This window comes from Candidatus Blastococcus massiliensis AP3, from assembly GCF_000582785.1.
Lineage (GTDB): Bacteria > Actinomycetota > Actinomycetes > Mycobacteriales > Geodermatophilaceae > Blastococcus > Blastococcus massiliensis.
Map to the genome: position 1 here is coordinate 1070342 of NZ_HG931174.1, position 108663 is coordinate 1179004.

At 74.3% G+C, this 108663-nt stretch carries 108 protein-coding genes, 3 tRNA genes and 2 riboswitches; of the genes, 61 read left to right on the top strand and 50 right to left on the bottom strand.

What is annotated here, in order from left to right; translation table 11 throughout:
• The 4 genes from BN344_RS19130 to BN344_RS13615 all read left to right on the top strand — a co-directional run.
• The coding region (locus tag BN344_RS19130) for a DUF3566 domain-containing protein (protein WP_231486798.1) at nt 1–463 on the top strand (463 nt) is incomplete at its 5' end.
• 197 nt (nt 464–660) lie between these two features.
• Nucleotides 661–734 (top strand) — tRNA-Ile (locus BN344_RS13610).
• A gap of 71 nt (nt 735–805) precedes the next feature.
• On the top strand, nt 806–949 hold the full coding sequence (locus BN344_RS20350) for a DLW-39 family protein (RefSeq protein WP_166518239.1): 144 nt from the start codon (nt 806–808) through the stop codon (nt 947–949).
• 25 nt (nt 950–974) lie between these two features.
• A tRNA-Ala gene (locus BN344_RS13615) sits at nt 975–1047 on the top strand.
• Between the two features lie 33 nt (nt 1048–1080).
• On the opposite strand, the gene BN344_RS13620 is transcribed toward BN344_RS13615, so the two are convergent.
• Entirely contained in the window at nt 1081–1662 is a 582-nt protein-coding gene (locus BN344_RS13620) for a carboxymuconolactone decarboxylase family protein (RefSeq protein ID WP_040338892.1), read from the bottom strand.
• Between the two features lie 170 nt (nt 1663–1832).
• Between BN344_RS13620 and BN344_RS13625 the strand changes: the two genes are divergently transcribed.
• From BN344_RS13625 to BN344_RS13635, 3 genes are all read left to right on the top strand, one after another.
• Nucleotides 1833–2993, top strand: coding sequence for a S49 family peptidase (locus tag BN344_RS13625; protein WP_051515872.1), 1161 nt, complete (start codon nt 1833–1835; stop codon nt 2991–2993).
• A gap of 49 nt (nt 2994–3042) precedes the next feature.
• Nucleotides 3043–3576, top strand: coding sequence for a peptidylprolyl isomerase (locus tag BN344_RS13630; protein ID WP_040338893.1), 534 nt, complete (start codon nt 3043–3045; stop codon nt 3574–3576).
• A gap of 134 nt (nt 3577–3710) precedes the next feature.
• On the top strand, nt 3711–4472 hold the full coding sequence (locus tag BN344_RS13635) for a rhomboid family intramembrane serine protease (RefSeq protein ID WP_040338894.1): 762 nt from the start codon (nt 3711–3713) through the stop codon (nt 4470–4472).
• On the opposite strand, the gene BN344_RS13640 is transcribed toward BN344_RS13635, so the two are convergent.
• Nucleotides 4469–4888: a PH domain-containing protein gene (locus BN344_RS13640; protein WP_040338895.1), complete on the bottom strand. Its 420-nt coding sequence runs from the start codon at nt 4886–4888 to the stop codon at nt 4469–4471. The two genes, BN344_RS13635 and BN344_RS13640, sit on opposite strands and share 4 nt — an antisense overlap.
• 93 nt (nt 4889–4981) lie before the next feature.
• Here BN344_RS13640 and BN344_RS13645 point away from each other — a divergent pair, with 93 nt between their 5' ends.
• Nucleotides 4982–6145 carry a thiolase family protein gene (locus BN344_RS13645; RefSeq protein ID WP_040338896.1) on the top strand — a complete coding sequence of 388 codons (1164 nt, stop codon included), beginning with the start codon at nt 4982–4984 and terminating at the stop codon, nt 6143–6145.
• A gap of 429 nt (nt 6146–6574) precedes the next feature.
• Here the strand turns inward: BN344_RS13645 and crgA are convergent, their stop codons facing one another.
• The gene (crgA, locus tag BN344_RS13650) at nt 6575–6850 is read right to left on the bottom strand and encodes a cell division protein CrgA (protein WP_040338897.1); all 276 of its coding nucleotides are present in this window, start codon (nt 6848–6850) and stop codon (nt 6575–6577) included.
• Between the two features lie 144 nt (nt 6851–6994).
• On the opposite strand from crgA, the gene BN344_RS13655 reads away from it, so the two are divergent.
• Nucleotides 6995–7747: a DUF881 domain-containing protein gene (locus BN344_RS13655; RefSeq protein WP_040338898.1), complete on the top strand. Its 753-nt coding sequence runs from the start codon at nt 6995–6997 to the stop codon at nt 7745–7747.
• 43 nt (nt 7748–7790) lie between these two features.
• Nucleotides 7791–8474 (top strand): aminodeoxychorismate/anthranilate synthase component II, encoded by a 684-nt coding sequence (locus BN344_RS13660; RefSeq protein ID WP_231486800.1) that lies wholly within the window; start codon nt 7791–7793, stop codon nt 8472–8474.
• Nucleotides 8475–8534: 60 nt separating this feature from the next.
• Here BN344_RS13660 and pknB read toward each other — a convergent pair whose 3' ends face one another.
• From pknB to BN344_RS13695, 7 genes are all read right to left on the bottom strand, one after another.
• Complete coding sequence (gene pknB, locus BN344_RS13665) at nt 8535–10445, bottom strand: Stk1 family PASTA domain-containing Ser/Thr kinase (protein ID WP_040338899.1); 1911 nt, start codon at nt 10443–10445, stop codon at nt 8535–8537.
• A gap of 148 nt (nt 10446–10593) precedes the next feature.
• The gene (locus tag BN344_RS13670) at nt 10594–12276 is read right to left on the bottom strand and encodes a serine/threonine-protein kinase (RefSeq protein WP_051515873.1); all 1683 of its coding nucleotides are present in this window, start codon (nt 12274–12276) and stop codon (nt 10594–10596) included.
• Nucleotides 12273–13715: a peptidoglycan D,D-transpeptidase FtsI family protein gene (locus BN344_RS13675; protein WP_040338900.1), complete on the bottom strand. Its 1443-nt coding sequence runs from the start codon at nt 13713–13715 to the stop codon at nt 12273–12275. The genes BN344_RS13670 and BN344_RS13675 overlap by 4 nt, the downstream gene beginning before the upstream one ends.
• The gene (locus BN344_RS13680; protein ID WP_081788599.1) at nt 13712–15109 is read right to left on the bottom strand and encodes an FtsW/RodA/SpoVE family cell cycle protein; all 1398 of its coding nucleotides are present in this window, start codon (nt 15107–15109) and stop codon (nt 13712–13714) included. The genes BN344_RS13675 and BN344_RS13680 overlap by 4 nt, the downstream gene beginning before the upstream one ends.
• The gene (locus BN344_RS13685; RefSeq protein ID WP_040338901.1) at nt 15109–16554 is read right to left on the bottom strand and encodes a PP2C family protein-serine/threonine phosphatase; all 1446 of its coding nucleotides are present in this window, start codon (nt 16552–16554) and stop codon (nt 15109–15111) included. The genes BN344_RS13680 and BN344_RS13685 overlap by 1 nt, the downstream gene beginning before the upstream one ends.
• Entirely contained in the window at nt 16551–17012 is a 462-nt protein-coding gene (locus BN344_RS13690) for an FHA domain-containing protein FhaB/FipA (RefSeq protein ID WP_040338902.1), read from the bottom strand. The genes BN344_RS13685 and BN344_RS13690 overlap by 4 nt, the downstream gene beginning before the upstream one ends.
• Before the next feature lie 76 nt (nt 17013–17088).
• Nucleotides 17089–17889, bottom strand: coding sequence for an FhaA domain-containing protein (locus BN344_RS13695; protein WP_040338903.1), 801 nt, complete (start codon nt 17887–17889; stop codon nt 17089–17091).
• Between the two features lie 172 nt (nt 17890–18061).
• Here BN344_RS13695 and BN344_RS13700 point away from each other — a divergent pair.
• Nucleotides 18062–18144, top strand: a tRNA-Leu gene (locus BN344_RS13700).
• A gap of 52 nt (nt 18145–18196) precedes the next feature.
• Here the strand turns inward: BN344_RS13700 and BN344_RS13705 are convergent.
• Nucleotides 18197–18664 carry a DUF1707 SHOCT-like domain-containing protein gene (locus tag BN344_RS13705; RefSeq protein WP_051515874.1) on the bottom strand — a complete coding sequence of 156 codons (468 nt, stop codon included), beginning with the start codon at nt 18662–18664 and terminating at the stop codon, nt 18197–18199.
• Between the two features lie 91 nt (nt 18665–18755).
• Nucleotides 18756–19919 carry an acyl-CoA dehydrogenase family protein gene (locus BN344_RS13710; RefSeq protein ID WP_040338904.1) on the bottom strand — a complete coding sequence of 388 codons (1164 nt, stop codon included), beginning with the start codon at nt 19917–19919 and terminating at the stop codon, nt 18756–18758.
• A 71-nt stretch (nt 19920–19990) separates the two neighbouring features.
• Between BN344_RS13710 and BN344_RS13715 the strand changes: the two genes are divergently transcribed.
• Nucleotides 19991–20449 (top strand): GNAT family N-acetyltransferase, encoded by a 459-nt coding sequence (locus BN344_RS13715; RefSeq protein ID WP_040338905.1) that lies wholly within the window; start codon nt 19991–19993, stop codon nt 20447–20449.
• Here BN344_RS13715 and BN344_RS13720 read toward each other — a convergent pair.
• Nucleotides 20446–21651, bottom strand: coding sequence for a cytochrome P450 (locus BN344_RS13720; RefSeq protein ID WP_040338906.1), 1206 nt, complete (start codon nt 21649–21651; stop codon nt 20446–20448). The two genes, BN344_RS13715 and BN344_RS13720, sit on opposite strands and share 4 nt — an antisense overlap.
• Nucleotides 21648–23471: a flavin-containing monooxygenase gene (locus BN344_RS13725; protein WP_040339271.1), complete on the bottom strand. Its 1824-nt coding sequence runs from the start codon at nt 23469–23471 to the stop codon at nt 21648–21650. The genes BN344_RS13720 and BN344_RS13725 overlap by 4 nt, the downstream gene beginning before the upstream one ends.
• A 113-nt stretch (nt 23472–23584) precedes the next feature.
• On the opposite strand from BN344_RS13725, the gene BN344_RS13730 reads away from it, so the two are divergent.
• The 7 genes from BN344_RS13730 (at nt 23585) to nhaA (ending at nt 30593) form a co-directional block, all read left to right on the top strand.
• Nucleotides 23585–23818 (top strand): hypothetical protein, encoded by a 234-nt coding sequence (locus BN344_RS13730; protein WP_040338907.1) that lies wholly within the window; start codon nt 23585–23587, stop codon nt 23816–23818.
• 90 nt (nt 23819–23908) lie between these two features.
• Nucleotides 23909–24826, top strand: coding sequence for an aldose epimerase family protein (locus tag BN344_RS13735; protein ID WP_040338908.1), 918 nt, complete (start codon nt 23909–23911; stop codon nt 24824–24826).
• A 1-nt stretch (nt 24827) separates the two neighbouring features.
• Nucleotides 24828–25562: an MOSC domain-containing protein gene (locus BN344_RS13740; RefSeq protein ID WP_040338909.1), complete on the top strand. Its 735-nt coding sequence runs from the start codon at nt 24828–24830 to the stop codon at nt 25560–25562.
• A gap of 5 nt (nt 25563–25567) precedes the next feature.
• On the top strand, nt 25568–25783 hold the full coding sequence (locus BN344_RS13745) for an RNA-binding S4 domain-containing protein (protein WP_040338910.1): 216 nt from the start codon (nt 25568–25570) through the stop codon (nt 25781–25783).
• Between the two features lie 58 nt (nt 25784–25841).
• Nucleotides 25842–27026, top strand: coding sequence for a pyridoxal phosphate-dependent aminotransferase (locus BN344_RS13750; protein WP_231486802.1), 1185 nt, complete (start codon nt 25842–25844; stop codon nt 27024–27026).
• A gap of 56 nt (nt 27027–27082) precedes the next feature.
• Entirely contained in the window at nt 27083–27862 is a 780-nt protein-coding gene (locus BN344_RS13755; RefSeq protein WP_231486803.1) for a nitrilase-related carbon-nitrogen hydrolase, read from the top strand.
• A gap of 109 nt (nt 27863–27971) precedes the next feature.
• Nucleotides 27972–30593, top strand: a complete 2622-nt coding sequence (nhaA, locus tag BN344_RS13760; RefSeq protein ID WP_081788600.1) for a Na+/H+ antiporter NhaA — start codon at nt 27972–27974, stop codon at nt 30591–30593.
• A gap of 3 nt (nt 30594–30596) precedes the next feature.
• Here the strand turns inward: nhaA and BN344_RS13765 are convergent, their stop codons facing one another.
• Complete coding sequence (locus BN344_RS13765; protein WP_051515875.1) at nt 30597–31394, bottom strand: PRC-barrel domain-containing protein; 798 nt, start codon at nt 31392–31394, stop codon at nt 30597–30599.
• A 164-nt stretch (nt 31395–31558) separates the two neighbouring features.
• Between BN344_RS13765 and BN344_RS13770 the strand changes: the two genes are divergently transcribed.
• The 4 genes from BN344_RS13770 (at nt 31559) to BN344_RS13785 (ending at nt 35225) form a co-directional block, all read left to right on the top strand.
• Nucleotides 31559–33106, top strand: coding sequence for a CYTH and CHAD domain-containing protein (locus BN344_RS13770; protein ID WP_040338913.1), 1548 nt, complete (start codon nt 31559–31561; stop codon nt 33104–33106).
• Nucleotides 33103–34365, top strand: a complete 1263-nt coding sequence (locus BN344_RS13775; protein ID WP_231486805.1) for a metallophosphoesterase — start codon at nt 33103–33105, stop codon at nt 34363–34365. The genes BN344_RS13770 and BN344_RS13775 overlap by 4 nt, the downstream gene beginning before the upstream one ends.
• A complete protein-coding gene (locus tag BN344_RS13780) occupies nt 34362–34811 on the top strand; it encodes an SRPBCC family protein (RefSeq protein WP_040338914.1) in 450 nt (149 codons plus the stop codon). The genes BN344_RS13775 and BN344_RS13780 overlap by 4 nt, the downstream gene beginning before the upstream one ends.
• A gap of 141 nt (nt 34812–34952) precedes the next feature.
• Nucleotides 34953–35225, top strand: coding sequence for a hypothetical protein (locus tag BN344_RS13785; RefSeq protein ID WP_040338915.1), 273 nt, complete (start codon nt 34953–34955; stop codon nt 35223–35225).
• 28 nt (nt 35226–35253) lie between these two features.
• Here the strand turns inward: BN344_RS13785 and BN344_RS13790 are convergent, their stop codons facing one another.
• A complete protein-coding gene (locus BN344_RS13790) occupies nt 35254–35892 on the bottom strand; it encodes an MBL fold metallo-hydrolase (protein ID WP_040338916.1) in 639 nt (212 codons plus the stop codon).
• On the opposite strand from BN344_RS13790, the gene BN344_RS13795 reads away from it, so the two are divergent.
• Nucleotides 35891–36226, top strand: coding sequence for a hypothetical protein (locus BN344_RS13795; protein WP_231486807.1), 336 nt, complete (start codon nt 35891–35893; stop codon nt 36224–36226). The two genes, BN344_RS13790 and BN344_RS13795, sit on opposite strands and share 2 nt — an antisense overlap.
• 24 nt (nt 36227–36250) lie before the next feature.
• On the opposite strand, the gene BN344_RS13800 is transcribed toward BN344_RS13795, so the two are convergent.
• Complete coding sequence (locus tag BN344_RS13800) at nt 36251–37042, bottom strand: enoyl-CoA hydratase-related protein (RefSeq protein ID WP_040338918.1); 792 nt, start codon at nt 37040–37042, stop codon at nt 36251–36253.
• Between the two features lie 326 nt (nt 37043–37368).
• On the opposite strand from BN344_RS13800, the gene BN344_RS13805 reads away from it, so the two are divergent.
• A complete protein-coding gene (locus BN344_RS13805; RefSeq protein ID WP_155858874.1) occupies nt 37369–38970 on the top strand; it encodes a protein kinase domain-containing protein in 1602 nt (533 codons plus the stop codon).
• A gap of 18 nt (nt 38971–38988) precedes the next feature.
• Here the strand turns inward: BN344_RS13805 and BN344_RS19950 are convergent, their stop codons facing one another.
• Nucleotides 38989–39648 carry a hypothetical protein gene (locus BN344_RS19950; protein ID WP_040338919.1) on the bottom strand — a complete coding sequence of 220 codons (660 nt, stop codon included), beginning with the start codon at nt 39646–39648 and terminating at the stop codon, nt 38989–38991.
• 116 nt (nt 39649–39764) lie between these two features.
• Between BN344_RS19950 and BN344_RS13815 the strand changes: the two genes are divergently transcribed.
• Nucleotides 39765–41048: a competence/damage-inducible protein A gene (locus tag BN344_RS13815; RefSeq protein ID WP_040338920.1), complete on the top strand. Its 1284-nt coding sequence runs from the start codon at nt 39765–39767 to the stop codon at nt 41046–41048.
• 24 nt (nt 41049–41072) lie between these two features.
• Here BN344_RS13815 and BN344_RS13820 read toward each other — a convergent pair whose 3' ends face one another.
• The 4 genes from BN344_RS13820 to BN344_RS13835 form a co-directional block, all read right to left on the bottom strand.
• Nucleotides 41073–41957, bottom strand: a complete 885-nt coding sequence (locus tag BN344_RS13820) for a class E sortase (RefSeq protein WP_231486809.1) — start codon at nt 41955–41957, stop codon at nt 41073–41075.
• 99 nt (nt 41958–42056) lie between these two features.
• Nucleotides 42057–43043 (bottom strand): hypothetical protein, encoded by a 987-nt coding sequence (locus BN344_RS13825; protein WP_040338921.1) that lies wholly within the window; start codon nt 43041–43043, stop codon nt 42057–42059.
• A 145-nt stretch (nt 43044–43188) separates the two neighbouring features.
• A complete protein-coding gene (locus BN344_RS13830) occupies nt 43189–44283 on the bottom strand; it encodes a hypothetical protein (protein WP_040338922.1) in 1095 nt (364 codons plus the stop codon).
• Between the two features lie 129 nt (nt 44284–44412).
• Nucleotides 44413–45486 (bottom strand): hypothetical protein, encoded by a 1074-nt coding sequence (locus tag BN344_RS13835; protein ID WP_155858875.1) that lies wholly within the window; start codon nt 45484–45486, stop codon nt 44413–44415.
• 769 nt (nt 45487–46255) lie between these two features.
• On the opposite strand from BN344_RS13835, the gene BN344_RS13845 reads away from it, so the two are divergent.
• The 5 genes from BN344_RS13845 to BN344_RS13865 all read left to right on the top strand — a co-directional run bounded on the left by BN344_RS13845 (nt 46256) and on the right by BN344_RS13865 (nt 52290).
• On the top strand, nt 46256–46813 hold the full coding sequence (locus tag BN344_RS13845; RefSeq protein WP_040338925.1) for a hypothetical protein: 558 nt from the start codon (nt 46256–46258) through the stop codon (nt 46811–46813).
• 48 nt (nt 46814–46861) lie between these two features.
• Nucleotides 46862–48487 (top strand): acyl-CoA dehydrogenase family protein, encoded by a 1626-nt coding sequence (locus BN344_RS13850; protein ID WP_040338926.1) that lies wholly within the window; start codon nt 46862–46864, stop codon nt 48485–48487.
• Between the two features lie 124 nt (nt 48488–48611).
• Nucleotides 48612–50711: a putative bifunctional diguanylate cyclase/phosphodiesterase gene (locus BN344_RS13855; protein WP_040338927.1), complete on the top strand. Its 2100-nt coding sequence runs from the start codon at nt 48612–48614 to the stop codon at nt 50709–50711.
• 116 nt (nt 50712–50827) lie between these two features.
• Complete coding sequence (locus BN344_RS13860) at nt 50828–51553, top strand: NYN domain-containing protein (protein WP_231486810.1); 726 nt, start codon at nt 50828–50830, stop codon at nt 51551–51553.
• A 98-nt stretch (nt 51554–51651) separates the two neighbouring features.
• Nucleotides 51652–52290, top strand: a complete 639-nt coding sequence (locus tag BN344_RS13865; RefSeq protein ID WP_040338929.1) for a flagellar brake protein — start codon at nt 51652–51654, stop codon at nt 52288–52290.
• A 2-nt stretch (nt 52291–52292) separates the two neighbouring features.
• Here the strand turns inward: BN344_RS13865 and BN344_RS13870 are convergent, their stop codons facing one another.
• Nucleotides 52293–52808 (bottom strand): ATP-binding protein, encoded by a 516-nt coding sequence (locus BN344_RS13870; protein ID WP_040338930.1) that lies wholly within the window; start codon nt 52806–52808, stop codon nt 52293–52295.
• Between the two features lie 127 nt (nt 52809–52935).
• On the opposite strand from BN344_RS13870, the gene BN344_RS13875 reads away from it, so the two are divergent.
• On the top strand, nt 52936–53622 hold the full coding sequence (locus tag BN344_RS13875; RefSeq protein ID WP_051515952.1) for a GAF and ANTAR domain-containing protein: 687 nt from the start codon (nt 52936–52938) through the stop codon (nt 53620–53622).
• Here the strand turns inward: BN344_RS13875 and BN344_RS13880 are convergent.
• Together BN344_RS13880 and BN344_RS13885 are read right to left on the bottom strand one after the other, a co-directional pair.
• Nucleotides 53619–54578 (bottom strand): nucleoside hydrolase, encoded by a 960-nt coding sequence (locus BN344_RS13880; RefSeq protein WP_051515876.1) that lies wholly within the window; start codon nt 54576–54578, stop codon nt 53619–53621. The genes BN344_RS13875 and BN344_RS13880 overlap by 4 nt on opposite strands.
• A gap of 29 nt (nt 54579–54607) precedes the next feature.
• On the bottom strand, nt 54608–56002 hold the full coding sequence (locus BN344_RS13885) for an APC family permease (protein WP_051515877.1): 1395 nt from the start codon (nt 56000–56002) through the stop codon (nt 54608–54610).
• 327 nt (nt 56003–56329) lie between these two features.
• On the opposite strand from BN344_RS13885, the gene BN344_RS13890 reads away from it, so the two are divergent.
• Both BN344_RS13890 and BN344_RS13895 read left to right on the top strand, forming a co-directional pair.
• Complete coding sequence (locus tag BN344_RS13890; protein WP_040338932.1) at nt 56330–57133, top strand: hypothetical protein; 804 nt, start codon at nt 56330–56332, stop codon at nt 57131–57133.
• A gap of 677 nt (nt 57134–57810) precedes the next feature.
• On the top strand, nt 57811–60369 hold the full coding sequence (locus BN344_RS13895; RefSeq protein ID WP_040338933.1) for a SpoIIE family protein phosphatase: 2559 nt from the start codon (nt 57811–57813) through the stop codon (nt 60367–60369).
• Between the two features lie 4 nt (nt 60370–60373).
• Here BN344_RS13895 and BN344_RS13900 read toward each other — a convergent pair whose 3' ends face one another.
• From BN344_RS13900 to BN344_RS13925, 6 genes are all read right to left on the bottom strand, one after another.
• Nucleotides 60374–60802 carry an ATP-binding protein gene (locus BN344_RS13900; protein ID WP_231486812.1) on the bottom strand — a complete coding sequence of 143 codons (429 nt, stop codon included), beginning with the start codon at nt 60800–60802 and terminating at the stop codon, nt 60374–60376.
• Nucleotides 60803–60899: 97 nt separating this feature from the next.
• Nucleotides 60900–61496 carry a thiamine phosphate synthase gene (locus BN344_RS13905; RefSeq protein WP_231486815.1) on the bottom strand — a complete coding sequence of 199 codons (597 nt, stop codon included), beginning with the start codon at nt 61494–61496 and terminating at the stop codon, nt 60900–60902.
• Between the two features lie 2 nt (nt 61497–61498).
• On the bottom strand, nt 61499–62284 hold the full coding sequence (locus tag BN344_RS13910) for a thiazole synthase (protein WP_040338936.1): 786 nt from the start codon (nt 62282–62284) through the stop codon (nt 61499–61501).
• Nucleotides 62285–62485 (bottom strand): sulfur carrier protein ThiS, encoded by a 201-nt coding sequence (gene thiS, locus BN344_RS13915; protein WP_040338937.1) that lies wholly within the window; start codon nt 62483–62485, stop codon nt 62285–62287.
• A gap of 1 nt (nt 62486) precedes the next feature.
• Nucleotides 62487–63614, bottom strand: a complete 1128-nt coding sequence (gene thiO / locus BN344_RS13920) for a glycine oxidase ThiO (protein WP_040338938.1) — start codon at nt 63612–63614, stop codon at nt 62487–62489.
• Nucleotides 63611–64927, bottom strand: coding sequence for a purine-cytosine permease family protein (locus BN344_RS13925; RefSeq protein ID WP_040338939.1), 1317 nt, complete (start codon nt 64925–64927; stop codon nt 63611–63613). The genes thiO and BN344_RS13925 overlap by 4 nt, the downstream gene beginning before the upstream one ends.
• Nucleotides 64917–65029, bottom strand: a riboswitch (TPP riboswitch). (Overlaps the previous gene by 11 nt.)
• 32 nt (nt 65030–65061) lie before the next feature.
• Here BN344_RS13925 and BN344_RS13930 point away from each other — a divergent pair.
• From BN344_RS13930 to thiD, 5 genes are all read left to right on the top strand, one after another.
• Nucleotides 65062–65652 carry a thiaminase II/PqqC family protein gene (locus tag BN344_RS13930; RefSeq protein ID WP_040338940.1) on the top strand — a complete coding sequence of 197 codons (591 nt, stop codon included), beginning with the start codon at nt 65062–65064 and terminating at the stop codon, nt 65650–65652.
• The gene (locus BN344_RS13935) at nt 65649–66284 is read left to right on the top strand and encodes a TenA family protein (protein ID WP_040338941.1); all 636 of its coding nucleotides are present in this window, start codon (nt 65649–65651) and stop codon (nt 66282–66284) included. The genes BN344_RS13930 and BN344_RS13935 overlap by 4 nt, the downstream gene beginning before the upstream one ends.
• Nucleotides 66277–66373, top strand: a riboswitch (TPP riboswitch). It overlaps the preceding gene by 8 nt.
• Nucleotides 66366–67151, top strand: a complete 786-nt coding sequence (gene thiM / locus BN344_RS13940; RefSeq protein WP_040338942.1) for a hydroxyethylthiazole kinase — start codon at nt 66366–66368, stop codon at nt 67149–67151. (Overlaps the previous riboswitch by 8 nt.)
• Nucleotides 67148–67804 carry a thiamine phosphate synthase gene (gene thiE / locus BN344_RS13945; RefSeq protein ID WP_040338943.1) on the top strand — a complete coding sequence of 219 codons (657 nt, stop codon included), beginning with the start codon at nt 67148–67150 and terminating at the stop codon, nt 67802–67804. The genes thiM and thiE overlap by 4 nt, the downstream gene beginning before the upstream one ends.
• Complete coding sequence (thiD, locus tag BN344_RS13950) at nt 67801–68637, top strand: bifunctional hydroxymethylpyrimidine kinase/phosphomethylpyrimidine kinase (RefSeq protein ID WP_040338944.1); 837 nt, start codon at nt 67801–67803, stop codon at nt 68635–68637. The genes thiE and thiD overlap by 4 nt, the downstream gene beginning before the upstream one ends.
• Nucleotides 68638–68700: 63 nt before the next feature.
• Here thiD and BN344_RS13955 read toward each other — a convergent pair whose 3' ends face one another.
• Nucleotides 68701–69993 carry an Nramp family divalent metal transporter gene (locus tag BN344_RS13955; protein WP_040338945.1) on the bottom strand — a complete coding sequence of 431 codons (1293 nt, stop codon included), beginning with the start codon at nt 69991–69993 and terminating at the stop codon, nt 68701–68703.
• Between the two features lie 198 nt (nt 69994–70191).
• Here BN344_RS13955 and BN344_RS13960 point away from each other — a divergent pair, with 198 nt between their 5' ends.
• On the top strand, nt 70192–70704 hold the full coding sequence (locus BN344_RS13960; RefSeq protein ID WP_040338946.1) for a VOC family protein: 513 nt from the start codon (nt 70192–70194) through the stop codon (nt 70702–70704).
• A gap of 103 nt (nt 70705–70807) precedes the next feature.
• Complete coding sequence (locus tag BN344_RS13965) at nt 70808–71605, top strand: SDR family NAD(P)-dependent oxidoreductase (RefSeq protein ID WP_040338947.1); 798 nt, start codon at nt 70808–70810, stop codon at nt 71603–71605.
• A 520-nt stretch (nt 71606–72125) separates the two neighbouring features.
• Here BN344_RS13965 and BN344_RS13975 read toward each other — a convergent pair.
• The gene (locus tag BN344_RS13975) at nt 72126–73139 is read right to left on the bottom strand and encodes an NADP-dependent oxidoreductase (RefSeq protein ID WP_197022318.1); all 1014 of its coding nucleotides are present in this window, start codon (nt 73137–73139) and stop codon (nt 72126–72128) included.
• A 106-nt stretch (nt 73140–73245) separates the two neighbouring features.
• Here BN344_RS13975 and BN344_RS13980 point away from each other — a divergent pair, with 106 nt between their 5' ends.
• The 4 genes from BN344_RS13980 (at nt 73246) to BN344_RS13995 (ending at nt 77623) form a co-directional block, all read left to right on the top strand.
• Nucleotides 73246–74160 carry a haloalkane dehalogenase gene (locus BN344_RS13980; RefSeq protein WP_040339280.1) on the top strand — a complete coding sequence of 305 codons (915 nt, stop codon included), beginning with the start codon at nt 73246–73248 and terminating at the stop codon, nt 74158–74160.
• Nucleotides 74157–75278 (top strand): class I SAM-dependent methyltransferase, encoded by a 1122-nt coding sequence (locus BN344_RS13985; protein ID WP_040338948.1) that lies wholly within the window; start codon nt 74157–74159, stop codon nt 75276–75278. Before BN344_RS13980 ends, BN344_RS13985 begins: the two co-directional genes overlap by 4 nt.
• Nucleotides 75279–75697: 419 nt before the next feature.
• Nucleotides 75698–76705: a sensor histidine kinase gene (locus BN344_RS13990; RefSeq protein WP_051515879.1), complete on the top strand. Its 1008-nt coding sequence runs from the start codon at nt 75698–75700 to the stop codon at nt 76703–76705.
• Nucleotides 76706–76783: 78 nt separating this feature from the next.
• Nucleotides 76784–77623 carry an SDR family oxidoreductase gene (locus BN344_RS13995; protein WP_040338949.1) on the top strand — a complete coding sequence of 280 codons (840 nt, stop codon included), beginning with the start codon at nt 76784–76786 and terminating at the stop codon, nt 77621–77623.
• Nucleotides 77624–77644: 21 nt separating this feature from the next.
• Here BN344_RS13995 and BN344_RS14000 read toward each other — a convergent pair whose 3' ends face one another.
• The 4 genes from BN344_RS14000 to BN344_RS14015 form a co-directional block, all read right to left on the bottom strand.
• Complete coding sequence (locus BN344_RS14000) at nt 77645–79489, bottom strand: sensor domain-containing diguanylate cyclase (protein WP_040338950.1); 1845 nt, start codon at nt 79487–79489, stop codon at nt 77645–77647.
• An 88-nt stretch (nt 79490–79577) separates the two neighbouring features.
• Nucleotides 79578–80594 (bottom strand): ATP-dependent DNA ligase, encoded by a 1017-nt coding sequence (locus tag BN344_RS14005; RefSeq protein WP_040339282.1) that lies wholly within the window; start codon nt 80592–80594, stop codon nt 79578–79580.
• A gap of 87 nt (nt 80595–80681) precedes the next feature.
• Nucleotides 80682–81062 (bottom strand): MerR family transcriptional regulator, encoded by a 381-nt coding sequence (locus BN344_RS14010; RefSeq protein WP_040338951.1) that lies wholly within the window; start codon nt 81060–81062, stop codon nt 80682–80684.
• Complete coding sequence (locus BN344_RS14015) at nt 81062–82537, bottom strand: SulP family inorganic anion transporter (protein ID WP_040338952.1); 1476 nt, start codon at nt 82535–82537, stop codon at nt 81062–81064. The genes BN344_RS14010 and BN344_RS14015 overlap by 1 nt, the downstream gene beginning before the upstream one ends.
• A 138-nt stretch (nt 82538–82675) precedes the next feature.
• On the opposite strand from BN344_RS14015, the gene BN344_RS14020 reads away from it, so the two are divergent.
• From BN344_RS14020 to BN344_RS14035, 5 genes are all read left to right on the top strand, one after another.
• Nucleotides 82676–83158 (top strand): DnaJ family domain-containing protein, encoded by a 483-nt coding sequence (locus tag BN344_RS14020; protein WP_040339283.1) that lies wholly within the window; start codon nt 82676–82678, stop codon nt 83156–83158.
• Nucleotides 83159–83222: 64 nt separating this feature from the next.
• On the top strand, nt 83223–83399 hold the full coding sequence (locus tag BN344_RS20355) for a hypothetical protein (RefSeq protein WP_166518240.1): 177 nt from the start codon (nt 83223–83225) through the stop codon (nt 83397–83399).
• Between the two features lie 105 nt (nt 83400–83504).
• Nucleotides 83505–84125, top strand: a complete 621-nt coding sequence (locus tag BN344_RS14025; protein WP_040338953.1) for a dihydrofolate reductase family protein — start codon at nt 83505–83507, stop codon at nt 84123–84125.
• 83 nt (nt 84126–84208) lie between these two features.
• Nucleotides 84209–84763 carry a hypothetical protein gene (locus BN344_RS14030; RefSeq protein WP_040338954.1) on the top strand — a complete coding sequence of 185 codons (555 nt, stop codon included), beginning with the start codon at nt 84209–84211 and terminating at the stop codon, nt 84761–84763.
• A 25-nt stretch (nt 84764–84788) separates the two neighbouring features.
• Entirely contained in the window at nt 84789–85712 is a 924-nt protein-coding gene (locus tag BN344_RS14035) for an oxidoreductase (protein WP_040338955.1), read from the top strand.
• A gap of 88 nt (nt 85713–85800) precedes the next feature.
• Here the strand turns inward: BN344_RS14035 and BN344_RS14040 are convergent, their stop codons facing one another.
• Complete coding sequence (locus tag BN344_RS14040) at nt 85801–86256, bottom strand: winged helix-turn-helix transcriptional regulator (protein ID WP_040339284.1); 456 nt, start codon at nt 86254–86256, stop codon at nt 85801–85803.
• A gap of 85 nt (nt 86257–86341) precedes the next feature.
• On the opposite strand from BN344_RS14040, the gene BN344_RS14045 reads away from it, so the two are divergent.
• The 3 genes from BN344_RS14045 (at nt 86342) to BN344_RS14055 (ending at nt 88908) form a co-directional block, all read left to right on the top strand.
• Nucleotides 86342–87811, top strand: coding sequence for a DHA2 family efflux MFS transporter permease subunit (locus BN344_RS14045; protein ID WP_051515881.1), 1470 nt, complete (start codon nt 86342–86344; stop codon nt 87809–87811).
• A gap of 14 nt (nt 87812–87825) precedes the next feature.
• Nucleotides 87826–88581, top strand: a complete 756-nt coding sequence (locus tag BN344_RS14050; protein ID WP_051515882.1) for a thioesterase family protein — start codon at nt 87826–87828, stop codon at nt 88579–88581.
• A 123-nt stretch (nt 88582–88704) separates the two neighbouring features.
• The gene (locus BN344_RS14055; RefSeq protein WP_040338956.1) at nt 88705–88908 is read left to right on the top strand and encodes a hypothetical protein; all 204 of its coding nucleotides are present in this window, start codon (nt 88705–88707) and stop codon (nt 88906–88908) included.
• Between the two features lies 1 nt (nt 88909).
• On the opposite strand, the gene BN344_RS14060 is transcribed toward BN344_RS14055, so the two are convergent.
• Nucleotides 88910–90253, bottom strand: a complete 1344-nt coding sequence (locus tag BN344_RS14060; protein ID WP_040338957.1) for an alpha/beta fold hydrolase — start codon at nt 90251–90253, stop codon at nt 88910–88912.
• A 77-nt stretch (nt 90254–90330) separates the two neighbouring features.
• Here BN344_RS14060 and BN344_RS14065 point away from each other — a divergent pair, with 77 nt between their 5' ends.
• Nucleotides 90331–91410, top strand: coding sequence for an alkene reductase (locus BN344_RS14065; RefSeq protein ID WP_040338958.1), 1080 nt, complete (start codon nt 90331–90333; stop codon nt 91408–91410).
• Between the two features lie 125 nt (nt 91411–91535).
• Here BN344_RS14065 and BN344_RS14070 read toward each other — a convergent pair whose 3' ends face one another.
• From BN344_RS14070 to BN344_RS19135, 3 genes are all read right to left on the bottom strand, one after another.
• Nucleotides 91536–92483 (bottom strand): hypothetical protein, encoded by a 948-nt coding sequence (locus tag BN344_RS14070; RefSeq protein ID WP_155858879.1) that lies wholly within the window; start codon nt 92481–92483, stop codon nt 91536–91538.
• An 80-nt stretch (nt 92484–92563) separates the two neighbouring features.
• On the bottom strand, nt 92564–93202 hold the full coding sequence (locus BN344_RS14075; RefSeq protein ID WP_231486818.1) for a response regulator transcription factor: 639 nt from the start codon (nt 93200–93202) through the stop codon (nt 92564–92566).
• Between the two features lie 92 nt (nt 93203–93294).
• Nucleotides 93295–94428 (bottom strand): sensor histidine kinase, encoded by a 1134-nt coding sequence (locus BN344_RS19135; RefSeq protein ID WP_051515883.1) that lies wholly within the window; start codon nt 94426–94428, stop codon nt 93295–93297.
• Between the two features lie 183 nt (nt 94429–94611).
• On the opposite strand from BN344_RS19135, the gene BN344_RS14085 reads away from it, so the two are divergent.
• Both BN344_RS14085 and BN344_RS14090 read left to right on the top strand, forming a co-directional pair.
• The gene (locus BN344_RS14085; RefSeq protein WP_040338960.1) at nt 94612–95499 is read left to right on the top strand and encodes an ABC transporter ATP-binding protein; all 888 of its coding nucleotides are present in this window, start codon (nt 94612–94614) and stop codon (nt 95497–95499) included.
• A complete protein-coding gene (locus BN344_RS14090; protein ID WP_040338961.1) occupies nt 95496–96254 on the top strand; it encodes a hypothetical protein in 759 nt (252 codons plus the stop codon). The genes BN344_RS14085 and BN344_RS14090 overlap by 4 nt, the downstream gene beginning before the upstream one ends.
• Nucleotides 96255–96343: 89 nt before the next feature.
• Here BN344_RS14090 and BN344_RS14095 read toward each other — a convergent pair whose 3' ends face one another.
• The 6 genes from BN344_RS14095 to BN344_RS14115 form a co-directional block, all read right to left on the bottom strand.
• Nucleotides 96344–97000, bottom strand: coding sequence for a hypothetical protein (locus tag BN344_RS14095; RefSeq protein WP_051515884.1), 657 nt, complete (start codon nt 96998–97000; stop codon nt 96344–96346).
• Entirely contained in the window at nt 96997–97434 is a 438-nt protein-coding gene (locus BN344_RS14100; protein ID WP_040338962.1) for a MarR family winged helix-turn-helix transcriptional regulator, read from the bottom strand. The genes BN344_RS14095 and BN344_RS14100 overlap by 4 nt, the downstream gene beginning before the upstream one ends.
• 49 nt (nt 97435–97483) lie before the next feature.
• On the bottom strand, nt 97484–97648 hold the full coding sequence (locus tag BN344_RS19620) for a hypothetical protein (RefSeq protein ID WP_231486822.1): 165 nt from the start codon (nt 97646–97648) through the stop codon (nt 97484–97486).
• Nucleotides 97649–97719: 71 nt separating this feature from the next.
• The gene (locus BN344_RS14105; protein WP_051515953.1) at nt 97720–99225 is read right to left on the bottom strand and encodes a uracil-xanthine permease family protein; all 1506 of its coding nucleotides are present in this window, start codon (nt 99223–99225) and stop codon (nt 97720–97722) included.
• 85 nt (nt 99226–99310) lie between these two features.
• Nucleotides 99311–99721, bottom strand: a complete 411-nt coding sequence (locus BN344_RS14110; protein ID WP_051515885.1) for a DUF4345 domain-containing protein — start codon at nt 99719–99721, stop codon at nt 99311–99313.
• Nucleotides 99722–99774: 53 nt separating this feature from the next.
• On the bottom strand, nt 99775–100566 hold the full coding sequence (locus BN344_RS14115; protein ID WP_051515886.1) for a hypothetical protein: 792 nt from the start codon (nt 100564–100566) through the stop codon (nt 99775–99777).
• 62 nt (nt 100567–100628) lie between these two features.
• Between BN344_RS14115 and rpsD the strand changes: the two genes are divergently transcribed.
• Entirely contained in the window at nt 100629–101231 is a 603-nt protein-coding gene (gene rpsD, locus BN344_RS14120; protein ID WP_040338963.1) for a 30S ribosomal protein S4, read from the top strand.
• On the opposite strand, the gene BN344_RS14125 is transcribed toward rpsD, so the two are convergent.
• Complete coding sequence (locus BN344_RS14125) at nt 101219–102313, bottom strand: PP2C family protein-serine/threonine phosphatase (RefSeq protein WP_231486824.1); 1095 nt, start codon at nt 102311–102313, stop codon at nt 101219–101221. The genes rpsD and BN344_RS14125 overlap by 13 nt on opposite strands.
• 293 nt (nt 102314–102606) lie before the next feature.
• Between BN344_RS14125 and BN344_RS14130 the strand changes: the two genes are divergently transcribed.
• Both BN344_RS14130 and BN344_RS19140 read left to right on the top strand, forming a co-directional pair.
• Nucleotides 102607–103044 (top strand): hypothetical protein, encoded by a 438-nt coding sequence (locus tag BN344_RS14130; protein WP_040338964.1) that lies wholly within the window; start codon nt 102607–102609, stop codon nt 103042–103044.
• A gap of 62 nt (nt 103045–103106) precedes the next feature.
• The gene (locus BN344_RS19140) at nt 103107–104720 is read left to right on the top strand and encodes a signal peptidase I (protein WP_051515887.1); all 1614 of its coding nucleotides are present in this window, start codon (nt 103107–103109) and stop codon (nt 104718–104720) included.
• 10 nt (nt 104721–104730) lie between these two features.
• Here BN344_RS19140 and BN344_RS14140 read toward each other — a convergent pair whose 3' ends face one another.
• Nucleotides 104731–105621: a PHP domain-containing protein gene (locus tag BN344_RS14140; protein ID WP_231486827.1), complete on the bottom strand. Its 891-nt coding sequence runs from the start codon at nt 105619–105621 to the stop codon at nt 104731–104733.
• A gap of 22 nt (nt 105622–105643) precedes the next feature.
• On the opposite strand from BN344_RS14140, the gene BN344_RS14145 reads away from it, so the two are divergent.
• Both BN344_RS14145 and BN344_RS14150 read left to right on the top strand, forming a co-directional pair.
• Nucleotides 105644–107872, top strand: a complete 2229-nt coding sequence (locus tag BN344_RS14145) for a RecQ family ATP-dependent DNA helicase (protein ID WP_040338966.1) — start codon at nt 105644–105646, stop codon at nt 107870–107872.
• Nucleotides 107873–107929: 57 nt separating this feature from the next.
• Nucleotides 107930–108559 (top strand): alpha-ketoglutarate-dependent dioxygenase AlkB, encoded by a 630-nt coding sequence (locus tag BN344_RS14150; protein WP_040338967.1) that lies wholly within the window; start codon nt 107930–107932, stop codon nt 108557–108559.
• Nucleotides 108560–108663: the final 104 nt, after the last annotated feature.

The following is a 108663-nucleotide window of genomic DNA, read 5'->3' on the forward strand; positions in this document are numbered from 1 at the left end:
GGCCGGTGCCCCCGCAGCCGGTGGCGCCGGAAAGGCTGGTGGCGCCGGTGCCGCGGCCGCCGCGAAGAAGAGCCGGCCGGGGCGCCCCTCCGGTCGCGGGCCGCGGCGCGCGCGCCTGCAGCTGCGGCACATCGACACCTGGTCGGCGCTGAAGATCTCGCTGGTCCTGTCGATCGCGCTGTTCTTCATCTGGATGGTCGCCGTCGGCGTCATCTACGGCGTCCTCAACGCCCTCGGCGTCTTCGACACCCTCAACGAGCTGTTCGGCCAGCTGGGCACCGACGGCGAGACCGAGGGCGGGAGCGAGGTGCTCACGCCAGGCGTCGTCTTCGGAGGCGCGGCGGTCATCGGCGCGATCAACATCGTGCTGCTCACCGCGCTCTGCACCGTGGGCACCTTCATCTACAACATGTGCTCCGACCTCGTCGGCGGCCTCGAGGTCACCCTCTCCGAGCGCGATTGAGCCGTCGGTTCGATCGTGCCGAGTGGGGCCCGGAGGGTCCCGCGCAGGCGCGATGGCCACGCTCGTCGTACCCGGGGGACGGCTCGTGGCCGCGGTGTCGTCCGGAGGACGACCGTGTCACCGGGCCCCACTCGGCGCGATCGGGCCCCCTCGTACGGGTCGGTGATCCGGCCCAGGTAGAGTTGCCACCGGTTCACGGGCCTGTAGCTCAGGCGGTTAGAGCGCATCCCTGATAAGGATGAGGCCGGAGGTTCAAGTCCTCCCAGGCCCACCCGTGTGCCGGAGCCCCGGCGCCGTATCCCGTCCGAGACGGTGCACCGAGCGCCCGAGGAGGTCCCCGGTTTGCTGAAGAAGCTGGCACTGGCGGCGGTGGCGGCCGGGGCGCTCGCGGCGGTCCGCAAGCGCAGCTCCGGCAAGGCCGAGGCGGACCTGTGGCACGAGGCCACCAACGGGCCGCAGGCGGTCAGCACCCCCACCGCACGCTGATCCACCCCGGGGCCCCGGCCCCGTCGGGGACGTAGCTCAATTGGCAGAGCACCGCCTTTGCAAGGCGGGGGTTAGGGGTTCGATTCCCCTCGTCTCCACTCCTACCGCAGCAGCCGGGCCGGTCGGCGTCGTCACGCCGAGTCGGCTCCTCGTCCCCAGCAGACCGCGGCCCGCACCGGACCCGGCGCTCCCGCGACCAGTTCGGGCTCGGGGCGGACGCCGAGCGCGTCGTTGACCGTCGAGAACGCCAGGCGCAGGGCCACGTAGGCGGTGACCGCCAGGATCTGCCCGTCGCTGAAGCCGGCGTCGCGCAGCTCCTGGACGTCGTCGGGCAGAGTGCCGTTGGGGTCGGCCACCACGATCCGGGTCCAGCGGGCCAGCGCCTGCTCCTGCGACGTCAGCCCCCGGTCGGTGCCGTCGAGCACGGCGGCCGCCAGCTCACCGCCCGCCTCGCGGCCGAGCCTGGTGCCCCAGGCGAGCGAGCAGTAGGAGTCACCCAGCGTCGAGGCGCAGGCGGTGACCAGGACGCCGCGCTGCCGCACGCTCAGCCCGGCCGCCTCGGCCGCTCGGTTCAGCAGGGCGAACAGGTCGTCGTGCAGCGCCGGGTGGTGCGCCCACAACCGGGATCCGTTCATGACGAAGCCCATGGCCCGGCGGTCCTCGTCGTAGAGCGCGTCGGCGCCGGAGGAGTCGGGCGGCGGGGTCAGGAACATGCGAGCGGACGCTAGGGACTGGGCCCCGGCGTGGCAATGGCCGTCCGCGCGGCCGGGGGGGCCGTGCGGTGGTTTCACGTGGATCGTCCGCTCCGGCGCGTCGCCGGCCGGCCCGTCGCCGGGATCCGTACCGTCCCCACTCGCTGTCCCCATACTCCGGAGGGCCCGACGTGAGCACCGAGCAGCCGCCACCCCAGGCGCCGCCGCCCGTCTGGCGTCCCGCACCGCCGCTACCCGTGCGCCCGCCCAGTGCCTTCAAGCGCGGCTTCGGTCTCGGTCTGGGTGCGAGCCTCGGCGTCGCGCTGGGGCTGGCCGCACTCGGCGTGGGCATGGTCGTCGTCCTGGTGGTGAGCCTGGTCGCCCTGGTGTCGGGGGGCTCGCAGAGCGGGACGGCGGAGCCGCTGACGGAGACGGTCTGGGGAGATCCGGCCGCCGGGTCGCGGCTGATCGCCGTCCCGGTCACCGGGGTGATCCTGGGCGGGGAGAGCGACGGCGCCACCTTCGGCGGCGCCACCTACGGCTACGAGGTCGCGGACACGATCGACGCCCTCGAGGAGGACGACGCCGACGGACTCATCCTCGAGCTCAACACCCCGGGCGGGACCATCTACGGCTCGCGCGCCATCGCGGACGCCGTCGAGCGCTACCAGGAGCGCACCGGCAACCAGGTGATGGCCCACGTGCAGGGGATGTCGGCGTCCGGCGGCGTGTACGCCATGGCCGGGGCCGACCAGATCGTGGCCGACCACGGCAGCCTCGTGGGCAGCATCGGCGTCATCATGGGGCCGTTCGAGCGCTGGCGGGACGTCACCGGTATCCCGGGCTCCCTGTTCGAGCCGGGCGTGACCACCGAGGGCGGCATCACCGAGGAGTACCTGTCGAGGGGCCGTGGCAAGGACCTCGGCAACCCCTACCGCGACATGACGGACGAGGAGCGGGCGGTGCTGGGCGGCGGCCTGGACCGCGAGTACGCGGAGTTCGTCGCGTGGGTGTCCGAAGCGCGGGGCATCCCCGAGCAGACCATCGTGGACCAGCTGGGCGCCTTCGTCTTCGACGGCGGGACGGCCGTCGACCTGGGCCTCGTGGACCGGGTGCTGGGACGCGAGGAGGCCTACCGGTACGCCGCCGAGATGAACGACGTCGACCCCGAGGACACGCGGGTCGACCGGGTCATCGGGCCCGGCCTGCTCGACTTGCTCCTCTCCGCCCGGGCACCGGGTGGCCGCCCCGGCGCGGCGGCCCCGGAGCCCGGCCGCAGCACGGTGTGCACCGGCGCCCCCCTCGTCCTGGCCCACCACGGGGACCTCGCGGCGGCCTGCTCGGGCGACTGACCACCCCGCCGCCGAGTCGCTGGGCGCGGACCAGTGGGAGAGTGGAGGCGTGACTGAATCGACTCCCGCCCGCCGCGCGGTCCTCCACACCAACCACGGCGACATCACCGTGGACCTGTTCCCCGACCACGCCCCCAAGACGGTCGCGAACTTCGCCGACCTCGCCGAGGGCCGTCGCGAGTGGACGCACCCCGAGACCCGCCAGAAGACGACCGACAAGCTCTACGACGGCACGATCTTCCACCGCATCATCTCCGGCTTCATGATCCAGGGTGGCGACCCGCTCGGTCAGGGCATCGGTGGCCCCGGCTACCAGTTCGGCGACGAGATCCACCCCGAGCTCGCCTTCACCAAGCCCTACCTGCTGGCCATGGCCAACGCCGGCCCCGGCACCAACGGCTCGCAGTTCTTCATCACCGTCGCCGCCACCACGTGGCTGACCGGCAAGCACACGATCTTCGGCGAGGTGGCCGACCAGGCCGGCCGCGACGTCGTCGACAAGATCGCCGCGGTCCCGACCGCCCGCGGCGACAAGCCGCTCGAGGACGTCGTGATCGAGTCCGTCGAGGTGCAGCGCAGCTGACCACCACCCCGGACGACGGGGGCGTCGGCGGGAGCAACCCGCCGGCGCCCCCGCCTGCCACGTGCTACCGGCACCCCGACCGGCCGACGGGCATCTCCTGCATGCGCTGCGGCCGGCCGATCTGTCCCGAGTGCATGATCGAGGCCTCGGTCGGCTTCCAGTGCCCGGAGTGCGTCGCGGCCGGACAGGCCACCGTCCGCACCGCCCGCAGCAGCGGCGGTCTGCGGACCGCGGGGCGTCGGTGGGGCGTCGTCACCCTGGGCCTCATCGCCCTCAACGTGGCGATGTTCCTCGTCACGGCGGTCTCGGCCGCCGTCAGTGGCTTCGCGCCGCTGGACAACTACGACTCCCCCGTGTTCGACCGACTGTCCCAGATGCCACTCCAGGTCATCCTCCTGGACGAGTGGTGGCGGGTGCTCACCGCCGCGTTCCTGCACATCGGCCCGGTGCACCTGGCGATGAACATGCTCGCCCTGCTGCTGTTCGGCTCGGAGCTCGAGCGGCAGCTCGGCCGGGCGCGCTACCTCGCCGTCTACCTCGTCTCGGCACTCGGCGGTGCGGTCGCGATCCAGCTGCTGGGTGACCTGGGGGTGCCGGTCGCCGGTGCCTCGGCCGCGATCTACGGCCTCCTGGGAGCGCTGGGTGTGCTCATGCTGGCCAGCCGGCAGGACGTCCGCGGACTGCTCACCCTGCTGGCGATCAACGTGTTCATCAGCTTCCTGCCCGGCGTCTCGCTGCTCGGTCACCTCGGCGGGCTGGCGGCCGGCGCCCTCGCGGCGGGCATCCTCGTGCTGACCCGGCGCAGCCGCCCCCGGCAGCTCCCCGCGCTGGTCGTGCTGGGCGTCGTCCTGCTCGTGGTGGCGCTGACCCTGCCGACGCCGGCCATGGTGCTCTAGCCGGAGCGCGGATCGAGCCGCTCGAGGTGGGCCGCGACCGCCGCCGGATCGGCGCCGAGGTCGCGGCGGCCCAGGACGACGAGCTCACCCTCGTCGTCGTCGGGCCCGGCGGCCGTGTCGAGCTCGAGGGTGCGCACCCGGAGGCCCAGGCGCCGCGACTCGCGGACGTGCACCTGCAGCCGGGTCCAGGGCAGGTGGACGCCGCCGGTGAGCAGGCGGACGTCGACCCCGCCGGGCCCGGCGGTCAGCCGCGGACGTTGCGCGAGGTCCCGCGCGGCGAGGGCGAGCAGCAGTGCCGCGCCCCCCGCCACCAGGAGGCGGCCGGTCGCCTCGGCGACGAAGAGGGCGCTGCCGGCGAGGACGAGCCCGATGACCGCCGATGCCGCGATCTCCGCCGTCCGGGTGCTCCAGGTCACTCCTGCACCTTGTCAGGAAAACCTGACGTCCTACGATGGCAGTCAGGGTGGACCGTTCGGTCCTCGCCCGAAACGTCGACGAGGAGTAACTCCATGCGGGATGCCGTCATCTGTGCCGCCGTACGCACGCCGGTGGGCAAGCGGGGCGGAGGCCTCTCGGGCGTCCACGCCGTGGACCTCTCCGCCCACGTGCTCGAGTCCCTGGTCGAGCGGGCGGGCATCGACCCGGCCGTCGTCGAGGACGTCATCTGGGGCTGCGTGAGCCAGGTCGGCGAGCAGACCTTCAACATCGCCCGCAGCGCCGCGCTGGCCGCCGGCTGGCCCGAGTCGGTCCCCGGCACCACCGTCGACCGCCAGTGCGGGTCGTCGCAGCAGTCGGTGGCCTTCGCCGCCGCCACCGTCATCAGCGGCCAGGCCGACGTCGTCGTCGCCGGTGGCGTGGAGATGATGAGCCGCGTGCCGATGGGCTCGGCCAGCAACCCGGCCTCCGGCGCCGGCCGACCGATGGGTCCGCGCTTCATGGAGCGCTACAAGGGCGTGCCCATCAACCAGGGCCTGGGCGCGGAGATGATCGCCGAGCGCTGGGGCTTCTCCCGCACCCAGCTCGACGAGTTCTCCCTCGCCTCGCACGAGAAGGCCGCCAAGGCGCAGGCCGACGGCGCCTTCGAGGAGGAGATCGCGCCGTACACGCTCGAGGACGGCACCGTGATCCGCGCCGACGAGGGCATCCGCCCCGGGGGAACGCTGGAGAAGCTCGGTTCGCTCAAGACGCCGTTCAAGGAGGACGGCGTCATCAGCGCGGGCAACGCCAGCCAGATCTCCGACGGCTCCGCGGCCGTGCTGGTCACCACCAGCGAGAAGGCCCGCGAGCTGGGGCTCACCCCGCTGGTCCGCATCCACACCACCGTGATGGCCGGCGACGACCCGGTCATCATGCTCACCGCCCCCATCCCGGCGACGGCGAAGGTGCTGGAGCGCTCCGGCCTGAAGATCGACGACATCGGCGTCTACGAGGTCAACGAAGCCTTCGCGCCCGTCCCCATGGCCTGGGCCGTCGAGTCCGGTGCCGACACCGGCCGGCTGAACCCGCTCGGCGGGGCCATCGCGCTGGGCCACCCGCTGGGTGGCTCCGGTGCCCGCCTCATGACCACGCTCATCCACCGGATGCGCAACACCGGCAGCCGGTACGGCCTGCAGACCATGTGCGAGGGCGGCGGCATGGCCAACGCCACCATCCTGGAGCTGCTGGACGCCTGATCCACCTCCCGACAGCCCCCGACGCCGACGGCGTCGGGGGCTGTCGGCGTTCCCGGGGGCTCGCCGAGCCCGGGAGCTGGGCACCGGAGGTGTCGGTGCAGGTCATCAGGGGTACCCGGAGGGGCAGCCGTCGCCCTCCCGGGACGTACATGTCGACTCGTCCACAGCTGGGTACACAGTTGGGGACAGACTCACACAGGTGTAGTTACGCGCGTGCAGCGCTCGTCACATCCGCACCACTCCGGATGAAACCGCAGGTCAGCACTGTGGGGACCCGGTCCGTCTCTCCACACTCGGTGGACAACCCTGGGGGCGGGGCGTCATGTCGACCTGTGGATCCAGCCGACCGCTGTGCACAGCACCCCCAGGAAAGCGTCGAGGCCCCCGTCCCGGTCGGGACGAGGGCCTCGGCAGCGCGGCAGGGTGCCGTCAGCGCCAGCGCATCGACATGATGAGGCCGGCGACCATCGCGCCGAAGCCGATGGCGAAGTTCCAGGCGTTGAGAGACGCCATGAAGCCGATCTCTTCCCCGGCGACGTAGTAGACGACGATCCACAGCAGGCCGGCCAGCATCAGCCCGATCATGAGGACCACGTACCAGCGCGGGCTGGGCTGCGCGATGCGCGCCGCCTGTGCGGAGCGGGCCTGGAGCACGCTCTCGGGCGGCGTGTAGGCCGACTTCTTGCGGACCTTCGACTTGGGCACGTGCGCTCCCTCCGGGTGGCCGGGTGCGTCATCACCGGCTGCAACTGCACCCAGCCTAGGCTGTGTCCCGAGGATGACGGCGCCGCCACGGTGGCGGGCCGCCACGCTGGTCGTCGTCCGCCGGGATCGGCGCAGGAGGTGCACGTGGCCCGTCCACTCCGCACGCGCCTGCCGCGGCTGTCCGCATGGGGCGCACTCGTACCGGTCGTCGCCCTGGCCGCCGGCCTGCTGTTCGCCACCTCCGGCCGGACGGCGCAGGGCACGGACCTCCGTGCCGGTGAGGTCACCGAGCTGTCCGCGCTGATCCGCGAGCGCGACGGCGCCATCGCCGCGCAGGAGCGACGGCTGGCCGAACTCCAGCGCATCTCGGAGCAACTCACCGAGCAGGCCGCCTCGCGGGACGACGCCGTCGCCGCCGCCCGGCGCGAGGGCGAGCAGGGCGCCGCGGCGGCGGGGCTGTCCACGGTGAGCGGGGCCGGCGTCGTCATCACCCTCGACGACGCGCCTCAGCGCCCCGACGGCAGCCTCCCGGTCTCCGCCCGCCCCGACGACCTGGTCATCCACCAGTCCGACGTCCAGGCGGTCGTGAACGCCATGTGGGCCGCCGGGGCCGAGGGTGTGGCGGTCATGGACCAGCGGCTGATCGCCACCAGCGCCGTCCGCTGCGTGGGCAACACGCTCCTGCTGCAGGGCCGCACCTACTCGCCGCCCTTCGTGGTGACCGCCGTCGTCGACGCCGAGGCGGTCCGGGCCGAGCTCGCCGCCTCCCCCCAGATCGCGGTCTTCCGTCAGGTCGTCGACGCCTACGGACTGACCTACGAGGTCCGCGAGCGACCTCAGGTCGACCTGCCCGCCTACGATGGCCCCCTCGCGCTGCAGTACGCCTCCGTCGGCTGACCTGTCGCGTCGACCGCCGTCCGTCGACCACCCCGGGAGATCCGTGCCCGCCGAGAGCCGCGCCACCGGCACCGCCACCGAGCGGCCGGTGCTCGTCGTCGACAACTTCGACAGCTTCGTCTACAACCTGGTCCAGTACCTCGGACAGCTCGGGGTCCGCTGCATCGTGCGGCGCAACGACGCGGTCACCGTCGACGAGCTGCCCGACCTCGACGTCGCCGGGGTGCTGCTCTCACCCGGCCCGGGGACGCCGTCCGGCGCCGGCGTGACCGTGCCGATGGTCCACGCGGCCGCCGAGCAGGGTGTGCCGGTGCTCGGGGTGTGCCTCGGGCACCAGGCGATCGCCGAGGCCTTCGGCGGCGAGGTGGTCCGCGCGCCGGAACTGCTGCACGGCAAGACCAGCCAGGTCGTCCACGAGGGTGAGGGCGTGCTCGCCGGGCTGCCCTCGCCGTTCACCGCCACCCGCTACCACTCGCTCGCCGTGGACGTGGCGACGGTGCCCGAGGAGCTCGAGGTCACCGGGCACACGCCGTCGGGCATCGTCATGGCGCTGCGGCACCGCGAGCTGCCCATCGAGGGCGTGCAGTTCCACCCCGAGTCGGTGCTCACCGAGGGCGGCCACCGGATGCTGGCCACGTGGCTGACGACGTGCGGGCTGAGCCCCGACCCGGCCGCCCTGGAGGCGGCCACCGCGGCCGCGGAACGGCTCAACGTCGCCACCGCCTGACCCCTTCACGACGAAGGGCTCCTCCCGTCCGGGAGGAGCCCTTCGTCGTTCCAGGAGCGATCAGCCGCCGGTGCCGGACTGATCGGGCCCAGCGATGAGCAGCACGATCGTCTCGTTCGGCGCTGCGGGGGTGCCCGGCTCGGGGTTGGTGTTGAGCACCTGCCCTTCCTCGACGGACCCGTCGTTCTCCGTCGGCTGGCGCGTGAAGCTGGAGAAGCCCTCCCTGCGCAGGATGGCCTCTGCGTCCGCGGGCAGTTGTCCGCGCACGTTGGGGACGCGGATGTCCCCGGGCCCGCCGGAGATCCGGAGGGTGATCCGGGTGTTCGACGACGCCGCGCTGCCCGCTCCGGGGTCGGTGGAGACGACGGTTCCCGGCGGGTTGGGGGAGTCGACCTGCTCGGTGCCGATCTGGGCCTCGCTGAAGCCGGCCGCGGTCAGCACGCCGCGCGCGTCGGCCTCGGTGCGGCCTCTCACGTCCGGCAGGTCCACCGTGCCGGTGGAGATGCCGAGGGTGATCGTGCCGTCCGGAGCGATGGTCTGGCCCTCCTCGGGGCTGACCGAGGCGACCGTGCCCTCTGCCTCGAGCGAGTCCTCCTGGCGCGTGTTGATGGTGCCCTCGAAGCCGGCCTGCTCGAGGGCCGTGCGGGCCCGGTCCTCGCTGAGGCCGACGACGCTGGGCACCAGCAGGGTGTCGGGCTCCACGCCGACGACGAGGTCCACCGCCGTGCCCTCGTCCACCCGCGCGCCGCCGGCCGGGGTGCTCTCGAGCACCGTGCCGACCTGGGTGTCGTCCGTGGTCTCCCGGGGGGTGATGTCGCCGACCTCCAGGCCGACCTCCTCCAGGGCGGTGCGCGCGGCGTCCTCGGTGAGGGTCTGCAGCCGGGGCACCTGCACCTGGGCGACCGCGGTGGCGTCGTCGTCGCCGCCGCGGTTCATCGCCAGCGCGAGGGCGATGGCACCGCCCAGCAGCAGGACGGCGACCGCGGAGACGACGGCGATGATGATCCGGCGCTTGCGGCGCCGGGCCAGCTCGTCCTCGTCGTCCCACTCGTCGTAGCCGTAGCCACCGGGGGTGGCGCCGATGATCGCTGTCTTCTCGGCATCGCCCATGACCGGCGTCGCCTCCACCCGCTGGCCGGCCAGGGCCCGGAGCAGGTCGTTGCGCATGTCGGCGGCCGACTGGTACCGGTTGGCCGGGTTCTTGCTCATCGCCTTGAGCAGGATGGCGTCGAGCTCGGCCGGGATGCCGGGGTCGATCGACGACGGGAGCCGCGGGTCCTCGCGCACGTGCTGGTAGGCGACCGCCACCGGGGAGTCGCCGGTGAACGGCGGCGCGCCGGTGACCAGCTCGTAGAGCAGGCAGCCGAGGGAGTACACGTCGGAGCGGGCGTCGACGCTCTCGCCGCGGGCCTGCTCCGGCGAGAGGTACTGCGCCGTCCCTATGACGGCGGCGGTGGAGGTCATGGTGGCCGCCGAGTCCGACACCGCCCGGGCGATGCCGAAGTCCATCACCTTGACGGTGCCCTGGGGCGTGATCATCACGTTCCCGGGCTTCACGTCACGGTGCACGATGCCGTTGCGGTGGCTGAAGTCCAGGGCGCCGCAGATGTCGGCGGCCAGGCTCATGGCCCGCTCCGGGGGGAGCCGGCCCTCGCTGCGCAGCACGTCGCGCAGGGTCTCGCCCTCGACGTACTCCATGACGATGTAGGGCGTCGCGCCCAGGACGGTGCGGTCCTCGCCGGTGTCGTAGACGGCGACGATCGCGGGGTGGTTCAGGGAGGCGGCGGCCTGCGCCTCGCGGCGGAACCGCACCTGGAAGGAGGGGTCGCGGGCCAGGTCGCTGCGCAGCACCTTGACCGCCACTTCGCGGCCGAGCCGGAGGTCGCGGCCGTGGTGCACCTCGGCCATTCCGCCACGGCCGAGCACCCCGCCGATCTCGTAGCGCTCGCCGAGCACCTGCGGCGTGGTCATCGGAGGTCCTCTCGAACGGTTGCGCGCCTCGTCCGGGGCCGGGCCGTGGTGCGCGGGCAGCGCCGCGGGGGCGCTGCGGGCGGGATGCCGACGGCGAGCCTAGCGGCGGTCCGGCCGGTTTCCTGGGACCTGCGAGGGGTCAGCGGGGTCACTCGGTCCCACCCGGAGCAGCGGCCCCAGGTTGCGGCTCCACCGGCGGAACGGGTGGCTCGGGGTCGGGCGGCGGGTCGGTGTCGCCCGGCTGGCCCGGCTGCGACGTGGTCGTGGTCGGCGCCGACGTCGTCGGGGCGCTCGAGGTGGTGGGCGGCGGGGCCGGCGGCTGCGTGGTCGTCGGGACCGGCGCCGGCGCCTCCTCCGTGGGCTCGGGGGCCCGGGTCTGCGTCGGCTCCGGCTCCTGGACGGTCCACCCGTCCTCGGCCACGGTGAGGACGACCTCCGAATCGGGCTCCACGGTCCTGCCCGACGGCACGATCGCGGCGACGGCGTTCGCGTCGAGGTCCATGCCGAGCTCGGCGAGCAGCGCGTCGCCGGCCGTTTCCCGCACGACGGTGAGGCCGAGATCCTCCAACTCCGTGGCGACCTCGTCGGCGTCGCGCCCCACGTAGGCGCTGGCGGGCCGCAGGGGGATGCCGCTGGCCGGCGCGCTGGAACTGGTCGAGGTCCCCGTGGCCTCGGCGCCGGACCCGCCACCACCCCCGGACGTCAGCAGGATCGCGGTCCCGCCGCCCAGGAGCAGGAGCACCAGCAGCGCCACTGCCGGCCACAGCCAGCGGCGACGGCCGTTCGCCGGCGGCTGGTCGTCCTCGGCGAGCCAGTCGTCGTCGTCCGGGTGCGCGTGCAGCGGCGGCATGGGCGCCCCGGAACCCGTCGTGGGGCCCAGGGCGCGGGTGCCGGTCTGCGCGGCCAGGACCGTGGTCCGGCCGTCGGCGAGCCCGGGATCGGAGACCACCTGCGTCGGGGTGGTCGCCGGGCCCACCGGGAGGGGAACCGGCGTGCCCCCGGCCGCCACGCGTCGGATGGCATCGGCGAAGGCGCCGCCGTCGGGGAACCGGTCGGCGGGGTCCTTGGCCAGGGCCCGCTCGATGAGCAGCCGGACCTGTGCCGGGACCTCGGCGGGCAGTGGCGGAGGTGGGCGGTTGATGTGCGCGAGCGCGATCGCGACCTGGGAGGCGCCGTCGAAGGGCCGGGCGCCGGTGAGGCACTCGTAGCCGACGACGCCGAGGGAGTAGACGTCCGACGCCGCGTTGACCTCCATCCCCTGCGCCTGCTCGGGGGAGAGGTACTGCGCGGTGCCCACCACCATGCCGGTGCGGGTCAGCGGTGTGGCGTCGCGCGCCTGGGCGATGCCGAAGTCGGTCAGCTTCACCACGCCGTCGGGACGCACCATGAGGTTGCCCGGCTTGATGTCCCGGTGGACGACGCCTGCCCGGTGCGCGGCGGAGAGGCCGTCCGCCGACTGCTCCAGCACGTGCAGCGTCCAGTCGACCGGCAGGCGGCCCTCGTCGTGGAGGATCGTCACCAGCGGCTGGCCCTCGACGAACTCCATGACGAGGAACGCCAGCTTCTGGGTCCCGGCGTCGTCCACGGTCTCGCCGTAGTCGTAGACCGAGGCGATGTTCGGGTGCGACAGCGCCGCGGTGTGCCGGGCCTCGTTGCGGAAGCGGGCGAGGAAGCTCGGGTCGTCCGTGTACTCGCTCTTGAGCACCTTGGCCGCGACGATGCGGTCCAGCACCTGGTCGCGGGCCTTCCAGACCTCCCCCATCCCCCCCACGGCGATGGGGGAGGTGATCTCGTAACGGCCGGCGAGCAGGTTGCCGGTGGCCAGGGTCATCCCTCGCCCTGCCCGTCGAGGTAGGCCTGGATGACCTGGCGCGCGATCGGTGCGGACACGTCCCCACCCGTTCCCCCGCCGTTCCGGACGAACACAGCGACGGCGATCTGCGACTCGCCCGCCGGTGCGAACCCGATGAACCAGTTGTGGTCGGGGCCCTCGTTCTCGGCGGTGCCCGTCTTGCCCGCCACCTGCACGCCGTTGATCCGCGCCGCGCGGCCCGAGCCGTTGGCCACGACGCTGGTCATCATCTCGGTGAGCTGGTCGGCCGTGTTCTCCGAGATCGGCTCCGCGAACTCCTCGGGATCGGTCTCGTCGATGACCGTGAGGTCCGGTGCGAGGAGCTGGTCGACCAGGTAGGGCTTCATCAGCGTGCCGCCGTTGGCGATGGCGGCGGCGACCATCGCGGCCTGCATCGGCGTCATCTGCACGTCCTGCTGGCCGATGGAGCTGATCCCCAGTTGCGCATCGTTCTCGATGCCTCCGACGGTGCTCCTCTCGACCCTCAACGGCATCTCGAAGCGGTCGCCGTCCATCCCGAACGCCTCGGCCATGCCGCGGACCTCGTCCTCGCCGAGGTCGATGCCCAGCTGCGCGAAGGCGGTGTTGCAGGAGATCGTGAGGGCGTCGATGAGCCGCTGCTCGCCGGAGGCGCTGCAGGCGGAGTCGCCGAAGTTGCGCAGCGTGGTGCTCGTCCCGGGCAGGGTGAGCGTCTGGGGAGCAGGGACGACGGACTCGGGGGTGTAGCCGTTCTCCAGCGCCGCCGCCGACACGATCACCTTGAACACCGAGCCCGGCGAGTAGCGCTCGCTGATCGCCTGGTTGGTGCGGGGGTCCGGCCGGGCCATGCCGAGCAGCTCCGCGGTCTCCCGGACCGCCACCTGGTCGTGGCTGGCCATGCTGTTCGGGTCGTACGTCGGCGTGCTCGCCAGGCCCAGGATCGCGCCGGTCGAGGGGTCGAGGGCGACGACGGCGCCCACCTGGCCCTGGAGCCCCTCCATCGCGGCCTGCTGCACGGCCGGGTCCAGCGTGAGGACGACGTCGCCGCCGGAGGGGTCGCGGCCGGTGAACAGGTCGGAGATGCGGCGCACGATCAGCCGGTCGTCGGTCCCGGCGAGCAGCGAGTTCTCGGCCTGCTCGATGCCGGTCGCGCCGTAGACCACCGAGTAGTAGCCGGTGACCGGGGCGTACAGCGGGCCCTGGGGGTAGACGCGCTGGTACTGCAGCCGGCCGTCCGTGGGCTCCGACAGCGCGATCGGATCCCCGGCCACGATGATCGAGCCGCGCTCCCGCGAGTACTCCTCGGCGAGGACCCGCTTGTTCCGGGAGTCGTCGCGCAGCGCGTCCGACCGCACCACCTGGATGTAGTTGATGTTGACGATCAGCAGCGTGAAGAGCACCAGCACGCTGATCGCGACGCGACGCAACGGGGCGTTCACGGCCGCACCACCTCGGTGGGTGCGTCGGTCAGGCGCTGCGGAGTCACCTGGGGCGCGGCCGGCCGGCGCGCGGCGTCGCTGATCCGGACCAGCAGCGCCACCAGCCCGAAGTTGGCCACCAGCGACGAACCGCCGTAGGCCAGGAACGGCGTGGTGAGGCCGGTGAGCGGCAGCAGGCCCGTGACGCCGCCGAGGACGACGAACAGCTGCCAGGCGACGGCGAAGGAGAGGCCGGCGGCGAGCAGCTTGCCGAACGGGTCGCGGACGACCAGTGAGGTCCGCAGGCCGCGCTCGACCAGGATCAGGTAGACGAGGATGACCGCGGCCAGGCCGAACAGCCCCAGCTCCTCGCCGATGGCCGAGCCGATGAAGTCGCTCTTGGCGATGGGCACCTCGTCGGGGCGGCCGCCGCCGAGGCCGGCGCCGAACAGCCCGCCGGTGCCGAGCCCGAACAGCGACTGCGCCACCTGGAAGCCCGAGCCGTCGTAGTAGGCGAACGGGTCCAGCCAGGTGTCCACGCGCGCCCGCACGTGGCCGAAGGTCTGGTAGGCGACGGTCGCCCCGCCGGCGAACAGCAGCAGGCCGATGACCAGCCAGCTCGCCCGCTCGGTGGCGATGTAGAGCATCACGACGAAGATGCCGAACAGCAGCAGCGAGCTGCCCAGGTCCCGCTCGAAGACCAGCACGAGGATCGAGACGACCCACACCACGAGGACCGGGCCCAGGTCGCGGCCGCGCGGCAGCTCCAGCCCCATCACCTTGCGGCTGGCCAGGGCCAGCACGTCGCGCTTGTCCACCAGGTAGGCGGCGAAGAAGACGACCAGGCAGATCTTGGCGAACTCACCGGGCTGGATGGAGAAGCCGGCGAGGCGGATCCAGATCTTCGCCCCGTTGACCTCGGAGATCGAGGCCGGCAGGACTGCCGGGAGGGTCAGCAGCACCAGGCCCAGCAGCATGAGGATGTAGGCGTAGCGGGAGAGCAGCCGGTGGTCGCGCACGACCAGGAGCACCGCGATGAACAGCGCGAGCCCGATCGTGGCCCACAGCAGCTGCACGGGGGCGTCGCCGTCGCCGCCGGAGTCGGCGAGGTCCAGCCGGTGGATCATCACCAGGCCCAGCCCGGTGAGGACGGCGACGCACGGCAGCAGCAGGGGGTCGGCGTAGGTCGCGAACTTCCGGACGACGAGGTGCGCGCCGGTCCACAGGGCCGCGAACCAGATGCCGAAGGTGGCCAGCTCGGGGCGCAGCGATCCGGTGGCCGTCAGGTCGACGATGCACTGCGCCGCCAGCGTGATGACGACGGCGAAGCCGAGGAGCCACGCCTCGGTCCCACGGCGGGTGGGCACGGCGGCGCCCGCCACGGAGGCGCGGGGATCGGTCGTCGGGCCGGCCATCACCCCTCCTCCCGGCAGTCCACTCCCGGGCGGGACGACGGCGTCGTCGCGGCGGACTCCTTGGCCGCCTCGTCCGGCGTCGGGTCGTCGGCTCCGGGCACGGCGGGCGCGGGCTCGGGCTCGCCGGGAACGGGTGGCTGGGGCAGCGCGGGGTCCCCGGGTGCCGCGGGGTCACCGGGCGGGGGGACCGGGTCCTCGGCGGACTCCTCGGCCGCCTCGTCCTCGGCGCTGGGGCACGGTGGCAGGCGCTGGTCGCGCAGCGCGGCCACGATGCGGTCGGCGTGGTCGGCGTCGTCGGCGGTGATGCCGCCCTGCACCCGGTTGCGGGCCGCCGGCGTCAGGTCGACGACCGGCAGGTCGGCGTCCCGGTCGACCCGGAACAGGTCGAGGCCGACGAACGAGACGTCCAGCCCGCGGAACACCGCGACCTGCGCCGGCTCCTGCCCGTCGTCGACCCCGACGAACCAGTGCTGCAGCGCCCACACGTAGGTACCGATCGCGCCGGCCACCACGACGGCCAGGACGAGCCCCGCCCCGAGGAGAAGTCGCATCGGGCGGCGGCGGGCGGAGGGGCCACCGCCCGTCACCTGTGTCGGCGGGGGATCGGGTGGTGGCGTCGGGTCGGCCAGTGCCGCGCGGCCGGCTGCCGACGTCCCGTCGACCTGTCGCTGGCCGATGTAGTCACCGGCCGCGCCGTCGACGACGGGCTCCATGGGCACGCCGCGGCCGTCGTCGTCCACGACGTCGGCGACGATCACCGTGATGTTGTCCGGGCCGCCGCTGCGCAGCGCCAGCTCGATCAGCCGGTCGGCGGTGCTCTGCGGATCGGGGTCGGTGAGCGCCTCGGCGAGCGTCTCCTCGCTGACGACGCCGGACAGGCCGTCCGAGCAGAGCAGGTACCGGTCGCCGGCCCGCGCCTCGCGCATCGAGAGGTCCGGCTCGACCTCCTGGCCGTTGAGGGCCCGGAGCAGCAGCGAACGCTGCGGGTGGCTGTTGGCCTCTTCCGCGGTGATCCGGCCGTCGTCGATCAGCGTCTGCACGAAGGTGTCGTCGTGCGTGATCTGGGAGAACTCGCCGTCCCGCAGCAGGTAGGCGCGGGAGTCGCCGACGTGGCACAGCGCCAGCCGGCCGCCGGCGAAGAGGATGGCGGTGAGCGTCGTCCCCATGCCCTCGAGCTGCGGGGAGTCGCGGATGACCTCGCGCAGGTGCTCGCTGCCCTCGAAGACGCCCTGGCGCAGCGCCTGGAGCATGTCGCCGGTCGGGGTGTCGTCGTCGAGGTGCTGCAGGGCGGCGATGACCACCTTGCTGGCGACGTCGCCAGCGGCGTGCCCGCCCATGCCGTCGGCGACGGCGAGCAGCCGCGGACCGGCGTAGACCGAGTCCTGGTTGTTGCCGCGGATGAGCCCGCGGTCGGAGCGCGCCGCGTAGCGCAGGACGAGGCTCATGAGCGCAGCTCCAGTGCCGTCTGTCCGATGCGGATCGGCTGACCGGGGCCGACGAGCAGCGGGCCCTGCACGCGCTGCTGGTCGAGGTAGGTGCCGTTGGTGGAGCCGAGGTCCTCGACGTACCACTGGCCGCCGCGGTTGGTCAGGCGGGCGTGCCGCGAGCTGGCGAAGTCGTCGGTGAGCACGAGGGTCGAGTCGTCGGCGCGGCCGACGAGGATCGGCTGGTCACCCAGGGTGATCTTGGTTCCGCTGAGCGGGCCGGCGGTGACCACCAGCGTGCGTGGGCCCTTGCCGCCGCGCTTCTTCCCGGGGACGGCCGCGCGCGGGGGCACCGACGCCACCCGGCCGACCCGGCCACCGAACAGATCGGCCCGCACGACCCGGAACGCGGCGAAGATGAACAGCCACAGCAGCAGGAGGAACCCGAAGCGGAACGCCTGCAGCACGATCTCCGCCATCAGCCGGTCACCTCGCTCGACATCAGCGACTTCGTGCCCGGTACCGCCCTGCTCATGCGTGACTTCGGTGACGTCGTCACGCGCCGTCCCGCCGGTACACCAGCACCGAATGCCCGATCCTGATGACGTCGCCGTCCGCGAGCGGCTGGCGGCTGATCCGCCGGCCGTTGACCAGCGTGCCGTTGGTGGAGCCGAGGTCCTCGGCGGTGGCGACGTCGCCCTCGAGGACGACGTCGACGTGCTTGCGGCTGACCCCGGTGTCGGGGAGGCGGATGTCGGCCTCGGTGCCCCGGCCGATGACGTTGCGTCCGCGGGACAGCTCGTGCCGGGTGCCCGGCCCGTCGACGACCAGGGCGTGGGTCGCCATGGACCGTGCCCCCGGACGGCCGGGCGCGACCTTGCCGGTGTCGCCCACGTGACCGCGCAGCGGGGGGAGTGGTGGGAGCGGGGGATGGCCGGGCACGGGCGGGGCGGCGGCGAGGTCACCGCGGGCGGCGGGGTGCGACGGGTCGGCGACCTCCGAGGACACCTCGAACACGCCCGTGGGCAGATCGGCGTCGCGCTCGAGGTAGACCCGCACGGCGTCGAAGATCGAGTAGCCCTCGTCGTCGATGTGCTCGGCGACCATGTCGGCCAGCTCGCCGGCGAGCTGGTCGGACCACTGGCCGAGGTGCTCGTAGTCGGTGTCGCCGAGCCGGACCACGTAGACGTTCGGGGCGAGGATGCGGCCCTCGCCCATGACCGAGCGCTGCTCGTCGGCCTCGCGCTGCAGAGCCTTGGCGATCTCGGCCGGGTGCACCTTGCCCTTGAAGAGCCGGGCGAACGCCAGTCCGACCATGCCTTCCAGCCGCCGCTCGAAGCGCTGCAGCACACCCACAGTCGCTCCCTTGCGCTCGGCCGGACGTCCCGCTGTGTTCGCATGATCGTAGCGGGGCCTCGCGCGGCGGACTGCCAAACGCGCGACGCCCCGCACGATTGTGCTGGCCCCCGGGGAACGACCGACCCCTGCCCCGGGTGACGCCCCCCGGCTGCTATCGTCGTCGCTCGCCGGGCAAGTGGCGGAATGGCAGACGCGCACGGTTCAGGTCCGTGTGTCCGAAAGGACGTGGGGGTTCAACTCCCCCCTTGCCCACACGCACCGAAGGGCTCCCCGAGGGGGAGCCCTTCGTCGTTCCAGGACCGGGTCAGCGGCCGGGCAGCGCCTCCGGTCCGGATCCCTCGTCCTCGTCGTCATCGCCGAAGGACTGGATCAGCAGGACGACGCCCCAGGGCCCGATGACCCAGATCGGCCAGAAGTAGAGCAGCTGCCAGCTGGCCAGGGACGTGATCCCCCAGATGGCCAGCACGATGACCGCGGTGCTCGCCCAGGACCGCCAGGCCCAGGCGTCGGCCTCCCCCCAGCCCCCGCCCCAGCGTGCGGGCCGGTCCTCGCGCCGCGCGACCGAGGAGCCGCTCCAGGCGGCGGGCGCGGCACCGCCGGGCAGGTCGGTGGTCAGCTCCGCGAGCTCGCCGTAGGTCTTCGCCGCGTAGGCGCGGGTCAGCCGCTCCTCGTACTCGGCGACGGTGAGCCGGCCCGCGGCCATGTGCTCGCCCAGGACCGAGGCGACGGCGGCACGGTCGGCGTCGGCTGCGCGCAGGTGCGGTTCGGGCATCGAGCACTCCCAGGGGCGGTGGCCTCCAGTATCGGCCCACCGCCGTCCGTCGTCGTCCACCCATCGGTGGGTTCCACGTGGAACCGGGGCGTCAGCCGGCCGGCGGCACGACGGCGTTCGTGAGGTGGCGGCCGATGACCATCCGCTGGATCTGGTTGGTGCCCTCGAAGATCTGCATGACCTTGGCCTCGCGCATGTAGCGCTCGGCCGGGTGGTCGCGGGTGTAGCCCGCGCCCCCCAGCACCTGGACGGCGTCGGTGGTCACCTTCATCGCGGCGTCGGTGGCCACCAGCTTCGCGATGCTCGCCTGCCGGGAGTAGGGCTTGCCCGCGTCCTTGCGCCGGGCGGCGACCAGGTAGGTGGCCCGCGCGGACTCCACGGCGGCGGCCATGTCCGCCAGCAGGAAGGACACGCCCTGGTGCTGGGCGATGGGACGGCCGAACGCCTCGCGCTCCACCGCGTAGCCGACGGCGAGGTCCAGGGCCGACTGAGCGAGCCCGACCGCGACCGCGCTGACGCCCAGGCGCCCGGAGTCCAGCGCGGCGAGGGCGATCCCCATGCCGCGGCCGCGCTCGCCGACGAGCCGGTCGGCCGGGACGGGGACGTCGTCCAGCCGGATCGCGGCGGTCGTCGACCCCGTCAGCCCCATCTTCTGCTCCGGCGGCGCGGCGCCGAAGCCGGCGAGGTCGGGCGTCAGGTGGAAGCAGGAGATGCCCTTCTCGCCGTCGTCCGGGGTGCGCAGGAACGTGGAGTAGAAGTCGGCCTGGCCGCCGTGGGTGACCCACGCCTTCTCGCCGGACGCCGTCCAGCCGTCCCCGTCGGCCCGGGCGCTGGCGCGGAGCGCGGCGGCGTCGGACCCCGCGTGCGCCTCCGACAGGCAGTAGGCGCCGAGCAGGTGCCCGCCGACCATGTCGGGCAGCAGGTCGCGACGCTGCGCGTCGGTGCCGAACCGGTCGATCGGGAAGCAGGAGAGCGTGTGCACGCTGACGCCCAGCGCCACGCTGGCCCACCGCGCCGCGAGCTCCTCGACCACCTGCAGGTAGACCTCGTAGGGCTGGCCCCCGCCGCCGACGTCCTCGCCGAACGGCAGGCCCATCAGCCCGGCTTCGCCCAGCAGGCGGAACACCTCGCGCGGGAACCGCTCCTCGCGCTCGTACGACGCCGCGTTCGGCGCCAGCTCGGCGTCCGCGATCTCGCGGGTGAGGCGCAGCAGGTGCTCGGCCTCGGGGGTGGGCAGTTCGCGGTCGACGGGCACGGTTCTCCATTCTCGGGCTGCTCAGGACGGTACCTGCGGGAGCAGGAAGGCCCGCTGGAGAAGATGGCCGCGTGCGCATCGAGGAGACGACCTGGGACGACCCCGTCGTCCAGCGGCTCACCGACGACCAGCAGGACGAGATCCGCGGCCTCTACGGCGGGGAGACCGAGCCCGGACGTCGGCCGTCGGCGTCCGACATCTCGGTCGTGCTGGTCGCCCTCGACGACGACGGCACGCCGCTGGGCTGCGGCGCGCTGCGCGAACTGGACGACGGCGTGGCCGAGGTGAAGCGGATGTACGTCGTCCCCTCGGCGCGGCGGCGCGGCGTGAGCCGGGCGGTGCTGGCCGGGCTGGAGGCGACGGCGCGGCAGCGCGGCTGGACCGTGCTCCGGCTGGAGACCGGGCCGCTGCAGGTAGCGGCCATCGCGCTGTACACCTCGGTCGGCTACCGCCCGATCCCGGCGTTCGGGAGCTACGCCGGTGATCCTGGTGCGGCGGACTCGCTGTTCCTCGAGCGCGCGCTGCCCTAGTCCGGCAGCAGCACCTCGAGGCGCGCCGGCCCGCGCAGGATGCGGTTGGGCTTGTAGGTCAGCTCGCCCAGCCGGGCGCCCGCCATCCGCTGCGCCAGGGCCTGCAGCGCCACCCGCCCCTCCAGCCGGGCCAGCGGCGCGCCCAGGCAGTAGTGGTGGCCGATGCTGAACGCCAGGTGCGGACTGGTGCGCGTCGGGTCGAGCCGCAGCGGGTCCGGGTGCTGCTGCGGGTCCCGCCCGGCGGCAGCGATCAACAGCACCACCCGCCCGCCGGCGCGGACGCGGCCACCGGGCACCTCCAGGTCCTCCCGAGCGATGCGTCCGGTCATCTGCACCGGTGGGTCGAGTCGGAGCACCTCCTCGACGACGCCGGCGGCGCAGACCGGGTCGGTCGCCACGCGGGCCCGCAGGTCGTCGTCCCGCAGCAGGGCCAGCGTGCCGTTGGCGATCAGGTTCACGGTGGTCTCGTGCCCGGCCACGAGCAGCAGCTGCGCGGTGCTCAGCAGCTCGTCGGTGGAGAGCCGGTCGCCGTCGTGCTCGATCTGCACCAGCGCGCTCAGCAGGTCGTCGCGCGGCTCGGCCCGGCGCTGCGCGCACAGCTCGGTGAAGTAGGCGCGGAACTCGTCCGCGGCGTGCCGCCGAGCACGGGACTCGTCGGACTCGTCGATGGCCGGGCCGTCGTCCAGGCTCTTGGCCAGCACGTCGGACCACTCGGAGAACCGCAGGTGGTCCTCCTCCGGCACGCCCAGCATCCGGCTGATGACGGTGACCGGCAGGGGGTAGGCGAGGTCGCCGACCACCTCGAGCCGCCCGCGCGCGACGGCGGCGTCCAGCAGGTCCTCGGTGAGCTGCTCGGCGAAGGGGGCGAGCTCCGCGACGGTCCGCGGGGTGAACGCCTTGCTGACCAGGCGCCGCAGGCGGGTGTGGTCCGGGGGGTCGAGGAACAGGAAGCTGCGCTGGCGGTCCTGGCGCGCGCGGTCCTCGGGCGACAGCCGGGCGGCGACCTCCTGCCACTGGGTGGAGTTGCTCCGGTCGACACTGACCAGGGGCGAGCGCAGCACGGCGTCGCAGTGGGCGTGCGAAGTCAGCAGGGCGAACGACTCGTCGGGGGCGACGATCGGCCCGCCGTCGAGCAGTTGCTGCCACAGCGGGTACGGGTCGACGACGTCGATGTTCCGGACCAGGTCCTCGAGATCGCTCACCGGAACATCAGTCCTTCGAAGTCGCCGGACGAGCGCCAGCCGTCCAGATAGGTGAAGTAGGCCGCCGCGCCGGCCGGGTAGCCGACGTTCAGCTTCGCCCGGAGGCCCGCGTCGCGACCCTCGTTGTTGTAGTAGCCGGGGGTGCAGTCGGGCGAGCCGATGACCCCTCTGCCGGGGTGGGTGAGCAACAGGTCGACCCACGCCTGCTCGGCCTCGGCGTTGACCTCGACCTCGGCCGCCCCGGTGTCCAGGGCGTGCCGCACGATCGCGGCGATGGTGCGGCCGGACTCGGTGAGGTTGTGCGGGACATTGCTGATCAGATTGGCGCCCTGGGTGGGCTGGACGACGAACAGGTTCGGGAAGCCGTGCACGTGGGTGCCGTGCAGCGTGCGCATCCCGTCGGCCCAGCGCTCGGAGAGCGTCACGCCGTCCCGCCCGGTCACGTCGTAGCCGGCGCGGCGGGTGTACTCGGTGCCGACCTCGAAGCCCGAGGCGTAGATGATGCAGTCGACCTCGTACTCCCGGCCGTTGGCGACGACGCCGGTCCCGGTGATCCGCTCGACGCCCTTGCCGTCGGTGTGGACCAGGTGCGTCCCCGGCCGGTTGTAGGCGTCGAGGTACTCGTCGTGGAAGCAGGGCCGCTTGCACAGCTGCCGGTACCAGGCCTTGAGCCCCTCGGCGGTCGCCCGATCGGCCACGACGGCGTCGACCCGCGCGCGGATCTCCTCCATCTTCTCGACGTCCGCGTCCTCCATCGCCGCCTGCATGCCGGCGAGGGTCTGCTGCTCGGGCGGCAGGGACAGCACGCGCTCGCGCATCCGGCGGGCCAGGTCGGTCCAGCCGTCCATGACCAGGTCCTCGCCGTCGCCGGCGCCGGTCTGGGTGGCGGTGAAGTTCTCCAGCCAGCGCCGCTGCCAGCCCGGGGTGGCGATCGAGGCGAACCACTCGGGGTCCAGCGGGGCGTTGGCGCGGACGTCGACCGAGGACGGCGTGCGCTGGAAGACGTAGAGCTCGGCGCACGCGCCGGCCAGGTGTGGCACCGCCTGCACCGAGGTGGCGCCGGTGCCGATGATCGCGACCCGCTTGTCGGCCAGCCCGTCCAACGGCGCACCCGACGGGTCGCCGCCGGTGTAGGCGTAGTCCCACCGGCTGGTGTGGAAGCTGTGGCCCCGGAACTCGGTGATCCCCGCGATGCCCGGGAGCTTGGGCACGTGCAGCGGGCCGGTGCCCATGGCGAGGAACGTCGCGGTGAACGCGTCCCCGCGGTCGGTGCGCACCAGCCAGCGCGATCCGGCCTCGTCCCAGCTGATATCGCGCACCTCGGTGTGGAACAGCGCGTCGTCGTACAGGCCGTAGTGCTTCCCGATGCGCTGGCAGTGCTCGAGGATCTCCGGCGCGTGCGCGTACTTCTCGGTCGGCATGTGGCCGGTCTCCTCGAGGAGCGGCATGTAGATCAGCGACGCCGTGTCGCACTGGGCGCCGGGGTAGCGGTTCCAGTACCAGGTGCCGCCGAAGTCCCCGCCCTTCTCCACGATCCGCACGTCCTCGACACCGGCCTCCTTCAGGCGGGCGCCCGTGACCAGGCCCGCGAAGCCACCGCCGATGAAGGCGACGGTGACGTGGTCGGTCCTCGGCTCGCGCTCGACCCGGGGGGTGTAGGGGTCGGTGAGGTAGCCGGCCAGCTCGCCGGTCAGGCGCAGGTACTGGTCGTTGCCGTCGGTGCGCAGGCGCTTGTCGCGCTCCTCCAGGTACTTGCGGCGGACGGCGTCCTTGTCGATCGGCGTCCCGTCGCGGCGCACCGGGCCTCGTACCGACGTCATCGACCGCTCCTCACCGCTGTGCTCCACGCCACAGTCGTCCGCCACGTTATCCGAACCAGGTTCTGGTTCGACCGCGTGAACCGGTTCAGGAGTACGACGACTGGCGGGTCGGGATGCTGAGCGAACGTCACTCGATCCAGTTCGAGCGGGTCGGGTCGCCGACGGTCCGCGGACGGCCGGCCGAGCTCGTCAGCTCCCGCGACGACGCGTGGGTCGTCGGACCTCCGCCGTACTGGGCCCTCGCCTGGGATTCGGACGACACGGTGGTCTGCCAGCTCCAGGCGGTGAAGGACTTCGGCCCGGAGGACGTGGTGGCACTCGCGGAAGGCGTCACGTACACGCCCTGACCCGACGAGATCTGCACACTCACCCCCGTCAGCGGTCTGATGAGGGCGAGTGTGCAGATCTCGCGGTCGGGGATGTGGTGAGCTGAGCTCATGCCCGACATCTGGCCGCCGGACGAGCCCCGCGAGGTCGCGCTGACCGCGGGGGACGCCTCCCTCGCGATCGACCTGCGGGGCGGGGCACTGCGCCGGCTGACCGTCGGCGGCTGGGAGGTGCTCGACGGCTATCCCGCCGGCGGCACCCTCCCCGGCCGGCGCGGCGGCGTCCTGCTGCCCTGGCCCAACCGGATCCGCGACGGCCGCTGGACCTGGGAGGGCGAGGAGCTGCAGCTCGAGGTCGCCTCGCCGTCGTCCCCGAACGCCCAGCACGGCCTGGTCACCTGGCAGCCCTGGTCGGTCCTGGCCGCCACCGGGGACACCGCCACGGTGGGGACGACGGTCCTGCCGCGACCGGGCTACCCCTTCCGGCTGGCCGCCGCGATCGACCACGCGCTGACCGCCGACCGGCTCACGGTCACCCTGCGGGTGCGCAACGACGGCGACCGCCGCGCCCCCTTCGGCGCCGGGTTCCACCCGTACTTCGCCGTCGGCGCCACGGAGGACGGCGGCATCGCCGACGCCCAGGTGGAGCTCCCCGGCCGGACCGAGATGCTGATCGACGGTGGGCTGCCGGCCGGCGGTCGGCGTCCGTTCGACGGGGCCGTCGGCCGCATCGGCGACCGCGCGTTCGACACCCCGCTCACCGACCTGGCCCGGGACGCCGACGGCTGGGCCCGCGCGTGGCTGCGTGGAGCGGCCGGTGAACTGGAGCTCGCCGTCGACGAGGCCTGGCCGTGGCTGCTGGTCTACAGCGGCGACACCCTGCCGCCGGGTCAGCGGCGCCGCAGCCTGGCGCTCGAGCCGATGAGCTGCCCGGCCGCCGCGCTCGCCGACGGCGTGGACGTCGTCGTCCTGGAGCCGGGGGAGACGTGGGCCGGCACGTGGACGCTGTCCTGGACCCCGGCCGGCTGAGATGCGGGTCCTGGAGCTGTGGCGCTACCCGGTCAAGTCCTTGCAGGGCGAACGGCTGACCGAGGTCCACGTCGGGCCGCTCGGCATCCCGCGGGACCGCGGGTGGGCGCTGTTCGACCGGGACACCGGGGTGGGGCTGACCGCCCGCCGGGTGCCCGAGCTGCTGTTCGGCTCGGCCCGGGTGACCCCGGACGGCGGGGTGGAGGTCGTGCTGCCCGACGGCACGGTGGCCGAGGGCCCTTCGGAGATCCCGGCCCTCCTCTCGGACTGGCTGGGCCGCCGGGTGGAGCTCCGGGAGGCGACCGGGAACGTCGACCCCCCGACGTACGAGGACCCGGGGGACGAGACCGCGGACGGCCCCACCGAGTGGCAGCAGTGGGAGGGGGCAACCGGGCCGTTCCACGACAGCCCCCGCATCCGGCTCTCGCTGGTGTCCACCGGGACGCTCGGCGACTGGGACCGGCGCAGGTTCCGGGCCAACGTGCTGCTCGACGGCGAGGGCGAGGACCGCCTGGGCGGGCGGGGCGCCGTCCTGGGCGACGCGGAGCTCCGCTTCGGGGCGCCGATCTTCCGCTGCGTCATGACGACCCGGCCCCAGGCAGGCGGGATCGCCCGGGACACCTCCGTGCTCAAGACCATCCACCGCGAGCGGGACGGCCTGCTCGCCGTCCGGGCCGCCGTCCTCCAGCCGGGCACGGTCCGGGTCGGCGACCTCCTGGAGCCGGCGGCAGACTGAGCGGCATGCGCACCGTCGACCTCCGGCCCGGGGAGGACACCATCCGGCTCGGCCAGCTGCTCAAGCTCGTCGACGCCGTGCCGACCGGCGCGCAGGTGAAGGACGTCCTGGCCACCACCGGCATCCGGGTCAACGGGGAGCCCGAGGACCGTCGCGGCCGCCAGCTGCGCTCCGGGGACGTCGTCTCCGTCGACGGCTTCGGGGACGTCCGGATCCGCTGAGCTCGCCCGAGGAGCTCGCGACTCGGCCATGAGGAGAGCCACGTGGAACGCTGACGACGTGACCACGCCGTACCTCGCGAGCCGCCTGCACGGCTTCGGGACGACGGTGTTCGCCGAGATGAGCGCGCTGGCCGTGGCCACCGGCTCGATCAACCTCGGTCAGGGCTTCCCCGACTACCCCGGCCCGCCCGAGGTGCTCGACGTCGCGCGGGCGGCCATCGGCACCGGGGCCGACCAGTACCCGCCCGGCCCCGGCATCCCCGAGCTGCGGGCGGCGGTCGCCGCGCACCAGCGGCGGTTCTCCGGCCTGAGCTACGACCCCGACACCGAGGTGCTGGTCACCGCGGGCGCGACCGAGGCGCTCGCCGCAGCGATGCTCTCCCTGCTCGAGCCGGGCGACGAGGTCGTGCTGTTCGAGCCCATCTACGACAGCTACTCCGCGTCGATCGCGATGGCCGGTGGTGTCGCACGCCCCGTCCCCCTCCACCCTCCGGCGGCCGAGGGCGGGCGGTGGACGTTCGACCCCGCGGACCTGCGGGCGGCGGTCACGCCGCGCACCCGGCTGCTGCTGGTGAACTCGCCGCACAACCCCACCGGCACCGTCCTCAGCGCCGAGGAGCTGGACCTGCTCGCGGAGCTCGCCGGAGCCCACGACCTGCTCGTGCTCACCGACGAGGTGTACGAGCACCTCGTCTTCGACGGTGCCCGGCACGTCTCGCTCGCCACGCTCCCCGGGATGCGCGAGCGCACCGTCGTGGTGAGCAGCGCCGGCAAGACGTTCAACGTGACCGGCTGGAAGGTGGGCTGGATCTGCGGGCCCGCGCCGCTGGTCGCCGCCGTCCGCACGGCCAAGCAGTTCCTCACCTACGTCAACGCGGGACCGTTCCAGCCCGCGGTCGCGGCCGGCCTGCGGCTCCCCGACGAGTACTTCGCGGGCCTGGCGCGGGACCTCCAGTACCGCCGCGACGTGCTGGTCCGGGGACTGCGGGACGCCGGACTGCCGGTCGTCAGCCCGGAGGCCACGTACTTCGCCACCGTCGACGTCCGCGGCGTGCAGCCCGACGGCGACGGCCTGGCGTTCTGCCGGGCGCTCCCCGGGCGGGCCGGCGTCGTCGCGGTCCCGTCGGGGGTCTTCTACGCACCGGAGCACGCGCACCTGGGCCGGCACCTCGTCCGGTTCGCGTTCTGCAAGAGCGACGACGTGCTCGGCGAGGCCGTCGAGCGCCTCCGCCGACTGGCATGACGGGCCGAAATGGCCATTATGGCCCTGGGCGAGGGGGCGGCATGAGGATTGCGGCGGTGCAGCACGACATCGTCTGGGAGGACCGCGAGGCCAACTTCGCGCGGCTGGCACCACAGGTCGCCCGGGCGGCCGGGGCCGGGGCGGAGCTGGTGCTGCTGAGCGAGACGTTCTCCACCGGCTTCTCCATGACGCCGGGCATCGGCGAGCCCGAGGACGGTCCCTCGGCGGACTTCCTGCGGGCCCGCGCCGCCGAGCACGGCATCTGGGTGGCCGGCAGCTGCCCGGAGATCGCCGGGGACTCCGGCGGGGGCGATGCGGAGCTGCCCTACAACTCGTTCGTCCTGGCCGGGCCCGACGGGACGGTGCACCGCTACCGCAAGCTGCACCCGTTCACCCACGGCGGCGAGCACGAGCGCTTCCGGGCCGGTGACGGGCCGGTGACGGTGACCATCGGCGGCCTGCGGATCACCCCGTTCATCTGCTACGACCTGCGCTTCGCCGACGTGTTCTGGCGGTCGGCACCGGAGACCGACGTCTACCTCGTCACCGCGAACTGGCCCGCCGCCCGGCGGCTGCACTGGACGACGCTGCTGCAGGCCCGCGCCATCGAGAACCAGGCCTACGTCGTCGGCTGTAACCGGGTGGGCGTGGCCGGCGACGGCACGGAGTACGCGGGCGACACCCGGATCGTGGGTCCGACGGGGGAGCTGCTGGCCACCGCGGCGGCTGTGGAGACCGTCGTGGTCGCCGACGTCGACGCCGCGGAGGTGGCCGCGACCCGCGACCGGTTCCCCGTCTTCAAGGATCGGCAGAGCATGGGCGACCGTCGGGGCTGACCGGTCGCGGCGGCCCGGACGGGGGCCTCAGCCGCTACCGTGCTCCGCCCATGGAGCGCCGTCGCGGACGCCGGGAACACATCGTCCCGCCCGCAGCGCTGGCGCGGTCGTGAGCAGCAGCGCCGGCCGGTCGCGCACCGTCCATCTCGGCGGCCAGCTGTCCGGTCCGGTGCGACGACTGATCTCCTCGGGCCTGGCCGGCGCCGCGCTGCTGGTCGGCGCCACGGTCCTCGCGCTGGTCTGGGCCAACTCCCCGTGGGGCGACTCCTACGAGCGGCTGTGGCACACCGAGTTCGCCGTCCGTCTCGGGGACCGGGGCATCGCCCAGGACCTGCAGCACTGGGTGAACGACGGCCTCATGGTGTTCTTCTTCTTCCTGATCGGCATGGAGGTGCGCCGGGAGCTGTCGATGGGCGAGCTGGCCCAGCGCAGCCGGCTGACCGTGCCGGCGCTGGCGGCCGTCGGCGGGCTCGCGCTCCCTGCGCTGATCTTCTACGCCTTCACCGCCGGGACCCCGGCCGCGCACGGGTGGGGGATCCCGATCGCCACGGACACGGCGTTCGTCCTGGGAGCGCTGGCGGTCTTCGGCCGGCACTTCCCGATCCAGCTGCGGGTCTTCCTCCTCTCGCTCTCGGTCGTCGACGACATCGGCGCCCTCGCGGTGATCGCGGTCTTCTACACCGACGACCTCGACCTCGGTGCCCTCGGTGTGGCCGGGCTCTGCGTGCTCGTCTTCATCGGGCTGTCGAAGCTGCAGGTCTGGCGAGGCCCGGCCTACTTCGCCGTCGGCGTCGTCATGTGGGTGGCGATGTACGAGTCCGGGGTGCACGCCACCATCGGCGGCGTCGTCCTCGGCCTGCTGGTCAGCGCCTATCCCCCGCGGCGGGACGAGGTCGAGCGGGCCGGTGTGCTCACCCGGGCCTTCCGGCAGTCCCCCGGGCCGGGCCTGGCACGGCAGGCGAAGCTGTCGGTGGAGCGCGCCGTGTCGCCCAACGAGCGCATCGGCGCCGTGCTGGTCCCGTGGAGCACCTACCTCGTCGTGCCGGTGTTCGCGCTGGCCAACGCGGGGGTCGGCATCGACGGCGACCTGCTGGAGCGGGCGGTCGGCTCCGCGGTCACGCTCGGCGTGTTCTTCGGCCTGGTCGTCGGCAAGCTGCTCGGCGTCGGGCTGGCCGCCACGATCGCCGTCACGCTGCGCCTCGGCCCCTTGCCCCCGGGGGTCACGCTGGGTGCGGTCTGGGGTGGCGCCGCGCTCACCGGCCTGGGGTTCACCGTCTCGCTCTTCGTCACGGACCTCGCGTTCGACGACGAGGCGCTGCGCGAGGAGGCGACCATCGGCATCCTCGCGGCCGCGGTGGCCGCCACGCTGCTGGGCGCCCTGGTCCTCCGGCTGGTGGGCCGCGGGTCGTCAGGGGTGCCGCAGCGCCCGGCGCTGCTGGATCCGCCGGTCGATCCCGCCGTGGACCACGTGCGCGGACCGGTCGAGGCACCGCTCACGCTCGTCGAGTACGGCGACGTCGAGTGCCCCTTCTGCGGCCGGGCCACCGGCGTGGTCGGCGAGCTCCGGCAACGCTTCGGCGACGAGCTGCGCTACGTCTTCCGCCACCTCCCGCTCGTCGACGTGCACCCGGCGGCCGAGCTGGCGGCGGAGGCCGTCGAGGCGGCCGGCGCGCAGGGGGCGTTCTGGGCCATGCACGACCGGTTGTTCGCCGCCCAGGACCGGCTGGACGCGGCGGACCTGCTCGAGCACGCCGCCGCGCTGGGCCTGGACCTGGAGCGCTTCGCCCGCGAGCTGGGCGAGGCGACCCACGCCGCCCGGGTGCGCGAGGACGTGGCCAGCGCGGAGGCCAGCGGGGTGCAGGGCACCCCGGCCTTCTTCGTCAACGGCGCCCGGCACGACGGGCCGACGACCACCGACGCGCTGGCCGCCGCCCTGCTGGCGACCGATCCGCGCGGCGTGCCGGCGGAGCGCCGGCCCGCGCCCGCCCGGGAGGACGACGGCCCCTCCTGGGCGCCGCTGTCGCCCCGGGCACGGATGGACGCCGTGGCCGAGCTGGCGGCGCTGGACGGCGCCGCGGAGACGCCGGACGCCGACGGCTCGTCACCGCGGCTGACCGACCGGCAGCTGGCGGTGCTGCGCCGCTACGGCCGCCGCCGGCCGAGCGCGACCGGGGACGTGCTGGTGCAGGGCGGCAGCGCGGAGTGGGACTTCGTCGTCGTGCTGTCCGGGACCGTCGCGGTCGTCGAGGACGACGACGGGGACGACGGGCCCCGGGTGGTCTCCGTGGTGGGTCCGAACCGCTTCCTCGGCGGGCTCAACATGCTCGCCGGGCAGCCCGCCGTCCGCTCCGTCGTGGGGGCGGCGCCCGGCGACGTCCTCACCCTGACCGTGGACCGGCTGCGGGCGGTCATGGCGGACGACCGGGAGCTGGCCCAGCTCATCACCCGCGCCCTGCTGATCCGGCGGGCCATGCTCATCGGCCGGGCCACGGGGTTGCGGGTGCTCGGCGACCGGCGCTGGGCAGCCAGCAGCCGGCTGCGCGACGTCCTGGCCGACCAGGGCATCGGGCACACCTGGCTGGATCCGGCGGAGGATCCGGCCGCCCGGGCGATGCTCGACGAACTGGACCCTCCGGCCGGCGTGCCGGTCGTGCTGGCGCCGGACGGCCGCGTGCTGTTCGACCCGAGCGGGGACGAGCTGGTGCGCCTGGCGGGACGGCCGGCCCGCTGACGCTCAGCGGCCGTCGGGGGACCGGTCGTGGTCGACGGCGACCTGCTCCCGCTGCACCGTCCCCGAGACCGACTCCTGCCCGGTCACGAGCTCCGTGCGCAGCCGGACCCGCTCGACGGGCACCACCTCGACGGTCACCACCGGCCGCTCGGCGTGGAGGACGATCTCGTCGGGGAGCCCGGAGCCGACGGCCGCGGTCCGGGCACCGTCGACGAGCGACTCCCCGTCCACGCCGTCGTCCTCCGGATCGGCGTCCAGGGGCAGCTCCTCGATCCTGATCTCCTCGCGGCGCACCGGCACCGTCACCTGGACCTCCTCGGTGACGACGTACCGGACGACCCGCACCCGGCGCTGCGCCACCGACTCGGTCCGCACCCGCAGCTGCTCCTCGCTCCGGACCATGGCGCCGTCCGCGCCGCCGTCCGCACGGTCGTCCGCCCGGCCGTCCACGTGCCGGTCCTCCGATTCCGCCGGGCCCTCCCCGGCGGAGCGCCGGGCCTGCGCGTAGTGCCGGCGCAGCTCCTCCTCGTCCTCGGGTGCGAGGTGCTCGCCACCCAGCCGCGGGGCGTCGGACACCGCGCCCGCGGGCACCGTCAACTGCAGACGGCCGTCGGCGAACGTCGCGTCGTCGGCCGGGGCGATGGCGCGCCGCGTGCCGAGGAGCCCGCTGGAGACCGACACCCACGTCGGAACTCCGGTGAGGTCGTCGCTGTAGAAGCTGTCGACGGTGCCGACCGACCGGCCGTCGCTGCCGTACACGGTGCTGCCGATCGCCGCCGACACGTCCTGTTCGCTGACCATGGAACCGACCTCCCGGAGCGCGCGGCGTCCGCTGCTGGGCGCCGGCCCCGGAGGCGTGCCCATCCGGCACCGTCCACGAACATGCCCCTGCTCGACGTGGCGGGACGTCCCCTCCGGTCCGGAGGGTCGCCCGCCCCGACGGGACGGCGCCGTACCGTGCCCTGGTGCGGGCCGACCACCTCGAGATCGAGACGAAGTTCGACGTCCCCGCCACCTTCGTCGTCCCCGACCTGACCGTGGTGGACGGCGTGACCTCGGCGGACGCCCCCGTCGAGCACCGGCTCGAGGCGCGCTACTTCGACACCGCGGACCTGCGGCTGGCTCAGGCCCGGATCACCCTGCGGCGGCGCACCGGCGGGACGGACGACGGATGGCACGTCAAGGTGCCGGCAGCGGGGAACGCCCGCCTGGAGCTGCACCGGCCGCTGGGCCGGGCGGCCCGGCGGCCACCGAAGGCCGTGCTCGCCCCGGTCGGCGGCATCCTCCGCGGCGCCGTGCCGGCACCGGTCGCGCACCTGCACACCCGCCGGGTGGTCACGGTCCTCCGGGACGCCGACGGGCGGGCCCTCGCGGAGGTCGCCGACGACACGGTGACCGCCACCAGGCTGAGCGGCCCGGAGGGGACCGCGGAAGTGCGCAGCTGGCGGGAGGTCGAGGTCGAGCTCCTGGACGGACCGCCCGACCTGCTCGCGCCCGTGGGGGAGCGGCTGGTGGCGGCCGGCGCGGAGCGCACCGACCGGGCCTCCAAGCTCACCCGGGCCCTGGGCCTCGGCCCGGCGACGACGAGCGTCGCGCGCGGGGGAGCGAAGAAGGGCACGAAGAAGACGAGACGGGTGGAGGCGGGCGAGGTGGCCCTGTCCGCCCTGCGGGAACGGATCATCGCGCTCGGGCACGCGGACGTGGCCGCGCGCACCGGTCAGGACGACGCGGTGCACCGGATGCGCGTCGCCTGCCGCCACCTGCGCGGGATGCTGGCCTCCTTCGGTCCCGTGCTCGCGCGCGAGGCCACCGATCCGGTGCGGGACGAGCTGGCGTGGCTCGCAGGCCGGCTGTCCGAGCCCCGCGACGAGCAGGTCGCGCTGGCCCACCTGCGTGCCGCCGTGGCGGAGCTGCCGGCAGAGCTCGTGCTCGGCCCCGTCGACGCGCGCCTGCGGACCGCCCAGGTGGGAGCGGCGGAGAGCCGCCGCGCCTCCGCCGGTGCGCTCGTGGCCGAGGAGCGCCATCTCCGCCTGCTCGACGCCCTGCATGCGCTGCTGGCCGATCCGCCGCTGACCGCCACGGCCGGGAAGCCGGCCGGTCCGGTCCTGGAGGCCGTCCTGCACCGGGAGGTGAGGCGGCTGCGGCGCGCCGTGGCGCGGGCCGACGCCCGCTCCGGGCAGGAGCGCACGGAGGCCCTGCACCGGGTCCGCAGGACCGCGCGGCGCGCCCGGTACACCGCGGCGGCGATCGCGCCCGCGCACGGCCGTTCCGCGGAGGTGGTCGCCGCGGCGGCGAAGCGGACCCAGCGGTTGCTGGGAGAGCTCCAGGACCTGGTCGTCGTCGGCGAGTGCTGTCGCCGGCTCGCGGTCGGCGCGCACGCCGCCGGGGAACCGGGGTTCACCTACGGCCTGCTGCTCGGCCGCGCCGAGGCGCGGGCCGCGGAGGCCGAGCGGGCCTTCGCCGAGCGCTGGCCCGGTCTCGCGGAACGCCTGTCGGCTGCGATCCGCCGGTGATCGCCCTGCTGGTCTTCGGCACGGTCATCCTGCTGGTGATGGCGCTGTTGCACGGCTACCTCTGGCTGCGCCTCGTCCGCGACACCACCCGGCCCGGGCGCGCCCGCCGGGGACTGACGCTGCTCACCGCCGCCCTGGCACTGCTCCCGGTGGCGGCGATCCTGCTGCGGCGGTCCCTCCCGCCGGATGCCGCCGCCCCGCTGGACTGGGTGGCCTTCTCCTGGCTGGGCGTCGCCTTCTACGCCTTCCTCGCGCTGCTCGCGCTCGAGCCGGTGCGCCTGATGGCCAGGATCTGGAGAAGGGTCGGCCCGAGTGGGGCCCGCAGGGTCCCGCGCAGGGACGACGGACCCGCTCCGCCCGACCGGAGGACGGCTCCTGGCCGCGGTGCGGTCCGGGAGGACCGCGATGTCAGCTCCACGCGTCGCGTGTTCCTCGCGCGTTCGCTGGCGGTCACGGCGGGTGCCGCGGCGCTCGGCACCGCGGGGACCGGCGCCTACCTCGCCCAGGCCGCGCCGGTGGTCCGGCGCGTGCCGGTGACCCTGCGCGGCCTCGATCCCGCGCTCGAGGGGCTGCGGATCGTCACCTTCTCCGACGCCCACCTCTCCTCCACCTTCCGCGGGCGCCGGTTCGAGCGGGTGGTCGAGACCGTCAACGCCCAGCGGCCCGACGTCGTGGCGATCGTCGGCGACCTGGTCGACGGGGACGTCGACGACCTTCGCGAGGAGGTGGCGCCCCTGGCCGACCTGGTCAGCGAGCACGGCGTCTTCTTCGTCACCGGCAACCACGAGTACTTCGTGGACACCCGTGCCTGGCTGCGGCACCTTCCTTCGCTCGGGGTGCAGGTGCTGCGCAACGAGCGGGTCGCGATCGGCCGGGGCGGCGCCTCGTTCGACCTCGCCGGCATCGACGACCGGATGGCCGCCTCCTCCGGCGTCCCAGGGCACGGCGCCGACCTGGACGCCGCGCTCGACGGACGCGACGACGCCACGCCGGTGGTGCTGCTGGCCCACCAGCCGGTCATGGTCGAGCAGGCGCGGGCGGCGGGCGTGGACCTGCAGCTGTCCGGCCACACCCACGGAGGGCAGCTGTGGCCCTTCGACTACGCCGTCCGGCTGGACCAGCCGGCGGTCCAGGGCTGGTCGCGGCACGGCGACACCCAGCTCTACGTGACGCCGGGGGTGGGACACTGGGGCCCGCCGATGCGCGTCGGCGCCCGACCGGAGGTCACCGTGGTGGAGCTGAGCGGAGGCCCGAGGTGACCAGCTCGACCGGCGCCCGCGAGGTCCCCCGGCCGAGGTCGGAGGTGTGGCGGGCCGTGGCTGTGCTCCGCCCGTACTGCGCCACCTGCGACGTCACCTACGTGGTCTCCGGTTCCGGTCGGGGGGCGACGTTCGTCGCCGTGTCCGGCCGCCTCGACGGTCCACCGCCCGACGGAGCGCCACGCGGCGAGATCGTCGAGTGGGCGCCCGGGCGGGCGGTCACCACCCGGCTGGAGCTCACCCCCGAGACGTGGACCACCCGCGTGGAGCTCGCCGACACCGCCGACGGGGGCACGCGCGTGACCATGACCGTCACCCACGAGCCGCGTGGTGGCGGCCGGCTGGCCCGCCGCGTGCTGAATCGCGCGGCGCGGAGGATGGTGCAGCGCACCGTGGAGTCCGAGCTGGACAAGGTGCCGGCGCACCTGGCGGATCTGCGCAGCTGAACCGCGGGGGGCGCACCCCCGTTCGAGGGAACCGGGCATTCCCACCGGATCGGCTGGGTAGGGCCTCACCCGTGCCTCGGCGGCACGCCCGGCACCGTGCCGGGACCGCGCACGCCGGGCTGGCCATCTGAGGAGTTAGCTATGGAGATCATCGGTCTGCTCGTCGCCGGCCTCATCATCGGGCTGCTGGGCAAGCTGGTCGCCCCTGGCGACAAGGACAACATCCCGATCTGGCTCACCCTGCTCTGCGGCATCGGCGGTGTGCTCATCGGCTACTACGTGAGCGGCGCGCTGGGCGTCGACTCCACCGACGGCATCGACTGGATCCGGTGGATCATCTCCATCGTCCTGGCTGCCGTGCTGGTGATCGCGGCCTCCACGCTCACCGGTCGCAACAACCGCGCCGTCCGCTGATCGCACTCCCCGGGGGACGCGGTCGGGCTCAGAGCTCGACCGCGTCCCCCGGGGCCAGCCGGGCCATCGGCGTCGGGGTCCCCGGACCCCGCTCGCCGAGCAGGCCCGAGACGACGCCGAGGCCGGCGTCGTTGAGCAACCCGTCGTGGATGGCGTAGGCCTGGTCGGCGTCGACGGCGCGCACGTACTCGATCACCTCCGCGGTCCTCGACCACGGGGCGTGCAGCGGGAGCAGCAGGGTCGCGACCGGATGGTCGGGGACGGTGAAGGCGTCCCCCGGGTGGAAGACGATCCCGCCGACCAGGAAGCCGATGTTGGCGATCCGCGGGATCTCGGGATGGATCTCCGCGTGCAGTTCGCCGTGCACCTGCACCTCGAAACCGGCGACCGACACCGCGTCGCCGTGACCGACGACGTGCACCCGCCCGCCCAGGCCGCCGAGCTGGGCGGCCACCGACTTGTTCGTCCAGATCTCCAGCGCCGGATCGGCGTCCAGGGCCGCCTGCAGCCGGTCGGGCGCGAAGTGGTCGGGGTGCTCGTGGGTGACCAGCACCGCCGAGGCGCCCTCGAGCGCGCCCGGATCGGTGAAGGCGCCGGGATCGATCACCAGCCGGCGGTCGCCGTCGCTGAGGGCGACACAGGCGTGGCCATGCTTCGTCAGCTCCATGACGGCATCCTGCACCGGCGGCAGCGGGACCGCGTGGGGGGCCGGCCTCCCCCTTCCGGGGGAGACGACGGCACGGGCACTGCTCCGGCGCGGCCGGGATGCCGACGTCCTCCCCATGATGCTGCAGACCACCGTGCACGTCGCCGCGCTGGGCCGCGCTCAGGGGCGGACCGAGGCGCTCTGGCACGCGGTCGAGCTGCACCGGCCCGTCACCGAGATCGACGGCGCCTGCGAGCTCACGGTCTGCGGGTCGCTGGCCCGCGTGACCCCCGAGGAGTCGTGGCCGCGGACCGGCGGCGACGTGTGCCCGGCCTGCGACGCCCTCACCGCCTGACCCCGTCCGCGCGGGTGCCGCGGATCACCTCCCGGTGAAGACCGGGGGGCGCTTGGCCAGGAAGGCCTCGACGGCCTCGCGGTGATCGGCGGTCCGCCCGGCGGCCCCCTGCAGGCGTGCCTCCAGGTCCAGGGTCTCCTCGAGGGAGTCCGTGGCCGCGGTGGCCAGGACCTTCTTCACCGCCCGGTAGGCGACGGTGGGACCGGCCGCCAGGCGCGCCGCCAGGGCGTGAGCCTCCGCGTGCACCCGCTCCGGGGCGACCACCCGGTGCACGATGCCCCACTGCGCCGCGGTCTCGGCCTGGAACGGCTCGGGGAGCAGCAGCAGCTCGGTGGCCCGTGCCCCGCCGACGCAGTGCACCAGCCGGGAGGCCACCGCAGAGTCGCTGGACAGCGCCACGCCCGTGAAGGCGGTGGTGAACTTCGCGCCCGCCGCGGCCACCCGCAGGTCGCCGGTGAGTGCCACGCCCAGCCCGGCGCCGGCGCACGCGCCGTTGATGCCGACGACGAGCGGCACCGGCAGCCGCGAGAGCGCGAGGATCAGGGGGTTGTACTCCTCCACGAGCACTGGCAGCGGCGCGTCCGGGTCCGCCGGTGGCTCCTCCGCCGCCCGGCGGGCCCGGGACTCGTTGAGGTCCTGCCCGACGCAGAACGCGCGACCCGTGCCGGTGAGCAGCACGGCGCGCACCGACTCGTCGGCGGCGACGTCCCTGACGGCGGCCAGCAACTCCTTGCGGGAGGTCGACGAGAGACCCGGCCGCAGCATGGTGATCGTGGCGACCCCGGCGGAGTCCTCCCTGGTCACGGTCTCGGGCATCGTCGTCCGCCTCTCGTGCGCAGTCCTCGTCCAGGCTCCCGTGGCCCACCTTGTCACGGCTCGGTGCGCCGCCACCGGGCGCCGGGCGCCGTGTCTCCGTGGTGACGCAGCGCATCCGACGCGCCCGAGCCGTCGGATGCGCTGCGTCAGACGGCGGATGATGGGAGGGCAGCGCCCCCCGGTGCGCCGGCGGCCGTGCCTGGAATGTGTAGGTACGCCCCGAGGTGGACAGGGAGGGCACGGGGGAACGTCGAGTGGACCCCCGGGCCGGCTCCGGCGGCCCGCCCCCTGCCCCAGCCGGCGCGATGGAACGAGGAGTGCCCCCCGTGGTCGAACCAGGACGACGGTGCCTGGGCGACCGCTACGAACTGCACCAGATGATCGCCGCAGGCGGCATGGGGCAGGTATGGCGCGGTCACGACATCGCGCTGCACCGGACCGTCGCGGTCAAGGTGCTCCGCAGCGAGTACACCGGCGACCCGACCTTCCTCGCCCGGTTCCGGGCCGAGGCCCAGCACGCGGCCTCCCTCAGCCACCCGAACATCGCCGCGGTCTTCGACTACGGCGAGGAGACCGCCCAGGACGGGACCGGCGAGACCCTCGCCTACCTGGTGATGGAGCTGGTCGAGGGAGAACCGCTCTCCGCGCTCCTCACACGGGAGGGGGCGCTCGGGGCCGAGGCCACGTTGCCCCTGCTGCAGCAGACCGCCCTCGCCCTCGCCGAGGCGCACCGCATGGGGCTCGTCCACCGGGACGTCAAGCCGGGCAACATCCTGGTCCAGGCGGACGGCACCGTGAAGATCACCGACTTCGGCATCGCCTGGTCGGCCCGCAGCGTGGCGCTGACACGCACCGGTCAGGTCATCGGGACGCCGCAGTACCTCTCCCCGGAGCAGGCGGAGGGCCGCCTGGCCTCGCCCGCGAGCGACGTCTACGCACTCGGCCTGATCGGCTACGAGTGCCTGACGGGGCATCCGGCCTTCGACGGCGACAACGCCGTGACGATCGCCCTCAAGCAGGTCCAGCAGGAGCCCGAGCCGCTGCCCCACCGGCTGCCACCGGGCGTCCGGACGCTCATCACCAACGCCCTCGTCAAGGATCCGGCGGCCCGCATCCCCGACGGGGCCGCCTTCGCCGCCGCCATCGACGACGTCGTCGCCGGCCGGGCACTGCCCGCCACGGCGACCCGCGAGGTGGCGAACGTCCCGCCGGTGGACGTCGACCCGCTGCCCGACGAGACGGTGCTGCGTCCGCCCGCCCCCCGGCGCGGCCGAAGGGTGGCGCTCGCGGTCCTGCCCCTGGTCGCTCTGCTCGCCGGCGCGGGCATCGCCGCAGGGGTGCAGCAGGCCATGTCGGACGGCCCACCGACGTCCACGGCGGAGGCCGCCGAGCAGCGCGACGCCGGCAGCATCGTGCTCGACTCGTCGGACTACGTGGGCCGGCCGGTCGGCGAGGTCGCCGACCGCCTGGCGGCCCTCGGCCTCGTCGTGGAGCTGCGGTCCCAGGTCACCGAGGACGCCGCCGCCGACCGGGTCACCGGCGTCGCACCCGCGGGCAAGGAACTGCGCGCCGGGGACTCCGTCGTCGTGCGCTACGCCGTCCCGCCGTCGCGGGCCGGCGAGCGGAGCGGCGGCGCCGCCATCACCGAGGTGGCCGGCGGGGACACCCCTGCTCCCGAGCCGGTCGTCCCGGCCGACGGGGGCGAGCCCGCGCCCGCGCCCGAGGACCCGGTCGAGCCGACGCTCCCGGGCGGCACCCCCACCCCGACCGCGACCGCGACCGCGACCGGCGGGCCGTCCACGCAGCCGACGACCTCTCCCAGCGCCACGGCGACGTCGACGTCCTCCCCGACGACCGGCACGTCCACGTCGCCGTCCACGTCGTCCCCCACGACGACGACTCCCTCGGAGCCCGTACCCCCGCAGTAGCGGCCGGTCGCGCGGACCTCAGCTCTTGCGGGCCGGGCCGGTCCACAGCGCGGCGCCGAGGCAGCCGAGCGCGGCGGTGAGCAGGAATCCCCGGTCGCCCGCGACGACGGGCAGCACGACGAGCACCCAGAAGACCGCCAGGCCGACCAGGCCGGCCGCGGCCACCCGCCAGCCGGTGTCCCCGCCCAGCCGCCGGCCGCCGGGCACCAGCGAGGCGAAGCCGGCCAGCCCCAGGGCCGTGCACACGGTGGCGAACGCCGACCACAGCGGGATCTCCGACCAGAAGGACTCCCCGCCGAACCGCAGGGTCAGGCCCAACTGCAGCAGCACGAGGGCGGCCGCTACCAGGGCCACGCCCAGCAGCGCCCTCCGGTCCCGGGGTGCCGGGCGGCCGGGGTCCGGCGACGTGGAGCCCTCGACGGGTCCGGTCCCCAGCGACTCCGGCCAGACCGAGGTGGCCCCCGTCGCGGGTGGCGGGGGGCTCGGCGGACCGGGCGGACCCGGTACGAAGCCGACCGGACCGGTCGAGTGGACGGTCTGCACCGGCGCCGGGGGAGTCGCGCCCGGGTGCGGCGGCAGCGGCTGGGCGGGCGCCGGGGTCACCACGGGGATCTCCTGGGTGGTCGGCTGCGCCGGGGTGTGCGGGCCGCCGGGCGACTGAGGGTCGGTCGAGCTCACGGGTCCTCCTCGCGCTGGGCGGTCCTCCGGCCTGTGCCGGCTCCACCAGCACGCTAGCCGGGGCGCCGGCCGGGGCAGGCAGGCGCACCGGGAGGGCCCGTCCTAGGGTCGGCCGGGTGAGCATCCGCGCCGGCATCGTCGTCACGGGCACCGAGGTCCTCACCGGACGCGTCGCCGACGCCAACGGACCCTGGCTGGCCGAGCAGCTGCGGACGCTGGGCGTCGACGTCGGCCACGTCGTGGTGGTGGGGGACCGGCCCGAGGACCTGCGCGCGGCGCTCGGCTTCCTCGCCGGCACCGGCGTTCCCCTCGTCCTGACCACCGGAGGGCTCGGACCGACCGCCGACGACCTCACCGCCGAGGTCGTCGGGGAGTTCCAGGGACGTCCCTCGTCGGTCGACCCCGCCCTGGAGCAGCGGATCGCCGTCGTCGTCGAACGGCTCATGGCCCTGCGCGGCTGGCGGGCCGACGCCGTCTCGACCGCGGCCGGCGTCCGCAAGCAGGCGCGGGTTCCAGCCGGGGCCACCGTGCTCGAGCCGGTCGGAACCGCGCCCGGGCTCGTCGTCCCGCCCGCGGACGGCCGCCCGGGCCCGGTCGTGCTGGTGCTGCCCGGGCCGCCGGGTGAGCTGCGCGGCATGTGGCCGGCCGCCCTCGCGACCGGCCCGGTGGCCGCGCTCCTGGCCGGGGCCCCGGAGCTGCGGCAGGAGACCGTGCGGATGTGGGGCACGCTCGAGGCGCAGCTGGCGGCGACGCTGCGGGAGCACGACGCCGAGCTGGACGGGCTGGAGATCACCACCTGCCTGCGCGAGGGCGAACTGGAGATCGTCACCCGCTTCGCTCCCGAGGCCCAGCCTGCCTACGACCGGCTCGTCGCGGTGCTGACCGACCGGCACGGGGACACCGTCTTCTCCACCGGGCCCGACCTCGACGCCCTGGTGGCCGCCGCCCTGACCGACCGAGGGCTCACCATCGCGACCGCCGAGTCGTGCACCGGCGGCCTGCTGGCCGGACGGCTGAGCGCCCGCCCGGGCTCCTCGGCCTACCTGCTCGGCGGGGTGACGGCGTACGCCGACAGCGCCAAGGAGGCGCTGCTGGGCGTCCCTGCCGATCTGCTCGTCGCGCACGGAGCCGTGAGCGCCGAGGTCGCCGACGCCCTGGCCGAGGGGGCGCGCACCAGGTTCGGGGCCGACGTGGGTGTCGGGATCACCGGAGTCGCGGGCCCCGGCGGCGGCACCGCGGACAAGCCCGTCGGCACCGTCCACCTCTGCGTGATCGGGCCCGGGGAACGGCTGGCCCGCGCCCTGCGGTTGCGGGGCTCGCGATCGGCGGTGCGAGAACGGTCCGTCACGATGGCGCTGCACCTGCTCCGGCAGCTCCTGCTCGGCGGCCCGCCGGCCTGACGACGGGCACACCCGCCGGGCGAGTCAGCCGTCGAGGACCGGCGGTCCGTCCGGGGCGGCTGCCTTGCTGAGCGGGGCGCCGTCGAGTCGGGCGTGGACGATCAGCCGCTGCTGCGCCGAGTACTTGGGGTGGCAGGTGGTCAGCGTCAGATAAGCCCCGGAGGGCGCTCCGCCGGCCGGCCTGCCCGGCGTCGGCGAGATGACGTCGACGCGGGACGGCCGGACGATCTGCCGCCCGGGGATGCCGCTGGGGTCGGCGTCGAAGTCTCCGGAGGCGGCGTCGCCCAGCACCCGGTAGACGAACCACGAGTCCTCGGTCTCCACGACGACGGGGTCGCCGGGGCGCATCCGGTCGAGGTTCAGGAAGGGGGACCCGCGGCCGACCCGGTGGCCTGCGACGGCGAAGTTGCCCTGCTCCCCCGGCATGGCGGTGTCCACGTAGTGGCCCGGCCCCTGCTCGAGCTGGACCTCGGAGGCGCCTTCGACGACGACGCGTGAGTAGTTCGAGCCCAGCCGCGGGATGTGCAGGATGGCGAAAGGATCGCCCAACCCGGCCTGGATCGTCCCGGGCGTGTGGGCCGGCGGGGCGGCCGGTGACCCGTCGGGCGGCGTGGGTTGCGGCACGGGGTCGGTCGGGGGGGCGGGGTCGGCCGGGGGAGCGGCGACCGTCGGGGAGTCGGCCCACTGGTCCTGGATCTGCTCGGCGAGCTGGTCCTGGGCCCGGGCGGCGAGCAGGTCGGTGACCCACAGCTGGTAGACGACGAAGAGCAGGGCCACGAGCCCCACGGTGAGCAGCGTCTGGCCCACGCCGCGGGCCGCGGTGCGCAACCAGTCGCCCCAGCGGCGCGGACGCTCCTCGCCGCCGCGGGTCTGTCTCGCGGAGGTCTCGCGATCGATGACGTCGCTCACCATCGGAATCCTGACTGCCTGCGGTGCGGGAGGGAAGAACTCCGCTCCTGGAGTGGTGCCCGGCCCGCCGCCGGGGTGGTCCCGGCGGCGGGCCGGGGTTCAGGCCGCTGCGGTGGAGCTGCGGCGGCGGCCGGCGAGGGTGAGCGCGCCTCCCGCGCCCAGGGCGATCAGGCCCAGGGTGAGCGGGAGGGACGTCTCGGCGCCGGTGTAGGCGAGCTGGTTGCTGGGCTGGGCGGACGACCGCGTGATCACGGCCCGCTTCGCCGGCGCGACCGCCGGCCTCTTGTGCTCCCGGTGCTCGGCCCGCTGGTAGGCCGGCTTCTGGTGGTCGCCGTGCCGGTGGCCATAACCGTCGTGGTGGCCGCCGATGTTGGCGCTGTCGTTGATGTCGCCGGTGACCACCTTGATGTCGACCGAGTTGCCCGTGTCGGCGTCGACCCGGCAGAGGAGCGCCTTGCACTCGACGTCGTTGTCGCCGCTGGACTGGTAGACGTCGATGTCCGGACCGGTGTCGGCGTTGGTCGACAGCGAGGTGAGATCGACGTCGATCGCGGCGTTGATGGCGGTGGTCTGGTTCCCGGCGGAGGCGCCGCCACCGCCACCGAACAGGCTGGCCGAGGCGTTCTTCGCGGTCGCGCTGGGGGTGACCGTCTGGTTGGCGGTCACGTCGCCACCGCCGCTGCCGGCCTTCTTGACGACGTCCCCGGAGACGTTCCCGGAGCCGTTGATGTCGCCGGTGGAGACGGCGACCTTCGCCTCGTTGCCGGTGTTGGCGTGGACGGTGCCGCTCCCGCCGTACGTGCTGACGTTGTTGTCGCCGCTGTTCTGGCTGACCGAGATGCTGCCCCCGGTGCTGGCGTTGGTCGACACCGAGGTGGCGCTGACCTGGGCGGCGATGTTGATGGCGGTGGTGTCGTTGCCGGCGGTGGCGCCGCCGCCGCTGCCGAGGCTGAGATTGGCGGCGTCGGCGGTGGGGGTGACGGTCTGGTTGGCCTCGGTGTCGGCGCTGGCCGCTGCCTGGCCGAGGAAGAACATGCCTCCGGCCATACCGGCGACGGCCAGGCCGTTGCGCAGTGTTCGGTTCATCGTTGTGCCCTTCGAGGATGTGCGCCGCACCGGTCGGTCCGGGGTGGAGCGCTCGTGAGTGGGTGTCGTGCGGGACGGCTGAGATCGCGGCCCCTCGGTTCGATCCGCCCGCCGCCCGGGTGGAGCCGGGCGGCGGGCGGGTGGTTCAGGCCGCGGCGGTGGAGCTGCGGCGGCGGCCGGCGAGGGTGAGCGCGCCACCCGCGCCCAGGGCGATGAGGCCGAGGGTGAGCGGGACGGAGGTCTCGGCGCCGGTGTAGGCGAGCTGCGAGCTGGGCTGGGCGGACGACGTGGTGGTCGCGGCCCGGTAGGTGACCGGAGCGACGGCCCGCTTGGCCGGGGCGGGGGCGACGGCCGGCTTGTGGTGCGCGGGGCAGTCGTCCTCGTGGTGGTAGCCCGGGGTGTGGTGGTAGCCCGGCTTGTGGTGGTCGGCGTGCGGGTGGCCGTAGCCGTCGTGGTGTCCGCCGACGTTGGCGCTGTTGTTGATGTCGCCGGTCTCGACCTTGATGTTCACGGTGTTGCCGGTGTTGGCGTGGATGTTGCAGACGAGGGCGTAGCACGTGATGTTGTTGTCGCCGCTGGTCTGGTTCACGTCGATGTCCGGGCCGGTGTTGGCGTTGGTCGTGACCTGGGTGAGGTCGACGTCGACCGCGGCGTTGATCGCGGTGGTGCCGTTCCCCGCCGTTGCCCCGCCACCGCCACCGGACAGGCTCGCCGAAGCGTTCTTGGCGGTGGCGCTCGGGGTGACCGTCTGGTTGGCGGTCACGTCGCCACCGCCGCTGCCGGCCTTCTTGACGACGTCCCCGGAGACGTTCCCGGAGCCGTTGATGTCGCCGGTGGAGACGGCGATGTGCGCCTCGTTGCCGGTGTTGGCATCGATGTTGGCCACCGGCGCGGCAGGGGAGCCGCTCTTCTGCCCGAGCGTGGCCGTTCCGTTCTGCCCGCTCTGTCCGCCGGCGGACACGTTGTTGTCGCCGCTGTACTGGCTCACCGAGATGTCGGGGCCGGTGTTGGCGTTGGTCGACACCGAGGTGGCGCTGACCTGGGCGGCGATGTTGATGGCGGTGGTGTCGTTGCCGGCGGTGGCGCCGCCGTCGCTGCCGAGGCTGAGGTTGGCGGCCTCGGCGGTGGGGGTGACGGTCTGGTTGGCCTCGGTGTCGGCGCTGGCCGCTGCCTGGCCGAGGAAGAAGATTCCTCCGGCCATGCCGGCGACGGCCAGCGTGTTGCGGGCTGTCCTGTTCATGACGTTTCTCGTCCTTCGTGGATGTGCGCGGACCCCGGTCGGGGACGTGCCGCGCGAGGTGACAGGGGATGTCGATCGGGTGCCCGGCCCGCCGCCGCGGGTGCTCTCCGGCGGCGGCGGGCGGGCGGTTCAGGCCGCGGCGGTGGAGCTGCGGCGGCGGCCGGCGAGGGTGAGCGCGCCGCCCGCGCCCAGGGCGATCAGGCCGAGGGTGAGCGGGACGGAGGTCTCGGCGCCGGTGTAGGCGAGCTGCGAGCTGGGCTGGGCGGACGACGTGGTGGTCGCGGCCCGGTAGGTGACCGGAGCGACGGCCCGCTTGGCCGGGGCGGGGGCGACGGCCGGCTTGTGGTGCGCGGGGCAGTCGTCCTCGTGGTGGTAGCCCGGGGTGTGGTGGTGGCCCGGCTTGTGGTGGTCGGCGTGCGGGTGGCCGTAGCCGTCGTGGTGTCCGCCGACGTTGGCGCTGTTGTTGATGTCGCCGGTCTCGACCTTGATGTTGACCGTGTTGCCGGTGTTGGCGTGGATGTTGCAGACGAGGGCGTAGCACGTGATGTTGTTGTCGCCGCTGGTCTGGTTCACGTCGATGTCCGGGCCGGTGTTGGCGTTGGTCGTGACCTCGGTGAGGTCGACGTCGACCGCGGCGTTGATCGCGGTGGTGCCGTTCCCGGCCGCCGCCCCGCCACTGCCACCGTTCTGGGCAGCCAGGACCGGGAGCCCCGGGATCCCGCCGAGGTCTGCCGAGGCGTTCTTGGCGGTCGCGCTGGGGGTGACCGTCTGGTTGGCGGTCACGTCGCCTCCGCCGCTGCCGGCCTTCTTGACGACGTCCCCGGAGACGTTCCCGGAGCCGTTGATGTCGCCGGTGGAAACGGCGATATCGGCCGAGTTGCCCGTGTTGGCGTCGACGGTGGAGCTCAGCGCGACAGAGGTGATGTTGTTGTCGCCGCTGGACTGGTTCACGTCGATGTCCGGGCCGGTGTTGGCGTTGGTGGACACCGAGGTGGCGCTGACCTGAGCCGCGACGTTGACGGCGAGCGTCTCGTTCTCGGCGGTCGCGCCGCCTCCGCTGCCGAGGCTGAGGTTGGCGGCCTCGGCGGTGGGGGTGACGGTCTGGTTGGCCTCGGTGTCGGCGCTGGCCGCTGCCTGGCCGAGGAAGAAGATTCCTCCGGCCATGCCGGCGACGGCCAACGTGTTGCGGGCTGTCCTGTTCATGACGTTTCTCGTCCTTCGATTCGAGTGTGTCGAGCGGAGTGGAAGGGCGCGCCACAGAGCCATGGATAGGGCGCGCAGGTGGAGCGGGGTGGTGCGAAGAACTGCCTGGGAACACGCGGTTGTGCTCAGGGGCGACCGCACTCGGTCGTGATGCGCCCCCCGTGGCGCACCGGGGCGGTACGGGCCGCGCGGGCCAGGGCCTCAGTCGGGCCGGGTACCGGGGCCGGCGGCAGGACCGCCGAGGGAGCCCGCAGGGGCCGTGCTGCGTCCCGCGCTGACGGCGAGGACGACGTCGGTGGAGGTACCGAGCACGCAGGCGAGGGCAGTGCCTGCGCCGGCGGATCCGCCCTGTCCGGCGCCCTGGCTGCCGCAGCTCGACGGCGCACCTGCGGCGGCCGGAGCGGCGGGTGCGGGGAGCGAGAGGGGCGCGGTCGGGGCGAGGGGCTCCGGAGGCTGCTGGCCGGTGGGCGCGAGCACCGGTTCGGGCGTCACGGCGGGGGCGGCGGCGACGGTGGAGCCGGCCGGCTCGGCGGTGCGGCGGGGGGAGGTGGGAGCCCCGTCGGTGCTCGTGGCAGGGAGCGGGGGCGTCGGTGCCGGCGGTGCTGCAGCGGTCCGGGCCGGCATCGCCGCTGGCGCGGGAGCGGCCGGTGGGCAGGGGCCGGCAGAGGTCCGCGAGGCGGACGTGGCGCCGTCCTTCGGTCCAGCCTTGGCGCAGGCGCCGTCGCCGGCCTGATCCGGCTGCCCGGTGGCGGTTCCCTCGGTACTGCTGGTGACCGACTCGGTCGTCGTCACCGTCGAGCCGTCCTCGGCCGTGGTCGTCGTCGTGGTGGTCGTGCTCGTGGTGGTCGTGCTCGTGCTCGTGGTGGTGGTCGTGCTCGTCGTCGTGACGGAGGTCGATCGGGATTCGGCGGTGGTGGTCTGGGTCGAGGTCGACGAGGCCGTGGTCGACGAGTCCTCGGTCGACGTCGCCGTGGTGTCCTGCTCCGCCGGCGGTGCCGAGGAACCGGCCTCCGGTGCGGCCGCAGGCTGGCCCGCGCTGGCCGGTGTCGCCGCCGTCTGCTCGACCGGCGCGCTGGGCGGCGGCTCCTCGGCGCGGGCGGTGTCGGCGGCCAGGGCCAGGCCCGCGTACACGCCCGCACCGAGGACGCCGGCGGCGAGCGTGCGCCGCCACCAGGACCTGCCGACGGCGGGCAGCGCCCGGCCGTCGTCGGTTCCTGGCTGGCGGTTCATGCTGCGCAAGCTAGGAACCGGTCCGTCTCGGCCGGTAGGGCCTCGGGTGCGTCCAAACCTCGATCCGGTGTGTCCTGGCTCACACCCGATCGGGTGAGCACGCAGAGTCATCAAGGGGGGTGGAGCAGGGTCGTACGGTTCCCCCATGAGCCCCACGCACGAGGTGACCAACCAGGTACCGCCGCTGATCGGCCACGATCCGATCGCCGGTGATGCGGCGCTGGCCGAGGCCTGCGTCCGGCACGCGGACCGGGCCACCCTGGAGTCGCTCTCCGCGCTGGGCCGGCTGGCCGGCAGCGAACAGGCCCAGGAGTGGGGGCGGCTGGCCAACGAGAACCCGCCGCGGCTGCGCACCCATGACCGGTACGGCCACCGGATCGACGAGGTCGAGTTCCACCCCGCCTGGCACGAGCTCATGCGGACCGCCGTGGAGAACGGTCTGGCCGGGGCCCCGTGGGCCGCGGGGGACGACGAGCACGCGCACGTGCGTCGGGCCGTCGGATACCTGGGCTGGACCCAGGTCGAGATGGGCCACGGCTGTCCCACGACGATGACCTACGCCGTCGTGCCGGCCCTGCGCCGGGCGCCGGAGCTCGCCGCTCGTTACGAGACCGGGCTCACCGCGACGGCCTACGAGTTCGGCCTGGCCGAGCCCTCGGGCAAGCGTGGCCTGATCGCGGGCATGGGCATGACCGAGAAGCAGGGCGGTTCCGACGTCCGGGCCAACACGACCCGTGCCGTCGCCCAGCCCGACGGGAGCTACCGGCTGACCGGGCACAAGTGGTTCACCTCGGCGCCGATGAGCGATCTGTTCCTCGTCCTCGCCCAGCTCGACGAGGGCGTGTCCTGCTTCCTCGTCCCGCGGGTGCTGCCCGACGGCACGCGCAACGTGTTCCACGTGCAACGTCTCAAGGACAAGCTCGGCGACCGATCCAACGCCTCGAGCGAGGTCGAGTTCGACGGGACGGCCGGCTGGCTGGTCGGCGAGCCCGGCCGCGGCGTCCCGGCGATCATCGAGATGGTCAACATGACCCGCCTGGACTGCGTGCTCGGCTCGGCCGCCACCGTGCGGGCCGCGCTCACCCAGGCGAGCCACCACGCCCGGCACCGGTCCGCCTTCGGCGCGCTCCTGGCCGACCAGCCGCTCATGCAGAACGTGCTGGCCGACCTCGCCGTGGAGAGCGAGGCGGCGACCGCGCTGGGCATCCGGCTGGCGGCGGCCGTCGACGCCGGTGAGGCGGCCTTCCTGCGGCTGGCGGGGGCCGCGGCGAAGTTCTGGGTCTGCAAGCGGACCCCGGGCGTGGTCGCCGAGGCCATGGAGGTGCTGGGCGGCAACGGCTACGTGGAGGACTCCGGCCTGCCTCGGCTCTACCGCCAGTCGCCGCTGAACTCCATCTGGGAGGGCTCGGGCAACGTGATCGCCCTCGACGTCCTCCGGGCCATGGGGCGCTCGTCGGAGTCGCTGGCGGCCGTGACCGAGGAGATCGACCTCGCCCGAGGGGCCGATCCGCGCTTCGACGACGCGGTCAAGCGCCTCTCCGCAGAGCTCGGGGACCCCGACCGGCTGCCGTTGCGGGCCCGTCGGATCGCCGGCCTGCTGGCGCTGTGCCTGCAGGGCTCGCTGCTCCTGCGGCACGCCCCGGCGCCGGTCGCCGACGCGTTCTGCGCGTCCCGTCTGGGAGGAGACTGGGGTGCTGTTCTCGGCACCCTGCCGGCATCGACCGAGGTCGCAGCGCTGGTCGCGCGGTCCGCGGTCGAGACTGTCGGCTGAGCCGCTGCGACCAGTAGTGTCGGGGGTGGTTCACATGCCCCTCGGCAGCGCGGTCGGGACGGATCTGTGCCGTAATCTTCCCGCGTACGCGGACGACCGAGCCAGCGGACGGAGTGCGGGCAGCGTGCATGCAGACGACGGGTCGCGGCCGGACCTCAGCACGGTCCCCGACGCCGTCTTCCGGCTCGACTCGGAGGGTCGGATCACCTACGTCAACGCGGCGGCGGAGCTCCTCCTCGAACGGCGGACCGAGGAGCTCCTCGGCCGCCGGGCACGGGACTGCTTCCCCACGGCCGTGAACTCGATCGCCGAGGAGCGCTACCGACAGGTGATCGAGGACGGCCGGGCCCGCGAGTTCGAGTATCTCTACGAACCTCAGGACCGCTGGTACGAGGTGCGCGTCTTCGCCGATCCGCCCGGCATCTCGGTGTTCTTCCGCGACGTCGACAACCGCCACCGCGCCCAGGCCGAGCGGGAGGCCGAGGTGCGCCGGCTCACCTCGGTGCTCGAGGCGCTGCCCTCGGCGACCGTCCTCGTCGACGCCGACCAGCGCATCCTCACCGGCAACCGGGCATGGGCCAGCACGCTGGCGCTGCCCGCGCGGGCGATCGGCGTCCCCGGCAGCGACTACCTCGCCGCCGTCGGGACGGGTCTGGCCCCTTCGGACTCCGCCGCGATCGCGACGGGGATCCGCCGTCTGCTGGACGCGCCGGACGGGACCGTGCCGGCCCCCTTCGACCACGAGTACCCCCGGTCGACGCCCACGACCACCGGCTGGTTCCGGCTGCAGGCCTCCCGCGTCGAGCTCTCCCGGCGGGTGGTGGTCACCCACACCGACATCACCGAGCGGGTCCGCAGCGAGCAGGCGCTCGCCTGGCGGGCCCGGCACGACGAGCTGACCGGCCTGCCCAACCGCAGCACGCTGCTCGACCTGACCGCCGCGGCGCTCGCCGCGGGCACCGACGAGGGGGGCGCCGGCGCGGCGCTGCTCGTCCTGGACCTGGACGGGTTCCAGACGATCAACGACTCGCTGGGGCACGGTATCGGCGACCAGCTGCTGCGCCAGGTGGGACACCGGCTGGCCGCCACGCTGCGGCCGGGGGACGCGGTCGGCAGGCTGGGCAGCGACCAGTTCGTCGTCCTCGCCCACGAGTGCGACGGCGCGGAGGCCGCTGCCCTGGCGTTCCGGCTGCAGGGCACCTTCACCCGCCCGTTCCCGGCGTCGGGCATCTCCGTGCCGCTGTCGGCGAGCGTCGGCGTGGCCGTCGCCCAGCCCGGCGCGCGCGACCCGCACCAGCTGCTCAGCGACGCCGACGCGGCGATGTTCGCGGCCAAGAGCATGGGCCGCGACCGGGTGCGCCTGTTCACCCCCGGGCTGCGCGAGGCGGCGCGCTGGCGGCTGGAGGTCGCCACCCGGCTGCGCGACGAGGCCATCGACCAGCTGGTCGTGCACTACCAGCCCGTCGTCCGGCTGGACACCGGCGCGGTGGAGGGCGTGGAGGCCCTGGTGCGCTGGCAGCACCCCGAGCGCGGCCTGCTGCCCCCCGACACCTTCCTGTCCGTGGCGGAGGAGACCGGCCAGATCATCCCGATCACCCGTTGGCTCCTCCGCGAGACGAGCCGGCGGGCGGCGGAGTGGGCCGCCCAGGGCCTTCCGCTGAGCATGTCGGTCAACGTCAGCGCGCGGCACTTCTCGGCCGAGACGCTGGTCCGTGACGTCCGGCTGGCCCTGCGCGACTCGGGCCTGGCGCCCGACCGGCTGGTGCTGGAGCTCACCGAGACCAGCATCGCCGAGGACCCCACCCGCGCCGAGGACCAGCTCACCGTCCTGCGGAGCTCCGGCGTCCGCGTCGCCATCGACGACTTCGGCACCGGCTGGTCCTCGCTGGCCCAGCTGTTCGCACTGCCCATCGGCACCCTGAAGATCGACCGGTCGCTGCTCGTGGCCGCCGAGCGCGTCACCGGGGGCGAGGGCGGCGCCGTGCTGGCCGCGATCGTGGCACTGACCCGCACGCTCGGCATCCGGTCGGTCGCCGAGGGCGTCGAGACCGTCGAGCACCTCCGCATGGTCCGCAGGGCCGGCTGCGACCTGGTGCAGGGCTGGTTGCTCGGACACCCCATGCCCGGCGAGGACATCCCCGCGTGGGTGCGCCAGGTGGAGGAGGCAGGGGGCGACCTCTGCGCGCTCGCCGTCGCCGGGACACCGGTCCACGCCGCCCGGTGAGCGGCCGGCGCATCGGTCGGCGGGCGACCGCTCCGGCGGGCCCTCCGGCGGTGCTTCCACCGCCCTCCGCCCTCCCGCCCACGACGGACACGCCGCCTGCGGGGCAGACTGCTGCTGTGCTGGACAGCCCCTCTTCCCCCGCCCCGGCCGACACCGTCGCCGGGGACGCCGAGAACTCCGCCGTCGACGGCAGCCGCTCGCGGTCCTCGCTGGACCTGCTCATCTGGGATGCCCCCAACATCGACATGACCCTGTCGACGGTGATCGGCGCCCGCCCCACCGCGGCCTCCCGACCGCGGTTCGACGCGATCGCCGCCTGGTTCGTCGCCGGGGCCGGTGGGCCGGACCCCGCGGACCAGCCCGGGACCGACGTCCCCGAGGTGGAGGCGTGCGTCTTCGCCAACATCCCGCCGGTGCCCGGCACGCTGCAGCGGTGGGTGGAGGCGCTGCGCGGCTTCGGGTACGCCGTCTTCGCCCGTCCCAAGACCCAGCCTGACGACGACATCGACCAGGACATGCTCGACCACATCGCGGTGCGGGCGCACAGCCACCGGCTGCGCCGGCTGGTGGTCTTCTCGGGCGACGGCCGCAACTTCGCCGAGCCGCTCGAGGACCTCGCACGCTCCGGCACCCAGGTCGTCGTCGTCGCCTTCAGCGAGGTGGCCGGTTACGCGATCAGCTCCGACCTGCTCGAGTTCATCGACATCGAGGACGTGCCCGGCGCGTTCGTCGAGCCCCTCGACCGGGTGCGCCTGGACGCGCTGCCTGCCGACGGCGCGTGGCTGCGACCCACCCGCAGCCTCCGCGACTTCGTCAGCTCCTACACGGCGCGCCGCACCTGACACGCCCTCGGGGCGGCGCGGCGGTTACGGTTCCCCAGCGCGGGGTCCGGGCTGCGGCCGTGGGGTCCGGGCGCACCGCGGCTCAGAACGGAGACATCATGACCAGCGTTCCCGGCGTCGACCATCCCGAGGAGCAGTCAGAGGCCGACGTCGCGTTGCCCGGCCGCGGCATCTCGGTCAGCACCCGGGTGGAGTTCGTCGGCGACGGCGTCGTCGTCGTCCGCCCCTCGGCCAGCGACTTCGTCGACCAGGCCGTCGTCAAGCCGGGGGACTCCGTCGAGGTCTACTGGAAGGCGAACGAGACCCGGCGCGCGCTCCCGGCCGACGTGGCCGACGTCGAGTCCGGCGCCGTCTCCCGCTGGCGCCTGACGATCACCGGTCCGGCCGAGGAGAGCCAGCGCCGCACCGCCGTCCGCGGGAGGGTCACGGTCCCCGTCGTCGCCGAGCACGGAGCGACGGAACTGAAGGGGGAGAGCCTGGATCTCAGCGAGAACGGGATCCGGGCGCAGTTCGACGGCTTCGGCATGCTGCCCGAGCCCGGCACGTCGCTGGACCTCTCGATCGCCCTCGAGGACGGCGACATCCGCACCAAGGCCGAGGTCGTGCGGGTCCAGGCCCGCGGCGCCCGCTGGCTCATGTCCATCCGGTTCGTGGACGTCCAGGAGAAGGATCAGGACCGGGTGCGCCGCCGCGTCTTCCAGGCACTGCGCGAGGAGCGCGCCCGGAGCGTGGACTGACCTCAGTCGTGGCGTAGCTCGCCCGAGCGGGGCTCGGGGAGGCGGTCGCGCTGCTGGTTCTCCCGTGCCTCGGCGCGACCGGAGGGCAAGCGCGCCCACACGTGCTTGCGGCCCGGCCGCCGCTCCCAGCCGTAGCTGATCGACAACTGGCTGACCAGGTGCAGCCCCATGCCGCCCAGCGCCGGATCGCGGTCGACGGCAGGGACGGGCGGCCGGTCGGGCGCCTCGTCGCTGAGGTCGAGCAGCCAGGCGCCCGGCCCGGCCACGACGACGGCGCGGACGTCCCCGCCGCCGTGCCGCAGGGCGTTGGACGCGAGTTCCTCGAAGACCAGGAGGAGCCCGTCCCGGGCGTCCTCCGTGGATCCCGAGGCGACCGACGGGTGGGCGATCCGTGCGCGCAGGTCCGACCGGACGCGGGAGACGACGTGCATCGCCTCGAGCTGCCAGTGCCAGACGTCGCCCGGGACCGAGGGGACGGGAGCGCTCGGCCACTCCTGCTGGGCCGGCTGGTCGGCCATCGCCTCCCCTTTGCGTCTGCTCGCGGACGGTGCCGAGTTCGGTCCCCGCCGCTGCCCATCCTGACCGATGGCGTCGTCCCACGCGAAGGGAGGTGGTGCCGGTCCGGTGACCGGGCACAATGCCGACGTGGACGATCTCCTGCGCGACCTCAGCCGTGTCACCCTCGCCGACCGGGACATCACCGAGGTGCTCACCGAGATCACCACGATCGCCGCGCGGGCCATCCCCGGGGCCGAGTCGGTGTCGACGACGCTGCTGCGTGGTGAGAAGCCGTTCACCGCCGCCTACTCCAGCCAGATGGCGCTGGACGCCGACGAGCTGCAGTACGACGAGGGCTACGGGCCCTGCATGGATGCCGGCCGTGGCGGTGTCGTGCTGCGCATCGACGACATGGCGACGGAGCAGCGCTGGCCCCGGTACGCCCCCCGCGCCCACGCGCGGGGCGTCCGGAGCTCGCTGTCGGTGCCGCTCCCGTACCAGGGCAACTCCATCGGCGCGCTGAACATCTACTCGGGACGGCCGAGCGCCTTCGACTCCGAGGAGTCGCTGAAGGCCGGCCGGGAGGTCGCCGAGGCGATCGCCGTGGCCATCGTCAACGCCGAGGCCCACGCGCGGCTGAGCGAGCAGGCGCAGAACCTGCAGCTGGCGATGGACTCGCGGGCCGTCATCGAGCAGGCCAAGGGGGTGCTCATCGCCCAGCGGCGGGTGAGCGCCGACGAGGCGTTCGAGATCCTCCGCGACGCCTCGCAGCGCTACAACCGCAAGCTGCGCGACATCGCCACCGGCATCGTCGAGGCCGCGCAGACCCGCTAGGCCGGGCGCGCCCCTCCGTCGAGGCGGGCCAGGCGCGAGACGAGGAAGGCGACCGCCGCCTCGGCGTCGACCGCCTCGGCCACCTGCACCGCATGCGGCGTGGAGGAGACCGCCCGACGGTCGACCAGCGTCTGGCCCCGGCCGGCACCGAGGGTCGTGTCCACGACGACGTCGCGCGGCGTCACCGTGAGCGTGCCGGGCGCGACGACCTCGGTCAGTGCGAGCGCGTCGTGCACGACCACGCCGGGGACGCCGTACGCCGTCCGTGCGTGGTCGACGTACTGCTGCACGATCGCCGCCGCCGTCGCGCCGATCGGGCCCGCGGCGGCCACGCGGGCGATCCCCTCCTCGGTCAGCACCGTCGGCAGCGTGACGTCCAGCCCGACCATGACCGTGGGGATCGTCGACCCGAGAACGGCGGCCGCGGCCTCCGGGTCGGACCAGACGTTGAACTCCGCGGCCGGGGTGATGTTGCCGCCGCGGGCCGCCGATCCGCCCATGACCACCAGCCGGCCGATGCGGGCGGCGGCCTCCGGGTACACGGCCAGCAGCAGCGCGATGTTGGTGAGGGGTCCGATGGCGGCGACCGTCACGGGGGCGGGCGAGGTGGTCAGCAGCTCCGCCAGGGCGACGACGGCCGGCCGCCGGTCGACCCCGGCGGGGGAGGGCGGCAGCTGCACGCCACCGAGCCCGGCGTCGCCGTGCACGTGCCCGGCCCGCCGGGGCTGCGGGTGGACCAGCGCAGCCCGTGCGCCCGCGGCGACCGGCACGTCGGAGCGGCCGGCCAGGTGCAGCACGCGCCGGGCGTTCTCGGTCGTCTGCTCCAGGTCCACGTTGCCGTGCACGGTGGTGACCAGGCGCAGGTCGACCTCCGGGCTGGCCAGGGCGAGCAGGATCGCCAGCGCGTCGTCGATACCGGGGTCGGTGTCGATCACCAGGGGGACGGGGTCGGCCACCGGCGCATCCTCCCAGTCGCCGCCGTGCCTCAGGAACCGGTCGACGTCGTCTCCTCCGCGAGGGGTTCGGGCGTGGCCCGCCACCACGGCGCCCGGGCCAGCAGGTACAGGACCACACCGACGGCGAGGAGGATGCCGGCCCGCCCCCAGATGGCGGCTTCCTGCTGGAAGAGCAGCAGCACGCACGACGCCACGGCGAGCACCGGGATCACGGCCGGCACGCGGAAGTGGTCGGCGTCCACCCGGTCGGACCGCAGCACCAGGACGGCGATGTTGGTGCTCAGGAAGACGAACAGCAGGAGGAGGACGACGGTGTTCGCCAGATCGCCCACGCCGCCGGTGAGCGTGAGCGCGATCGCCACGAGGGTCGTGACGACGATCGCGACCCACGGCGTGCGGCGCTGCGGCAGGACCCGGGCCAGCGGGCGGGGGAGCAGTCCCTGCTCGGCCATGCCGAAGACCAGCCGGCTGGCCATGATCATGGTCAGCAGTGCGCCGTTGGCGACGGCGATCAGTGCGACGGCGCTGAACAGCCGGTCGGGGACGCCGACGTCGGCGGCCCGGACGACCTCCAGCAGCGGCCCGGAGGACCCGGCCAGGTCGTCCGGCGCCAGGACGATGGAGGCCGCCAGCCCGACGAGCACGTACACCACGCCGGCGACCAGCAGCGCACCGAACAGCGCGCGGGGGTAGACCCGACGGACGTCGCGCACCTCCTCGGCGACGTTGGCGGAGACCTCGAAGCCGACGAACGAGTAATAGGCGAGCAGCGCCGCGGCCAGGACGCCGGAGGTCACCGAGACACCCTCGGGGAACTCGGTGACCCGGCCGACGTCGCCGTCCCCGCGGCCGAGCACCAGCGCGCCCAGGATGACGACGAGCACCAGACCGGAGACCTCGACGACGGTCATGACCACGTTCGCCCGCACCGATTCCTTGATGCCCCGGGCGTTCAGCAGGCCCACGAGCACGAGGAAGACGATCGCCGCGGGCACCGCCGGCACGTCGAGGAAGGCGTCGAGGTACTCGCCGCCGAACGCGAGTGACAGCGCGGCGGCGCTCGTCACGCCGGCGGCGAGCATGCAGTAGCCGACCAGGAACGAGACCAGGGGGCTGCGGTAGGCGCGCTGGGCGAAGACCGCCGAGCCGCCGGCCCGGGGGTACTTGGTCACCAGTTCGGCGAAGGACGCCGCCGTGAGCATCGCGAGGACGAGGGCGACCAGCATCGGTACCCACACCGCGCCGCCGACCTCGCCGGCGATCTCCCCGACCAGTGCGTAGACGCCGGCGCCGAGCACGTCGCCGAGGATGAACAGGAACAGCAGGCGGCCGGTGACCGCCCTGCGCAACCGGGTGTCCTCACCTCCGCCGTCCTGCGGGGGAGCGGACGGGGCTCGGTCACCGACTCGGTCGTGATCACGCACGCGCCGAGTGTGGGAGCGCCCGGGGGGCTCAGCAATTCGGCCCCGACCCGATCGGCGTACCCCGGCCGCCGACACGCGGGCGCGCCGCCGGCAGGACCACGTCACCGACCCGGGGCCGAGCCGTTTCCACGCTCGGGAGTCGTCTTTTGTCGACAAGTGACCGCGCTGGGGAATGGGTCACCGGCCGCTTCGGAATGGCTGCGCAACGGTTCGGTCACGCGCATTCCAGGAGGTGTCCGGAATGGCGGACGCAGCCGTCCCGATTGCCTAGTTTTCTCCTTGTCCGCGACACCTTCCCCGGTCGCGGACATGACTTCAGGAGGCGACATGAGCAGCAGCGGAGCGATCCTCGCGGTCGACGTCGCCGCCGGTGGGACCTCCGCCGAGAGCGCCTCCTCGCTGGCCGGCCTGATCGACGTGCTGGACCGGGCGGACGGACCGCAGTCCCGGCTGCGCTCGCGCCCGGTGCACACCGGCGCGTTCCGCGCGAGCGGGCGGCAGACCCCGCTGCGCTCCGTGCAGCCCGCGCCGTCGGCGCGGGCGGAGCGGCTGCCCGCCGCCCCCGCGATGCGGACCCCGCGCGTCACGGTCGTGCCGGAGCCCGAGCGCCGGCCGATCACCGGACTGCGCGACCTCACGCGGCGGATCGCCCTCTGGGGCGGCGGAACCGACGGCGAGTACCTGGCCTGGCGGACGCCGGCTCCCGCGCCCCGTCCCTCGCGGCGGGCGGCGCTGCGCGCGCTCACCCGCCGGATCGCCCGCTGGGGCGCCGGTCCGAACGGCGAGTACCTCGCCTGGGGCGCTCCCGTCCCGGTGCCGGCTCCGCGGCCGGTGGACCCGCCTGTGGTCCTCCGCGAGCTGCCCAGCACCCCCACGATCAGGCCCGCGGCGCCTTCCCCCGCTGCGGCTCTCCTTCCCCCGCCGCCGGCGCCGTCTCCCGGTACGAGGCCGCCCGGTCTGCGGTGGGCCCCGCCGCCTCCCGGATGGCCGCAGCCGCCGGCGTGGGCGGTTCCGCCGCAGGCGCGGACCACGCGGACCCAACCGCTCTCGCTGGTCCGGTCCGCCCCTGTCCGTCCCGTCGGGACGGCGAGGTCGCCGTCGGCGGACACCCGCGCCGGCCCGGCCCCCTGACCACCCCTGCGCGACCACGGCCGCCGGCCGCCGGACGCCGTCCTCCGCTCCGCCCCGAGCACGCCGGAACCGGGTCCCCGCCCCCACGGGGACCGCGACCGCAGCCTCGGTCTCCGAGCCCGTCCCCCTCCGGGGCCGATCTCGGCGAACCACCGGCCCACCTCCGACGGTGCCCCTCCGGGCGCCGGTAGACCTCTCCGCTCGACGAATCGCGCCTCGACCTCCCGCCGACTGCATCAGGCAGCGCGCGGACCCTCCAGGGAGGCGCAGATCGTCGACGGGGCGTCCGACCGGCACCCGGATCCGTCGAGGCGAGACCAACAGGCCTGTCGGTGCCCGTGCGACACGAGAGCCCTCGTGCCCGCCCCGGGTCTCTGACCGACACCGCCTGGCCGGCTGGACGCCGAGGCTCGCGACGACCGGCGCGGTCCACCCGGACCGGCTGTGCCGAGACGCTGCCGATGCTGGACGACGCCCCCGGCCCCGCTGTGGGAGCGCCCGGACGAACTCCTCGTCCCCGCACGATCCACCACAGGGCGCCTGTCCGGGACCTCTCCCGGGCGGGCGCCCTGTGCCGTTTCCCCCCGCCCGCCCCCGCGCCGTCGCCGTCGGGCAGGGAGGATGGTCCCCACGCGCCGTGTGGCGCACCGGACTCCGGCTCCCAGGGGAGGCACGACGTGAGCGCGCTCGACCCGGCCGTCGGCGACCGCACGGCGGCCGTCCACCGGCTGGAGGCGACCGCCGTCGGCTCGCGGGCGCTCCAGCGGCTCACCGCCCTGGCCGTCCAGCTGCTCGGCGCCGACGCCGTCCAGGTCTCCCTGTTCAGCGACGTCGAGGTGGTGCTCGTGGGCACCGGCCTGCCGCCGGGCACGGTGGGCATCCAGGTGCCGCTGGCGGAGTCGCTGTGCGCGGTGACCGGCGGCGCCTTCCCGGATCCCGTCGTTGCGCCGGACGCCCGGAGCGATCCGCGGCTGGCCCCCCTGCCGCCGGTCGTCGCCGGTGACGTCGGCAGCTACCTGGGCATCCCGCTGACCGTTTTCGAAGGCCAGGTGGTCGGCGCGCTCTCGGCGTTCGGTCGCGACCCCCGTGCCTGGTCCGACGCGGACATCGCCCTGCTCCGCCAGCTCGGCGACTCCGTCGCGACCGAACTGCAGCTCGCCGCCCAGGTCCGGGAGCTCGAGTCCAGCCGGCTGGCGTTCGAACTGGCCATCGACGCCGCCGGCATCGGCAGCTTCGACTGGAACCTGGTCACCGGCCGGCTCGTCTGGGACAGCCGGCTCCAGGAGCTGTTCGGGTTCGGCCCCGGAGACTTCGGCGAGACGATCGACGCCTTCTCCGCCCGCTGCCACCCGGACGACGTGGGCCGGGTCATGGACGCGCTGCAGAGCGCCATCGACACCGTGGGCGACTACGAGGCCGAGTTCCGCGTGGTGCTCCCCTCGGGCGAGACCCGGTGGATCGCCGCCCGCGGGCGGGCCGTCGCCGACGACGGCGGCGTCGCGGTCCGGCTGCTGGGCGCGGGGTACGACACGACCGACCAGCGGCACGCCGACGCCCGCGTCGCCCGGGTCATGGAGTCGGTGAAGTCGGCCTTCTTCTCCCTGAGCAGGGACTGGCGGTTCACCTACCTCAATGCCGAGGCCGAACGGGTGCTGAGCGCCTCCCGCGAGGACCTCATCGGTCAGGTCGTCTGGGACGCCTTCCCCGATGCCGTCGACTCGGAGTTCGGCGTCCGCTACCGCGCCGCCGTGTCCAGCGGCCGCGAGCAGCTGTTCGAGGCCTACTACCCCGCGCCGCTGGACGCCTGGTACGAGGTGCGGGCCTGGCCGGGGCCGGAGGGCCTGTCGGTCTCCTTCCTCGACGTGACCGAGCGCCGCCGGGCGGAGCGGCAGGCGCGCCGGAGCACCGCCCGGCTGCGACTGGTCGCGGAGAGCACCGCGGCCCTGTCGGAGCGCCTGGCCGGTGGCGCGGGCGAGGAGGCCGCGCTGCAGAAGGTCGCCGAGACGCTGGTCCCGGTGCTCGGCGACTGGGTGATCGCCAGCCTGGTCGACGAGGACGGCCGGTTGAGCGACGTCGTGTCGTGGCACCGCGACCCGGCCATGCGGCCGGTCGTGGCCCGGTACTCGGCGCTGCGGCTGGCCTCGCTGCCACCGCACGCCCCCATCCTGCGGGCGCTCGCCTCCGGTCAGCCCCGGGAGGTCCCCGACCTCCCGGCGGCGATCGGCCGGACGCTGCCGGACGGCGAGGTCAGCGACGTCTTCCGTCAGCTGTCCCCGCAGTCCGCGGTCGTCCTCCCGCTCGCCGCCCGGGGCCGCACGCTCGGAGCCCTGAGCGTCTACCGCCCCTCCGAGCGGCAGCGGGCCGACGCGGAGGACGTCGCCACCCTCCGCGACATCGCCGACCGCGTGGCGCTGGCCCTGGACAACTCGCGCCTGTACGAGCAGCAGCGGCGGCTGGCCGAGGGGCTGCAGCGCAGCATGCTCACCGACCCGCCCGAGCCCGACCACGCCGAGATCGTCGTCCGCTACCTGCCGGCCGTGCAGGTCGCCGAGGTGGGGGGCGACTGGTACGACGCGTTCCTGCAGCCGACCGGCGCGACCGTGCTGGTGATCGGCGACGTGGTCGGGCACGACACCGCGGCCGCCGCGGCGATGGGGCAGCTGCGCGGGATGCTGCGCGGCATCGGGTATCGGGCGGGCATCGGGCCGGCCGGCATCCTCTCCGAACTCGACGCCGCCATCGAGGGCCTGGGCATGGGCACGATGGCCACCGCCGCCATCGCGCGGGTGGAGCAGACGCCCGAGGACCGGGCGCGGGGGTTCACCCGGCTGCGCTGGTCCAACGCCGGGCATCCGCCGCCGTTGCTGCTGCACGCCGACGGCCGGATCGAAGAGCTCGCCACCGAGCGCGCGGAGCTCATGCTCGGCGTGGATCCCGCCGCGCGTCGCACCGAATCCCTGGTGACCGTGCGCCGCGGGGCCACGTTGCTCCTGTACACCGACGGCCTCGTCGAGGGCCGGGACCTGCCGCTGGACGAGGGCATCGCCCGGTTGCGCGAGGTGTTCGCGGAACTGGCGCACCGGCCGCTGGGCGAGCTGTGCGACGAGGTCATCGCGCGGCTCCGTCCGGAGGGACTGCAGGACGACGTGGCGCTGGTCGCCATCCGGCTGCACCCCGAGGACGAGCCGCGGCCGCGCGAGGCCGGCCCGGAGGAGCTGCCGCCGGCGGCGAGCTGACCGGTCAGGAGCGGGGGAGCAGCGCCCAGACGTGCTTGGCGCCGCCGCTGGCGTACCAGCCGTGCAGCCGGGCCATCCGGGCGATGAGGTAGAGGCCCAGGCCGCCCTCGCTGGGATCGCGGCCGATCGCCGGGGTGGGGGGCTGCGACGCGGCGGAGTCCGAGACCTCGATGAGGTAGGAGTCGGACGTCAGGCGCAGGGCGGCCTCCACCCGGCCGCCACCGTGCCGCAGGGCGTTCGAGGCCATCTCGTCGAGGGCGAGGATGAGCTGGTCGAGCACGTCGGCGTCGATGCCGGCCGCCTCGATGGACCGGCGGACCTCGGCCCGCATGGCCGGGAGCTGGGCGACGTCGTGCAGCTGCCAGTGCAGGACCGGTGTGGCGTGGGGTGCGGGCGCGGACGGCCAGGCGTGACCCTGATCCGGCCCGTTCACGCGCTGCATCCTCGCAATCCCTGGCCTCCGGAGATGGCAGGCCAAACAACTACGTATGGGCTCGGCAGAGCCTGGCCAAACCTGGATGCGACGTACATCACTTCTTCGGCACGTGCCCCGGCTCCCCGGCGAGCGCGGCGAGGTGGTCGGCGACGACGGTGGGATCCCGCATGACCGCCCCCATGACGGCGACCCCGTGGGCGCCGGCCGCCAGGCAGGCCGGGACGTCCTCCGCCCGCACGCCGCCGAGGGCGAGCACCGGTGGCGCCGCCGGGACGAGCGCGGCCAGCCCGTCGAGCCCGATCGCCGGGCCGTAACCGGGCTTGGACGACGTGGGGAAGACCGGCGACAGGAAGACCCAGTCGCAGCCCTCGTCGGCAGCGCGGGCCAGTTCCGCCGCCGAGTGGCAGGAGCGCCCCACCAGCGGCGGGCGCTCCGAGGGGAAGGCGTCGGAGGCCGACAGGTGCACCGCGGTGCCCGCCGGCGCCCCGGCCGCCCCGCCCCACACCAGCAGGCCACCCACCGGGTCGAGCACCGCGCGCAGCTCCCCCGCCACGGCACGACGGTCCACGAGCGGCAGGTCCTTGTCCCGCAGCAGCACCGCCCGCGCGCCGGCCGCCACGGCCGCCGCCACGACGTCGGGCAGCGGCCGCGAGGCCTGGGTCCGGTCGGTGACGACGACCAGCCGCGGCACGGTCACAGCTCGGGCAGGCCCTCGAACGACGTCGAGGCCTCGGCATGCCAGCGCCGCGGGATCCGCCCGGCGAGCCGGGCCAGCCGGCCGCCCTCCACGGCCTGCCGCATCGCCAGCGCCATCCGCTCGGGGTGGCGGGCGCGGGTCACGGCGGAGGCCAGCAGCACCGCGTCGCACCCGAGCTCCATGGCCAGCGCGGCGTCCGAGGCGGTGCCGATCCCGGCGTCGAGGACCACCGGGACCTCGACCGCCTCGCGCAGCAGCGCGATGTTGTGCGGGTTCCGGATGCCCAGACCGCTGCCGATCGGCGAGCCCAGCGGCATGACCGCCGCGCAGCCGACGTCGGCCAGCCGACGGCCCAGCACCGGGTCGTCGGTGGTGTAGGCGAGCACGGTGAACCCGTCGGCGACCAGTTGCTCCGCGGCGTCGAGCAGCTCGACGGCGTCCGGGAGCAGCGTGCGGTCGTCGCCGATGACCTCGAGCTTGACCCAGGAGGTGTCGAACGCCTCGCGGGCCAGGCGGGCCGTGCGCACCGCCTCCCGCGCCGTCCGGCAGCCGGCGGTGTTCGGGAGCAGCCGGACGCCGGCGCGGTCGAGCACCTGCATCATCGAGCCGGTCGCCGAGGCCTCCACCCGCCGCAGCGCGACGGTGACCAGCTGGGTGCCCGACGCCCGCACCGCGGCCTCGAGCGCCTCCAGGCTCGGCACGCCCCCGGTGCCGAGCAGCAGACGCGACCGGAAGATCTGCCCGCCCAGCACGAAGGGATCGGCCGCCTCCTCCTCCGACATTCAGCCTCCTGCGGTCGCGGCGAGCACCTCGACGGCGTCGCCGGATGTCAGCGGGGTCTGTGCCCACGAGCTGCGTGGGACGACGTCGCCGTTGCGGGCCACCGCGACGCGGTCGTGCCCGCCGGCGCGGGCGGCCACGAGGTCGGCCACCGTGGCGCCGTCGTCCAGCTCCACCCGGTCGCCGTTGACGGTCACGTGCATCTCAGCGTCCTTCCGACGTGCCGACGGCGAACCGGTCGGCGGTGAACGGTGCGGCCACCTCGGGCAGGATGCCCGTCGCCAGCAGCTCGGCGGTCGCCTCCGCCGTGACGGGGGTGAGCAGCACGCCGTTGCGGTGGTGCCCGGTCGCGAGCACGAGACCGGGCAGCGAGGAGTATCCGAGCAGCGGGGCGTTGTCCGGGGTGCCGGGGCGCCAGCGGGCCAGGGTCTCGATCAGTTCGAGCTCCTCCACCTCCGGCACGACCTCGATCGCGTCGTGCAGCAGGTCGTGCACGCCGCCGGCGGTCACCCGGGCATCGAAGCCGCGGTCCTCCACGGTGGCCCCGACGATCACGCCGCCGTCGCCGTAGGGGACGAGGTAGACGTGCCGGCCACGGACCAGGGCGCGGACGGTGTGCTCGAGCAGCCCCTCCGCGCCGGCCAGCCGCAGGATCTGCCCCTTCACCGGCCGGACGGGCAGCGGCGGGACGCCGGGCAGCGCGCCGCTGTGCGCGCCCAGGGCGAGCACGGTGGTCCCGGCCGGGAGGACGCCGCCCGACGCCAGGCGCACGCCCGCGGCGCGGCCGTCCTCGACGACCACCTCGGCCACCCGCTCGCCGACCAGTTCCACGCCCACCCCGCGGGTGGCGGCCAGCAGCGCGGCGTGCACCGCCCGGCCGTCCACCGAGTGGTCGCCCTCGACGAGCAGCCCACCGCGGACCCGGGGGGTGAGCGCGGGCTCGCGCCGGCGGGCCTCCCGGGGCGTCAGCCGCCCGGCACGCAGACCCAGCTCGTGCTGGAACAGCAGCAGCGAGTCGAGTTCGCGGACGTCGTCCTCGTCGAAGCCGACCACCAGCGTGCCGGCGGTGCGCAGCCCCACCTGCATCCCGGACGCGGCCTCGAGCTCGGCGGCGAAGGCGGGCCAGCCCGCCAGCGAGGCTAGACCGAGCCGCAGCAGGCGCTCCTCCCGGTACCCGGCCTCGGCCACCGGGGCGAGCATCCCGGCCGCGGCGGCGGACGCGCCGGCCCCCGGGGCGTCGTCCACGACGGTCACCGACAGACCCCGCCGGGCGGCCCGCCAGGCGACCGCCAGCCCGACCAGCCCCCCGCCGGCGACGACGACGTCGGTCATCGGCGGCGTCCGGCCAGCGCCACGGGAAGGGTCAGCGCGACGGCGACCCCCAGCCCGACCAGCGACGCCGACCAGCCGTTGGCCGGATCGATGCCGAGATCGGCCTGCCGCGCGCCCCACCACGCCGTCCACCCGGAGCCCGGGCCGGGGAAGTAGGTGGGCAGCGTCAGCTGGTAGGCGACGAACCCGGCTCCCCACGGCAGCAGGTGCAGCGGACGGGCCCGCGCGGTGTCGGAGGTGTCCCAGTCGCCGCGGGGGGTGAGCCAGTAGGCCACCAGCAGCACGCCCGCCAGCGGCACGAACACCGCGCCGATGAGGAAGAGGAACGGCTCGTAGGCGACCACGTCGAGGGTGAGCGCGAGCGCCGTCGCGACTCCGCCGACGGCGACGGCCAGCACCCGCCGGTCGAGCCGGCCGACGACGTTCTGCGCCGACACCGCGGTCGAGTACACGTTGGCGAAGGCCTCGTCGAGCTCCACGCTGACCAGCACGAGCACCGCCAGCGCGCCCAGCGGCACGGCCAGCAGCGCGTCGATCACGTCGAGCCCACCGCTGCCGTAGGCGGCCAGCGCCAGCACACCGAGGGTGAACATGGCGACGGTGGCCAGGCCGTAGCCGACGCCCGCACCCACCCCGGCGGAGCGTGCGCTGCGCGCGTGGCGGGTGTAGTCGGCGGCCAGCGGCAACCAGGAGACCGGCAGCGCGATGACGATGTCGGTCGCGGTCCAGAACGACGTCGCCCCGCCACTCTCGAGCGGCGGCAGCGGCTCGGCCAGGACCTGCACGTACAGGTAGACCACGGCGGCCAGGGCGGCCCAGATCGCGTAGCGGGCGAGCACCCGGACGACGCCGAGCGGCCGCAGCGCCATCGCCGTCGCCAGCACCCCCGCGGCCAGGACGAAGGGCCAGCGCGGCGCGTCCAGCACCCGCGAGGCGGCCTCGGCGATGATCACGATCTCGAACGTCGCCCAGCCGACGCACTGGACGAGGTTGAACGCCGTCGGGAGCCACGAGGTGCGCCGGCCGAGCAGGCCGCGCAGCAGCACCATCCCGGGCACCCGCTCCCGCGCGCCCGCAGCGGCGACCAGCCCCAGCAGGACCGAGCCGATGACGGCGCCGACGACGATGGCGGTGAGGGTCTCCGACAGCGGCCGGCCGGGCAGCACGACGAAGACGGCCGCGACCGGCAGCAGCAGGCTGACGCCGAGGTTGGCCCAGAGGCCGAACGTGTCCCGCAGGCCGAGAGTGGGGGGTGGGGCCTCACCGAGGGTGAGGGGTGCTTCGGTGGTGCGGACGTCGTCGGACGTGCTCATGGTCGCTCCCTACGCCGGCATTACCCGGACAGGTTCCAGCGGTCGGCGACGCGTCCAGTCGCCCTCTCAGCCCGGTCGACCCGAGCTCCCGCACAGTGCGGCGCCACCATACGCACGACGTAGGGTGCCGTGCCGTGCCGGTTACCGACCTGCTCGTCCGCCACGCCGATGCCTGGCACCGAGCCACCCGCCATCCCTTCCTCGACGCCGTCCGGGACGGCAGCGTGCCCGCCGCCGCCTTCGACACGTGGCTGGTGCAGGACGCGCACTTCGTCGGAGACCTGCTGCGGTTCCAGGCCCGGCTGCTGGCGCGTGCTCCGCGTCCCGCGCAGGCGGTGCTGGCGGCCGGCTGCGTCTCCCTGGTGGAGGAGCTTGCCTGGTTCGAGGAGCAGGCGGTCGTGCGGGGACTGGACCTCGGCGGGCCCAGGCTGCCGGCGACGGAGGCCTACGCGGAGCTGCTCGAGCGGCTGGACACCGCCGACGTCCCGACCGCCCTGACCGCGTTGTGGACCATCGAGCGGACCTATCTCGACGCGTGGTCCTCGGCGCTGCCGGGCGCCCCGGACTACCGCGAGTTCGTCGAGCACTGGACGGTCCCCGGGTTCGCCGCCTACGTGACGGCGCTGCAGGAGGCCGCCGACGACGCCGGGCCCGCCGACGACGGGACCTTCCTCGAGGTCACCGAGGCCGAGATCGCGTTCTGGCAGACGGCGCTGCCGGCATGACGCTGTCCGCCCGGCTGTGGGCCGGCAGCGACGACCTCGCGCGGGCCGCCCTGACCTCCCCGTTCGTGACCGGAATCGCGGACGGCTCGCTGGCCCGCGAACGGTTCGCGGGATACGTGGCCCAGGACGCGTTCTTCCTGGAGGCGTTCGCCCGTGCCTACGCCCTGGGGGCCGCGCACAGCCGCGACCGCGTCGCGCTGGAGACCTTCGCCGACCTGCTCGCCGGCGTCCTCGACGAGCTCCGGCTGCACGACGGGTACGCCGCCCGCTGGGGCATCGACCTCGCCGCCGTGGAGCCGGCGCCGGCGACGCTCGCCTACACCGAGTTCCTGCTGGCCACGGCCGCGCTCGGGGACCCCGGGGAGACGTGCGCGGCGATGGTCCCGTGCATGCGGCTGTACGCCTACCTCGGCCAGGCACTCGCGCCCGGCGCGGACGGTCCGTACCGGGAGTGGGTGGACACCTACGCCGACCCGGCGTTCGAGCAGCTGGCTGCCACGCTGGAGCGGCTGCTGGACCGGATCGGCACGGACACCCCCGCGGTGCGGCGGGCCTACCGCCGGGCGATGCAGCTGGAGGTGGACTTCTTCGCCGCGGCCGCCCGCGGCTGGGGTAGCGTCCCCGCCGAGTGACACGGGGTGTCCGCCGGCGCGCGGACTGAGAGCACACCCGTCGAACCTGACCAGGTCATGCTGGCGAAGGGATGTCACGGCGTGGATGCCGCTGCGTTGACCACCGCTCGATCGGCGCTGACCGACGCCGCTCCGCTGGTGCACTGCCTGACCAACACCGTGGTGCAGACGCTCACCGCCAACGCGCTGCTGGCCGTGGGAGCGGCACCGGCGATGGTGGACGAGCCCCTGGAGGCCGAGGGCTTCGCGGCCGTGGCCTCGGCGGTGCTCGTCAACCTCGGCACGGTGCACGAGCGCACCGCTGCCGCGATGCGCCTGGCCGCGAGGTCGGCCGCGGCGGCGGGCACGCCGTGGGTGCTCGATCCGGTGGCGGTCGGCGGTCTCGCCTTCCGCACGGACCTGGCGGTCGAGCTGCTGGACGCGCGGCCGGCCGTCGTCCGCGGCAACGCCTCCGAGGTCATGGCGCTGGCCGGCGCCGGCGCGGGTGGCCGGGGGGTGGACTCGACGGCCGGTCCCGAGGACGCGCTGGAGGCCGCCTCGGCGCTGGCGACCCGGACCGGCGGGGTGGTGGCGGTCAGCGGGCCGGTCGACGTCGTCACCGACGGCTCGCGCACCGTCCGGATCGGTGGCGGGTCGGCCCTGCTCACCCGCACCACCGGTGCCGGCTGCGCCCTCGGCGCGCTGGTCGCCGCCTACGTGGCGGTCACCGGTGACGCGCTGACCGGAGCGGTCGCCGCGCATGCCCACGTGGCGCTCGCCGCCGAGGCCGCGGCTGCCGCCGCCGCCGGGCCGGGCACCTTCGCGCCGCTCTGGCTCGACGCGCTCGATGCGGTGACCGACCTGGGATCCGCCCAGGTGGCGTCGTGAGGCCGGCCTTCGACCCGACCCTCTACCTGGTCACCGACACCGCGCTGGCCGGGGCGCGGAGCGTGCCCGACGTCGTCCGGGCCGCAGTGGCGGGTGGCGTCACGGCGGTGCAGGTCCGCGACAAGACGGCGTCCCGTCGGGAGCTGTACGAGCTCACGGTGGCCGTCCGCCGGGCGCTGGCCGGCACGCCCGGGGTGGCGCTGTTCGTGAACGACGCGGTCGACGTCGCGCTGCTCGCCGGGGCCGACGGGGTGCACGTCGGCCAGGACGACCTGCCGCCGGCCGAGGTGCGGGCGCTGCTCGGGCCCGACCGGCTGCTCGGCCTCTCCACCGGCGACGACGCGGAACTGGCCGTCGCGCTGGCGCTGCCGCCGGGCACGGTCGACGTCGTGGGGATCGGCCCGGTGTGGTCGACGCCGACCAAGCCCGATGCGGGGGACGGTCTCGGACCGGCCGGGGTGGCAGCGCTCGCGGCCGCGGCCCGGGCCGGGGGCCTGCGCTCCGTGGCGATCGGGGGCATCGACGCGGCCCGGGCACCGGAGGTGACCGGCGTGGACGGGATCTGCGTGGTGTCCGCGATCTGCGCCGCTCCCGACCCGGAGGCGGCGGCCCGGTCACTGCGCGACTCCCTGCGCCGGGAGGCGACGGCATGACGCCCGTCGCGCTCTCCGTGGCGGGCAGCGACCCCAGCGGCGGCGCCGGGATCCAGGCGGACCTGAAGACCTTCAGCGCGCTCGGCGCGTACGGCACCGCCGCACTCACCGCGCTGACCGCGCAGAACACCCGCGGCGTCACCGGGGTGCATCCGGTTCCGGCGCCGTTCGTGGCCGAGCAGATCGCCACGCTCCTCGACGACGTGACGGTGCACGCCGCCAAGACCGGCATGCTCGGCACCGCCGACGTCGTCCGTGCCGTGGCCTTCGCGCTGGCCGGGCGGGCGGCCGGGCCGGTGGTGGTCGACCCGGTCATGGTCGCCACCAGCGGGGCCCGGCTGGTCGACGAGGACGCCGTGGCGGCGGTCCGCACCGACCTGCTGCCCGTCGCGGACCTGGTCACGCCGAACGTTCCGGAGGCCGCGGCGTTGCTCGAGGTGCCCCCCGCGCGGTCGGTCGACGAGATGACCGGGCAGGCGCGTACGCTCCTGGAACTGGGGCCTGGCGCGGTGCTGCTCAAGGGCGGCCACCTCGGCGGCACCGAGAGCGTCGACGTGCTGGCCACCGCGGACGACGTCCTCACCTTCGCGCGGCCCCGGATCGCCACCCGGGCCACGCACGGCACCGGCTGCACCCTGTCCGCCGCGATCGCCGCGCTCCTGGCCCGCGCCCGGGCCGGTGCGGTGGACGGCGCCGCCGGCGTCACAGACTGGCCGCCGGTCGTGGAGGGCGCCCGCGACTACCTGCAGGCCGCGCTCGCCGGGGGCGCAGCGCTGGGCATCGGCTCGGGGCACGGGCCGGTCCACCACTTCGCCGGCATATGGGACGCCTGACCCGCGGGACTTCCGGCGCCGAAAGTCCCGCCCCCTTCCCGGACTTTCGGCGCCGGAAGTCCGCTAGAGGACGAGGCCCAGGAGCAGGTGGGCGTTGAGGCCGATGATCAGGACGGCCACGATGCCGCCGACGACGGTCGTGGTCCGCCGGTTGACCCAGCCGCCCATGAGATCCCGGCTGCTGGTCAGCCACAGCAGCGGCACCAGGGCGAACGGGATGCCGAACGAGAGCACCACCTGGGACCACACCAGCGCCGTCGTGGGGTCCCCGCCGAGCACGAGCACGGCGAGCGCCGGGGCGAGCGTGATCAGCCGTCGGGTCAGCACCGGGATGTGCCGGCGCAGGAAGCCGGCCATCACGACCTGACCGGCGTGCGTGCCGACGGACGACGACGCGAAGCCCGAGGCCAGCAGCGCCAGCGCGAAGGCCAGCGCCGCGCCGGTGCCCAGCTGGTCGCCGAGGCCGGCGTGCACGCTCTCCAGTGACTCGATGCCGTCGTCGGCGGTGAACAGCTGGGCGGCGATGATCAGCATCGCGGCGTTCACCAGCCCCGCCAGGCCCATCGCCACGACGATGTCGATGCGCTGGGCCCGCAGCAGCCGGCCCCGGCCCGTGGCGGTGCGCCCGGCGGTGACGACGTCGCCGTAGCGGCCGGGGGTGAGCGCGGAGTGCACGTAGATGACGTGCGGCATGACCGTGGCGCCGAGGATGCCGGTGGCCAGGACGATGCTGTCGGGGCCCTCGAAGGCCGGCACCATGCCGCCCGCCAGGCCGCCCATGTCCACGCCCGAGCCGAGCAGCGTGTAGCCGAAGCCGAGGCCGATGACCAGCAGCAGGCCGGTGATCACGCGTTCGAACGGGCGGTGCCCGCGAGACTGGGCGGCCAGCAGGACGAAGGCGACGACGGCGGTGATGAGTCCGCCGATCGGCAGCGGTACCCCGAAGAGCAGGTTCAGCGCCACCGCGCCGCCGACGATCTCGGCCAGGTCGGTGGCGATCGCGACCGCCTCGGCCTGCAGCCACAGCCCGCGGGTGACCCGACGGGGGAGGCGCTCCCGGCACAGCGAGGCCAGGTCGCGCCCGGTGGCCATGCCGAGCTTGGCGGTCAGGGACTGGATGAGCATCGCCATGAGGTTCGCGGCGACGATCACCCACAGCAGCGTGTAGCCGAACGAGGCGCCGCCGGAGAAGTTCGTGGCGAAGTTGCCGGGGTCCACGTAGGCCACGGCGGCCACGAACGCCGGGCCGAGCAGCGGCCACACGCGCCGTCGGCCCGTCGGCGGGGGCTCCACCGGTCGCGGGGCGGCGACGAGCGTGGTGGGGAGGACGGCGGCCTCGGTCTTCGACAGGTACACGGCGGCCTCGCTGAGTCGGGTCGGGTGGGCGCTCCTGTCCTGCCCGGCCGGGGTGACACGGGCGGGCCGACCCGTGGCCCCCGCGGGCCAGGCGAGGCTTCCCTGGCCCGGCCGCCCGGCGGTCGATTCCTCGGAGGAATACTTCAGTCTTCAAGTAAGTTCTCCAGGACGACACGTCCCGACCGCCAGGAGCCCGTCATGCCTGTCCAGCGCCTCAACCACGCCGTCCTCTACGTCCGCGACGTCGAGCGCAGCCTCGCCTTCTACCGCGACGTCCTCGGCTTCCGGGTGACGATGGAGATCCCGCAGCGTGCGGTCTTCCTGCAGGCGGAGGGTTCGACCAACGACCACGACCTCGGGCTGTTCGCCATCGGCGCGCACGCCGGCGCCTCGCAGGCCGGGCGCGGCACCGTGGGGCTGTACCACCTGGCGTGGGAGGTCGACACGCTCGCCGAGCTCGCCCGGATCCGCGACGCGCTGATGTCGGCCGGCGCCCTCGTCGGCATGTCCGACCACGCCACCACCAAGGCGCTGTACGCCCAGGACCCGGACGGCATCGAGTTCGAGGTCTCCTGGCTGCTGCCGGCGCACCTGATCACCCCCGAGGTCACCGAGGGGGCGGCGATGACCGCCCCGCTGGACCTCGACCGGGAGATCGAGCGGTACGGCGCCCGGACGCGCGGCGGCATCGGGGTCTCGGTCCCCGTCTGAGACGCGGAGAGGGCAGAAATGACCATTTCTGCCCTCTCCGCCGGGTGAGGGTCGGGCGCAGCGGGCAGGAGACGGACCGTTCCCGACCTGCCCGGAGGCTCTCGTGTCCGACTCCCCCCGTCCCCTCCCCCTCGTCACCGGAGCGTCCAGCGGCATCGGCCTCGAGCTGGCCAAGCAGTTCGCCGAGCACGGCTTCGACCTCGTCGTCGCGGCCGAGGACGACGAGCTCGAGCCCGCCGCCGCGCAGCTGAAGGGTCTCGGCGTCGCCGTCTCCGCGGTGCGCGCCGACCTCACCCGGCGCGCCGAGGTCGAGAAGCTGGTCGCCGCCGTGCGCGGTGCGGGCCGCCCGCTCGACGCGGCGGCACTGAACGCCGGGGTCGGTGTCAGCGGTCGCTTCGCGGAGACCGACCTGGAGGCCGAGCTCGGCATGGTCGAGCTGAACTGCGCCTCGACGGTGCACCTGGCCAAGCGGGTCGTCCAGGACATGGTGGCCCGGGGCGAGGGGAGGATCCTCTTCACGTCGTCGGTCGCCTCGCAGGCGCCGGAGCCGTTCCAGGCCGTGTACTCCGCCACCAAGGCGTTCGTGCAGTTCCTCGCCCTGGGCATCCGCGAGGAGCTCACCGACTCGGGGGTCACCGTGACCGCGCTGCTGCCCGGTCCGACGGACACCGAGTTCTTCGACCGGGCCGATGCCACCGACACCAGGCTCGGCGCCTCGGACTCCAAGGACGACCCGGCCCAGGTGGCCCGGCAGGGCTTCGAGGGCCTGATGAAGGGCGAGGCCTCGGTGTTCGCCGGCTCGGTCACCAGCAAGCTGATGGGCAAGCTGTCCGCGGTGCTGCCCGACGCCGTCGCCGGGCGGAGCCACAAGCCGATGACCCGTCCGGGTTCCGCCGAATAGCGGCGCGGCCGTACCCGGTCCGAGCTCAGCAGCCGCAGGCCAGAGGGGTGGTCAGCGGGTCCGCCGGACGCGCGGCCACCCCGTCGGCGGTCGCGACCGGCAGCCCCTCTCGCGCCCTACTCGAAGCCGCCGAGCATCTCCCGCACCGGAAGCCGAGCCGGGCCAGCGACAGCGCCGCACGGGTGGCGCCGCTGCGGCCCGGGCCCCAGCAGTGCGTGACCACGGGCACGGCCGGGTCGAGCTCCGCCACCGCGCGGGCAGGGATCCCGCTGCCGGGGAGGTGCACCGGGGCACGTGCCCCTGCCCCCAGGCCTCGACGCTCCGGCTGTCGAGCAGCACGGAGCCCGGGGCTCCCGTCTCGAGGGCCGCGGCGACGTCGCTGACGTCGGTCTCCATGGCGAGGCGCCGCGCGGCCGACGATCGCGGCACTCCTGCCGCGGGCCGCCGTGATCACCACGCGGTCAGGGTCGCTCCGGAGGGCAGGGGAGCGACCACCGGCGCGTGGTGATCATGCAGCGGATCAGTCGGCGAGCTTGACGATCATCTTCCCGGTGTTGCCTCCGCGGAGGAGGTCGATGAAGGCCGACGCGGCCTCGTCGAGCCCCTCGCGCACCGTCTCGCGGACGACGAGCTCCCCGGAGGTCACCAGCGGCGGGACCTTCTCGATGAACTCGTCGCGCAGGTCGTTGTGGTCGCTGACGATGAAGCCGCGCAGGCTCAGCTTGCGGCCGACCATCAGGCCCATGTTGCGCGGTCCCGGCGGGGGCTCCGTGGCGTTGTAGCTGGAGATGGCCCCGCACAGGGCGCCGCGACCGAACTCCTTGAAGGCGCCGATCGCCGCTTCCAGGTGCTCGCCGCCGACGTTGTCGAAGTAGACGTCGATGCCGTCGGGCGCGGCCTGCGCGAGCTGCTTGGCCACCGGGCCGTCGTGGTAGTCGAAGGCAGCGGTGAAGCCGAGCTCGTCGGTCAGCCACCGCACCTTCTCGGGGCTCCCGGCGCTGCCGATGACGGCCGCGGCGCCGTTCAGCCGGGCGAGCTGCCCCACGATGCTGCCGACCGCGCCGGCGGCACCGGAGACGAAGACGACGTCGCCCGAGCGGAACTCCGCGAGGCGGAACAGGCCGACGTACGCCGTCAGCCCGGGCATGCCGAGCACCCCGAGGTGGTAGCTGGGCGGGATGCCGGGGAGCTCGGGGAGAACCTGGACCGCGCGCGCGTCGAGGACGGCGACGTCGCGCCAGGCGGCGTTGGTGGACACCAGCGCGCCCTCGGGCACGTCGGGGGAGCGGGACTCGACGACGCGACCGATCGCGCCGCCCTGCATGGTGTCGCCGACCTCCCACGCGGCGGCGTAGGACTTCCCGGCGTTCATCCGGCCGCGCATGTACGGGTCGACCGACATGGCCAGCATCCGGACGACGACCTGACCATCGGTCGGGTCGGGCCGCTCGAGCTCGACCAGGCGGAAGTCCTCGGGCTTCGGCTCGCCGTGCGGACGGGCCGCCAGCTGCCACTCGCGTGTGGTGATGGTCACGGCTCGATAGTGCCCCCCGCCTCCGGTGGCCTCGCCGCAGGGTCCCTGCCCGTGGGTCTCCCCGGCGTCCGGTGCCCGCACCGCCGGACCTGGCAGGCTGAGTGTCATGGAGGCCCTGCGCACGCCGGACGAGCGGTTCACCGATCTGCCCGACTTCCCCTACGAGCCGCGCTACGTCGAGGTCGACAGCGGGGACGGCGGACGGCTCCGCGTGGCCTACCTCGACGAGGGGCCGGCCGGCGCCGAGACCGTGCTGCTGATGCACGGGGAGCCGTCCTGGTCCTTCCTGTACCGCCGGATGATCCCGGTGCTCCTCGACGCCGGACTGCGGGTGGTGGCCCCCGACCTGGTCGGGTTCGGCCGGTCCGACAAGCCGGTCGAGCGGACCGACCACAGCTACGCCCGGCACGTCGAGTGGATGCGTCAGGCCCTGCTCGACGAGGTCGGCATCCGCGACGCGACGCTCGTGTGCCAGGACTGGGGGGCGCTGATCGGGCTGCGCCTGGTCGCGGAGAACCCCGACCGCTTCGCCCGCGTCGTCATCGCCAACGGGGGCCTGCCCACCGGCGACCGACCGGTCACCGAGGCGTTCCTCGCCTGGCGCCGGTTCTCGCAGGAGTCGCCGGACTTCCAGATCGGGCGGGTGGTCAGCAACGGCAGCGCCACCCCGCTGCCGCCGGAGGTGGTGGCCGCCTACGACGCGCCCTTCCCCGACGAGCGGTACACCGCCGGGCCCCGGGTCCTGCCCTCGCTCGTCCCGGCCGACGCCGACGACCCGGCCGCCGCGGACAACCGCGCCGCCTGGGAGGTGCTCTCCCGATGGGAGAAGCCCTTCCTCACCGCCTTCTCCGACGGCGACGCGATCACCCGCGGCGGCGAGCGGGTGTTCCGGAAGCTGGTCCCCGGCGCGCAGGGCATGCCGCACACCACGATGGCCGGTGGCGGACACTTCCTCCAGGAGGACGTCGGCCCGGAGTTCGCCCGCGTCGTCGCCGACCTGATCGCCGCCACCCCGCGGTGACGGCCGACTTCTTCGCGCAGCTCCACAGGGCCCCCGACGTCGAGGCGCCCGAACTGGTCGCGGTCGACGCGACCGACCGGCTGCTGCTCGACGAGGCCGCGGCGGCCCTGGCGCTGGCCGGCCCGGGTGAGGTGGCCGTGGTCGACGACTCCCACGGGGCGCTCACCCTGGGGGCGGCGGCGCTGCACGGCGCCACGGACGTGCGGGTGGCGCAGGACGCGCTGGTCGGCGAGCGGGCGCTGGTCCGCAACGCCGAGCGCACCGGCCTGACCGGCGCCTACCGGTCGGCGCCCCTGGCGGAGGTGGGCACGGGGGCGCGCGTCGTGCTGGTCAAGGCGCCCAAGGCGCTGGACGCGTTGCGCGAGATCGCCGAGCTGGTCGCCGCCGTCGCCGCCCCCGACGTCTCGGTGTTCGTGGGCGGGCGGGTCAAGCACATGACGCACGCCATGAACGACGTGCTGCGGGAGTCCTTCGACGACGTGTCCGCCACCCTGGCCCGCCAGAAGTCGCGGGTGCTGGTCGCCCGGGGACCGCGGCCCGGGCCGTCGTCGTTCCCCCGCAGCCGGCAGCACGCCGAGCTCGGCCTGACCGTGTGTGCCCACGGAGCGGCTTTCGCCGGGACGAGGATCGACCTCGGCACCCGCGCCCTGCTGCGCGTGCTGGCCGACATGGCGCCGGCTGCCGGGACGGCGCTCGACCTGGGCTGCGGCACGGGCGTGCTGGCCGCGGCACTGGCGTCGGCACGGCCGGAGCTGCGCGTGCTGGCGGCCGACCAGTCGGCCTCGGCGGTCGCGTCGGCTCGGGCGACGGCCGCGGCCAACGGGCTCGAGGCCCGCATCGACGTCGTCCGCGACGACGCCGCGGAGACCGTGCCCGACGCGAGCGTGGACCTGGTGGTCTGCAACCCGCCCTTCCACGTGGGGGCGGCGGTCGTGACGACCGCGGCCGACCGGCTCTTCGCCGCGGCCGCCCGCGTGCTGCAGCCGGGCGGCGAGCTCTGGACCGTCTACAACTCGCCGCTGCGCTACCGCCCCGCGCTCGCCCGTCTGGTCGGGCCGACGCGGGTGGCGGCCCAGGACCCGCGGTTCACCGTCACCTGCTCGACCCGGCGGGGCTGAGGCGGAACCAGAAAGTCTCGAAGCAATCACGTAGTTCCGCTGGAGTGACCCCACCGTCGGTCGAAGACCCGAGCATGGCGGGCGGTCCGCCGGATCGCGACGCGCAGGCCGCCATCGCTCCACAGCTCGGTCGCGAGGTTCCGGTACTGACGCGCTACCGGAGCGACCAGAGGAACGGCGGCGGTGGGGGGCTTCCCACCGCCGCCGGCTTCGTTCCCGGACCGTTCGCCCGACCGCGGGAGGTCCTCCGGCCGGACCCCACGAGGACCGCAGGGGTGGCTACACTCGCGCGGGCGGCCGGGGAACCGCTCGGGCCGGACCGCTCCGCGGGAGTGGCTCCGGGCCGCGGAAGGCGATCACCGCCTCCCGTCGTGGTACGGCAGGCCGGCTCCCTCCGGCCAGGAACAGAGCGAGGACTGGTGGAGCGGACGGCGGGTGAGCGGGCGTCGACCTCGGCGGTCCCGGCTCCTCGCACCTCCGACGCCCACGCCGGCGGCTGGTCCCACCTCGCCGCCGTCGTCCGCTCCGACGACGAGATGCTGGCCGCGGCCGTGCCTTTCCTCGAGGAAGGGCTCTCCGCGGGGGACGTGACGGTCCTCGCCTGCCCGCCCGAGACCGCCGAGGTCATCCGCGGTGGGCTGGGCCTGCGAGCAGGCGCCGTCGAGAACCACCCGCGTATCTGCCTGCTCGACACCCGCGCCCCCGACGCGCTCACCCTGACGCGGCGGCTGATCGACCAGGCGCGGAGCAGCCGCTCGGGCTGGGTGCGGCTCGTGGGCGAGGTCCAGTTCGGGGCCGGCCCGCGTGACTGGCGCGAGGGCGAGCGCTACGAGGCGGCGGCCAACATCCTGCTCGCCGATCAGCCGCTGGCGGCGGTGTGCCTCTACGACGCCCGATCCCTGCCGGCAGAAGTCCTCGATGGAGCCCGCGCCACCCACCCGGAGCTGCTCGTCGGTGGCGAGCGGCGGGCCAGTCCGGAGTTCACCGACCCGGCCGATTTCCTGCGCCGGCTCCCGGTTCCGCGCGAGCCGGTGGAGGACGCCACCCCGCTGCTGTCCATCGCCGAGGCGACCAGCCTGCCCTGGCTGCGCCGCCGCCTGGGCGTCGTCCTGGCAGCGCACGTGCCCGACCCCGACCTGCGCGACGACCTGCACCTGGCGGTCAGCGAGGTCGCGGCGAACGCCTTCCGGCACGGGCGGCCGCCGGTGTCCGCTCGGATGTGGGTCGGCTCCGGGCAGCTGGTCTGCGAGATCAGCGACCGGGGTCCGGGCTTCGCCGACCCGGTCGCGGGCTTCCAGCCCGCGCACGGCCCCGATCTGGGCCGCGGCGGCATGGGTCTGTGGCTGGCGCGCAAGCTCTTCGACCACGTCGACCTGCTGCCCCGCACCGGCGGGCTGACCGTGCGGCTGAGCACCCGCCTGCACTGAGCCGGCGACTCGCCCGCCCGACCAGCCCCTGACCCGGCGATCCTTGCTTCTGCGGAGCCGCGCTGTTGAGCTGTCCGGGTGATCGTGGTGACGGCAGCGGGCGGCCAGACCGGCGCTGCCGTCGTCCGGAAGCTGCGGGAACGGGGCGAGCAGGTCCGGGCGGTCGTGGCCCGGCGGGGACCGCGCCCCGACCTGGCCGCGCTGGGCGCTGAGGTCGTGCTCGGTGAGCTCACCCAGCCGCTGCCCTGGGCGAAGCTGCTCGACGGCGCCGACGCGTTCCACCTGATCTGGCCGCACGCCGATCCGGACGAGGCCGAGGGGGCGGGGGCGCTGTTCGCCGAGGCGCGTCGCGCCGGCGTGGGCCGGATCGTCTACCACTCGGTCCTGCACCCGCAGGCGCGCGTCATGCCGCACCACGCCGCGAAGGACCGCGCGGAGGAGTCGCTGGAGAGCGCGGGCGTCCCCTGGCGCGTGCTCCGGCCCTGCACCTACGCCCAGACGCTGGACGCCTCCCTCGACGAGGTGGCGCGCACGGGCGTGCTGCGGTCCTACTGGGGCGTGCGGACGGCGCAGTCGCTGGTCGACGTCGAGGACGTCGCCGCGGCCGCCGCGGTGCTGCTGACGGAGGACGGGCTGGACGGCGGGACGTTCGAGGCGGCGGGGCCCGAGCCGCTCACCGCTCCGCGGATCGCCGAGCTCATGGGCGAGCGCCTCGGTCGCGAGGTGGTGGCGGACGACGTCATCCCGGCCGGCGAGCAGCCGACCGCCTACGCCGCCCGGTGCCGGCGGGCGATGTTCGACCACCACCGGGAGCACGGCTTCGTCGGCAGCCCGCGGGTGCTCGCCGCGCTGCTGGGGCGCTCGCCGCGCAGCTACGCCGAGCACCTGGCCGAGCTGCCGCTGCCCGTGTCCGGCTGAGCCGCCGTCCGGGCGACCGGGTCAGGCCGGTGCGGACCCCTGGGCGCCGACGAGCGTCAGGGAGTCCTTGCCCGCCCGCTTCGCCTCGTACATCGCGGTGTCGGCACGGTGCAGCAGTCGCTCCGCGCTGTCGCCCGGGGAGCCGAGCGCCCCGCCGATGCTCGCGGTGACGCTGGTGGTGGTGTCGCTGAGCGCCATCGGCGAGCGCAGCGAGGTCAGCAGCCGGTCGGCGACGTCGCGGAGCCGCTCGCCGTCCGCGAAGGTCAGGAGCACGGCGAACTCGTCGCCGCCGAGCCGGGCCACCACGTCGTCGGTGCGCACGTCGGCGGTGAGCCGCGCGGCGACGGTGACCAGCAGCTCGTCGCCGGCGGCGTGGCCGAGGGAGTCGTTCACGGTCTTGAAGTCGTCGACGTCCACGAACAGCACCGCGGGAGGGGTGGCCGCGTCGATCGACGCGGTGGCCGCCCGGAGGCGCTCGGCGAACGCGGCCCGGTTGAGCAGGCCGGTCAGCGGGTCGGTCCGGGCCTGGCGGCGGAGCTCGTCCTCGAACATCTTGCGGTCGGTGACCTCGCGGAAGTTGACCACCCAGCCCTTGATGCCGACGGCGTTCACCCGGCCGCTGATCCGCATCTCCACCCACCGGGTGCCCCCGGAGGCGTGCTCCACGCGGATGTCGGTGTCGACGGCTCCGGCGTGGACGTCGGCGGCGTCCCCCGCCGCGGCCACTGCCGCGCGCAGCCGCGGCTGGTCCCTCGGGTCGGCCAGGTCGATGGCGTTCCGGCCCACGAAGTACGCGGGCGGGCGGCCGAGCAGGGACTGAACGGCCGGGCTGATGTAGGTGATGCAGCCGGTCGACGCCTCGACGATGGCGATGACGTCGGCCGCGTTCTCCAGCAGCAGCTGCAGCCGGGCCTCGCTGGCGACCAGGGCGGCACGGGTGCGCTCGCGCTCGTTGGCCAGCGCGGCCAGCCGCCACAGCGCCAGACCGGTGAGGACGGCGGTGCCGGTGCCGAGGACGAAGCCCACGCCGCCGTGACCGACGGTCCACAGGATGAGCAGGGCGGGGCTCACCAGGAGCGCGGCGCCGAGGCCGACGACGCGGTTGGTGGAGGACTCCTCGTCGGACTCCGGCCGGCCCATCTGGGCCACGGACGGGTGTCGCGAGGCGAGGACCAGCGCCGCGACGGACAGCAGCGGGAGCGGGTCGAGGATCGGGGTGTCGCGCAGCGAGGTCTCGACGACGAGGCGGCCGCCGTACCCGATGACGGTGAGGACGGCGGCGCCGAGCAGCGCCGTGGAGGCGACGGAACGCCCCCCGTGCGCCAGGGCCAGCGGGACGCAGACGACCAGGAGGACCGCGGTCAGGACCGGGGTGCCGATGCTGAGCTCCATCAGGTCACCCGAGGGTGTGGATCCGTTGCCGCTGACGGCGACGACGGCCAGGCCGCCCGCGAGCAGCAGGGTCGCGGTGTCGATCCAGGTGCTCGGGGTGCGCCGCCGGGGGCCGCTGCGGATGACGCCGAGCCCACCGACGGCCATCGCGGCGTACGCGGCGAAGTCGAAGACCGACTCCGCGATGCCGCCCGCGGTGGGGAGGGCGCCGCTCAGCTCGAGGACCTCGGCCACGCCGCTCAGCGCGAAGAACAGCAGGCCCAGGGCGATGCCGCGCCAGGCGACGACCAACGGCGTCCGGTGATGGCGCAGCGCGGTCAGGGCGCCGCCCAGACCGAGGGCGAACAGGACGACCTCCGCGCCAGGGCGCCACGGGCCCATGGGGATGAATGTCGAGACGACCACGACCACGACCACGGCGACGGCCGCGTGCAGCCAGGCGGCACGGGCGGTGGGGACGGCGGAGGCGCTCACCCCCTCCCATCGACACGTTCCGGTACGACCTTGCGGGGGATCACCCGTGGGAGGGATGCACGGCGACGGCGGAGCGTCCTCGTGCAGGTCAGCGCAGGGGTGGCAGGTCCTCGACGCGCAGGTCGGCGCGGACGCGCAGGAAGCGCAACGGGTGCCGGAAGACCCCGGCCTGGAGGGCCGCGTCGGCGCTGACCTCCACGACCACGCCGGGGCGCACGCGGGTGAGCGGCACCGACAACCGGCCGCCGCCGCCGAACCGGCCGGTGCCGATGCGGTCGGGCCAGGGGTGGTCGTCGCCGGCGGGAGCCAGGACGGCGGCCAGTTCCTCGGCCTGCCGGGGGGAGAGCGGGCTGGTGCGGCCGACGACGACGAGCTCGCCGTCGCGGTAGCGGCCGGCCACGAGCTGACCGGGCCGGTCGATCGGGCCGATCACGCCGCCGGCCACCACCTCGGTGCTCTCCCAGCTCTTCACCTTGAGCCACTCGCGGCGGCCGGGCGCGTACCGAGTGCCGGCGCCCTTGGCGACCAGCCCCTCGACGCCGGCGGCGCGGAAGTCCTCGAACCACTGCTGCGCCTCGGCCCGGTCGGCGGTGCTCGGCGACAGCTGCAGCGGCGGCCTCCAGCGGGCCGCCAGGTTCTCCAGCTCGGCGCGCCGGCGGCCGAGCGTCCGGCCGCGCAGGTCCGCCCCACCCAGCGCGAGGACGTCGAAGGCGACGTAGGAGGCCGGGTGGGCGGCGACCTGGGCGCCGATCCGCCCGGCGGCGGTGACCATCCGCTGCTGGAGCAGCCCGAAGTCCAGCCGGTCGGCGTGCCAGATGACCACCTCGCCGTCGAGCACCGTCCCCGCGGGTACCTGGGCGAGGGCCGCCGCCGCCACGTCGGGGAACCGGTCGGTGAGGTCGCGGCCCTGCTTGGACCACAGCCGGGTGGAGGTGGCGCCGCGGACGACGACCAGGCGGTACCCGTCCCACTTGGGCTCGTACCGGCAGCCGCCCGGCAGCGCGTTCGGAGCCGGGATCTCGCGGACGGGCTTGGCGAGCTGGACGCCGACGGGTCCGGCCAGCTCGGGCGGCAGGCCCGGAAGGCCGGGACTGGTCAGCGGCACCCGGTCAGCCTGGCTGCTGACCGGCGCGTCCGCACGGCCGGCGCCGGACGTCACACCCGATCGGGGGCGCGCCGGAACCCGGCGTGGTCAGCCGAGGCGCTGCGCCAGGTCCCCGGCGAAGCCCTCGGCGATCGTGAGCTGCTCGCGGAGTGCGTGCACGCGGGCCGTGGCCGCCTCGTGGAACATCCGGAGCCGGTCGGCGAGAGCGGCGTCGTCCGGGCGCTCGACGATCTCGGCCAGCACGGTGAGCAGCTCCTGCATCTCCTCGAGGCTGAAGCCCAGCGGCTTCATCCGCTTGATCACCTCGAGCCGGGCGACGTCGTCGTCGCTGTAGAGGCGGAAGCCGCCGCCGCTGCGGCTGGTGGGACGGACCAGTCCGTGCTCCTCGTAGAAACGGATGGTCCGCAGGCTCAGGCCGGTGCGCTCGGCGACCTGGCCGATCTGCAGCAGCCCGGTGCGCGCGGCCATCAGTGCCCCGCGCCCAGCTGTCCGGTGTGCCGCTGGAAGCGGTCGAGCGAGTGCTGGTCGAGGCCGACGATCTCGACCTGCTTGCCTCGAGTGGCGTACTTGTGGGTGATGGCGTCCAGCGCCGCGACCGTGGAGGCGTCCCACACCTGCGCGTTCGACAGGTCGATGACGACCCCGGCGGGATCGTCGGCGTACTCGAACTGCGTGTAGAGGTCGTTGCTGGAGGCGAAGAACAGCGCTCCGTCGACGGAGTAGCGCGCCGTGCCGCCGTCGACGATCCGGGTCACGTCGACGAGGTGGGCGATCCGCTGGGCGAACAGCACGCAGGCGACCAGCACGCCGACGCCGACGCCGATCGCGAGGTTGTGGGTGAGGAGCGTGACGGCGACGGTCGCGAGCATCACGGTGGTCTCGCTCTTGGGCATCCGGTGGATGGTCTGCAGGCTGTGCCAGTCGAAGGTCGCGATGGACACGAAGATCATGACGGCGACCAGTGCGGCCATCGGGATGATGCTGACGATGTCGCCGAGCGCCACGACGAGGATCAGCAGGAAGGCGCCGGCCAGGAACGTGGACAGCCGGGTGCGTGCGCCCGACGCCTTCACGTTGATCATCGTCTGGCCGATCATGGCGCAGCCGCCCATGCCGCCGAAGAGGCCCGACGCCATGTTGGCGACGCCCTGCCCCCAGGACTCGCGGGTCTTGTCCGAGTGCGTGTCGGTGATGTCGTCGACCAGCTTCGCCGTCATGAGCGACTCCATCAGCCCCACGAAGGCGATGCCCAGCGCGTAGGGGGCGATGACGCCCAGGGTCTCGACGGTGAACGGGACGTCGGGCAGGAGGAAGAACGGCAGGCTGTCGGGCAGTTCGCCCTCGTCACCGACGTTGGGGATGTCCCAGCCCACCGTGACCACGAGGGTGGTGAGGACGACGATCGCCACCAGCGGCGCGGGGATGGCGGAGGTGACCCTCGGCAGCAGGAAGATGATCGCCAGGCCGGCCCCGACCAGCGGGTAGACCAGCCAGGGCACGTCGGTCAGCTGCGGCAGCTGCGCGGTGAAGATCAGGATCGCCAGGGCGTTGACGAAGCCGACCATGACGCTGCGCGGGATGAACCGCATGAGCCGGGCGACCCCCGCGGCGGCCAGGAGGATCTGGAAGATGCCGCCGAGGACGACCGCGGCGAACAGGTACTGGACGCCGTACTCCAGCGCCAGCGGAGCGACGACCAGGGCGATCGCTCCGGTCGCGGCGGTGATCATGGCCGGGCGGCCGCCGGTGAAGGCGATGACCACGGCCATCACGAACGACGAGAACAGGCCCACCCGGGGGTCGACCCCGGCGAGGATGGAGAAGCTGATCGCCTCGGGGATGAGGGCGAGGGCGACCACGAGGCCGGCGAGGATCTCGGTGCGGGCGACGCGGGGGTCGAGCCACGACGGGCGGGCAGGGCGGAGCGCAGGCAGGACGGACATGCTCCCGTTTCCGGTTGGGGCGGCGTCCCCGTCGGCGGCACCGGTGCGGGGAGCGGATCGCCGTCCATGGTCCACTCGACTCGACCCTCACGTAAGGGGAGAGTGCTGAGTCCTCGGTCACTTCGTACCGTGGTGGGCGTGACCGAGCGGAAGCCGCCGGGGATGTCCTTCGAGACGTGGGTGGACCGGCAGATCACCCAGGCGCAGGAGCGCGGCGACTTCGCCGCGCTGTCCGGGGCCGGGCGACCGCTGAGGAACCTCGACCGCGAGGAGACCGCCTACGACTGGGCGCTGGCCAAGGCCCGGCGCGAGGGAGTGGACACGGCGGCGATGCTGCCGCCAGGGTTGCGGCTGCGCCGGGAGCGCGACGATCTCCCGGAGCGGGCGGACCGGCTCGCCACCGAGGCGGAGGTGCGCGCGCTCGCCGAGGACTTCAACGCCCGCGTCGAGGCGTTCTGGCGCCTCCCGGCCGAGAGCCGGTGGGCGCCGGTGCCCGGCCTGGCCGACGTCGAGGCACTGGTCGCGGGGTGGCTGGCCACCCGGCCGCCGCCGGCGCAGGTGGCGCCGCCGCCCGACCCGTCGCCGGCGCATCGCCGTCGCTGGTTCCGACGGCGGGCGTGACGGTCGAGGCGGTCGAATGGGCTCGGGCCGGGTACAGGACGGGCCTACCGACGAGGAGGTCGCCATGACCGAGGTACCAGGGACCGACCGGGACCAGGCGCGGAAGAACGTCGAGGAGGAGACACCCCTCGTGCCCGACGACGTCGACGGCACGGACGACGAGGCGCGGCCGCAGGGGGACGAGGGCGTGACCGGCGACGAGGCGAAGCCCCGGCCGGGCAGCAGCGAGTCCCTCGACTGATCCTGCCTGCACATTTTCTCCGGCCCGTGTCGATGAGGTCCGGTCCCGTTCGACGTCTAGGTGAGGGGCGGCCGACGGGGTCGCGCACCAGCCGGAGGAGAAGCCATGCGACCGCTCGTCGTCACCATGTTCGTCACGCTGGACGGTGTCGTGCAGGCGCCCGGTGGGCCGGGGGAGGACCCGTCGGGCGGCTTCGCGCACGAGGGCTGGCTGGTGCCCTTCTTCGACGACACCCTCGGGGCGCAGATCGAGGCGTGGTTCACCGGCGCGGAGGACTTCCTGCTGGGGCGCGGCACGTACGAGATCTTCTACGCCTCGTGGCCGCAGATGATCAGCGACGACCCGGTGTCGCAGGGGCTGAACTTCAAGCGGAAGCACGTCGCCTCGCGGACGCTCCCGTCGGTGGAGTGGGAGACCGCCGAGCTGATCCAGGGCGACGTCGGCGACGCCGTCCGTCGGCTCAAGGCCGCCGACGGCGGTGAGCTGCAGGTGCACGGCTCCCCGGGCCTGATCCAGACCCTGCTGGCCGAGGACCTCGTCGACGAGCTGCGGCTGGTCCTCTTCCCCGTGGTGCTCGGCACGGGCAAACGGCTGTTCGGCGGCGGCGCCGTTCCGGGCACGTGGCGGCTGACCAGCCACTCGACGACGCCGACGGGGGCCGTCCTGCTGACCTACCAGCGCGCCGGCGAGGTGGAGACCGGCGCCGTGGGGCCCGAGTTCGACTGACGGCCCGGGTCGCTGCCCCGGTGTGCCCGTGGTCGAATCCGCGGGTGCGGCCACCGGGGTCGCGTCGACGCGAGGAGGCGCTGGTGGAGCTCGACGCCGTCCTCCCCCGGCCGGAGCACGTCACCCGGCAGGCCCGGTGGATCCCCGCCGAACCTCCCGTCGTCTGGGACGCGCTGCACCGGGTGCGGCTGTCCGGGCTCCCGGTCACGCTCGCGCTGAGCTCCGCCCGGTTCCTCCCGGTGGTGCTCACCGGCCGCGGCCTGGGGCAGCTGCACGACCGGCCGTTCCTCGACGCGCTTCCGGTGCCGCTGTTGGCCTCGGAGCCGCCGTCCTCTCTGGTGTTCGGTGGCGCGCTCCAGGCCTGGCGGCTCACCGGTGGTGACGACGGCCCGGCCCTGGACGCCGACGAGCTGCGCGCCTTCACCCGGCGCGGGTGGGTGAAGGCGGCGATGGACTTCCGGCTGACCCCGCGTGGCAGGGGCACCGTGCTCAGCTCGGAGACCCGGGCGATGTCGACCGATGCGGAGACCCGGCGGCGCTTCGACCGGTACTGGCGGCTGATCCGGCACGGCAGCAGCGCCATCCGCTGGGAGGTGCTGACGGCGGTGGAGCTCAAGGCCACCGGCCGGCTGCCCTGACCCCGGTCTGCGGGAGGATGCGTCCGTGGCCTGGACCGAGAAGGACATCCCCGACCTGAGCGGCCGCACCGCCGTCGTCACCGGAGGCAACGGCGGGCTGGGCTTCCAGACGGCGCTGGCGCTGGCCGGCGCGGGAGCGCACGTCGTCCTCGCGGCGCGGGACCCGGAGAAGACCGCGAACGCGGAGGCGCGCATCCGGGAGCGCTACCCGGCGGCGTCGATGGAGGTCGTTCCGCTGGATCTGGGCGACCTGTCGGTGGTGGCGGCCGCCGCGGATGCCGTCCTCGCGGCGCACGAACGCGTCGACCTCCTGGTGAACAACGCCGGGGTGATGGCGATGCCCCCGCGCACGACCGCCGACGGGTTCGAGATGCAGCTCGGCGTCGACCACCTGGGCCACTGGGCCTTCACCGCGCACCTGCTGCCGGTGCTGCTGCGGGCGCCGGCTGCCCGCGTGGTGACCGTGACGAGCACGGCGCGGTTCATGGGCGGGCTGCTCGACCCGGCGGACCCCCACATGCGGCGGCGGTACCGGGCGTGGGGCTCCTACGCGCGGGCGAAGTGGGCCAACTACCACTTCGGGCTGGGCCTGCAGCAGCGGTTCGCGCAGGCCGGCGTCGGGGCGGCGTCCCTGATCGCGCACCCGGGGCTGTCCAACACCGACCTGCAGGCGCGCACGGTGCGCGAGGGCGGCGGCGGCTGGGTGGGGGCGTTCGCCGAGGTCCTGACGGCGCGCTCTGGCATGACCCCGCTCGAGGGCGCGCGGCCCCAGTTGCGGGCGGCCACCGACCCGGCCGCGCGGGGCGGCGAGCTCTACGCACCGCGGTTCGGCTCGCACGGACCGCCGGTGAAGCGGCCGATCCTGCGTCGGTTCGACCTGCAGAAGCAGATCGACCGACTGTGGGAGGTCTCCGAGCGCGAGACCGGCATCCCGCTCGTCATCTCGTGAGAGCCACCCCGGTAGCCCTCGTGCGGGGAACGAGGGCGCGGGCCGGGTGATCGGAGCCCTCGTTCCCCGAACGAGGCGCCCGGCGAGCTCAGCGGGGGAGCGCGTCGTGCTCGTGGCGGACGTGCCGCTCCACCCCGCGACCCATGCGCTCGCCGCAGACGTCGCACACCCACGAGGCGGTGATGCGGTGGCCGTGGTGGTGCAGTTCGACCGGCGGGGTGTCGGCGACGTGCCGGTCGCCCCACTGCATGAGCGCCTGGAGCACCGGCAGGAGATCCAGCCCCGCGCGCGTCAGGTGGTAGTCCGAGCGCGGCGGGTTCGCGCTGTACTGCCGTCGTTCGAGCACTCCCGCGTCGACCAGGGCGTGCAGCCGGGCGGTCAGCCGCTCCCGGGGGGCGCCGGTGCCGCGCAGGATGTCGCTGAACCGGTGCGCGCCCAGGGAGACCTCGCGTACGACCAGCAGGGCCCACCGGTCGCCGACGACGTCCAGCGCGCCCGCGATGGAGCAGCGCCGCCCCGGGAGTTCGTCGAGCCGCGTCGTCATGGTCATAGGTTCGCATACCGAACCGAGTCGTGTACGGTCCGGCTCAGTCGGTTCGGCGGGCGAACCGAGGACGAGGCGGGGTGTCATGAGCGCGACCACCGGCCGACCAGGGACGACGGCCCCCGCCCGGAGTCCCGGTCAGGTCCTGCTCGTCGTCTCGGCGGCGGTCTTCCTCGCGGCGCTGGACCTGCTGATCGTCAACATCGCGTTCCCGACGCTCAGCGCCGAGTTCGGCGCGTCGACCGCAGCCCTCTCCTGGGTGCTGAACGGCTACACGATCGTCTTCGCCGCGCTGCTGGCCCCGGCCGGCCGGATGGCCGACCGGATCGGCCGGCGGCGGGTCTTCCTCACCGGGCTCGCCACCTTCCTCGCCGGGTCGCTGGGCTGCGCCTCGGCCTGGGGCGTGGGCAGCCTGGTCGCCTTCCGGGTGGTGCAGGCCACGGGTGGTGCCATGGTGACGGCGACGTCGCTGGCGCTGCTGCTCGCCGCCTTCCCTCCGGCCCGCCGGGCGCAGGCGATCGCGGTGTGGTCGGCCGTCGGTGGCGTGGCCGCCGCCCTCGGCCCGCCCATCGGCGGGCTGCTGGTCGAGGCGTCGTGGCGCTGGATCTTCCTGGTCAACATCCCGGTCGGCATCGCGGCCCTCGTCCTCGGTCTGCGGGTGCTGCCGGAATCGCGGGACGAGTCCGAGACCCGGCGCCCCGATCTCCTGGGGACCGCGTTGCTGATCCTCGCCGTCGGCCTGCTGGCCTACGGGCTGGTCGCCGCACCGGACCGCGGTTGGGGCAGCGGCGCGGTGCTGGGCGCCTTCGCCGGCGCCGTCGTCGCCGGAGTTCTGGTCGGCCTGCGGGCCGCCCGCGCCCCGCGGGGCACCGTGCCTGTCCTGCCGCTGGCGCTGTTCCGGGTGCGCTCCTTCACGCTGGCCAGCCTGGCGATGGCGATCTTCATGGCCGGCTTCGCCGGCATGCTGCTGGGCAACGTCCTGTGGCTCACCGGTGGCTGGGACTTCACCCCGACGCAGGCCGGCTTCGCACTGATCCCCGGCCCCGCGCTGGCCGCCCTGACCGCCGTGCCCGCCGGACGGCTCGGCGCGCGGTGGGGCTGCGGGCCGGTCGCCGCGACGGGGATGACGCTGTTCGCGCTCGGGACGCTCGTCTGGTTCCTCCAGGTGGGCACGGAGCCGGCGTTCGTCACCGAGTTCCTGCCCGGGCAGATGCTCACCGGGATCGGCGTGGGGCTCACGCTGACGAACCTCTCGGCAGCGGCGTCGTCCTCGCTGCCGCCCGCGGCGCTGGCCACCGGGACGGCGACGTTCGGTGCCGCCAGGCAGATCGGCGCGACGCTCGGTGTCGCCGTGCTGCTGGCCGCGGTCGCCGGTGCGGGGGGCGAGCTGGCGGGAGCCGAGCGCGGGTGGCTGCTCATCGTCTGCCTCGCCGGCACGGCCGCCGGGGTCGCCCTCGCCGTCGGCCGCGGGCAGCACGCCGACCTGCGCGTGGTGCCCGCCCCCGTCTCGGTGCCCGCGCCCGTGCCCTCGCCCGTGCCGTCGCCCGCCGACTGATCGGAGCCGCCCCCATGACCCTCGCAGCACCGGCGGGCACCTCCCGCAGTCTGGTGTTCGACCCCACGTGGCGCTCGTTCAGCAGCACCCAGGGAGGGCTGGTCGTCGGTCACCTGCTCGACGTGGCGGCCGAGCTGACCGGGGCCGCCCCGCGCGCCGTGACGGCGCACCTGCTGGCGGGCGTCGTCCCCGACGTGGAGGCCGTCGTCACCGCCGCCGCCGACCGGACCGGCCGCACGGGCAGCGTGCGCAGCGAGCTGCGTCAGGACGGCGCGGTGCGGGCGGTCGCCCAGGTGCTCACCTCGGCGGTTGCCTCGTCCCCGACGACCGAGCACTCCCCGCGGGACGTCCTGCCACGGCTGGAGGACGGCGAGCCCTTCGCGCTGCCGCGCGACTACGTCCCCGTCGCGGAGCACACCGAGATCCGGGCGCTCGGCACGTCGCGGCCGCTCGGTGGCGGGCACGAGCCACGGCTGCACGCGTGGGTGCGCATCGGCGGGGAGCTGCCCCCGCTGGTCCAGCTCGGGGTGCTGCTCGACGCCCTGCCGCCGTCGCTGTTCGCCGTCCGCACCTCGCCGGCATCCATGCCGACGGTGGAGCTGTCGGCGCACCTCACCGCCGCGGCCCCACCCACCGGCGCCTGGGTGCGGGTGGACCAGCGGACGGTGTGGCAGGACGCCGAGGTCGCGGTGGACGAGGTGGAGCTCCGGGCGCTGGACGGCTCGCCGGTCGCGCTCGGCCGCCAGACGCGGCGGCTGCTCGCGGGCTGACTTCCGGCGGGCGGGAACGCCGCACGGGTGGCGCGGCGTTGTGCTGCCGACGGTCGCCCTTCAGTCGCGCACCTGCGCTGCCGATGGTTCCGGGGAACGCGACCGACGACACGAGGAGGAGCGATGGACTACCTGCGCCGTCTGCAGATGGAGCGGCCCGTCCTCTTCTGGGTGCTGGTGCTGGTCGCCTTCATCGTCGGGTTCCAGCTGCTGCTGTTCGTCGCGGCCCTGTTCCTGGGCCCGTTCGGCCTGCCGCCCTGGGTGCCGCTGGTCGTGGTCATCGGCGTCCTCGTCGCGATCGCCCGCTCGCAGCAGAACTCCCGCTGAGTCATCCGGCGCCGCGTGCCGCCCAGTCGCTGAAGACGAGGCTCACGGTGTGCTCGCTGGAGGGCCAGTTCGGCGTGACGAGCGTCTGCGGCCGGTCGGCGTCCCCACGCGGCAGGTTCGTGACCGTGATGGTGCCGTCCGCGTCGGCTGAAGCGGGCAGGAAGATGTCGATCCCGCTCTGGAACGGCTGCTCGCCGAAGTAGGGGAGCTTCTCCAGCGTGCTCTCGCCCGGCGTGGCGGCGTCGTCGTGGATGTGCAGCCCGATGGCGGCGTTGCCCACGAAGTCGGTCATCGCGTCGATCGGCTCCCCGTCGTCCACGCGGAACTCCAGGACGTCGGCGTCGCCCTCGGCGTGCCACTCGCGCATGCGCATCACGACCAGCGCCGTGTGGTCCTCGCCGACGTTGGTGTTCTGGCGGACCGTGCCGTCGGGCTCCGAGGACAGCAGCCGGACGAAGGCGCTGCTGCGGACGTAGGGCTGCAGGTAGAGGTGGTGCACGACCGGTGAGGCGTCGCTGCTGAGGGCGTACTCGTAGGAGGCGCCGTTCTCGAGCTCGATCGGGCCGAACTCGCCGTCGGGCCCGAGTTCCTCGGTGGCGTGCGGCTCGTCGCCGGTCCGGGCGCCGGTGTCGGGGTCGATCGCCCAGATGTCGAGCGTCGCGTCGCGGCCGGTGTTGGCCGGGAAGTTGACCGCCCGTCCCGAGATCTCCACGGGCGCCCGCTGCGGGACGATGTCGACCACCTCGGGCGCCTCGCCGACGAGGAACTCGTACTGCATCGCGAAGGACTCCGGCGAGGTGGCCACCTCGACGTGCGACTGGCCGGGGAACAGCTCCTGGGTGGGCGCGATGCAGGGCACCACGTCGACGCAGGGCCGGCCGTCGATGGCGATGTACTTGGCCACCTTGGCCGCCTGCGCGGGGTCGCCCAGGAAGAGGCCGGAGACGCCCGTGCCCCGGGAGTGGCCGATCAGGTACACCTGCTCGACGTCGAACTCGGCGAGGGTCTCGTCGACCACCTCGGTCAGCCCCGCGGCGTAGCCCGGGATGTCCAGCCCGGCGCCGTCGTGGTCGTAGGCGACGATCCGGTCCTCGGGATAGCCGTTGGCGACGAAGCGCATGGCGTTGGACTCGATCTGCTGGGCGGAGCCCGCGAAGCCGTGCACGAACACGATGGGCAGGGCCACGTCGTCGGGGAGGGCGGGCAGCGGATCGGTGCCCTCGACCTCCTGGGTGGCCTGCTCGGCGGCCGGGGCGGCGTCGTCCCCGTCCCCGTCCCCGGAGCAACCGGTCAGCACCAGGGCGGCCGCGACGGCGATGGCCCCCAGGGCCCGCGAGTTGATCACGCAGCCACCCTAGAGGGCGGACGTGACCTGGGTCGCATTCCGGAAGGTGTCGCCGCCCGGTCGCCTTCCTGGCTGTCGTGGACCTCTTCTCCCCCGTCGCCCTCGGCGAGCTGCAGCTGGCCAACCGCGTCGTCATGGCGCCCCTGACCCGCCTGCGCTGCGGCGGCGAGGGCGTGCCGGGCGACCTGGTCGTGGAGCACTACCGGCAGCGCGCGGGCCTGGGGATGATCATCACCGAGGGCGCGTGGCCCAGCCCCCAGTCGCGGGGATACGTCGGGCAGCCGGGGATCGTCACCGACGAGCAGGTGGCGGGGTGGCGCCGGGTCGCCGACGCCGTGCACGAGCGCGGCGGCCTCGTCGTGATGCAGCTGATGCACGCCGGCCGGGTCACGCACCCGGAGATCAACGGCGGACGGCGGGTCGAGGCGCCGTCGCCGATCGCCATCGAGGGTGTCGCCCGCACGCCGGGCGGCAAGCTGCCTTATCCCGTGCCGGCCGAGCTGACGACCGACGACGTCCGCGGGATCGTGCAGGACGTCGTGCTCGCCGCGCGCCGGGCGATCGAGGCCGGGCTGGACGGCGTGGAGCTGCACGGTGCGAACGGCTACCTGCTGCACGAGTTCCTCTCGCCCGCGGCCAACGAGCGCACCGACGAGTACGGCGGAACGCCCGCGAACCGGGCGCGCCTCGTCGTCGAGGTGGTGACGGCGGTCGCCGAGGCGGTCGGGGCAGGCCGCGTCGGGCTGCGCATCTCGCCGGAGCACAACATCCAGGGCGCGTTCGAGACCGACGGCGCCGACCTGCTGCTCACCTACGGCTCGCTGCTCGACCAGCTGCGCCCGCTGGGTCTGGCGTACCTCTCGGTGCTGCACCAGGAGCCGGGCGGGGAGCTGGTCCAGGAGCTGCGGCGCCGCTTCGGCGGCCCACTGATCGCCAACAGCGGCTTCGGCACCGTGACCACGCGCGAGGAGGCCGTGCAGCTGATCGACGCCGCGCACGCCGAGGCGGTCGCCGTGGGCCGGGCGGTCATCGCCAACCCCGACCTGGTGGAGCGCTGGGCCGGCGAGCACCCCGAGAACGAGCCGCAGCCGCACCTCTTCTACTCGAACGGCGCCGAGGGCTACACGGACTACCCCGTCCTCGAGCAGGCCGGCTGAGTCGTCCGCTGCCCGCGCCCCGTGATCCCGGGCGCGGGCAGCGGATCTCGCCCCATGATCACCACCGGCTGAGCGGGCCCTCGACGCGATCGAGAGCCCCCTCAGCGGGTTCTCGTCACCCGGGGTCAGGCCTGCCCGACGGGCTCGGGGTCGCGAGCGGCCTCCGGCGGCGGCGAGCGACGCTCCGGTGCGGGCACGGGGCTGACGCCGTCGGCCCACCGCTCGCCGGTCTGCAGCCCCCAGAACAGGGCGAACAGCCCGATGAGGCTGAACTCGGCGGTGAGCACCCAGTACGCCCACTCGTTCGCCCACAGGACGACGTGCAGCACGGCGTCGGCCAGCATCACCAGCGCCACCAGGGTGTACCGGTTCACCCGGAACGGCGGCTGACCGCGGACGAGGTTCCGCTGGACCGCGTTCAGGCAGACGTTGAGGAAGATGAATCCGAACATCGAGAACGCGGCGAGGTCGTGGGCGTTGGCGTCGAACCAGGCCCGCTGGCCGGCGAACGCGTAGGTGCCCAGCGCCAGGGCCCCGAGGGCGAGCCCGAACCCGATCAGGTCCATCGGCGACGGCTTCTGCGGAGGGTCCTCCCGGGTGCCGGTGAACCCCAGCGCCGCCGCCGCGGCGAGGGCGATCCAGGACACGACCAGGAGCGCGGTGACGTTGTTCGTGATGTTGACCGTCCGGTTCGCCGTGTCGGTCAGCACCGAGCCGCAGCCCCCCGTGCTGGGCGTGGGCACCAGCGCGACCACCGGGGCGCAGATGCCGGCGAGGTTGAGCAGCACGTCCTCGCCATCGCTCGCCCCGCGCAGGCAGATCAGGCAGACGCCGATGGTCACCAGCGCTCCGACGAAGAAGCCCTGCACCGGCGTGTAGTAGTAGGCACTGATCGACGTCTGCCAGCAGCGCTCGACCTCGAAGCGCTCGTAGAGCACGGCGCACGCCAACCCGATGGCCAGCCCGATGAGCGCGAGCCGTAGGTAGCGCCAGGTGGTGACGGCCGCGCGACCGCGGTCGCGGGGCTTGTCGAGTCCGCGGCCGACGCCGGCCCCCACGAAGTCCATGGCCATGGCCACCGCCCCCGTTCCCCCACGGCTGGTGGCGATGGTCGACCCGGGGAGCGCAGGTGGGCAAGGGGTCGCTGCGCGGCTCAGTTCCCGATCAGCCCGGCCTCGTGGGCGAGGATCGCCGCCCGCGTGCGGTTGGCCAGCTCCAGCTTGGTGAGCAGCCGGGAGACGTAGGTCTTCACGGTCGCCTCGCTCACGAACAGTCGCTTCCCGAGCTCGGCGTTGGACCCGCCGGTCCCCAACAGCGCCAGCACCTCGCGCTCGCGATCGGACAAGGCCTCCACCTTGCGCAACGCCGCGGCGCGGCGCGGCGCCGCCCGGCGGTCGACGTAGGAGTCGATGAGCTGCGCGGTCACCCGGGGCGAGAGCGTGGCGGTGCCGTCCGCGACCGCCCGGACCGCGGCGGCGATCTGCCGGGGCGGGGTGTCCTTGAGCAGGAAACCGGCGGCGCCCGCGGCGAGCGCCCCGTACACGTACTCGTCGACGTGGAACGTGGTGAGGACGGCGACCTGCGGCGGGCGCGGTGCGGCCAGGATCCGCTCGGTCGCGGTCAGCCCGTCCATCCCCGGCATGCGGATGTCGATGAGGACGACGTCGGGGGCCAGCTCCCCGGCCGCACGCACGCCGTCGGCGCCGTTGCCCGCCTCGCCGACCACCTCGAAACCGCCCGCCGACTCCAGCACGGTCCGCAGCCCGAACCGCACGAGCTCCTCGTCGTCCACCAGCAGCACCCGGATCTGTGCGCCGTGTTCGCTGCCGCGGGCCGCTCCGCTCCTCGCTCGTTCCTCGCTGCGATGCTCACGGCCCTGTCCGCTCATTCGGGCAGCACCGCCTCGACGCAGAACCCGCCGTCCAGCCGGTGCTGGGCGGTGAAGCGGCCGTCGAGGGTGCGCACCCGCTCGGCCAACCCCACGAGCCCGTAGCCCTCACCGGACGTTCCCGCGGGAACGCCCTCGACCGGCCCGCTGACCACGCGGACGGCCAGCCGGTCCGCCGTCCGCTCGACGGTGACCGTCACCGGGGCGCCGGGGGCGTGCTTGCCGGCATTGGTCAGCGCTTCCTGGGCGATCCGGTAGGCGGCCCGCCCGACGGCGGCGTCGACGCCGGCGTGCTCGGGCAGCTCCAGCCGTACGTGCATCCCGGCCTCGCGGGCGTGCTCCACCAGCCGGGGCAGGTCCTCGAGACCGGGCTGCGGGCCCAGTGGTGCGTCCTCGTCGACGTCGCCGGCGCGCAGCACCCCGACCATCTCGCGCAGCTCGTCCAGCGCCCGCCGCCCGGCGGTCTGCACGTGCCCGGCCAGCTGCTCCACCCGGCCGGGGTCCCGCGCCGCCATCTCGATCGCGCCGGCCTGCAGCACCATGAGGCTCACCCGGTGCCCGACGGCGTCGTGCATCTCGCGGGCGATGCGGGTCCGCTCGGTGCGGACGGCGTCGCGCGCCAGCAGCTCCCGCTCGGCCTCCGCCGTCTCCGCGCGCTCCTGCAGGGCGGCGAGCAGCTCGGCGCGGGTGCGCTGCCAGACGCCGAGCGCGCCGGGGAGCAGGACCAGCAGGGCGGCGGTGCCGACGGCGCCGACGACACCGTTCGAGCTGTCCACGTCCCAGGGCCGGGCGCCGGCCACGCCGGCCAGCGCGCCTGAGACCGCGAGGGTGCGCCACGACGGGACGTATCGCGCGACGGCGTAGGCCGCGACCAGCAGCCCGGTGGCGATGCCGACCGCGGCGAGCGCGGCGCTGAGGGCGAACGGCACCAGCGGGGCGCGCCGGCGGAGAACCAGCAGGAGCAGTCCGAGGACGACGCAGACGAAGACGAGCCCGAGCGAGCCCATTGGCCCGGGGTCGAGCGCGGCGACCTCGAAGGCGGCCACGGCCGCGCTGCTGACCGCCAGATGCACCTCGAGCCAGATCGAGCGCCCGGACAGCCCCGGCCACAGGCGCTCGCGGATGGTCACGCACCGGAGCGTATTTCGGCCCGGGCCCGCTGTGGGGCGCCCGGAAGGCGGGCTCTCGCGTCAACTTTCGGATGACGGCGCCCCGCCGTCCGGAGAGGCGAGACGGCTGCTCGCGGCCGACGCGGAGAGCGCCGCCTCCTCGGCAGATTCGTCGTCGTCACTCGACGAGCTGCGGAGGCTCCCATGATCACGGTCAGCGGACTGACCAAGAGGTACGGCGACCGGACGGTCGTCGACGACGTCTCGTTCACCCTCGAGCCGGGCACCGTCACGGGTTTCCTGGGCCCGAACGGCGCTGGCAAGACGACGACGATGCGGATGATGACCGGCCTCGTGCCGCCGTCGGCCGGATCGGCGACCGTGGACGGGCGGCCCTACCGGGACCTGCCCAACCCGGGCGCCGTCGTCGGCACGCTGCTCGACGCCGGCGCCGTGCACCCCGGACGCGCCGGACTCACCCACCTGCGACTGCTGGCCGCCGCCATCGGCGTGCCGGCGTCGCGGGTCGACGATGTACTGGCGCAGGTGGGCCTGGCCGACGCCGGCCGCCGCCGGGTGGGCGGCTACTCCCTCGGCATGCGGCAGCGACTCGGCATCGCCGGCGCGCTGCTGGCCGATCCGCCGGTGCTGATGTTCGACGAGCCGGTCAACGGCCTGGACCCCGAGGGCATGCGCTGGATGCGCGACCTCCTCCGCGGGCATGCGGCGCGCGGCGGCACGGTGCTGCTCTCCTCCCACCTGCTGGGCGAGGTCGAGCACACCGTCGACCGCCTGCTGGTGATCGGCGGCGGGCGGATCGTGGCGGACGGCTCGGTGGCCTCGCTGCTGGGTGCCGACGGCGTGGCCGTGAAGGCCGCCGACCCGGCGGCCTTCACCGCGGCCCTCCGCGCGGCCGGGTTCCACGTGGAACCGGGGGACGACGGCGCGCTCGTCGTCCCGGGCGCCGAGGCCGTGGCCGTCGGCGCCGTGGCCGCCGAGGGCGGTCACCTCCTGCTCGACCTGCGCCCGGTGCGGCGCGGTCTCGAGGACCTGTTCTTCCAGCTCACCGCTTCCGAAGGAAACCTCTCGTGACCACCACCCTGATCCCCCTGGTCCCCGACAGCTCCGTCGAGGTGCGCCGGACCGGTCCGTCACGGACCACGCTGATCGGCCTGGAGATGCGCAAGTCGCTGTCGCACCGCTCGGGCAAGGCGTTCGCGCTGTCGGCTGCCCTGCTCGGCCCGATCGGCGTCGCGCTGGCTGCCACGGACGCCACGTTCGGCTGGGTCGCGGGCCCGATCGGCATGGTCGGCTCGATGACCGGGCTGGTGCTGGTGGCGCTCGGCGTGGTGTCGACGGCGGGGGAGTGGACCCACCGGACGGTCCAGACGACGTTCCTGCTGGTCCCTGACCGGGGGAGGGTGCTGGTGGCGAAGTCGGTGGCCGTCGCGGTCCTGGGCGCCGCCCTCGCGGCGGTCGCCGCGGTGCTGTCGCTGGCGATCGTCGCCGCCGTGGGGGCGGACGGGCTGAGCTGGGACGGCGCCGGCCAGGCGATGGCGACCGCTGTCGGCACCGGGGCGGCGTTCTCGGTGATCGGCGCGGGGGTGGGCGCGGCCATGGCGAACACGCCGGCCGCGCTGACGACGCTCTACCTGCTGATCATGGGCGTGCTGCCGATGGTCCGGATGTGGAACCCGGAGCTCGGCGAGTGGCTCGACCCGGCCCACGCGACGATGCTGCTGGCGCAGGGGGAGGCCGAGACCCGCTCGCTCGTGGCCATCGGTGGCTGGATGGCCGTCGCCTCCGCCGCAGGCTGGATCCTCACCTCCCGCCGCGCGGTGCAGTGATCCGGCGGGACGAGATCACCACGCGCTCAGGGTCGCCCCGAGATCGATCGCGGCCACCCTGAGCGCGTCATGATCTCCGTTCCTGTGGATCAGGAGGCCTGCGCGCGCTCCACGTGCGCGCGCACCGAGGCCAGGAACGCCGTCGGGTCGTCGGCGAAGAGGGCGATCCGGTGCAGGGTCGCCGCGCCTTCGGGCAGGCGGACCTCAACCGGGCGGTCGAGCACCACGTCGATGGTGGTCTGGTCGTGCATCCAGAGGTGCAGCACGTCGTCGCCGTCGTCGTTCCTGGCCAGCCGGGGCGCCTTCTCCTCCCGGTTGCCGGTTCGGCGGGTGACCGAGTCGATCGCGTCCCACGGGACGTCGACGTCGACGTCGGTGCTGTAGCGGACCCGGATGCCCTGGGGGCCGACGGCGTGCGGGCGCGTCACCATGCCGGCGAGCAGCCCGAACATCCAGGTGAGCCCCCAGACGCCGACGACGAGCAGCGGGATCCGGACAGCCGGCCACCGGTGGACCAGGAAGTCCACGACGACCAGCTCGATCGCCGAGATGACGATGAAGGCGATGATCACCGGCAGCACGACCCGGTGGTAGGTGAACGCGGTCGCCCCCTCGGGGACCCGCGGGCGGCGGAGCAGGAAGCGGTAGAGGCTCTGCCAGACCCCGATCTCCAGCTCGACCGCGCGCCGGGCCAGGTGGGCGATCCGCTCGCCGGCCGTCCGGCTCCGGGACGTCGGGGCGGTCACGCCGGATCCATCAGCTCGTGCAGCCGTGCGGTCACGGCATCCAGGTCGGCACGGAAGCGCTCGAGTCCGGCGGCGTCGAAGTCCGAGACCAGGTGTGCGGCGATGCGCCGGCGCTGGTCCTCCATCTCGGTCACCGCCCGGGTGCCCTGCTCGGTGAGGGTCACGAGGGTGGCGCGCCGGTCGGTCGGGTGTGGTGACCGCCGGACGAATCCGCCGGTCTCCAGCGCGTCGACCAACCCGGTGACGTTGCGCGCGCTCACCTGCAGCGCCCGGGCCAGCGCCTGCTGCGTCGTCGGCCCGGAGTGGTGGGCCGCCCAGAGGAGGTGCGTGCGGGCAGCGGTCAGCCCGGCCGGCTCCAGCTCCCGCGCCATGTCCTCCTGGATGAGCATGGCGATCTCGAGCAGCCGGTCGAAGACGGGGACGCCTCGTTCCATACCGTGAAGGTACTGCATGATGCGGTGACTTCACCACATGGGAGCGGCGTCAGCCGGCGGCCTCGATCAGCTGCGCCATGCGCTCCTGCTCGCCGAGGACGTCGCCGATGCGGGTCTGCACCTCGTCGAGCCGGCCGATGATCTCGCCGGTCGTGTGGATCCCGGCCGCGACGGCCTTGCTCGACGTCTGGATGCCGGCGATCCGGTCCGACACCCGCTGCGTCGCCTTCGCCGTCTCCCGGGCCAGGTCCGTGACCTCGCTGCCCCGCCGGGCCGCCGCGCGGATCAGGTCGTGGGGCGGTCCCCGTCGCGGGACGACGTCGCCGGACCGATCTCCGCTCCGTGCACGTGCCCGAAGGTCGAGCCCGCCTCCGGGTGCGGCCCCTCGCGCAGCAGCGAGGCCTTCATCTCCGCCGGCGCGAGCACCCGCGCGACGTGCCAGCCGACCACCGCGACGATCGTGCCCAGCGCGATCCCTCCGAGGGAGAAGTCATCGGTGATCTGCAGGAGCGGGGCGTCGTTGCCCGAGTTCCCGACGGCGATCACGATCCCGGCGGCGAGCGGCACGAGGTTGATCGGGTTGGCGAAGTCGACCCGGTTCTCCTTCCAGATCTTCGCGCCGAGCAGGCCGATCATCCCGTAGAGGACGACGGTGATCCCGCCGAGGACGCCACCGGGGATGACGTTGATCAGCGCGCCGAACTTCGGCACGAGCCCCAGGGCGATCGCCACGAGCGCGGCCACGTAGTAGGCCGCCGTCGAGTACACGCGCGTCGCCGCCATGACGCCGATGTTCTCCGCGTACGTGGTGGTGGGGGATCCGCCGACCGAGGTGGCGAGGACGGTCGCCGCCCCGTCCGCGAAGACCGCCCGGCCGATCATCGGGTCGAGGTCCCGGCGGGTCATCTCGGCGACCGCCTTCACGTGCCCGGCGTTCTCCGCGACGAGCGCGATCACCGCGGGCATGACCAGCAGTGCGAAGTTCGCCGAGAAGGACGGGGCGGTGAACTCCGGCAGGCCGAACCAGGGGGCGTCGCGGACGGCGTCGAAGTTGACGCGGTCGTGGGCGAACGGCGTCGCCACGCAGTACGGACCCTCCGCGTCACACGGGTTGCCGTCCGCGTCGAGCAGGTTCTGGCCGGGCAGCGCCGAGGTGTGCTGCCCGGCGGTGAGGTCGAGCAGGACCGAGAGCAGGTAGCCGAAGACCAGACCGAGCAGGATCGAGATCCGGGCGAGGAAGCCGCGCAGCAGCAGCGAGGCGACGATGACGAACGACATGGTCGCCAGCGCCACCCACTGGTCCTGCAACCAGTACGTCGCCGTCGCGACGGGGGCGAGGTTGAAGCCGATGAGCATGACCACCGCGCCGGTCACCGCCGGGGGCAGCACCTTGTTCACGACGCGGACTCCGGCCCAGTGGATGACCAGACCGGCCAGGGCCAGGACGACGCCGGAGACCAGCAGGGCGCCGAGGACGTCGGCGTCCGAGCCGCCAGCGGCACGCACGGCGACGACGCCACCGACGAACGAGGCCGAGCTACCCAGGTAGCTGGGCACCTTCCCCTGCACGATCAGCAGGAAGACGATCGTCGCGACGCCGCTCATCATGATCGCGAGGTTGGCGTCCAGGCCCATGAGCAGCGGGAAGACGAACGTCGCGCCGAACATGGCGACGACGTGCTGCGCGCCGATCCCCACCGTGCGCGGCCACGAGAGCCGTTCGTCCGGTGCGACCGCCTCGCCCAGGGGCGGGGTCTTCCCGTCGCCGTAGAGCTTCCAGCCGAACGCCATCGATGCCTCCTGGACCTGCACGGACGCCCGTGATCGGGCGACGCGCATCGTCGCACCACCGCGGGTCAGGACCCCGCGGTGGTCCTCAGCTGCTGCGTGTCCGCGTGGCGACGCGGTGCTGCCAGGCCACGAGCGCCGGCGTGCCGAGCAGCTCGAGTGCGGTGGCCCCGACCAGTGCCGGGTGCGGCCGGCCGGTCCGGCGCCAGGCCAGCAGCCGGACCACACCGCCGGCGAAGAGGGCAGCCGAGACACCGCGCAGCAGCCCGCCCTTGCGCTCGACCTGCGGCACGGCCGACCAGATCAGCGGAGCGGCTGCCGCGTAGATGGCGTGCGAGTAGCGGTACTCGCTCTCCACGTTCGGCGACACCGCCTCCGCTGGACCCGGCAGTGAGGCGGGGCCGAGCAGCGCGCCGGCGAGGCCGGACGCCAGGGGGATGGCCGCGAGACCGGCCAGGGTGATCTGCAGGCCGCGTCGGCCGCCGTCGGAGGAGGTCACCGGGGGACCGTCGCACAGCCCGGGCCCGCCGACCAGCGACCGGTCCGTCGTGGTCAGTCCAGTGCGCAGGTGAGCAGGCCGCGGACGGCCCGCGCGAACTCCGCGCGCCCGGTCAAGGGCTCGGGGAAGGCGACCCGGACGTCGTAGCCGCCGCGCGGGCACTCCACCCGGAAGCGGACGCCGAACCGGTCCAGGCCGAGCAGGCGGACGTCGTCCCGGCGACCGGCCCACGCCTGTACCCGGCCGCGCAGCCTGGCCAGCGCGTCCCACTCCGCCGTCAGCAGGTCGGCCTCCGCGGCGGTGACCGGATCGGGCCCGGCGGCCACGAAGTCCTCGGGCTCGACGTGGTCGACGGCGTGCGACTCGTGCAGGACGACATCGGCGACGTCCAGCCGCAGGAGCGTGGCGGTGAGCCCGACGTCGAAGAGCGCGTCGCACGGACACGCCTCGGCGAAGGCGAGCACCCCGTCCGGTACGTCCTCGGCCGGCACGGCCGCGAGCCAGCCGGCGATCTCCACCAGCGCCCGGATCGGCTGCCGCAGCGCCGACGGCGCCCGGTCGGTCACCGTCAGCCGCGCCGGCAGGTCGCCGACCGGTGAGTCGCGGAGCGCCTGGGGGAGCGGGCCCGAGGTCGGGACGACCACGAAGGTGCGGCCGTCCGCCGTCGTCGTCGCGGCGAGGGCCGGCGTCGTGCCCGAGCCGAGCACGTGCAGCGCCGCACGGGGACGGGCGGCAACCGTGCGCGCCCGCTCGGCCGGCGACGGCTGTCCTCCCGCGGCGGCCGGAGCCGTGACCGGGGCGGGAGTGCCGGCGGGGAACTTGCGCGGCGTGCGTCCTGCCGTCATGGGACCACCCTCGAAGCTCTCGGGAACGTGAGTAAGGTGAGCCTAACCAAACAGGAGGTCCGGTGAACACGCCCCGTCCCAAGATCCGCATCAGCCGCGCCCTCGGCATCGCGCTGACTCCCAAGGCCGTCGCCTACTTCGAGCGGCGCCCCTACCCGCCCGGCGAGCACGGCCGGAAGCGCCGCAAGGACAGCGACTACTCCACGCGGCTCAAGGAGAAGCAGCGGCTGCGGGCGCAGTACGACATCAGCGAGACCCAGCTGCGGGCGGCGTTCGACCGGGCGAAGCGCACCGGCGGCAAGACCGGCGAGGCACTGATCCAGGACCTCGAGTCGCGGCTGGACGCCACCGTCCTGCGGGCCGGCTTCGCCCGCACCATCTACCAGGCGCGCCAGTTCGTCACCCACCAGCACGTGCTGGTCAACGGCAAGCGGGTGGACCGCCCGTCCTACCGGCTCCGGCCCGGCGACTTCGTCCAGGTCGCGGAGAAGTCGCGCGGCAAGGAGCCATTCGTCGTCGCCGCGTCCGGCGCCCACGCCGAGCCCCCGGGGTACCTCGAGGTCCGGCTGGCCGACCTGGTGGCGCGCGTCGAACGCATCCCCAGCCGCGAGGAGGTCCCGGTGATCTGCGAGGAGCAGCTGGTCGTGGAGTACTACTCGCGCTGACCCACCGGCGCCGGCACCCGTACGGCCAGGAGAGCGACGTCGTCCTCCGTGCCTCCGCCGAGCTCGTTGAGCAGCCCGTCGCAGAGCTCGTCGAGCGGCTCGCGCCCCCGCTGCCGCAGCTGGCCGACGAGCCAGTCGGTGCCCTCGTCGAGGTCCCACTCGCGTCGCTCGACGAGCCCGTCGGTGTAGAAGAGAACCGTGTCGCCCGGGTGCAGGCTCAGCTCGTGGTCCAGGCGCACGCTCGACGGAGCGATGCCCAGCAGCGGCTCCGGGGACCGGGCCAGCAGCTCGGGGGTGCCGTCGCTGCGCACCAGCAACGGCGCGGGGTGACCGGCGTTCGACCACCGCAAGGTCACCGCTCCCTCGCCGCCGTGCACCGCGGCGACGACCACGGTGATCAGCGTCGGCACCCCGAGGTCGGTCAGCACCCGGTCGAGCCCGGTGAGGACCGCAGCGGGCGACGGCGGGCCGGTCCCCGCGATGCCGCGGAGCATGCCCCGCGCCTCGGCCATCGTCGCTGCCGCCTCGGCGTCGTGGCCGGCGACGTCCCCGATCACCAGCACGGTGCCGCCGTCAGGGAGGCAGAAGCCGTCGTACCAGTCCCCGCCCACCTGCGCGTGGCGGCTGGCAGGGACGTAGCGCGCTGCCGAGTGAAGGGTGGGCAAGGTCGGTGGCGGGCCGAGCAGGTGCCGCTGCAGCGTGCGGGCGGTGTCGAGCACGGCCCGGGCGGCCGCGGCCTCCTCGCCGAGTCGGGCAACCTCCGCCTCCCGGCGCATCCGCAGCGTGCACGCGACGAGGGCGGCGAGGGTCCCGGCCGCGATGCCAATCAGCCGGATCGTCTGCGCCGCGAGTTGATTGCCGGTGTAGAGCTCGTCGTAGACGCCGAGCAGCGCGGCCAGGATCAGCGCCAGCACCCCGTAGGCCAGCGTGGCTCGCCTGCCCAGCGCGGTGGCGGCGACCAGCGGCGCGATGACGACGAGGGTGAGGACGATGCGGTCACGTCCCAGGCCCAGGTCGAGGGCGGTGACGACGACCAGGACGCCGAGCGGCAGCATGCGCTGGGCGCGATCCGACCTGCCCACTCGGTCCCCCTTCCGAAGGCGCGGTCGCATCCGGACCCGGGTGCACCGTAGATCAGCGCCGCCCGTCAGGAGATGCGGCGGCCGTCGGACGTGCCGTGAGGTCGACGACGTCCGGCGGTCACGGTCACCGTCGCTCCCGTGTCGATCGAGCGACTCCAGTTTCTTTTGGGACAGGAGTTGAGGTTGGGCCGCCGATGCCGAAAACGGCTCCGTCAAGGATGACGGCGCAGTCATCGCGGACGGATGAGAAGCATCCGGACGGGCCTGGGCCACCGAGAGAACGGACACCCCTCATGCGCAAGTCGCGCATTCTGCTCGCCGGCGCCGCGGTCGCCGCTGCCGCCGTCGCCACCTCCGCCTTCACGGCCAGCAACACCGTCCCCGACAGCGTCGCCGGCTACGGCCAGGGTGACGTCACCGGCGCCACGGCGACGGCGATCAACTACGTCGCCAACCCCGCTGACGGCACGATCCTCGACGCCGTGGTGTTCACGCTGACCACCGACGTCACGAACGCCACCTCCACCATGACGCTGAAGACCGTCAACGCGCCCTCGGCACTCAACGACGCGAACGACGGCACGCCGCTGTCCCCCGTCTACGACTGCACCCCCACGGGGCCCGCGTGGGACAACGTCTCCATGCAGATCACCTGCGCCACCGCCGGGGGCAGCCTCCCCACCCGCTACTTCCAGGACTTCAACGCCGTCGGCCTGACGGTGGTGTCCTAGTAGTTCGGACAGGGCGGGGCGGCCGGGCAGGCCGCCCCGCCCGACCCGTTCCTGCGCCCGCCATGAACGCCGCAGCCAGAGCCGCGAGCACCAGCGCCGTCATCGCGCTGGCGCTGGCGGCTGCCTGGTTCTTCTGGCCGGTGCAGCTCGGTGGCGCGACGACCTACGTCAGCACGTACGGGATCAGCATGGAACCCGGCTTCTCGACGGGTGACCTCGCCGTGCTCCGCCCCGCCGACTCCTACGAGGTCGGCGACGTGGTGGCCTACCACTCGGAGATCCTCGACACGAAGGTCATGCACCGGATCGTCGACGTGGACGGCGACCGGTTCGTGCTGCAGGGCGACAACAACGACTGGCTCGACGAGGACCGCCCGACCGCCGACGAACTCCTCGGCAAGCTGTTCCGCCAGGTGCCCCAGGGCGGCAGGATGCTCGACGCGATCACGTCGCCGTGGTCGCTGGGGCTGATCGCCGCCGTCGTCCTCGGCCTGTTCGGCACGAGCGACACCGTGCGCCGCGCGCGCGGCCGCCGCCGGGGCCGGCACGCGCCCCGCCGGACGAGCCCCGTGGCCGCCGTCTCCTTCTCGATGCCCACCCGTGCGCAGGCGCGCCAGGTGGCGATCGTCTCCGGCGCGGTCGCGCTGCTGGCCGCCGTGGCCGGCGCCGCGCTGCTGGCCCTGCCGACGACGACGACCGAGACCCGCACCCTGCAGGTCGCCCAGGAGGGCCGGTTCGCCTACACGGGCACCGCGGCCCCGGGGACGACGTACCCGACCGGCGCCATCGCGACCGGTGACCCGATCTACACCCGGCTCGTCGACGACCTGGCCGTCTCCTTCGAGCAGGTGGTCAGCGCGCCGGGTCTCGACGCCGTCGAGGGCGTCGTGCGTCTCGACCTCTCCGTCGCCACGGCGGACGGGTGGAGCGCTCCGCTCGGCGACAGCCCCGCCGTCGCGGTCGAGGACGGCGCCGCCACCGCCACCGTCCCGATCGACCCCGACCTCGCCCGCGCCGCCGTCGACCGGCACAACGCCGAGATCGGTGGCAGCGCCGGGACGGCGACCATCATCGTCACGCCGGTCGTCGAGATCACCGGCGTCGTCCAGGGCGCGGCGTTCACCGCCGAGGAGGTGCCGGCGCTGACGTTCGCCATGGACCCCACCGCGCTGCGTCCACCCACCTCCGAGTCCACCTTCGAGCCGAACGCGCAGGTCGCCGTCCCCGTCGACGAGGTCGTGGCCCGCTCGTTCACGCTGCTCGGCATCGACCTGCCGATCGACGCGGCCCGGCTCATCGTCCTCGCCGTCCTCGTGGTGGCCGCCGTCGTCACCGCCGCCACCGGGTGGATCGGTCGTCCCCGCTCCGGCGACGCGGCCGACGAGTTCGCCGTCCGCAACGCCGCGCGCATCCTGCCGGTGGCGGGCCTGAGCACGGGGCCCCATGTCGTCGACGTCTCGGATGCCGACGCCCTGCGCCGGGTGGCCGAGCGGTTCGACGGTCTGGTGCTGCACCACGCCGGTCCCGAGGGCCAGACGTTCGCCGTCCAGGACGCCGAGACGACCTACCGCTTCGTCTTCCCTGACACGGCCGTCACCCGGACCCCGCCGCCTCCGCCGCCCGCGGTCCGGCCGGCGCCCGCGCCGGCGACCATGCCGCTGCCCCGCGTGGCCTGACCGTCGCCGCTCAGCGCCGCCAGAAGTCGAAGCGGTCGCGCCCGGGGCGGAACCCCGCAGCCTCCACGACGTCGACGGCGAGGTCGAACTTCTGGCCCACCGCCGACGGGGTGTGGGCGTCGCTGCCGAAGCTGACCGCCTCGCCACCCTCCTCGTGGAACCAGCGCATCTGGTCGGCCGAGGCGAGCGGGCTGGTGGTGTTGATCTCCAGCGCCCGCCCGGAGCCGGCCAGCGCGCGGAAGACCGCCCGGTACTCCTCCTCGTAGTCCTTCTCCACGTACCGGTGCGAGCCGCCCGGCCAGTAGCGCCGGGGGAAGTCGGCGTGCGCCAGCACCTGGAAGACGTCGCTGCCCTCGATCATCCGCACCATCTCGCTGAGGTAGCGCCGCATGGTGGCGTCGGCGTCCGTCTGCAGCAGCCGGCCGACGCCGACCAGCCGGCCCCAGTCGTCGAGGGAGTGCAACGAGCCGAGGATCCGGTCGACGGGGGCACCGCGCAGGTGCGTGGCGATGCTCGCGGCGAACAGGTGCGGCTCGCCGGCCTCCACGCCCGAGAGGATCCGCAGCTCGGGGAACCGGTCGCGTACCTCGGCGAGCTCGGCGAAGTACCCCTCGACGTCGATGGGCAGCTGCTGGGCCGGGAACCGGTCGGTCAGCCCGCGCTCGGTCGCCAGGTCCTCGGCCTGCCAGACGGTGAAGTCCAGGTGCTCGGTGAACGCGATCGCCGGGATGCCCTGCGCGATCGCCTGCTCGCACGCGCGCCGCATGGTCGAGGCATCCGCGGTGTCCCACGACCAGTGCGTGTGCACGTGGTTGTCCGGCGGTCGCTGCCCGTGGTGTGCCATCGCCTGTGGATTCTCCACCGTCGCCCACAGGTCGCGCTCGGCGGTCCGTCCTGTCACCGGGGGTGCCTACTGTCGGGGCATGACCACCGCGGCGCCGACGTCCGAGACCGCCAGCCTGGTCCACGCAGAGGCGCTGGCCGTGCTCCGCGAGCTGACCGGCCGGCCCGACGCCGTCTTCCGCGAGGGGCAGGACGCCGCGGTCTCCGCGCTCGTCGAACGCTCCCAGCGGGCCCTGGTCGTGCAGCGGACCGGATGGGGCAAGTCGGCGGTCTACTTCGTCTCCACGGCCCTGCTCCGGCGCCGCGGCAAGGGCCCGACCCTGCTCGTCTCGCCGCTGCTCGCGCTCATGCGCGACCAGGTGGCGGCCGCGGCCCGTGCCGGCATCCGGGCCGTCGAGATCTCCAGCGCCAACATGACCGAGTGGGACGACATCGCGGCCCGCCTGGCCGCCGACGACGTCGACGTCCTGCTCGTCTCGCCCGAACGGCTCACCAATCCGCGCTTCCGCGAGGAACAGCTGCCCGGTCTGGTCGCGCGGTGCGGCCTGGTGGTCGTGGACGAGGCGCACTGCGTCTCCGACTGGGGCCACGACTTCCGGCCCGACTACCGCCGCATCCGCGACCTGCTCGGCACGCTTCCTGCCGGCACGCCGGTGCTGGCCACCACCGCCACCGCCAACGAGCGGGTGGTGGACGACGTCGCCGAGCAGCTCGGCGCCGGCGGGGTCGAGGTGACCACCGTCCGGGGCCCGCTCTCGCGCGACTCGCTGCGGCTGGGCGTGCTCCGGCTCCCGTCGGACCGCGCGCGCCTGGCCTGGCTGGCCGCCCGCATCGGCGACCTGCCGGGCAGCGGCATCGTCTACACGCTCACGGTGGCCGCCGCGGAGGAGACGGCGAACCTGCTGCGCGACGCCGGCCACGAGGTCCGCTCCTACACCGGCCGGCTGGACGACGCCGACCGCAAGGACGCCGAGGAGGCGCTGCGCAACAACGAGGTGAAGGCGCTGGTCGCCACCTCGGCGCTCGGCATGGGCTTCGACAAGCCCGACCTCGGGTTCGTCGTCCACCTGGGGGCGCCGTCGTCCCCGGTCAGCTACTACCAGCAGGTCGGCCGCGCCGGCCGCGCCGTCGAGCACGCCGACGTGCTGCTCCTCCCGGGCCCCGAGGACATCGCGATCTGGCAGTGGTTCGCCACCTCCTCCATGCCGCGTGAGGACCACGCCGCCGCGGTGCTCACCGCCATGGCCGACGGCAAGGCGTGGTCGGTGGCCCGGCTGGAGACGGTCGCCGACGTGCGCCGGTCCCGCCTGGAGCTGCTGCTCAAGGTCCTGGCCGTCGACGGCGCGGTGGAGCGGGTGCAGGGCGGCTGGCGCTCCACCGGGCAGCCCTGGGTCTACGACGCCGACCGCTACGCCCGGGTGACGCGGACCCGCGAGGCCGAGCAGCGGGCGATGCTCGCCTACGCCAAGCCGGTCGACGAAGCCGAGTGCCGGATGGCCTTCCTGCAGTCCGCGCTGGACGACCCGACGGCGGCTCCCTGCGGACGGTGCGACGTCTGCGCCGGCCCCTGGTACTCCACCGACGTGCCGGAGGCCGCCGCCGAGGCGGCGTCCGCTGCGCTCGACCGGCCCGGCGTGGAGCTGGCACCTCGTGCCCAGTGGCCCACCGGCGCGGACCGGCTCGGCGTCGACGTGAAGGGAAAGATCGCGCCAGGGGAGCAGCTCGAGCCCGGCCGGGCCGTCGCCCGGCTCACCGACCTCGGCTGGGGCCAGCGGCTGCGCACCCTCCTCGGGGACGACGGCGTGGGCGGCGTGGTCGATCTGGAGGCGCCCGGCATCGAGGAGGACCCGGACGCCGCGTTCGACGTCCCCGTGCAGCGCTCGTTCTCCGACCTGCCACCCGATGACGACCTCCTCCGCGCGTGCGCGCGCGTGCTGGCGGCCTGGGACTGGTCGCAGCGGCCTGTAGCCGTGGTCGCCGTGCCCTCGCGACGGCGCCCCCGGCTGGTGACCGGGGTGGCGCAGGGGCTGGCGAGGATGGGTCGTCTGGACTTCCTGGGCGAGCTCTCGCTGGCGCACGGCGGCCCGACGGGGCAGCCGGGCGGGAACAGCGCCTTCAGGCTGGCCGGCGTCTGGGACCGGATCGTCGTGGGCCCCGAGCTGCAGGAGCGCCTGGCCTCGGTGGCGGGGCCGGTGCTGCTGGTCGACGACCTGGCCGACTCGCGCTGGACCATGACGGTGGCCGGCCGTGAGCTGCGCCGGGCCGGTGCCCCGGCCGTCCTCCCCTTCGCGCTCGCGCTCACCGCCTGAACGGCCTATCCACAGCTTTTCGCACACATGTGCGAAAAGTCGGAGTAGCGTGCCGGCATGCAGCTCGCGCAGCAGCCCTCGATGTGGGACGTCGCCGACGAGGCGACGCTCACGCCCCTCGCCGGCCGCGTGGAACGGCACCACCTCAGCGCCGGCGCGTGGGTGGATCACCTGCCCGGCTGGATCACCGGCTCCGGCGAGGTGCTCGAGGTCCTGCTCGGCGACATCGGCTGGCGCGAGGACAGGCGTCAGATGTACGAGCGCGAGGTCGCCGTCCCGAGACTGCTGCGGTGGTACGGCGCCGGCGAGACCCTGCCGCACCCGCTGCTGACCGAAGCGCGCGCGGAGCTCGACGAGTACTACCGCCCCGAGCTCGGAGAGCCCTTCGTCAGCGCCGGGATGTGCCTGTATCGGGGCGGCCGGGACAGCGTCGCCTGGCACGGTGACCGGATCGGCCGCGGCCGCTCCGGCGACACCATGGTCGCCATCGTCTCGTTCGGCTCCCCCCGGCCCTTGCTGCTCCGTCCCGCTTCCGGCGGCAGCAGCCTGCGCTTCCCCTTGGGCCACGGGGACCTCGTCGTCATGGGCGGCTCGTGCCAGCGCACCTGGGAGCACTGCATCCCCAAGACGACCAAGCCGGTCGGGCCTCGCGTGAGCGTCCAGTTCCGTCCGCGCGGCGTCGCATAGCCCGCCGGCCCCGCACGGAAGAGCCAGGTGGCCGGCCGGGTCGAACCCCTCGTGCGGCCGCCCGCGAGGCCCCCCGCCGACCCCCCTGCAGACCCCCTCGAAGG

Bases quoted from the DNA above. Each gene is read 5' to 3' on its own strand.
- BN344_RS13620 (WP_040338892.1), bottom strand. From the start codon at position 1,662: ATGTTCCTGACCCCGCCGCCCGACTCCTCCGGCGCCGACGCGCTCTAC.
- BN344_RS13635 (WP_040338894.1), top strand. From the start codon at position 3,711: ATGATCGAGGCCTCGGTCGGCTTCCAGTGCCCGGAGTGCGTCGCGGCC.
- BN344_RS13645 (WP_040338896.1), top strand. From the start codon at position 4,982: ATGCGGGATGCCGTCATCTGTGCCGCCGTACGCACGCCGGTGGGCAAG.
- pknB (WP_040338899.1), bottom strand. From the start codon at position 10,445: ATGACCACGCCGCAGGTGCTCGGCGAGCGCTACGAGATCGGCGGGGTG.
- BN344_RS13670 (WP_051515873.1), bottom strand. From the start codon at position 12,276: ATGACCCTGGCCACCGGCAACCTGCTCGCCGGCCGTTACGAGATCACC.
- BN344_RS13680 (WP_081788599.1), bottom strand. From the start codon at position 15,109: ATGGCCGGCCCGACGACCGATCCCCGCGCCTCCGTGGCGGGCGCCGCC.
- BN344_RS13685 (WP_040338901.1), bottom strand. From the start codon at position 16,554: ATGAGCCTCGTCCTGCGCTACGCGGCGCGCTCCGACCGCGGGCTCATC.
- BN344_RS13690 (WP_040338902.1), bottom strand. From the start codon at position 17,012: ATGGCGGAGATCGTGCTGCAGGCGTTCCGCTTCGGGTTCCTCCTGCTG.
- BN344_RS13705 (WP_051515874.1), bottom strand. From the start codon at position 18,664: ATGCCCGAACCGCACCTGCGCGCAGCCGACGCCGACCGTGCCGCCGTC.
- BN344_RS13725 (WP_040339271.1), bottom strand. From the start codon at position 23,471: ATGACGTCGGTACGAGGCCCGGTGCGCCGCGACGGGACGCCGATCGAC.
- BN344_RS13730 (WP_040338907.1), top strand. From the start codon at position 23,585: ATGCTGAGCGAACGTCACTCGATCCAGTTCGAGCGGGTCGGGTCGCCG.
- BN344_RS13735 (WP_040338908.1), top strand. From the start codon at position 23,909: ATGCCCGACATCTGGCCGCCGGACGAGCCCCGCGAGGTCGCGCTGACC.
- BN344_RS13740 (WP_040338909.1), top strand. From the start codon at position 24,828: ATGCGGGTCCTGGAGCTGTGGCGCTACCCGGTCAAGTCCTTGCAGGGC.
- BN344_RS13745 (WP_040338910.1), top strand. From the start codon at position 25,568: ATGCGCACCGTCGACCTCCGGCCCGGGGAGGACACCATCCGGCTCGGC.
- BN344_RS13765 (WP_051515875.1), bottom strand. From the start codon at position 31,394: ATGGTCAGCGAACAGGACGTGTCGGCGGCGATCGGCAGCACCGTGTAC.
- BN344_RS13785 (WP_040338915.1), top strand. From the start codon at position 34,953: ATGGAGATCATCGGTCTGCTCGTCGCCGGCCTCATCATCGGGCTGCTG.
- BN344_RS13795 (WP_231486807.1), top strand. From the start codon at position 35,891: ATGACGGCATCCTGCACCGGCGGCAGCGGGACCGCGTGGGGGGCCGGC.
- BN344_RS13790 (WP_040338916.1), bottom strand. From the start codon at position 35,892: ATGGAGCTGACGAAGCATGGCCACGCCTGTGTCGCCCTCAGCGACGGC.
- BN344_RS13800 (WP_040338918.1), bottom strand. From the start codon at position 37,042: ATGCCCGAGACCGTGACCAGGGAGGACTCCGCCGGGGTCGCCACGATC.
- BN344_RS13825 (WP_040338921.1), bottom strand. From the start codon at position 43,043: ATGAACCGAACACTGCGCAACGGCCTGGCCGTCGCCGGTATGGCCGGA.
- BN344_RS13830 (WP_040338922.1), bottom strand. From the start codon at position 44,283: ATGAACAGGACAGCCCGCAACACGCTGGCCGTCGCCGGCATGGCCGGA.
- BN344_RS13835 (WP_155858875.1), bottom strand. From the start codon at position 45,486: ATGAACAGGACAGCCCGCAACACGTTGGCCGTCGCCGGCATGGCCGGA.
- BN344_RS13850 (WP_040338926.1), top strand. From the start codon at position 46,862: ATGAGCCCCACGCACGAGGTGACCAACCAGGTACCGCCGCTGATCGGC.
- BN344_RS13865 (WP_040338929.1), top strand. From the start codon at position 51,652: ATGACCAGCGTTCCCGGCGTCGACCATCCCGAGGAGCAGTCAGAGGCC.
- BN344_RS13870 (WP_040338930.1), bottom strand. From the start codon at position 52,808: ATGGCCGACCAGCCGGCCCAGCAGGAGTGGCCGAGCGCTCCCGTCCCC.
- BN344_RS13890 (WP_040338932.1), top strand. From the start codon at position 56,330: ATGAGCAGCAGCGGAGCGATCCTCGCGGTCGACGTCGCCGCCGGTGGG.
- BN344_RS13910 (WP_040338936.1), bottom strand. From the start codon at position 62,284: ATGTCGGAGGAGGAGGCGGCCGATCCCTTCGTGCTGGGCGGGCAGATC.
- thiS (WP_040338937.1), bottom strand. From the start codon at position 62,485: ATGCACGTGACCGTCAACGGCGACCGGGTGGAGCTGGACGACGGCGCC.
- thiO (WP_040338938.1), bottom strand. From the start codon at position 63,614: ATGACCGACGTCGTCGTCGCCGGCGGGGGGCTGGTCGGGCTGGCGGTC.
- BN344_RS13925 (WP_040338939.1), bottom strand. From the start codon at position 64,927: ATGAGCACGTCCGACGACGTCCGCACCACCGAAGCACCCCTCACCCTC.
- BN344_RS13935 (WP_040338941.1), top strand. From the start codon at position 65,649: ATGACGCTGTCCGCCCGGCTGTGGGCCGGCAGCGACGACCTCGCGCGG.
- thiD (WP_040338944.1), top strand. From the start codon at position 67,801: ATGACGCCCGTCGCGCTCTCCGTGGCGGGCAGCGACCCCAGCGGCGGC.
- BN344_RS13960 (WP_040338946.1), top strand. From the start codon at position 70,192: ATGCCTGTCCAGCGCCTCAACCACGCCGTCCTCTACGTCCGCGACGTC.
- BN344_RS13980 (WP_040339280.1), top strand. From the start codon at position 73,246: ATGGAGGCCCTGCGCACGCCGGACGAGCGGTTCACCGATCTGCCCGAC.
- BN344_RS14010 (WP_040338951.1), bottom strand. From the start codon at position 81,062: ATGGCCGCGCGCACCGGGCTGCTGCAGATCGGCCAGGTCGCCGAGCGC.
- BN344_RS14015 (WP_040338952.1), bottom strand. From the start codon at position 82,537: ATGTCCGTCCTGCCTGCGCTCCGCCCTGCCCGCCCGTCGTGGCTCGAC.
- BN344_RS20355 (WP_166518240.1), top strand. From the start codon at position 83,223: ATGACCGAGGTACCAGGGACCGACCGGGACCAGGCGCGGAAGAACGTC.
- BN344_RS14025 (WP_040338953.1), top strand. From the start codon at position 83,505: ATGCGACCGCTCGTCGTCACCATGTTCGTCACGCTGGACGGTGTCGTG.
- BN344_RS14040 (WP_040339284.1), bottom strand. From the start codon at position 86,256: ATGACGACGCGGCTCGACGAACTCCCGGGGCGGCGCTGCTCCATCGCG.
- BN344_RS14045 (WP_051515881.1), top strand. From the start codon at position 86,342: ATGAGCGCGACCACCGGCCGACCAGGGACGACGGCCCCCGCCCGGAGT.
- BN344_RS14050 (WP_051515882.1), top strand. From the start codon at position 87,826: ATGACCCTCGCAGCACCGGCGGGCACCTCCCGCAGTCTGGTGTTCGAC.
- BN344_RS14055 (WP_040338956.1), top strand. From the start codon at position 88,705: ATGGACTACCTGCGCCGTCTGCAGATGGAGCGGCCCGTCCTCTTCTGG.
- BN344_RS14070 (WP_155858879.1), bottom strand. From the start codon at position 92,483: ATGGCCATGGACTTCGTGGGGGCCGGCGTCGGCCGCGGACTCGACAAG.
- BN344_RS14085 (WP_040338960.1), top strand. From the start codon at position 94,612: ATGATCACGGTCAGCGGACTGACCAAGAGGTACGGCGACCGGACGGTC.
- BN344_RS14100 (WP_040338962.1), bottom strand. From the start codon at position 97,434: ATGGAACGAGGCGTCCCCGTCTTCGACCGGCTGCTCGAGATCGCCATG.
- BN344_RS14105 (WP_051515953.1), bottom strand. From the start codon at position 99,225: ATGGCGTTCGGCTGGAAGCTCTACGGCGACGGGAAGACCCCGCCCCTG.
- BN344_RS14115 (WP_051515886.1), bottom strand. From the start codon at position 100,566: ATGACGGCAGGACGCACGCCGCGCAAGTTCCCCGCCGGCACTCCCGCC.
- BN344_RS14130 (WP_040338964.1), top strand. From the start codon at position 102,607: ATGCGCAAGTCGCGCATTCTGCTCGCCGGCGCCGCGGTCGCCGCTGCC.
- BN344_RS19140 (WP_051515887.1), top strand. From the start codon at position 103,107: ATGAACGCCGCAGCCAGAGCCGCGAGCACCAGCGCCGTCATCGCGCTG.
- BN344_RS14145 (WP_040338966.1), top strand. From the start codon at position 105,644: ATGACCACCGCGGCGCCGACGTCCGAGACCGCCAGCCTGGTCCACGCA.
- BN344_RS14150 (WP_040338967.1), top strand. From the start codon at position 107,930: ATGCAGCTCGCGCAGCAGCCCTCGATGTGGGACGTCGCCGACGAGGCG.